Here is a 111,129-nt window from a genome sequence, read left to right as displayed (position 1 = left end):
GCGACAGCCAGAGCTGGGGGCTGCGGGCATGGGAGCGCCTGTCGAACGAGCCGTGAGCGCCGTAGTCCTCGGTGTCGTCCGCCGGCTCCCACAGGTTGGACACGCCGCTCGGCGGCTTCTCGTCCGTCTGCTGGGAGCGCGCGCCGGTCCTGGCCACATAGCGGTCCACCAGCGCCGGGGCGACGCGCTGGGCCAGGAGGGTGGCGGCCGTGCTGGCGCCCACCCAGTACTCCTTGCGCTCCGGGTGCTCGGCCGCGTACACGATGGCCCTGGCCGCCACCTCCGGCTGGTAGATCGGGGGTACCGGCTGCGGGTGGCGGCGCAGCTTGGACAGCACCCAGTCGAACTGCGGGGTGTTGACCGCGGGCAGCTGCACCAGGCTGACGTGGATGTCGCTGCCGTCGGACAGCAGCTCGGTGCGGAGCGACTCCGTGAAGCCCTTGATGGCGTGTTTCGCGCCGCAGTACGCCGACTGGAGCGGGATGCCGCGATAGGACAGCGCCGAGCCGGTCTGGATGATCGCGCCCGTGCCGCGCCCGCGCATGAGATCCAGGGCCACCTTCGTGCCCCAGACATAGCCCAGGTACGTCACCGCGGTGGTGCGGGCGTACTCATCCGGGGTGATGTCACTGAACTTGGCGAAGACGGAGGAGAAAGCGGTGTTGATCCAGACGGAGATGGGTCCCATCTCGGCCTCGATGCGCTCCGCGGCCAGCCTCACCTGGTCGTAGTCCGCCATGTCTGCCTCGAATACCTGCCCCGTCCCTCCTTCCGCGCCCACGTCCACGGCGGCGGCGCCCAGCCCGGTCGTGCCCCGGGCGATGAGCGCCACCTTTGCCCCGCGCTGCCCCAGCAGGCGGACGACCGCGCGTCCGACCCCGCCGCTCGCGCCTGTCACCACTACGACCCGCCCTTGAAGTGGTGCCATGTGCAGATCAGCCCGCCTCTCCGTTTTGTCGCAGTTTCTGGCGCCGTACGGCCAGGACGATGTCGACCACTGTGGCGATGCCCAGCACGATGGCGACCCCGGTCATGACCGGGGCGCGGGCGATGATCCCGAGCACCGCGAACGCGAAAAGGAACACCAGCATGAACGACCCGACCCTGATGTGCACCACGTCACGTGGTGTGGCCGGCACCATGGGATGACCCTTCGCGTCTCCTTCCTCGTGCCACTTTCCGTTATCAGGCAAGTCAGACATGCGGCTCATCTGCCCGTCCTGTTTGTTGCCTAACGTCGTGGGTAGCGGCCATCCGTGCCCGACCTGCATCCCAGTGACCCGAGTCAGCCGGGGTTCGTGCGGAGGCGCCGCGGGCGCGGCTTCAGCTATCTGGGTCCTGACGGGCGTCCGGTGCGTGACCGCGTCACGCTGGACCGGATCAAGGCGCTCGCCATCCCCCCGGCCTGGACCGACGTGTGGATCTGCAAGTCGCCGCACGGCCATCTGCAGGCCGTGGGGACGGACGCGGCCGGGCGCAGGCAGTACCGCTACCACGACCTCTGGCGCGAGCAGCAGGACCAGGCCAAGTTCGACCGGGTGCTCGAGGTGGCCGAGCGGCTGCCGGCGTTCAGGAAGGCCGTGGACGCCCAGCTCGAAGGGCGCGGCCTGACGAGGGATCGGGTGCTGGCCACCGCCGCCCGCCTGCTCGACATCGGTTTCTTCCGCATCGGCGGCGAGAGTTACGACACCTACGGCCTCGCCACGCTCAGGATGGAGCACGTCACCTGCGCCAACGGCATCATCACGTGCAGCTATCCGGCCAAGGGCGACATCCTGCGGGAGGTCGAGGTGGCCGACCCGGGGGCGTGCAAGGTGCTCAGGTCGCTCAAGGCGCTCGGCGCCGAGGGGGAGCTGCTGCGCTACCGGCACGCGGGCGGCTGGGCCGACATCAGGAGCGAGGACATCAACGACTACCTGAGAGACACCATCGGGTACGAGGTCACCGCCAAGGACTTCCGCACCTGGCACGCCACCGTCCTGGCCGCCGTGGGCCTGGCGGTGTCCAAGCCGGCCGGCCAGAAGCAGCGGGCGGTCGCCTGGGTCATGCGCGAGGTCTCCGAATACCTGGGCAACACCCCCACGGTCGCCAGGGCGTCGTACGTGGACCCTCGCGTGGTCGAGGCGTACGACCAGGACAGGACCATCGCGTCCGTGCTGACCGAGCTCGGCGCGGACGCCGACTTCGGGCAGCTGGCCACGGCCGGCACAGTGGAGCGGGCGGTCATCGACCTCATCCGTGCCGTTTGAGCGGTTTATACCCGGGCATGCGGCGACAGAAGAAGGAGGCGAGTGATGGAAGCTCCGCAGTACGTCGCGGCCCGCGTCCAGCAGGCGCTGGCCGAGGACGGACGCACGCACGAGCTCGGAATCCGCGTCGACATACGAGGTGATCAACTGTTCCTGCGCGGCCAGGTGAGCGGTGCGGGACAGCGCGAGCGGCTCGCGCAGGTGGCGCACGAAGCCGCACCCGAGCTCCATCTGCACAACGAGATCAGGGTCGTGGAGGCCAGTGAACCGGGGGAGGATGAGCGTCTTGACTGACCTGCGCATAGCAGCCGTCGGAGACATCCACCTGGGGGAGGACGACAGAGGACAGTTCAGGAAGAAGATAGGGGGCATCGAGGAACGCGCGGACGTGTTGATGCTGGCGGGAGACCTGACCAGGCACGGCACCCTCGAAGAGGGGCGCGTCGTCGCCGACGAGCTGCGCGGCCTGCCGATCCCCGTGGTCGCGGTGCTCGGCAACCACGACTACCACTCCGACCTGCAGTACGAGATCGCCGGCGAGCTACGTGACGCCGGCGTCGTGGTGCTGGACGACGACGGCGCCGTCATCCAGTGCGGTGACAGAAAACTGGGCGTGGTCGGCGGCAAGGGATTCGGCGGCGGGTTCGCGGGCAAATGCGCCAGCGAGTTCGGCGAGCGCGAGATCAAGAACTTCGTCGCCCACACCCGCTACATCGCCGAGTCGTGGAAGGTCGCGCTGAAGGAGATCGTGGCCGAGAAGCGCGTGGTGCTGTCGCACTACTCCCCGATCAAGGAGACGCTGGAGGGCGAGCCGCCCGAGATCTACCCGTTCCTCGGCAGCTACCTGCTGGCGGAGGCGGTCGACACGGCGGGCGCCGACCTGATCCTGCACGGGCACGCCCACAAGGGCAGTGAGAAGGGCATGACGCCGGGCGGCATCAGGGTGCGTAATGTCGCGCTGCCGGTGCTCGGGCGGGCCTACGCGGTCTACTGCCTCGACTGCGAGAGCGGATTCTAGAGGACCTTCGCGGCTATCAGGCATATGTCGTCCTCGGCGTTCTCCCCGCCCAGCCGCTTGAGCAGGCACCCGATGATCTCCTCGGGATCCTCCCCGGCGCAGCAGTGAGCGGCCTGGACCAGGGCCTCCAAGCCGGTCTCCAGGTCCTGCTCACGCCGCTCGACGATCCCGTCCGTGTAGAGCAGCAGGACGTCGCCGGGCTTGAGCCTGGTGGTGGTCAGACCGTACTCGGTCGCGTCGAATGCCCCCAGCATCGTCCCCGCGGCCCCCTGGACCAGCGCGGCGTGGTCATTCCTGATCAGCACGGGCGGGGGGTGGCCCGCGTTCGTCCAGGCATAGGTGCGCGCGTCGGGGTCGAAGTGGCCGATGATCGCGGTGCCGGTCACGGTGACGCCCTCGGTGGAGTGGACGATGAGGTCGTTCAGCCAGGTGGTGAGCCGGCCCGCGTCAGCTCCCGTGTAGGCCAGCCCGCCGAGGCCCGAGCGCATCTGGAGCATGATGCTCGCCGCGGTCAGCCCGTGTCCCATCGCGTCGCCGATCGCGAGGAGCACCCGGCCGTCGGGCAGCAGGCGGGCCTTGAACCAGTCGCCGCCGAGCCGGGCGAGCTCCTCGCCCGGCAGGTAGCGCACGCCGATGGTCAGCCGGGGCAGGTGGATGCGCCCGCGGCGGATCGGCATGATCGTGTTCTGCAGCTGGACGGTGACCCGGTGCTCCTCCTCGGCCCGCTGGCGCTGCCAATGAGCCTGCTCGTGCGCCACCGCCAGGGCCCGTTCCTTGCGGCGGTTCTTGGTCACGTCCTGCGCCAGGCAGCGCACCTTCACCGGCAGGCCGTCGGCGTCGAGTATCGGCTCGCCGTACACGCTGAGATGGCGCACCCCGTGCCGGTGCTGGATGCGGAAGCCGGTCTCGACCGCCTCCCTGAACTCCAGCAGGCAGTGCATCATGTCCTCGATGACCGGCAGGTCCTCGGGCACGACGGCGCCCGGCAGCTCCTCCAGCGACATCGGGCCGTCGGTGCGGTCGCGGCCGAACATCTCGTACATCTGGGGCGTCCACAGCGTGCGCTCCGTGGCCAGGTTCCACTCGCCCCAGCCCAGCTCGGCCAGACGCTGAGCGCGTTCCCAACCGGAGACGAGGAGTTCCTCCTCGTCGAGGGCCCGCCAGCTCACCAGCAGCCCGTCGTTCACGCGCGAGGCACGCACGCTCAGCGTGGCCGGCCAGAGCAGGAAGTCCACCACTTCCACGTACTCCAGTGGCTCCCGGAGCACCGATTCGCCGGTCTCGTACACGGCGATGTAGTCGTCGAGCAGCCCGCAGCTGGCCACTCCCGGGGTGGCCGCCATGAGTCGGCGTCCGGCCAGCTCACCGGCGGCGCGCCCCGGCACGGTCATGGCGTGTCGGTTGGCCGCCAGGATGCGGAAGTCCACCACGCGGCCCAGAGAGTCTTTGATGGGCGTGAGGTAGAGGGCCGAGGCATGGACGGCTTCCAGCATCCCGCGTACCGACGCGGGCACGGCGAGCGCGAGTGTCTCCTCCTCTTGAGGGCGCTCGATGCCCTTGGCGACCTCGATGAGGTCGAGTCCGCTGTGCTGCGCCATACGGGCGAGCTGTGCGGCGGCCTCACCGGGGCGGATGTTCAGCCGCGTCGCGAGCCGGGCGGTCGCCTCGTCGAGAATGGCCTCGTTACGCATGCGATGCCGCAGTCGCGCGAGCTGTTCACGTACTCTCGCCGAGGCCGCGCCCGTTTCGAAGCGGCTGAACGGCGGATATTTGCTCACACGCTCCCCATGCCCTGGGGAGCGCGGAGCTTACACATTGAAGATGCTCACCCCACCAGGGCCGACGAGGAATCCGAGTACGATGAGCACGATGCCCCATAGGAGGTCGCGCCGGGCCAGGATCACGTAGATCCCGGAGATGACGAGTATTACCGCGATGATCCAGAGCAAAGTAGCCATGTCACTCCTGCTGCCCTCAGGAAGAGTTACATAACATGTTTTTCCCTGACCCAAAGGGCAGGGAATTCGCATGACGACCTTCGGCTATTTCCTGTCTTGCGAAGAGCATGGCCCTAAAGAGCTGGTTAGGCAGGCCAAGGCCGCCGAACGCGCCGGCTTCGAGGCGCTCTGGATATCCGATCACTTCCACCCGTGGCTCGACGAGCAGGGGCAGGCGCCGTTCGTCTGGTCCGTCATCGGCGCGGTGGCCGAGGCCACCTCCCTGCCGATCACCACTGCCGTGACCTGTCCGCTCGTACGCACGCACCCTGCGATCATCGCCCAGGCCACCGCCACTACGGCGGCGCTGACCGGCGGCCGTTTCCGGCTTGGCGTGGGCACCGGCGAGGCACTCAACGAGCACATCCTGGACTCGCGCTGGCCCCCGGCGAGCGAGCGGCTGGAGATGCTGGAGGAGGCGGTCGGGCTGATCCGCGAGCTGTTCACCGGCAAGCTGGTCACCCACAGGGGCCGCCACTACAGCGTCGACAACGCCCGGCTCTACACGCTGCCCGACGAGCCCGCGCCCATCTACATGTCGGCGTTCGGGCCGAAGTCCCTCCAGGTCGCCGGGCGCCTCGCTGACGGGTACATCTCGACCGCGCCGGACGCCGACTCCGTGCGGGCGTTCCGCACGGCGGGCGGCGAGGGCAAGCCGTCGCTCGGCGGCCTCAAGGTCTGCTACGCCACCGACGAGTCGGCCGCCCGCAAGACCGTGCACCGCCTGTGGCCCACGCAGGGGATCAAGGGCGAGGCCTCGCAGCTGCTGCCGCTGCCGCGGCATTTCGAGCAGCTCGCGCAGATGGTGACCGAGGAGGAGGCCGTGAACGGCAGCCCGGTCGGCCCCGACCCCGACGTCCACGCGGAGGCCATCAGGCAGTACGTGGACGCGGGCTTCGACGAGGTCTACGTCAACCAGATCGGGTACGAGCAGGACGCGTTCTTCGACTTCTACGAGCGCGAGGTCCTGCCGCGGGTCCGTTGACGGGAGCCCGTTGACGGAGGTCTGTCACTCCGCGGACTTCATGAGCTTGGCGTAGGCGAGCTGCAGCCAGTCCGAGATCGCCACCGCGGTCATCGTCGCGCCCACGAGCCTGGTCACCCTGGGAGACAGCACGAGGCCGGCGGCGTACGCGGTGGCCACCCACTGGGCCAGGCAGAACGGGCAGGCCAGCAGCTCGCCCAGCGCGCCGCGCGGCGCCTCCTTCACCTCGGCGGGGCCGCCCTGCCCCTCGTACCGGGTGAACGGAGCGCGGAGCGGGCTGGTGACGGGGTCCTTGGACAGCCGCCGCGACACCTTGTGCGTGCACGCCGCCATGAGCAGCAGGTCCATCACGCCGACGTGATCGGGCACCCGCCGCCCGGCCAGCATCGTCGCGGCAGCGGCGACCGCCACCGTGCCGCCGTACGCTCCGAGGATGCCGGCGTAGCCGCGGAGCGGGCGATCGTGCCCGCCCTCATAGTCCTGTTCGGTCTTCTCGAGGATTTCGGTCATAGAACCTGGCGCTACCCTCATAGACCCACGTCCAACGTCTAGTTGACGATCGTTTGGGTAGCCCGAAAACATGACTAGCCACGGCCACGCGGTTACCGATGCCATTCTCGACACGCTCAAGCGTGCCAGTTCCGGCCTGAAGGATGCCGGAGTGAAGTTCGCGCTGGCCGGTGGGTGCGCCGCGTACGCGAGGGGCGCCGCGCCGTCGCTGCACGACGTGGACTTCGTGCTCACGGAGCATGATGTGCCGGCCGCGCTTGAAGCGCTGCGCGAGCTGGGCTTCCAGACGGCCAAGCCGCCGGAGGACTGGCTCGTCAAGGCGTACGACGAGGGACGCCTGGTGGACCTGATCTTCCGGGTGTCCGACCTGTCGATCACCGACGAGCTGCTCGACCGTGCCGAGCCGCTCAAGGCCTCCGCGGTGATCGTGCCCGTACTGGAGGCCACTGATCTGGTCATCACCTGGCTGCTGCCGTTGTCGGAGCACGCCTGCGACTACGGGGCGCTGCTGGCCCAGGTGCGCGCCCTGCGCGAGCAGGTCGACTGGCCGCGGGTGGCGGCCGTGCTCCAGGACTCGCCGTACGCGATGACGTTCCTCACGCTCCTGGAACGGCTGGACGTGCTGGAGGGCCCGATCGAGCCGGTGGGAGACCCCAAGTGGCCGTGAGACACGGGCGGCCGCCCCGCCCGTGAGACACGGCGAAGGGCCGCGCCCCTGGTGGGGCGCGGCCCTTGTCTTACGGCACAGGAGGTCAACGCGGGAAGCGGCCGTAGTAGTCGCCTATCCGCGTCCGGTACTCGGGCTCCTTGAACGTGCCTTCGTCGAACTCGGGCGCGTCCTTGATCTCGGCCTTGGTGCGCGCGACGTGGACGTCACGCTCCTGAGGGTCGATGCTCGTGACGACCTGGGCCGGGAGCATGACCTTCTTACCGAAGATCCAAGGACCGGTGTCGACGATGATGTAGCTCTCGCCAACCTCGTACGTCGCCTCGTCGACGGTCCCGATCTTTCCGTCGGTCGCCTGGACGTGGTAGCCGATGAGGTCCAGGGCCTGACCGCGGTCGTAGACGTCAGGTCGATAGTTCCAGAGCTCCATGGGGGCTCTCTCCCTCTCTTCTTCCGTCCTTCTCGGGCCCACTCCTGCTACCCGTACGGAGCCGGGTAAACCTACGGCAAAGCACTCGCCGTCCGGCGGCCCTGCCCGATCCTCGGCTACGATCCCGGTCACAAGCCGTAAGGAGGCCGGATGGACCTCGGAAACGAGTACGAGTGGGCTCCTCCCGGGGTCGATCCGACACAGGCGAGCGTGGCCCGCGTGCACGACGCCCTGCTCGGCGGCATGGAGAACTTCGCCTCAGACCGCGCGGTGGCGCGCAAGCTGAAGGACGCGGTGCCCGAGGTGGTGGACCTCGTCTGGTGCAACCGCGCCTTCATCGGCAGGGTGGTCGACTTCCTGATCCGCGAGGCCGGCATCAGGCAGATCATCGATCTGGGCGCCGGGCTGCCCACGGTGGAGAACACCCATGAGGTGGCCCAGTTCGCCGATCCCAGGTCCAGGGTGGTCTACGTCGACGTCGATCCCATGGTCGAGCCCCACGCGCGCGCCCTGCTGAACGGCAATCCGTACACCGACGCCATCACCGCCGACGTCCGCGACGTGGACGCCGTGCTCGGCCACCCGGCGCTGCGCCGCCTCATCGACCTGTCACAGCCCACGGCGATCCTGATCGTCGGCGTGCTCCACCTCCTCCCGGACCAGGAGGACCCGCACGGGCTGGTCAAGCGGTACATGTCCGCGCTGCCGAAGGGCAGCTACCTCGCCGCCTCCAACATGCTGGCCTCGGCCAACCCCAAGGCCCAGGCCCTGGAGGCCATGCTCCACGCCACCATGGGCACCGGCTTTTTCCGCGACCGCGACTCCATCACCTCGCTCTTCGACGGGCTGGTGCTGGTGGAGCCCGGGGTGGTGCACTTTCCCGAATGGCATCCCGACGAGCGCATCCCCGGCCCGCTCGCGACCTGGGAGGAGCTCCTGCTGGGCGGCGTGGCCCGCAAGCCCTAGCCTCCCGGTTCGCACGCTATGGTGGTCGGCGTGCCACGACGGTTGATCTGCTCCCCGCCCCCCGCCCTGTAGCGGGCGGCAGGCGTTTCCTGAACTTCCGGGTCTGAGCGATCCGGGGGTGGTTGCTGCCCGCAGACCGGGCCCATTCCAACCACTCCATCCGGAGAACTCCTCTCATGACCCATGTCTCCGCCCGGCGGGGCGCCCTTTACGTGTCCGTGGCCGCGACCGCCTGGGGCACAGGCGGCGCCGCCGGCTCACTGCTCTTCGAGACCGGCGGCCTCGGCCCCGCCGGCGTCTCCCTGTGGCGCTACCTCCTCGGCGCCGCCTTCCTCCTCGTCCTCATCCGCGGGCCCGTCGTCGTCAACGGGCGGCTGCTGCTGCTCGGGGCCGGAATGGCCGTCTACCAGGCGGCGTACTTCGCCGCGATCGCCCACGCGGGTGTGGCCGTCGCGACCGTGGTGACGATGGGTGCGACGCCCGTCTTCACCGCGCTGGGCAGCCGCTTCCTCCTCCGCGAGCCGCTCGGCCGCGTCGCTCTCACCGCCCTCGTCGCCGCCGTGGCCGGGCTCGTGCTCCTCACCGGCGAGACCGCGCTGCGGTCCCGTCCCTCATCGGTCGCCGGCATCGGGTTCGCCCTGGCCTCGGCCGCCGGGTACGCCGGGGTCACGCTCTGGTCCAGGCGGCACAAGGGTGAGGACCCGCAGAGCGTGGCGATCGGGGGGTTCGTGGTCGGTGCGGCGTGCCTGGCGCCGTTCGCGCTGGTGGAAGGGGTGGTGCCGCACGTGAGCGCGACGTCGGTGTCGCTGCTGCTCTACCTGGGCGCGGTGCCGACCGCCCTGGCCTACGGTCTGTTCTTCAGCGCGCTCACCGTGCTCCGCGCGACCACGGTGTCGATCATCTCGCTGGGCGAGGCCGTGGGCGCGGCCGTGCTCGGCGTGGCGCTGTTCGGCGAGCGGCTCACGCCTCTGGCCTGGTCGGGATGCGCGCTGCTGCTGGCGGCCGTCGCCGTTCTCGCCGTACGCGTCGAATCCGGGTGACTCGGACATGTGTGATGTGACGGTGCAGCGCGCCGAATGAGTTAAGGTCCGGTACGGCGACGCTTGCCGTATCGTCGCTCCGCCCTCCCCGGCGACAGAGGGAACGGTGTCGGCGAAGCGTGCGTTGGAGGAACTGTGGCCTCACTAAAGGGAATTCTCAGGAACCTCCTGGACCGTCCAGGCGGGGTCCCCCTGACCCCCTACCTCAAGGTCGTCAAGGCGGCGGACGAACGCGCGGAGCGGCTGCGCGGGCTCGAGGAGCTGCCCGAGCCCGCCATGGACGATCTGGCCGAGTTCTGCGCCATCGCACGCGAGGCCGCCGACAGGACGCTGGGGCTGCGGCCGTACGACGTGCAGTTGCTCGGCACGCTGGCCCTCCTCGACGGGAAGGTCGCCGAGATGGCCACCGGCGAGGGCAAGACCCTCTCCGGGGCCATGGCGGCGGCGGGCTACGCGTTGCAGGGCAAGCGTGTCCACGTGATCTCGGTGAACGACTATCTGGCCAGGCGTGACGCCGAGTGGATGGGGCCATTCTACGAGGCGCTCGGCGTCAGCGTGGGCTGGATCGGCCAGAACTCCTCGCCGGACGAGCGGCGCGAGGCGTACGCGAAGGACGTCACGTACGGGCCTGTCAGCGAGATCGGGTTCGATGTGCTGCGTGACCGGCTCCGCACCGACACGAGCGAGATCATCGTGCCCGCGCCCGAGGTCGCGCTGATCGACGAGGCCGACTCCGTGCTGGTCGACGAGGCCCGCGTGCCGCTCGTGATGGCCGGGTCGACCGATCCTGGCAACGCGGTGCCGGAGATGGCGGCGCTGGTCAGGCAGCTCGTCCGCGGCTACCACTACGAGATCGACGAGCAGTCACGCAACGTCTACCTCACCCCCAAGGGCGCCGACAGCGTCGAGAACCTCCTCGGCGTCGAGCTCTACGACGAGCACGAGCCGGGCACGCTCATCGAGCTCAACCTGGCCCTGCACGCCCACGCGCTGCTCGCCCGCGACGTCGACTACATCGTGCGCGACGGCAAGGTCCAGCTGATCAACCCCTCGCGTGGCCGGGTGGCGTTGCTCCAGCGCTGGCCCGACGGCCTGCAGGCGGCCGTGGAGGCCAAGGAGGCGCTGCCGCCGAGCGAGAAGGGCGAGATCCTCGACTCGATCACCGTCCAGGGCCTGATCCGCCGCTATCCGGAGATCTGCGGCATGACCGGCACGGCCGTGGCCGTCAGCGAGCAGCTCGGCGAGTTCTACGGCCTCAAGGTCGCGGTCATCCCCTCCAACCGCCCGTGCGTACGCGAGGACGAGCCGGACCGCATCTACCCGACCGGCCCCGACAAGGACGCCGCGCTGGTCGAGGAGATCCAGGAGGCCCACTCCACGGGCCGGCCCATCCTCATCGGCACGCTCGACGTCGCCGAGTCGGAGAACCTCGCCAAGCTGCTCCAGCGCCGCGGCATGGAGCCGGTCGTGCTCAACGCCAAGAACGACGCCGAAGAGGCCGCGATCATCGCCAAGGCGGGTGAGCGCGACGCCATCACGGTCTCCACCCAGATGGCCGGCCGCGGCACCGACATCCGCCTCGGCGAGGGTGTCGCCGAGCTCGGCGGTCTCTACGTCATCGGCTCGGGCCGTCACGCCAGCAGCCGCCTCGACGACCAGCTCCGCGGCCGCGCCGGCCGTCAGGGCGACCCGGGCGGCTCGGTCTTCTTCGTCAGCATGCAGGACGACCTGATCACCCAGTTCGTGCCCGACGAGCGGCCGCCCGCCGCCGACGCGGACGGCGTCGTCCGCCACCGGCGCGGCGCGTACATCGTCGGCCACGCCCAGCGCGTCGCCGAGGGCGTCAACCTGGAGATCCACCGCAACACCTGGCGCTACACCCGCCTCCTGGAGCACCAGCGGGAGCTCATCCTGGAGTGGCGCGACAAGGTCCTGCACGGCGACGCCGCCTCCAAGGCGCTGTCCACGGCCGACCCCGAACGCTGGGAGTCCCTGCCGGAGGACACCAGGGACGAGACGGCCCGCCAGATCGTCCTGCACGCCATCGACCGCTGCTGGACCGAGCACCTGGCGTTCCTGACAGACCTCCGCGAGGGCATCCACCTGCGCGCGCTGGGCCGGATGAGCCCGGTCGACGAGTTCCACCGGGAGGCGGTGGCGGAGTACAAGTCGCTGCTGGCCGAGGTGGAGCGGCGCTCGCTGGAGTCCTTCGAGGCGCCCGAGCCTGATCTGAAGCGGCCGACGGCGACGTGGACGTACCTGGTGCAGGACAACCCGTTCGGCACGGAGTGGGACCGGATCCTCAAGCGCGTCAAGACGGCCACCCGCCGCGGATAGTCCCCAATCCGTACCTGACAGAAGATGGCAGGTACGGCTGGAAGGCTGAACGTCATGACGACGAAGGCGAAACTCCTGGCGTTCACCATCGACTGCGCGGAGCCGAAGAAACTGGCCGCGTTCTACCACCAGATCACCGGGTGGGACATCCAGTACTCGGAGGACGAATACGCGGCCATCGGGGACGGCACGAGGAGCATCTATTTCGGGCGGGTCCCCGACCGCAAGCCGGTGACGTGGCCGAGCCCGGACAAGCAGTTCCACCTGGACTTCCGGGTGCCGGACGTGGAGAAGGCGGTGGAGGAGTACATCGCGCTGGGGGCCACCAGGCCGGAGTTCCAGCCGGGGGTCACGGAGGAGGGCGTCGGCTGGATCGTCCTGCAGGACCCGGACGGCCATCTGTTCTGCGTGTGCCCCGAGAAGTCCTGACCCTTCAGGCTGGGTGAGGCGGCGGCCTTGACCGTCGCCGTCTCGGCAGCCATGCGGAACAAGAGGCCATATGTACATCCCGGTCAGGAGTACTTCCCGATGGGATGATCCACCGAAAGTATGATTCGCCAGCTTTGCTGGGCCCATAAGCTAGAGCAATGCTCTTGGAAGGATCCATGCCCCTGCGTGGGCCACGATGACCTGGGTCGGCCTGATAGTCGCCCTGGTGGGAGCGCTCGGATACGCGCTCGGCGCGGCACTGCAACAGTACGAGGCCGTCGCCGCGGGCGCGTCCTTGAAACTGGTCAGGCGGCCGCGCTGGTGGATCGGCGGTGTGATCGGCTTCGCGGGCGCCTGCCTGCACGCCGTGGCGCTCAGCTTCGCCCCGCTGGTGGCCGTCCAGCCGATCAGCGTCGCCACGCTGGTGTTCGCCGTGCCGCTGGCGGCGTTCCTGTACGGGCGCAGGCCGTACCGAGCGGAGATCATCGGCTCGATCGCGGTGGCCGTGGGTCTGCTCTGGCTCATGCTCCTCGTTCCGCAGCACAACGTGACGCCCAGGTTGAGCGATGGCGCCGCGCTCGGGTTCCTGGCCGTGATCGGGCTGATCGTCCTGGTCACCCAGCTGATCGCGACCCGCGTCCACGGCCCGGCCCGGGCGCTGCTGCTGGCGGTCGGCGCGGGCGTGGTGACGGCCAGCGTGTCCACGTTCGTGCGGGTGGTCGGTGGCGGCATGCAGGGGGACTGGGGGCGGCTGTTGCACTGGTTCACGGTCGCCGTGCCCGTGCTGCTGGTCTGCGCGGTGGTGCTGCTGCAGCGCTCGTACGCGGTGGGATACTTCGGCATCGCGTACGCCGGCGTCCAGGTCATCGACCCCATCACCTCGGTCCTCGCCGGCTCGATCCTCCTCGGCGAACCCCTGCCGGCCAACCCCTCCACCGCGATCCCCGCGATCCTGGCCAGCGCACTCACCATCGGCGGCACGATCACCCTCGGCCGCCTCGCCCCGGACCACTCCCGCCCGGCCACGGTGGAGGCCAAGCCGACGCCGCACCCGGTCTCGGCGTCCTCCGACGTCAGCTGACCCCAGTTCCACCCTCACCGCCGGCCGAGCAGGACAGGAGCCGGTGCCTCCAGCCAGCCACGGCCGCGCTGCACGTCCAGGCGCCCCGGGCGGAGGACACGGACTGGGAACAGATCCGATCTGCTGGAAGGCTTGGTGGCCGGCACGCTCCGGCAGCGCCCGCAACGCTCAGACTCGTGGTGCGCTTGGCACGTGGTGTGCTCAGCCTGTGGTCTGCCTACCCCGTGGGTGCTCAGCCCCGTGAGATGCTGGGCTCCGTGGCGGGCGCCAGCCCAGCACGTCATCCATGGACCGCAACATCAGGTTCGGGTTCAGCCGGGTCGCCAGCGACAGCGCGGTGTCCCGCAACCAGACCGCCACCGGGTTGCGGATCTGAGTCATCCTCGACATGGACATCGACCGCCGCACCACCTTCGTGGTGCGTTGCAGGCGGGCGGCGGTGTAGGCGGCGAGGTCGCCATCGGCGAAATAGGCGAGCGTGATCGCGTCTTCGATCGCCTGACAAGCACCTTGGCCCAAGTTGGGGGGCATCGCGTGGGCGGCGTCGCCCACCAGCGCCACCTTCCCCTTGTGGTACGCGGGCAGCGGCGTGCTGAGGTGGTGGATGTCGTTCCGGATGATCTTCGCGGGATCGGCTGCCCGCAGCAGGGCGGGGATCGGCTCGTGCCAGTCCCCGAACCGCCGAACCAGTTCTTCCAACTCGTTCCCCAGCGCCGTCCCCGCGGGCAGCACGTCGGTCGCGTACACGTACACCAGGTCATCGGCCAGCAGGCTGATCCCGAACACGAGCCCCTTGCCCCAGCTCTCGGAGCTCTGGATGTTCAGATCGCCCCGCGGTATGAGCCCGCGCCAGGCCGTCACCCCTGAGTACGCCGGACCGGGGTGCTCGGGGAAGAGCGCCTGCCGAGTCTTCGAATGGATGCCGTCGGCGGCCACGATCAGGTCGGCCTCCAGATCGCCGTCGCCGGTGCGCACCACGCCGCGCGCCGCGTCCACCCCGGAGACCGTGGTGCCCAGCCGCAACCGGTCGGCTCCCAGCGCGCCTATGAGCACGTCCATCAACGTCGCCCGCAACATGATCACTGCCGAGTCCCCGTAGCGGGCCTCCGCGTTCTGGGTCGTGGTGTGCAGGAGCCACCGCCCGTCCTGCCGCCGCAGACCCGCCTGACCTTGCAGTCTCGAGAGCCTGCGTATGAGGTCGCCCAGGTCGACCGTGTCGAGCGCCTTGAGCGCGTTGGCGGCGATGGCCAGTCCGGAGCCGACGGGGTCGATCTTGGCCGCCCGCTCCAGCACGGTCACGTCCCATCCCTTGCGGCGCAGGGCTATTCCGCTGGTCAGCCCGCCGATACCGCCGCCGATCACTAGAGCCCTCGGCATCACATGGCCCTCCCTCGAACTACGCCTGTAGTTCCACCATACTACGCCTGTAGTTTGGGGATTGGTGCAGTCGTCAACGTTTCCGCCGGATACAGGAACCCCGGTCCGGCCGCATTGCGCACGAATAGCCATCGCTCGGCCCGTGTAGCTGCTGCGTCCTTACTGGCTGCTGAGGTAGGTGAGGACCGCGAGGACGCGGCGGTGGCCGCTGTCGTCCGGTGAAAGGCCGAGCTTGGCGAAGATGTTGCCGATGTGCTTGTGCACGGCGTTCTCGGTGATGACGAGCCCGGCCGCAATCGTGGTGTTGTCCTTTCCCTCGGCCATCAGGGCGAGCACTTGGCGTTCGCGTGGTGTGAGGTCGGCGATCGGGTCGTGGGCGTGACGGGTGAGGAGCTGCGCGATCACCTCGGGGTCCATGACGGTGCCGCCGTCGGCGACCCGCCGCAGGGCGTCGACGAACTCGCTCACCCGGCTCACCCGGTCCTTGAGGAGGTAGCCGACGCCGCCGCGTCCATCGGAGATCAGCTCGCCGGCGTACTGCTGCTCGACGTACTGAGAGAGTACGAGCACGGGCAGGCCGGGATGCCGGCGGCGAGCGTGGAGGGCGGCGTGAATACCCTCGTCGCGAAAGGTCGGCGGTAGCCGTACGTCGACGATGGTGACGTCGGGCCGGTGTTCGGTAACGGCGGCGATGAAGCCGGGGGCGTCCTGGGTAATGGCGGCGACGTCAAAGCCAGGCCGAGAGCAAGCTCGTCGACGACGCGCTGTGCACGACCCCGAACGCCGGCCGCATGCGGCGTTAGAGATTCTCCACGTGGAGCCGGTGCGGCGGAGTCGCGGTCCAGACGGCCGTAATCGCCCAGCTGATCACCGGTGCGCGTGACCAGGCTGTCGACCGCGAAGATCGTCATCAAGATGAAGGCGGAACTACCGCTGTAGTATCGGGTCCCGTGAAGCGCTCAGAGACTGTCGCGGACACGGCTATCGCCCTGCTCGCGGAACGCGGCATGCGCGGTCTCACCCACCGGGCCGTCGACGAGGCCGCCGGCCTGCCACCCGGCTCCACGTCCAACCTGGCCCGCACCCGCGCCGCCCTGCTGGAGCTGACGTTGGCGCGGCTTGCGGACCTGGAGATGCGGGCGTTGGCCCCGGCGTACGAGAGCGACGGGTTCGAGCTGTCGGACCTGCCCGGTCGTATGGCGGAGGCGCTGTACGTCCAGCTCACGGATCGGCGGCGTACGCTTGCCCGCTACGAGCTCGCCCTGGAGGCGACCCGGCGCCCGGAGCTTCGCAAGATCTACGACGAGGCCGGCCGCCGCTTCCGCGACCCCGCCGTCCCCCTGCTGGCCGCCCTGGGCTCACGGGATCCGGTACGGCACGCGCGCCAGCTGGTGGCCTTCGGTGAGGGGCTCATGTTTGACGCCATCGTGGGCGCCGGCCCCACGCCCACGCTGGACGAGCTCATCGAGGCCATGCGCGACCTGCTGGGCGGGATGCTCAGCTGACAACCCGTCCGTCGCGGGCCTCGCGGACGATGACGTGTCCGCCGCCGTCGGGCCGGGTGCTGAACCGGGCGCCGAGCCTGCAGCCCCCGGCCGATCGGCCACTCCTGAAACGCCGAACGGTCCTATGAGGCCGAGGGCGTCAGGCGGGCCCGGTGCTCCGGCCATTCCTCGTCGAGGATGCCGAAACAGACCGTGTCGCGCCAGGTGCCGTCCGGCCTTCTGCGGTGCCGTCGCAGCGTCCCCTCATGCAGGCCGCCGATCCGCTTGATGGCGTTCTGCGATCTGAGGTTGAGGATGTCGGTCTTGAGCAGGACCCGGTTGTAGCCGAACTCGAAGGCGTGGTCGATGAGCAGCAGCTTGCAGCTGGTGTTCACGGCCGTACGCCAGACCGCCCGGCCGTACCACGTCCAGCCGATCTCGATGCTCTCGTCGAAGCCCGGCACGTCGCCGTACGTGGTCCAGCCCACGGCCCGCCCGCTCTCCTTGACCACCACGGCGAAGGGAACGTGCTGGTCGTCCGACAGCAGTCCGCGGGCGACCTTCGCCAGCTCCTCCTCGGAACGCGGCGGGGATATGGGCAGCCAGCGCCAGAGCTCCTCGTCCCCGCCGCCGGCGGCGAACAGGTCGGGGATGTGGTCAAGGGTGAGCGGCTCGAGCCGTACGACGTCGTTCTCGAGCACCACAGGCTCAGGCAGCTTCGCGGTCATGGCGGCAACTCTAGGGAGCCCGTGAAGTCGCGATTATGGCCACATGACGGTTTTTGCGGGAGACCACCTGTCGACACTCATACCGGCCGGTCGGTAGGCTCACGGGCATGGACTTCGCCTTTGACAGCGTCACCGAGGACCTGCGCGAACGACTCCTGAGCTTCATGGACGAATGCGTCTATCCCGCCGAGCCCGCTTTCGAGGAGCAGGCGGCGACCAGCGGCTGGAGCACGCCGCCGCTGATGGCCGACCTGAAGGACGAGGCCAGGAAGCGCGGTCTGTGGAACCTGTTCCTCCCAGGCGAGCATGGCGCCGGGCTGACGAACCTCCAGTACGCGCCGCTGGCGGAGATCATGGGCCGGAGCCCCACCATCGCCCCCACGGCCACGAACTGCGCCGCGCCCGACACCGGGAACATGGAGGTCCTGTCCATGTTCGGCAGCGAGTGGCAGCGCAAGGAGTGGCTGCAGGCGCTGCTCGACGGGGAGATCCGCTCCGCCTTCGCGATGACCGAGCCCGACGTGGCCTCCTCCGACGCCACGAACATCGCGACCTCCATCGTCCGTGATGGCGGCGAGTACGTCATCAACGGCCGCAAGTGGTTCATCTCCGGCGCGATGAACCCCGACTGCAAGATCTTCATCGTCATGGGCAAGACGAACCCCGACGCGCCCAAGCACCGCCAGCAGAGCATGGTCCTGGTGCCGCGCGACACGCCTGGGCTGCACATCAAGCGCGGCATGCACGTCTTCGGCTACACCGACGCCGACCACGGCGGCCACGCGGAGGTCGTGTTCGAGGACGTACGCGTACCCGCCGAGAACCTGATCGGCGAGGAGGGCGGCGGCTTCGCCATCGCGCAGGCCAGGCTCGGCCCCGGCCGCATCCACCACTGCATGCGCCTGATCGGCATGGCCGAGCGGGCGGTCGAGCTCATGTGCAGGCGGGCGCTGGCCAGGACCACGTTCGGCAAGCCCGTCGCCCAGCAGGGCGTCGTGCAGGACTGGATCGCCGAGTCGCGCATCAGGATCGAACAACTGCGCCTGCTCGTGCTCAAGACCGCCTGGCTCATGGACACGGTGGGCAACCAGGGCGCGCACACCGAGATCCAGGCCATCAAGATCTCCACCCCGCAGACAGTGGAGTGGATCCTCGACAAGGCCATCCAGGTGCACGGCGCGGGCGGCGTCTCCCAGGACTTCCCGCTGGCGGGGCTCTGGGCGGGTGCCCGCTCGCTGCGTCTGGCGGACGGCCCCGACGAGGTGCACAAGCGGTCCCTAGCCCACCGGGAGCTCAAGAAGTGGATGTGAACATCAAGGAGCGGGTCGCGGCGTTCCTCGCCGAGCACGACCCGGACGGAGATCGGCTGGAGTTCCTGCGGGCGAGGTTCGACGCGGGCCTGGCCTGGGTGTGGTACCCCGAAGGGCTCGGCGGGCTGGGCGCGCCGCGGGAGCTGCAATCGGTCGTGGAGCGCGAGCTGGCCGGCACGCCGCAGCTCAACGCCGGCGTGCAGGCCATCGGGCTGGGGATGGCGGCGCCGACGATACTGGCATTCGGGACGGAGGAGCAGAAGCGCCGCTTCCTGCGGCCGCTGTGGACGGGGGAGGAGCTCTGGTGCCAGCTCTTCAGTGAGCCCGGCGCCGGATCCGACCTGGCCACGCTCGCGACCCGAGCCGTCAGGGACGGGGACGAATGGGTCGTCGATGGCCAGAAGGTGTGGACGTCCGGCGCTCATCACGCCAGGTGGGCCATCCTCGTCGCGCGCACCGACCCGGACGTGCCGAAGCACCGCGGCCTGACGTACTTCGTCTGCGACATGCACGCGCCCGGCGTCGAGGTGCGGCCGCTGCGGCAGATCACGGGTGAGGCCGAGTTCAACGAGGTCTTCCTGACCGGCGTGCGGCTCCCCGACGACCTGCGGCTCGGCGAGGTCGGGGACGGCTGGCGGGTCGCGCAGACCACGCTGATGAACGAGCGCGTCGCCATCGGCGGCGCTCCCGTGGGGCGAGGCGGCGGCATGGTCGGGGTCGTGCTCGACGCCTGGCGCGCGCAGCCGGAGCTGCGCACCCACGACCTGCACCAGCGGCTGCTGTCGCTCTGGGTCGAGTCGGAGGTGACCCGGCTCTCCGGGGTACGGCTGCGCGAGCAGCTCGCTGCGGGGCACCCGGGCCCGGAGGGGTCCGGGATGAAGCTGTCGTTCGCCAAGCTCAACCAGGAGCTGTCGGGCTTCGAGGTGGAGTTCGCGCGCGACCTGGGCTACGACGACGACTGGACGTTCCGGCGCTCGGAGGGCGTCGACTTCTACGGCCGCGGCCGCGGTTACCGCTACCTGCGGGCCAAGGGCAACTCGATCGAGGGCGGCACGTCCGAGATCCTGCGCAACATCATCTCCGAGCGGGTGCTCGGCCTGCCCTCAGAGCCCCGCGTCGACAAGGACGTGCCCTGGAAGGACCTGCCGCGATGAGCTTGCTGTACTCCGAGGTCGAGGAGGAGCTGAGGGCCGCCGTGAGGGGGCTGCTCGCCGACCGGTGCCCGCCCGCCGCCGTGCTCAAGCGGATCGAGTCCGACCCCTACGACCCGGACCTGTGGAAGACGCTGGCGGGCGAGATCGGGGTGGCCGGACTGCTGATCCCCGAGCAGTACGGCGGCGCCGGGGCGTCGGCCAGCGAGGCGGCCGTCGTGCTGGAGGAGCTCGGCAGGGGAGTGGCGCCGGTGCCGTTCTTCACCAGCTCCGTCCTGGCCACGCGAGCGCTGCTGCCGACCGGCGACGCCCTGCTGGAGGAGCTGGCCGAGGGCAGGAAGACCGCCGCGCTGGTCGTGCCGTTCGCGGCGAGCCCGTACCGGCCGGGAGCGCCGGTGCGGGTCGCGGACGGGCGGCTGACCGGGACCGTCACCGGCGTGGCCGGGGCGGACGTGGCCGACGTGCTGCTGGCTCCCGTCGACGGCCGGCTCTACGCCGTGGAAGAGGGGGCGGAGGTCGAGGGCGTGCCCTCGCTCGACCTGACCAGGCCGGTCGCGACCGTCACCTTCGACGCCACGCCGGCCAGGGACGTGGGGGAGTGCGACCTGGCCGAGGTGCTGGGGTTCGGGGCGGGGCTGCTGGCGTCGGAGCAGCTCGGGGTCGCCGAGTGGTGCCTCGACACCACGCTCGCGTACGTCAAGGAGCGCCACCAGTTCGCCCGGCCGGTCGGCTCCTTCCAGGCGATCAAGCATCGGCTGGCCGACCTCTGGCTGGACGTGGTCAGGGCCAGGGCCGCCGCCAGGAGCGCCGCGACCGACGGCTCGGCGGTCTCCGTGGCCGTGGCCCAGTCGTGGAACGCGGGTGTGGCCGTGCACGCCGCCGAAGAGGCGCTGCAGTTGCACGGAGGGATCGGGATGACGTGGGAGCACCCCGTACATCTCTATCTCAAGCGCGCGAAAGCCTCCGAGATCGCGTTGGGCACGCCCGGCGACCACCGGGAGGCGCTGGCCTCACTTGTCGACGTGCCCGGCCCCGAGTGAGGTGAGCAGCAGGTCGGCGAAGTGCCTGCCCACCTGGGCGCCGGTCAGCGGGCCCGCTGTGCTGAACCACGTGCCCAGGTGGTGCACCGAGCCGAAGAAGTAGTCGACGACCAGCTCGGCCGGGACCCGGTCGCTGAAGACGCCCTCGCGCTGCCCCTCGGCCACGAGCTCGCGGAAGCGCTCGTGGTAGCGGCGGCGCTCGGCGCGTACGGTCTTCTGGGTCTCCGGGGCGAGCAGGTGCATCGACCTGAAGAAGATCTTGGAGTCGTCGAGGTTCGCGGCCGTGGTCTCCACGACGTCGGCCGCGGCCCGGTACAGGCGCTGCCGCACGTCGCCCGGGCCGTCGGCGATGCGCGTCAGCCGCTCCATCTGCATCCGGAGGACCCGGGCATAGATCTCGTGCAGCAGGTCGTCCTTGGAGTCGAAATAGTGGTACATGGCGCCCTTGGTGACGCCGGCCGCCACGACGATCTCCTGGACGGAGGCGCCCTCGAAGCCGCGCTCGGCGAACAGCCGGGTCGCCTCCGCGAGCAACCGCTGCCTGACCGGTTCCTCTTTCACATGGTCCCCCTTGTCACCCGCCCTAGCATACCGACTGGTCGGTTGAGGTCATGTGCTGGTCTTGCGGGTACTAATTACGTCACCTTAGGCTCGCCTTGGTTGAGAGACGGGTATCTCTTGACCGGCGAGGGATCTTCGGCGTGGCAGATCCTGGAAAACACCTACTCATTCGGGGAGTTTGCCGTGCCCGGTGGCTCTATCTACGTGCAACCAGACGAGAAGTACACAGGGTCATCCCCGCAGTGGTGGTACGAGAAGTTCTGGCGGGAAGATGCCCCCAACCGGCGCAGGTCCCGGTACGTCAAGGCCGCGGTGGGGTTCGTGATCGGCGTCGCGCTCGCGCTCAGGTTCGACCTTGCCGCGGCGTCCCCGTTCGCTGGTCTGATCATGGCCGGCATCGTGGCGGGGGGTGACTGGTTCCTCGACTGGCGCTCCTTCCACGCGACGGCGGTCTGGCGTGGCGCGCGGCGCGGCGAGGCGATCACCGGGAAGATGCTGCGCAGATCGCTGAGCCGGCTCGGCTACAGCGTGCTCGACGGCCGCGCCATCCGAGGCCAGGCCTCCATCGACCACCTGGTGATCGGGCCAGGCGGCTTGTGGATCATCGACAACGAGTCGTGGAGTCCCGACACCGAGATCGCCTGCTACGGCGGAAGGCTGTTCTTCGGCGAGAAGTACGGCAGCAAGACCGCCAAACCGCTGGTGGAGACCGCCGAGGCGTTCGCCGAGCTGCTCACCCGTGAGACGCGCATCCCGGTGACGATCACGCCCATGCTCGCCGTCCACTGCGGGCTGCTGCCCAAGGGCGGCATCGTGCTCGCCGAGGGGCTCACGCTGCTCAAGCCACGGCTCGCGGCGAAGGTGATCAAGTCGGCCGAGGGCGTCGTGCTCAGCGACGAGCAGATCGAGGTGCTGGCCCGCACCGCCGCCAGGGAGCTCCAGCGCACCTGATGCTTTCAGGCCAGCGTCTCGATGAAGGCGGTGAGCTGGGCGACGTTGCGGCACTCGTGCATCGGCACGACCGTGCCGTACTCGCTCGCGACCGAGTCGCCCGTGTCCCACTGCGTCGTGGGCTCGGGATTGAGCCAGTACGCGTGACGTGACCTGGCCACCAGCGAGCTGAGCACGTCGAGGGCGGGCGGCTGGTAGTTGGAGCGGGCGTCGCCCAGGATCAGCAGCGAGGTCTTGGGGCCGACGGCGTCGCCGTACCTCTCGGCGAAGCGTTCCAGCGAGTGCCCGTAGTTGGTGCGGCCGAAGCGCACCATGTCGGCCTCGTTCGCCAGCCTCGTCATGGCCTCGACCACGTCGGCGCCGGGGACGAAGAACCTGGTGATCTCGTCCACCGTGTCCACGAACCCGAACGCGCGCACCTTGCTGAACTGCTCTCTGAGCGCGTACGTGAGCAGCAACGTGAAGTGCGCGAACGACGAGACCGAGTCGCTGGTGTCGCAGAGGATGACCAGCTCGGGCCTGTGCGGGCGCGGCGGCCGGAAATGCGTGGTCAGCGGCACGCCGCCGCTCTGCAGCGAGGCCCGCATGGTCCTGCGGAAGTCGAGTCGCCCCCGACGGCCCTTCCGCTGCCTGATCGTCAGGCGCGTGGCCAGGCGCCGGGCCAGCGGGTACACCTCCCGGCGCAGCCGGGCCAGGTCCGCCTTGGTGATGCGGAGGAAGTCGATCTGGTCGAGCGGGGGGCGTACGGCGGAGCGGGCGATGCGCTCGATGCCCGAGTCCTCGGCGATGCGGCGGCGCACATCGGTGGCCACGGCGTCCTCGAAGCGCCTGGTGCTGTCGTAGACGCGCCTGCGCACGTTCTTCTCGGCCAGGCCGCCGCGCTCCTGGCCCTGGAGGACGTTCTGGAGGACGCGGGCCATCAGGGTCTCAGGGGAGAGGGCGCGCATGACGCTGTAGGAGAACCAGTTCTGCCGCCCCGGGCTCGTCGTCGGCTGGCGGCCGAAGCGCCCGACCATGGCCTGGGCGAACTCGCGCAGCTCCTGGTCGGTGCCGCCGGTCAGGAGCCGGGTGAGGTGGTCGCGGAGCTCCTCGACGGGGGCCGTCTCCAGATCCAGTGGTCTGTCGGTGCGCTGGGTGTGCATGCCGGACGTCGAGGCCGGGAACCACAGGTCGAACAGCACGTCGAACCCCGGCCGGTAGGCGGGCTTCTTGACCAGCGTCGCCGCGTACGCGGCGCGCAGCGACTCCCGATCGCTCAGCTGGATCACCCGCAGGGCCTGCGCGGCGTCCAGGCCCTCGGCCACCGACACCGGTAGCCCGGCCTCGCGCAACGCCTGCACGAACCCGACATGCCTATCGATCAGCGACATCCGGCAGCCCCAGCTCCTTGACCGCCCGCGTCTGGTCGGAGGCGTGCTTGAGCACCACGCCCAGCGTGCCCGACACGGTGGCCTCGTCCAGCTCCTCCCGCCCGAGCGCCAGCAGCGTGTTCGCCCAGTCCACGGTCTCGGCCACCGACGGCGCCTTCTTCAGCTCGAGCGCCCGGAGCGTCGCGACCGTTCTGGCGAGCCGCTCCGCCAGGTCGGCCCGGATGCCGGGCACCTGGCTGAGCACGATGTCGCGCTCCCGCTCGGGGGTGGGGTATTCGAGGTGCAGGTAGAGGCAGCGCCGCTTGAGAGCCTCCGACAGCTCGCGGGTGGCGTTGGAGGTGAGCACCACGTACGGCCGCCGCGTCGCGACGATGGTCCCCAGCTCCGGAATCGTCACCTGGAAGTCGGACAGCAGCTCGAGCAGCAGCCCCTCGACCTCGACGTCGGCCTTGTCGGTCTCGTCGATGAGCAGCACGGTGGGCTCCGCGGCCCTGATCGCCTTCAGCAGCGGGCGCTCCAGCAGGAACTCCTCGGAGAAGATGTCGTCGTCGGCACTCGTGGCCTGGATCCTGAGCAGCTGCTTCTTGTAGTTCCACTCGTACAGCGCCCTGGCCTCGTCGAGGCCCTCGTAGCACTGCAGCCTGATCAGCTCGGCCCCGGTCGCCATGGCCACCGCCTTGGCCAGCTGCGTCTTGCCCACGCCTGCCGGGCCCTCGACCAGCAGCGGCTTGCCGAGTGCCGCGGCCAGGAACACCGAGGTGGAGATGGCGTCGTCGGAGAGGTAGTCCACGGCGGCGAGCCGCGCCGTCACGTCGGCGGGCGAGTCGAACATCGATGCTCCTGTCTGATGGCCGAACTTTATTCTAGCCGGACGGGTCGGCCTGATACCGATTCGACCAGGATGGGGTTCACCGGTATATTCCTCTCTGCAAGCGCCGCTAGCTCAGTTGGTTAGAGCAGCTGACTCTTAATCAGCGGGTCCGGGGTTCGAGTCCCTGGCGGCGCACCGCAAGAAACCCCAGCTCGCTTCAGTGAGCTGGGGTTTCGTCATGTGTGGCTCCGCGCCCGGCGGCGCAGCGGGCCGGTCATTCCTTCAGGCCCGCGCTGAGGTCGGCGTTCATCACGTACTTCTGGAAGATCAGGTAGATCACGACAAGGGGGATCATGGACAGGACCGACGCCCCGAGCAGGACCGACCAGTTGACGTTCTCCGCGCCCACGATGCTCGCGACGCCGATCTGCAGGGTGAACTCCTTCGGGTCGTTGAGGATCACCAGGGGCCAGATGTAGTCGTTCCACCGCCACTGGAACGACATGATGGCGAGGGTCATGATGATCGGCCGGGAGAGCGGGAGCATGATCCGGATGAAGGACGACAGTTCCCCGCTGCCGTCGATGCGGGCCGCCTCCAGCAGGTCGCGCGGCACGCTCAGGAAGAACTGGCGGAACATGAAGGTGCCCGTCGCCGTGATCACCGAGGGGGCCACGACCCCGGCGAGACTGTTGTACAGGCCCAGGTCGCGGACGATGAGGAACAGGGGGGAGAGAATGACCTCGCCCGGGAGCATCGTGGTGGCCAGGATGCAGATGGTGAACGCCCGCAGCCACCAGTTGGTGTACTTCGCCAGGGCGTAGCCGCAGGTCGCGCTTGTCACGATGGTGATGAGGGTCGCGGAGACGGCCACGATGAGGGTGTTGCCGAAGTAGCGGCTGAAGTCGAAGCTCGTCCAGGCCTCGGTGAAGCCGGAGATGGTCGGCTGCTTCGGGAAGATGGTCAGCGGATAGGAGAACAGCTCTCCCGCCGGCTTGAAGGAGCTGAGCAGGAACCACAGGACGGGGATGCCGTACATGGCGACCATGAACCACAGGGCCGCCGTCGCCCAGACCTTCTTCGGCAGCAGGTTGTCCATCTCAGGAGTCCTTTCGGCGGTTGATGACCAACTGCACGACAGCGATGACCATCAGAAGCAGCATGAGCACGAAGGACGCCGCGCTCGCGTAACCGACCTGGGCGCGGCGGAAGCCGGTCGTGAAGATGTACTGGATGAGCAGGTTGTTCTCGGTGCCAGGACCTCCGCCGTTGACCGCCTGGAAGAGCGCGTACTCCTTCATCGCGCCCAGGGTGCTGAGCAGGATCACGATGAAGGACGTCGGCGCGATCGAGGGCAGGGTGATGTGGCGGAACTTGGCCCACGAGCCCGCGCCGTCCAGGGAAGCGGCCTCGTAGTACGCGGCCGGCACGTTCTTGATGGCCGGGACGAACATCAACATGTTGATCGCGGTGTTGCCCCAGGCTGAGGCGATGATCACGATGGCCAGGGACAGGTTCGCGTTGGACTGCCAGGGCACCGCCTCGCCGCCGAGCGCCATGATGACGTAGTTGACGAGCCCGAAGTTCTCACCGAAGATCCAGCGCCAGATGACACCGGCGATGATCGGGGAGATGAGCCAGGGAACGAAGAAGACCACCCGCGCGACCGGCTTGCCACGGCTGTGCGGGCTGACGAGCAGCACGGCCGCGCTCAGCGCGGCGACGAACGTCAGCGGAACGACGGCGGCCGTGAAGATCAGGCTACGGATCAGCGCCGCGTAGAACGCGTCGTCGTTCAGCAGTCGCTGGTAGTTGTCCAGGCCCACGAACGGCGCCGAGCCGACGCCCGTGTAGCTGGTGAAGGAGTATCCCACGCCGATGACGGCCGGCCAGACGAAGAAGAGCAGGAACAGGGCGAGGTTGGACGAGATGAGCAGCAGGGGCACCAGGGTGTAGCGGTGGCCCCGCCGGCTCCGTCGGCGGGGCCGGCGGGGCCACAGCCGCGACCCGCTCCGGTCCGGCGTGTCCTCGGCGCGCCCCGCCGATCGTGGGATGCTCTCCACCACTGCGCTCTCCTCCTCTTCCTTCCGCGCTCATCGACGCTCGGCCCGCCGGCGCAGGGAAAGCGCCGGCGGGCCGTACGATCAGCCGATCTGCTGGTTGAGTCCCGACACGATGTTGTCGACGGTCTTCTTGATGTCCTGCTGACCGTTGATCAGCTTGGCCATCTCGTCCTTGGTCGGGTCCTCCTGGATCGACTTACCGGCGAGCAGGAGCTTCGTCCCGTTCTGGTGTCCCGAGGAGGAGATCGGGTCCGCCAGCTCCATCTCCTTGATGTAGAGCTGGAACGCGTCGAGGGCGGCCTTCTTCTTGAACGGGTAGTTCAGTGTGAGGCCGGACTCCACCGGCAGATAGCCGTTGACCTGCGCGAGCTTCGTGTAGTTCGCCGGCTGGAAGAGGTAGTCGACCCACTTCTTGGCGGCCTCGGCCTTGTCGCCGTTGTTGAAGGCGACCACCTTGCCGCCGAGGTTGATGTCGGTGGCGTGGATGGGTCCCGGCGTCGGCGCGCTGGCCCAGTCGAAGCTCGTGATGCTCTCCGCGAAGTCGGCCACCTGCCAGACGCCGGAGAAGTACGCGACGACCTGGCCGCTCTTGAACAGGGCGTTCGGGTCGGCGCCCGAGGTCCAGACCGACTTCGGCATGACCTTGTCGTCGTTCAGCGAGGCGAACTTCGACAGCGCCTGCACGGTGGCGTCGTCGGGGGTGGCGAACTTGTTGTCCGGGCCGAGCTGGAAGCCCTTGCCGCCGCTGGCGTAGATGAAGGGCCTGATGCGCGCGGGGGACTGGTCGTAGACCAGGTCGTACTTGGCGCCAGTGGCGGTGCGGACCTTCGTCGCGGCGGCGAGGAACTCGTCCCAGGTCCAGGTCTGGTTCGGGTCCGCGGGAATCTTGACCTTGGCCTTGTCGAACAAGGTCTTGTTGACGAACAGTCCGGCAGCCGTCAGGTCGGAGGGGATGCAGAGGACCTTGCCGTCCTTGACGGTGAGCAGGTCTTTGTTGATCTTGTTGGCCGGAGCGTTCGCCGTCGCGCTGAGGTCCTGGAGCTGGTTGATCCAGATGGTGTCGAGCGAGGGCACGCTGGCCGTGTCGGGCAGGGAGTTGGCCTGCGCGGCCTGGCGCAGCTTGTCCTGGTAGCCGTCATAGGGGACGTTGACGATCTCGACCGTGACACCCTCTTTGGCCTGGAACTCCTTGGCCAGGTCGTGATAGCCCTGCGCCTGGGCCGCGCTCGCCGAAAGCCAGAAGGTGATGCTCTTGGCGCCGGAGTCCCCGCCGGAGCTCCCGCCGGAGCTCCCGTCGGAGCTCGATCCGCACCCGGTGAGGGCGATCGCCACGGCGACGGCCACTGGCAGCCAGCGCCAGCGAGTGAGTCGTGTCCGGGCTGTCGCAGAAGTCGTCATGGCGTCTCCTCGAACGTCGTCTGCCTGTGGCGTCGGACGGTAACGGGAAAGCGTTTGCCGGGTCAATAGTCAGGACAAACTCTCTTAAGATCTCCTGACATATGAACATTAGGATAAAGTACACGATGCGCCGTGAGCTGCAGTTTTATCCCGAGCGATGGGTGGCAGCGAGATGCAACCGCAACCTTCCTGGAACCCGTCCGGCGACGTACAGCCGCTCTCCCGACACGGCGTCGGTGCCCCCGAGGAAGCGGTACTCCTCGCCGGGCTCGTAGCCGGGAACGGAATGGGAAGCGGCCATCGACATGGCGGGCACCGTGACGGTGATCGAGTCGTCGCCGACGCGGTAGACCGCGGGCGAGCCCGGGTCGAGCTGCCAGGCGTGCTCGTCCAGGGCCACGGCGCCCGTCATCCGCCCACCGGGCCGGAAGGCCAGCTCCAGCGCCCAGTCCACGGCCGCGCCCGCCAGGTCGACCGTCAGCTCGGCCCCGCTGTCCGTGATGGCCACGTGGACGGCGGTGGTCAGCGTGACCTCGTCCCGTGCGCGCCGGCCGAAGTCCATCGCCGCGCTGAACCGGCCATCGTCGACCAGCCCGTAGTGGCCGCGCGCGTCGCGGTTCTGATCCGTCATCGGCTGGTAGTAGGAGGCCGACACGGCTTCCTCGAGCGTCGCGGTCGTGCTCTCCTCCTCGCGCTCGACCAGCAATCGGGCGGCGCGAAACGGCCCCAGGCCGAAGAAGACACGTGAGAGACGCACGTCTCCCAGGACGGCCGCCCCGGCGAACAGGCGCAGAAACGTCGGGGAGTTGGCCAGCCCGGAACGGATGCGTCTGTGGTGCGGATAGTCCGAACCGCCGAAGACCACTGTCGTCGTCGCGGGCCGATGATCCACGAGCAGTCCCGCGGCGCCGAAGACGCGTTGCCGCGGCCTCCGGGGTGGGACGGGTTCCGGCAGCTCCCGCGCGATGCCGGGGTCGAGGATCAGCTCCGTGGCTGCTCGCGCCGGTGAGACCACCCCCTGGGACAGCGCGAGCCCGGCTGCCCAGGCGAGGTCGCCCCGGCCGCGCAGCAGCGCGATCCGGCGCAGCGGGAGCAGGTAGGGCGCCAGGGGCAGCGGCTGCCGCTGGTCCTGGCGGCGCGACAGCACTGTCTCGACCGACCCGTCCGGCAGCAGCAGATCGAGCGTGGCGTCCAGGTTCCGTTCGACGGCGTCAACCAGGTCGGGACGGTCGAACACCTCGGCGATGGCGAGCAGCGACGGGTTCGACACGTACGCGGCGTAGTTGGCGCTACGTTCGGAATAGAGCCCGTCGTCGTCGATGTCGACTCCCTCGGCCAGCCACTGGCCGACCCGTTCCGCCAGCGCCCTGTGGGGCGCGAGCCGGTGCAGCCTGGCCAGGGCGGCCGAGATCTCCCAGCGGTGGTTGGGCGTGTGCACTCCGCCCCGTGACAAGGCCGGAGTGGCCGTCGTCAGCAGGTCGTCGAGCAGGTCCGCCAGCCCGTGCTCGGCAGCGCTGTGAGGGTCGCGCCGCAGCAGCCACAGGGCGTCGGCGAGATCGTTGACGCTGAACGCGGAGTCCGGCGGGGAGTCGACGTTGTCCCCGCCGGTGAACAACCCGCCGGGGCCCTGTAGCTCGCGCAGCCGGGCGGCGAGCCGGGCCGCGTGATCGAGCAGCCGGCCGTCCCGCCCGTACGCGACTAGGGCCAGGATTCGCTCGGCCAGCTGGCGGTGCTGCAGGTGAGCCCAGCCGTCGCCCTCGTTGAGGATCGCCTTGACCTGCCCGATCAGGGCAGCCTGGACCGCCGCGGTGAACGCGGCGTCAACGTGGTTGTCGTGCATCTTTTCACCGATCGCCCATGAGCAGGTTCATCTGGAAGCTGTAGCGGGCCGCGGCGTAGATGTGCGTGCCGTACTCCACCGCCGTGCCGCTGTCGTCGTAGGCGATGCGCTCCATGGTCAGGACGGCGGCGCCCCGGCTCTCCCCGAGCAGCCGCGCCTCCGCCGCCGTGGCGTTGCGGGCGCCGACTGTCTGGGTCGCCGCGTGCAGCCGGATGCCGGCCGTCCGGATCAGCTCGTAGAGACCGTGCCTCTCCAGCGCGTCGGTTCTGACCTCAAGCAGTAATGCGGGCAGGTAGTTGCGCATCCTGGCCAGCGGCTGGTCGCGGGCCATTCGGACCCGCTCTATCGCGATCACGGGCGCCCCCTCGGCCAGCCCGAGGGCTTCCGCGACGGCTGCGGAGGCCGGCTCGACGGTGTTGGACAGCACTGTCGTGGTCGGCTCCTGGCCGCTGCTCTTGAGGTCGTCGTACAGGCTGCTGAGCTCCAGCGGTCGCCGGACCTGGGACTGGACGACCCGGGTGCCCACCCCCCGTCGCCGCACGATCAGGCCCTTGTCGACGAGTAACTCCATCGCCTTGCGCATGGTGGGGCGCGACACCGCGAGCTGGTCGGCCAGCTCGATCTCGTTGTCGAGCTGGGTGCCCGGTGGCAGCATGCCGCCCGCGATGGCCGCCTCAAACTGCTGCGCCACCTGGAAGTAGAGCGGGACAGGGCTGGTCTTGTCGAGATTGACAAGGGCGGCGAGCGACTCCAGCCGGGGGATCTGGGAGATCATGATTGCTATTATGACAGGATTTGTCCTGACTTTCTTACAAATATTGTCCTGACAAAGATAGCACCTCGACGGGGAGCGTCCGGGTGTAGTGGACCCGGCCGAAGCCACAGACCTTCACGGCCGCCCACCAGTGCGCTCCCGGCCGGGCGTCGCCCGGCGCCCGTACGGTGAAGCGCAGTGGGACGCGGCCTCGGGCGGGAACAGCGAAGCCCTGCGTCCACGGGCCGGAGAGCACCTCCCCGGTCCCGGCGCCCCACGTGCCGAACGGGCTGAGCAGTTGCGCCTCTCCGCGTACCTCGGTGCGCGCGTCATTGACAAGTTCGACGGTGAGCGTCGCCCACCCACCCGGCACGATCTCCAGCCCGGACTGGTCCAACGTCACGGTGAGCGGCTCGCGGTGTTCCCGGTCGCCGACGGCCACAGTGACCACGTCCTCCAGGGTCTGGCCCAGTTCGTCGCGGATACGGGCGGCGACGAAGTAGGTCCCGGCCCCGGCGGCGGCGGGTGGCCGCAGGACTGTCTCGAACTCGGCGTGTTCCCCGGCCTCCAGGTCGTACTTCAGGGGACCGGGAGGAGCCGCCCCCCAGCCATCCGGCACGTCGAGCTCCACCAGGCCGACAGCGGACCGGGCCGAGCAGGCGACGGTGACCCGCACGGTCTCCTCGCCGCCCGGAACCACGTGCAGCGCCGCCGGATGCACGTGGACCGCGACAGGCAGGTACCCGGCCGGGGCCGGACCTTTGTTGTGCAGCCAGTACCGGGTGAAGACCGGCTGGGCGGGCTCGACGTGGGCGGCCGCGTGACCCAGGCCCAGGGCCGCCCGCGCGCCCAGCGTGACGATCTCGGCGGGCCGCAGCGGGATCACCACGTCGCCGAGCCGCTCATCTGGCCCCGCAAGCGTCGCCTCGGCACGCGTCGCCACCTCAGGCGTCGCCGTCTCGAGCAGCGTGGCGACTTCGACGTCGGTCAGGCCGCCATGCAGGCGCACGCGCGCCACCGCGGGCGACCCGGCCGACTCATAGAGCCGCACGGTGACACCGGCGGCAAGGTCGATGTCGCCGGACAGCCCCGACGCCATCGGGTTTCCGCGCGGCTTCAACGCGGTCAACACGACGCTGGACGGCTCGACCCCGCCGAGGCTCGTCCGGGCGGGCAGCGGACCCGGTGACGCGGACACCTGACGCGCGAGCACCGCGTGGTTGACCTCCTGCCCGGCCTGGACGAATCCGGCGGCGCGCCAGTCACCGGCCCCGGCCACCAGGCTGTACTCAAAAGTGTGCGTCCAGTGCTGAAGGCTGAAGCTGCTGCCGTCTGGGACCGTCCTGGCCGGGCCGTCGATCCAGACGCCGCTCGGCCACGCACCGCAGGAGCGCATCAGCGAGACGTAGCAGGTGCCGTCGGACTCGGCCACGAAACCGGGCGTGCCGCGGTTGACCACGGCGACCGAGTAGTCGTCGACCGGCTCCGCGGTGCCGGGCAGTCCGGCGGGGACGGGCACGTCGATCACCGAGTCGGCGAGGTCGTCGATGACATCGTCGATGGTGGACCCGGCCACGATGAGCACGGGCAGATCCCGTACGCCGCGCAGATCGGCACTCGGAACCCAGGCATCGCGCCGGGTGTGGCGGGCGGGCACGAATACGCGCCCGTGCCGCGCCAGTGCCTCCCGGCAGCCCTCCGGCGCCGCGCTGAGGACCTGCTCGGCGAAGGCGTTCGCGTTCGCGTCGCCGATCACGATACGTACGTCGGGCAGGTTGGAGTCGCCGTCGAGCGCGCCGTAGCGCGGGCCGTCCGGCCGGGTGAGCGTGGCGGTGACGCCGCAGGCGACCAGCCGGTCGAGCAGGCCGCGTACGCGGTCCCCGTCCCCGTGCCCATCTCCGGGCGCCACCACCTCGGCGACCCCGATCGCGTGGTTCTCGCGGCGGCCGTCCGCGAGCGACAGGGCGATCCGTGCCGTGGCCGACAGGCCCGCCCAGGTGTGCGCGGGGTTGTCCAGCGTATACAGGTGCTCTCCTGCGTCGGAGTTCGGGAAGCCGAACGACCGGCCGACCGCGGCGAACCCGACCTCGCTGACCGGCAGCGCGCCGGGCAGGTCGAGGTCGAACCGCGCCCTCAGCAGGTGGTCGCGGCCGATCGAGCCGTCCACGTGGGTGCGGAAGTCGATCCGGCCGATCCCGTCCCACAGGGTCGTCTCCTGAGTGACCCGCAGGTCGGCGAGGCGGGTGACAGCCACGATGCGGCGACCGACCGGAGACCTCCGTACGTGTACGGTCGTCGTCTGTTCCCGGGTGCCGACGCCGGGCCCCTTAGGCAGCAGGTGCCACGGGCCCTCGTGCCAGACCGGATGCGTCTCGTACTCGTCCTGCAGGTAGAGCTCGCCACCGAGGCCGCCGGGCCGCAGCAGTTCCCGGTCGGTACGCCGGTCGAGGATGCGGCTGAGCGCGCCGCCTCGGGCGGCGTCGGCTTCGATCATGAACGTCTCGTTCTCGATCGTGGCGCGTTCGGGCTCCTCGACCCACCCGGCGGGCAGGTCGGGAGCGGGGCCCAGGTGGTAGACGCGGAAGCCCAGCGACGGCACGTTACGGGCGACGAACGTCAGGTGCAGCTCCGCCACGGTGCCATCCGGGTGGCGCAGCACCCCTTCGGCCACCACCGGGACGGGCTCGCCCCGGTCGTCGCGCAGCTCCGCGCCGGTCGTTCCCGGTTCGGGGAACGCGACCCGCACGGTTGTGACGCCGTCGCGGTCCCAGGACAGCGTGTTGACAGCGAGGATGGCCCGGCCCGCGCCCTCGGTGTCGGCATGGGCGGCCAGGCACTCGATGGCGCCGTCCCGGGCCGCCGCGCCCAGTTCGTACGCCTCGCGCCAGCCCGCGAGAAGGTCCAGGTACACCTGGTCGGACTCGGTGCCAGTGATCGCGTCGTGGTGGGCGCCGTACGCCAGGAGCCGCCATGCCTTGTCCAGCGCCTCGCTGGGGTAGCGCTCGCCCAGCAACGCGGCCAGGGTGGCGAGCCGCTCGGCGTCGAGCACGGCGACTTCGGCGGCCCGTTGCGCCTGCTTGGTATCGATGTACGAGACGTCCTTGCCGGTGTAGACCGGGTTCATGTCCCGTGTCTGCGGGGTGATCCCGCGCCGCGGGGCCGCGGCGCGGACCGCGGCGAAGAACTCGCGGGGCAGGCCGACCCTGAACCGGGGCCAGACATAGCGGGCAGCCCATGCGCGGTGCACCTCGGTGCACCAGCGCGACGGCAGGTTGTGGTCGTGCCCGACGGGCAGCAGGACATTGGGTGTGGCCGCGACCTTCTTCAGCTCACCGAACTGGTTGTACGCCTCAGCCATCGCCTCTTCGAGCGTCGCCTTGCGCTCCACGTCCCAGCCGGCGACGTAGTGGTTGGACATGTAGCTGGTGAGCAGCCCGCGCCCGGACGGCGAGACCCACTCGAACTCGCTGGGGAACTGCATGCGGGTGATGTCGCCGGTGTGCCGCTTGGCGCCGACCATGTGGAACGGTCCGCGCGCCCACGAGGCGGAGTCCAGCCCCGCGTCGGCCATCAGTCCGGGGAACGCCGGGTCGTGGCCGAAGACGTCGAGCATCCAGGCGGTACGCGGGTCGCCGCCGAGCACGTCCCGCTGATACCCGATGCCGTAGACCGCGTTGCGGATGGTCGACTCGGGGTGCGTCAGGTTGGTGTTGGGCTCGTTGTAGGTTCCGCCGACGAGTTCGACCCGCCCCTCGGCCAGGAAGAGCCGCAGTTGCTCCCGCTCCTCTGGAAAGACGTCCCAGAACGGTTTGAGGTAGTCGATCTCGGCCAGGACGAACTTGTAGTCGTCGTCGTGCCTGGCCGCGTCCAGGTGCGCGCGTACCAGGTCGAAGGCGGTACGGACGAACGGCGGCCGCAGCTTGCCGACCCACGGCAGGTCGGGTAGCTGGTGCCATACCTCAGTGAAGCCGGCCTGGGTGTTCCACCAGACCGGGTCGTAGTGGAAGTGCGAGACCATCCACATCGTCCAGCCGGTGGCCGCCGCCTCGACACTCCCGTCAAGAGTACGGCGTTCGCCCGCGCCCTCCGCGACGGCGGTGACGCGGTGGACGGAGCCCTCCGGCGCCGGCGCGGCGATGAGCACCCCCACCTCGGCCTCCCCGTCACGGGTGACCGTCACGGGTTCGGGCGTGGTGACGGCAGGACCCTCCACCCGCACCAGTACCGGTCCTGACACCTCGGTCAGGGTCACCCGGACGACCTGGCGTGGCGCGGACGCGGACCCCATGAACAGATCAGTGCCCCGCAACGACGCGATTCGCATGTTCACTCCAGACCTCTGACCCGGGCGGCGTCAACTGGCGTCCGTGTCAGTGGATCCCGGGCACGGGAAAGCGCTTTCGCGGATCCTATAGAGACCAGGTTGTGCTCTGCCACCCGATATGCCCAGATTCATGTTGAGATCAAGGACAGCCGCGCGGCCGGAAAAATCGTTCGCTCCTCCTGTGCACGCTGCGGCAGCATGGTCACGGCCGGTGTCTGCGTTCGGGAGGGGCGGATGGCTGTGCTCGGATCACGTGAAGGCTCCGCAGACGGACCATCCGCACGAAAGTCGGCCGTTCTGCTGGCGCTGCGCTACTACTGCGGTGAGCTGAAGCGCCAGTGGCGGGTCGCGGTGCCCGCGGTGACGCTTCCTGCGGTGGGCAACATCTGCCTGTTCTACCTGGCGCCGCTGGCGGTGGCCGGCCTGGTGGGGCATCTGTCCGGTGGCGGTGACGGCACCGTCGACGCGCTCATGCCGTACGTGCTCGGCTTCGGCGCGATGCTGCTGGCGGGCGAGACGGTGTGGCGGGTGGGGCTGCACTTCCTGAACCGTACGGACGCCCGGGGCATCGAGCACCTCGGCGTGGTCGGCATGGACGAGCTGCTGATCAGGGATGCCGCGTTCTTCCACGACAACTTCGCCGGTTCGCTGACCAAACGGGTGCTGAGCTTCTCGTCGAGGTTCGAGGACTTCGTCGACACGCTCACCTTCTCGATCATGGCCAAGCTGGTGCCGCTGGTCTTCGCCTCGGTGGTGCTGTGGCAGTATCACCCGCTGCTGGTCCTCGTTCTCGTGGGCCTCATCATCGTCACCGGCGTGCTCGTCGCCCCGCTCATCCGCCGTCGCCAGGTGCTGGTCGACCAGCGTGAGGCCGCCAGGGTGCTGGTGTCGGGCCACGTCGCCGACGTGCTGGCCAACATGGACACGGTGCGCGCGTTCGCCGCCGAGGCCCGCGAGGCCACCGAATACCGGGCCAGGGTCGCCGAGCAGCGCAGGCTCACGCTCCGCTCCTGGGACTACGGCAACCTCCGGGTGGACACGGTCGTCGCGCCGATCACGGTCCTCACCAGTGCCGGGGGCCTGCTCCTCGCCGTGGCGCTCCGGGGCGGGCTGGGTGTGGAGGCCATCGTGGTGACGTTCTCCTACTACTCCAACGCGATCAGCATCATGTTCGAGTTCAATCAGATCTACCGGCGCGTGGAGAGCGTGCTCACCGAGGCCGCCCAGTTCACCGAACTGCTCCTCGTGCCGCCGACCGTGCTGGATCCGCCCGACCCGCAGCCGCTGCGCCCGGCCGACGCCGGCGTCCGCTTCGATGGCGTGTGGTTCGCGCACACGGAGGGGCGGTCCCTGTTCGAGGGCCTCGACCTCGACATCCCCAGCGGCACCAAGATCGGTCTGGTCGGCCGGTCCGGCGGCGGCAAGACCACCCTCACCCGGCTGCTGCTGCGGCTCATGGACATCGACGGGGGCCGGATCCTCATAGGCGGCCAGGACATCACCCAGCTGAGCCAGACCGACCTGCGCAGCCTGATCGCCTACGTCCCCCAGGAGCCGGCCATGTTCCACCGGTCGGTGCGCGACAACATCGCCTTCGCCCGGCCGGGCGCCACCGAGGCCGAGATCATGGAGGCCGCGCGTGCGGCGCACGTCATGGAGTTCGCCGAGTCCCTGCCGGACGGTTTCGACACCCTGGTCGGCGAGCGCGGCGTCAAGCTCTCCGGCGGCCAGCGGCAACGCGTCGCACTCGCGCGCGCCATCCTGCGTGACGCCCCGATCCTGCTGCTGGACGAGGCGACCAGCGCCCTCGACTCCGAGAGCGAGATCCTCGTCCAGGAAGCGCTGTGGCACCTGATGCGGGACCGTACGGCGCTCGTGGTCGCGCACCGCCTGAGCACCGTCGTGCGCATGGACCGGCTGGTCGTGCTCGACCAGGGACGCATCGTCGAACAGGGCACCCACGGCGAGCTGCTGGAGGCCCAGGGACCCTACGCCCGGCTCTGGCACCACCAGTCCGGCGGCTTCCTGATCGAGGACGACGCCCGGGACATCGAGGACGACGCCCGGGACGCGCTCCACCGCTGAAGGGGACGGGCGGGGACGCGACGGCATCCCCGCCCGATCGGTCTCAGGCGTCGGCGCTCTGGGCCTCCAGCTGCGCCTGCTGCTGCACCTGCTGGATCTGCTCGTCGGTGACGACGAGGTTTCCGAACTCCTTGACCGCCTGGTAGTACGTCCAGGCGAGGCCGTTGCAGGTGGACTTGGAGACTCCCGAATACTTGGAGCACACCTGCTTCATGTCGTAGTAGAAGGCGTCATCGATGCGTGACTTGTTGGCCGGGAACTGGCTCACGTCCTTGTAGTTGCGGTAGCCGAAGTCGTGCCGCCTGCAGGGCATCCGGAAGTCGTATCCGAGCGGTTGGTCGGGGCTGCTCGAGCAGAGGTCGGTCGACCAGTCGAAGGCGTAGTCGGCCCAGGCCGCCTGGTTCTGCCAGGCGGCCCGCCAGTCGGCGGCGCTGGCGCTGGTGGGCTGGGTGAATCGGGAAAGAGCGGCGAGTTTCTGCTCCAGGGTCGCCGCGTGCGCCGGTAACGCGAGGCCGAGCATGGTGATCAGGGAGACGACGACAGCGGTGAGTGACCGTCTGGCCATGAGGACCTGCTTCTGATGCCGGGGGGAGGGACGTCATCACGATGACGCGAAACGGCCGGAAACGCAGAAGCAGATCTTGTTCAATTCCGGAGGAAGGCTTCGCTCAAAATTGATCTTTACAACGGGCCGATTTTCTGTCAGCGGCCCAAGTCAGCGAGCGGCTCTCCGCGACAGCAGGAGACGGGCCGACCAGCCGAGCGCCCACAGCAGGAGCAGGGCCACGAGAGGACCGCCCAGGAAGATCGTCAGCCCGGCGCCGATGTTGGCGCCGAGCGTCCCCGCGGTCACCACCCGCCAGCCCGCTCCCGTGACGGCGCCCGCGACCAGCGCCGGCAGGAGCGCCGCCCACCAGCGGCGGTCGAACCGGCGCTGCCGGGAGGCCCGTACGAGCAGGGCCAGCGTGCCGACCGCCACCAGCGCCGCCGCGATGCCGGCGGCGCGCTCGGCCCACGGATCGACGGCCGGCGGGCGGATCGCCCGGTCGAGCTCGGTGCCCGGTGGGACGGCCGCGCTCAGATCGCCGACCAGCCACCAGACGGCCACCGGGACGGCCAGTACGCAGCCCGCGGCGGCCGCAAGGAGCGTCTTTTTCATCACGCCGGTCCGATGCCCTCCAAGGTGAAGTGCGTGTTCCAGTCCATTACCCATTTCCGGCCGAATCCTTCGGCGGTGTTGACCGGAGAACAATCGTTTGACCGGGCCAGCCCTCAGCGGTCGTGCAGGCGGCGGAAGTCGTCCAGGCTCTGGCGGTAGAAGGCGAGATCGCTCTCCAGCTTGCGCCTGGTGACCCGGTCGGGCTGCGACTCGCGGAGCGACCTGCCCATCTCCGTCCAGAACGCGTCGAGGGGCAGCTCGGCGGCGCCCTCGGGGAAGAACTTCAGCGCCTCCGCCACGGCGTCGCCGGCGAAGCGCCAGTCGGCCTCCACCCTGTCGAACCCCGCGGGGTCAGAGGGATCCGCGGCGAAGAAGAGACCGCCCTCCAGCGCCCTGCTCGCGTAGGTGGCGGCGATGAGCACCCACTGGCCGGGGTCGAGCAGCTCGGAGAGGCCGGTGCCGAAGATCAGCCCCTCATACCTCGCCGCGGCCTCGGCCTCCTGGGGGACGAGCACCTCCGCGCCGCCGAGACGCACCACCCAGCCGTCCTCGTCCTGCTCGGTCACCGCCCGGCGGGACGCGCCCGGCTCGCCGCCGTGAACCAGGTCGAAGTAGACGTACGCCTCCACGAGTGAACGGGCGAGCCCGCGCTCAGGCATGCTGCGCCGCCAGCTCCTGGTAGGTGTCCCTGACGACCAGCAGCCGGTCGAGCTGGAACCTGCCGGGCTCGGCCGCCCGCATCTGCTGCCCGCGTTCGGACCAGAACCCGTCGTCGGGCACCGCGTCCGCGCCTGGCGGCACGAACTTGACGACCTCCTCGACCGCCGCGGTCGCGATCCGCAGCGTGCGCCGCGCCTCGGCCTGATCGTCCACCGGCACGTTGCCCGCCGTCAGGTCGGCCACCCACAGCCACTCGCCCGCGTCGAGCAGCTCCGAGGGCTCCGCCCCGCCGAACGTCGGATAGCCGGTGGGCGCCACCGGACGCTCCGGCAGGCCGAACAGGTATTCGCGGCGGGTCCCGCACTCCTCGCACGAGCCGGAGTAGCGGCTGACCAGCCCCTCCTCGACGCTGATCAGCCCGCTCTGCCAGGTCGTCTCCACCGACCCGCAGGCGCACGGGTGCAGATCGAGGTAGAGATGCGCCTCGTCCCTCGTCCGTGCCACCGCGAATGCCATAGCCGTCCTCTCGTCGGGAGTCCCATCATGCCGGAACGAGCGGTCCGGCTCACACCGCCGCCGCGGCCGGCACCTGGAGCGGGGGCCGCCCACCGCGGCGGCCGCACACGCACGGCCCGTCGGCGGGGCAGGTGCACGCCCCCTCCTCCGGCGGCTGCCAGCCGGTCGCGTTGGCGAGCGTGCGCAGGTGGTCCAGGTACGCGGGCCAGTCCTGGGGACGCCGGCCGTTCGCGAGCGTGGTCAGTTCGGCGGCCAGCGGTCCCGGAAGGAGCCGCCATACTTCGGGCCGGGCGGCGGCCAGCAGGTCGAAGAGCACGCCCAGCCGCGCCGGCCGCTGGCGCGCGGTGGCCGCTCGAGCCTGGCGCACGCTCTCGTACAGCTCGGCCAGGGCCGCGTGGTCACCGGGCCTGGCGCCCAGCATCCGGGCGACCGCTCCCGCGGCCGTCGCGGCGGCGGCCCGCTCGTTCGCGCCGATCGTGCGGCGGCCGTCCACCTGGAAGGTCAGCATGCCCGGCTCGGGGGCGCCGTCCCGCCGCACCTCGACGGGGATGGGTGCGCGTCCGGGCACCACGATGTCCATCAGACCAGGCCCGTACGTGTAGACCCGGGCGCCCATGAGCGCCGCGCCACGTTCGACGGCCTTGGCCGCGGCCGTCTCCGGCAGCGTCGCGGGGCCGCGGATCGCCGCCACGTCGGCGGGAGAGAGCTCGCCTGCCCGCCCCAGCGCCAGCAACGTGGGCGCGGCCCCTGGCTGACCGGGAGCCAGCCCCGCCCGAGTGGCCTCGGCACGCAGCGCGGCCCGCTCGGCGCCCGCGCCGGCCGGTCCGGCTTCGGCGACGATCCGGGCCAGCCCGCGGAGCCTCGCGAGCGTCACGGCGTCGGGCACCCCGAGCACCTGTCCCGGCACCCTGGGGCTCGGCCCGAGCGTCCGGCCCTGCGGGCGGCCGTCCAGCGCGGCCGCGTGCGCCGCGATCTGTTCTGCCACGGCGACCTCGGCGCCGCGCCCGGCATCTTGCGGCACCCGGAGCACCAGCCGGTCCTGCGTGCGCGAGTCGACGGTCACCCCCGTGGCGTCCGTCGCGGCGTCGGCCAGCGTCACGGTGAACGTCCGGCCTCTCGCGGTCACGGTGAACTCGCGCGTGCCGCCCGCCGGAGCCACCTCGGCGACGCCCGCGATCTCCGCCATTCTGTCGAGCCCGGCCGACGAGGTGTCCAGCCCCACGGGAGTTCCCCCGTTGAGCAGGCTCGCGATCCTGCCCTGCGGCTGGGCGGGGGCCGGCGCGCGCGGGCCGGTGCCCCAGGGCGGCGGGGGCGGGGTGTGGCCGCGGCGTTCGATGTCGGCGCTGATGGCGTCGATCGCATCGGCCAGGATCCGGCGCGTGGCCTGGTCAGGGGCCGCGTGCCACTTGCGTGCCAGGTGGGCGTGCTCGTCCAGGCGGGGGAGCAGGCAGTGGTCGGTGCCTTCTGCCTGGTGCTCGGACAGAGACGTCCTGATCACGCCATGGGGCGCGCCCGCCGCCGCGGCGACCGTCGCCTGCGTGATGTGCGAGAGCTCGTGCACCAGGATCGACGACACGACGTCCGGATGCACGCGCGGCCAGACGCGCAGGATATGCGGGTCGTCCTCCGTGCCCGCGCGCAGCTCGGTGGAGGCGTCGCGCCCTTCGCCCGGCTCCTCGATCAGCACGCGGACGTGCTGGTCGGGCGCGGTGGGGACCTGGACGGTCAGCCTGTCGCCCCGGCCCCAGGCGACTCGCTCGGCGGTTCCGCCCAGGTCGCCGGCCGTGACGTTCTGGCGGCGTACCTCGTCCAGGGTCAGGTCGGGGACCCCGTCGGGCCGGGCCGACCGGTCGAAAGGCGTGTTCTCGATCTCGGGAGAGGGCATGGTGCCGGGCGTCGTACCCTGGGCGACGCTGCCGCCCACCGGCTGGGTCGGCGCCATCTTCTCGGCGGGCCAGTCCGCCTTGACGGTGTCCACCGGGAAGATGCCACGCGCCATCAGCTCGGCCTTGACCTGATGGGAGAACGTGCCGGGTTCCTCGGAGTTCATGAAGACGTCGCGCAGGTCGAGACCGGCCATGTCGGCGGCGTCCAGCACGGTGGGGGAGAGGGTCGCGAACGCCTCGGCGAACCCGCCGTCGGGGGTCTCGCTGTGCACCGAGCCGTCGGGCGCGGCCAGGTAGACGTGGAGGCCGTCCGCCTCCCGCACGGACACCCGGGCCGCCGCGCGGCTTTCCCGGGCGGCCACGCGGGCGTCCTGCAGGATCTGGATCAGCCCTGTGCGGCCCTCGTCCGGAACGAACCTGAACGTCGGCCAGCCGTGGTCAACGCGGGGAGCGAGCCGCTCGTTCGCCTCCACCCGGGCGCGCAGCTCCTCGATCTCCTCCTCGAAGAGCACCACGTCCACCTCGCCGCTGGTGGCGCCCGGCAGGTGGACCGGCTTGCCGACGACGCGCTCGTCGCCGTTCCGCAGCCGCGCCACGTGCTCGAAGGTGAGGTCGTAGTCCACCCTGAGCCGGACGGTGTAGGCCTTGCCCTTCTCGAACTTGCTGCGCTCGCGGCGCGCCCCGTGGTGGTCGCTCACGCTCTCGGACGCCTGCGCGCCGGCGTTCGCGCCGCTGCTGAGGCCCGATTCGCCGTCGCTCATGCTGGTGCCCGCGCTGACCGGCAGCACATGGCTGCGGGACATCGACGCGTTCTGGGCATCGGCCGCCCTGTCGACCTCTCCCTTCTCGGCGTCGAACGGGCCGGAGACAACGGTGAAGTCCGACATGCGGGCCTGGATCCGGACCTGGGCACCCTGATCCTTGAACTTCTGCCTGGCCAGCCGCACGACGACGTCGCCGCCGGGCCCCGCCATCCGTTCGAACCCGGTCCGCAGCGCCTCGGGGGACAGCCGCTTGGCCAGCTCGGACAGGCGCTCCTCGACCGTCTTGGCGCCCAGCATCTTCGTAAGCTGCGCGGTGATGACCTCGAAGAGGCCGGGTTTGTGCGGGTCCTCCCACAGTGACTGTGTGAAGAAGCCGGGGTGCAGCTCGACCTGCCGGGGGTCGGTCGTGGTGACGAGCGGCCCCGGGTCCTCGGAGGCGGGCCGGATCATGCCGGTCGGGAGACGCCGTACGAGCCTGGCCCGGTACCTGACCGGGGGAGCGGTGCGGGGCCTGCGCCGGAGCGCGTTGACCGCCTCGCGGGCCGTGACCGGCATCTTCCGGCCTACCGGCTTGCGCTTGACCTCGATGACCAGCGTCATGTTCTGCTCGACCCGGTCGAGGCCGTTGAAGACGCCCATCCGCTGCAGTCGCGTGCCCTGCTGGTTGGTGGAGCCGGAGTACGAGCGGCCCCGGTGCGTCGACACACCTCCCCCGTGGCCGTCGCCCTGGTCGGTGGCGCCGTAGTCCAGGCCCGCCGAGTAGGAGCCGTTGTACGACTCGGAGTGCGACAGATCGGTGTAGCGGTAATCCTGGACGATGATCCCGGCCTGCGACGTGTGCCACAGGAACCTGCCCTTGCGGGAGTCCGCGGGGTCGTCGTACACCAGCCGTGCCGTGACCGTCACCTCTTCGGCCTGCGCGACCTGGGGGCCCGCCTGCACGTGGTAGCTCTTCTGGAAGCCGCGCGCCGACCACATGTCGTTGATGTGGATCAGCGCGGCGTCGCTGGAGAAGTCGACGCTCAGCTCGTCGCTCAGGGTGGGGCTCCCGTCCACCGCCTCGGGGGCGGCGGCGCGCACGGCGTTCAGCACCGCGTCCATCATGTCGACCGGGTTGCCCTGCTCGTCGGTCAGGTCGAGGGACTCCGCCGTGCTCAGGCCCATCGCCCTGTCGTACGACGGCGCCAGCACGACGTCCCTGGAGCGGTCGATCAGGTCCGCCGCCTCGCTCAGCGTCTGGTCGAGCTGCCGCTCCTGGTCGCCCTGCCGGGCGGCGGTCGCGGCCGGGCCGAGGCCGGTCAGCTCCTTGATCTTGGTGAGCAGGGTCTCCGGGGTGTGCCGGTCGGCGTAGCTCACGTCGGCGCCGGCCGCCCGCGCCTTGGCCAGGTCCATGATGTACCGCTGGACCAGGGGCACGGCGAGGCTCGGGTCGAGGGCCAAGCTGCCGTTGAGTAACCGCTCGATGGCATCGCCCACCAGAGAGGTCGGCAGCGGGAGTTCGCCGTCGGAGTACAGCATCAGCGCCTCGTCCTCCGGGAGCAGGAACAGCCCGGTGCCCTGTGCCGTGGCCTGGCCTTTCTCGCCGAGCGGGACCCGGTCTCCCAGCGGCACCGCGTGCGCCGCGTCCTCCGAGCCGCGGAGGGTGAGGTCCACGGAGGCCCGCAGGATGTACTGGCGGCCGAAGTTGATCGTGAGCTCTTCCCTGCCCCAGATGTCGAGGATCGACGTGGACTCGGAGGTGCCTCCCGAGCGGGAGGGCAGTGAGAGCGTGCCGCTGTCGTTCGACGTGCCGCCGCCGTCGAGGTCGGAGACGTTCGCCGAGGCGCCGACGGACAGTCCGGACGACCCGCCCCAGGACACGCCGGCGCTGCCGAGCCCGAACAGGATCTCGCCGCTCACCTGGTCGACGGCGCCCACCACCTCCGCGTCGCCGACCTCGCCCGCCACGGTCAACGACGACCGGGAGGGCATTCCCCGGGCGCGGATCCCGAGGCCGTTGGTGAGCAGCCTCTTCAGCATCCTGGGATGGGAGACGAGGTTGCGCAGCCCCAGAGCCGCCTTGATCATCTTGTACGCCACCGAATCCGCGCGCATGCCCCTCGGCAGCACCTGCTTCGCCGCGGTATCCAGGGTGCCGTGCGCGTCGAAGTGGACGAGCCTCGCCCTGGACAGCACCTTCTGCGACATCTTGCCCACAGGTGCGGGCGGCGAGTCGTTCACCGAAGGGAGGAGGTCCGTCGCGAACAGCAGCCTGGCCCTGCCCGACTCGGAGGCCAGGGTGACCGACTCACCATTGTGCAGGAGGTCGCCGGTCAGTCTGTGGCCCAGGGAGAAGATCCCGACCATGCCGGTGCTCTCGTCGAGGTTCACCACGTTGACCGTGCTGCCGTCGCTCGAGCCCGCCGTACGGGTCTGGCTGCCGCCGGCGTTGACGCCCACCTCGTGCGACAGACCGTCGTTCCCCGGGTTGGGGCCGTCGCTCTCGCTGACGGAGGCGCCGCCCCCGTACGTCCTCGACCGGCTGACGCCGCGGGATGAGGTGTCGGAGCCGATGTCGAGGTTGACCACCGTCTCCGAGTCCGTGTACCCGATGTAACGCACGTCGTCGAAGTCCTGCTTCAGCGACAGTTGCAACATGTAGTGCTCGGGCGCGCTGTTCAGGCTGTGCATCATCAGGTCGAGGAGGATCCCGTCCTGCGCCAGCGAGTCGTACGCGGACCTGATCCGGTGCTCGGAGAGCTGCTCGGCGACCTCCTGCATGTTGAGAACCTGGGAGGCGCGCTCCAGCCGGTCGGAGGAGTACTGCGGCACGCCGTCCACGATCTTCGGGACGATGCCGCGCTCGGCGAGCTCGTCCAGCACCTTCTGCCTGAACGCGTCCAGCCCGTCGATGTCCTGGACGAGAGCCGGGCCGGAGCCGCGCATCTGTCCGGGCCCGTCGCCGAGCCACACAGGCAGCTCGGCCTTGCGGCCCGGGGGCGGCTCGGGGCGCGGATCGCCGCGCAGTACCTGGTTGCCCTCCGCGTCGAGAACCGGCTGACCGTCCTTGTACATCAGCGCCGCGCGGTCGACGGGCAGGCCGAAGCGGTAGGCGGCCGACTCCCGCATGCTGACCACCGCCGTGCTGCGCACCGGCGGGAGCTTCACGGGCGGCTTGCCGATGATCTCCACGGTGAACGTGGTCTCCAGCGCGAGCCGGTAGCTCTGCTTGGGGCTGGTCTTCCTGTGCACGCTTGGGTGGATGGCCTGCTTGTTGGCGGTGGACGAGTACGACCGCGACGCCGACCTGGAACCTCTGACCCGCGGTCCGATGCTGGGATGGTAGTCGCCGAGTCCGCCGATCCCCTGCAGCGCGGGATCGTTGAAACCGGCGGAGGCGTTCGCCTCCAGCGATCCGCCCGACGACGCCCCGCCCGGCGTCGCGGCGAAGTCGACGAGCACCTCCTCCTCGAACTCCTCCGCGGTCGACCCGCCCAGCGGCTCGCTCGCCACCAGCACGACCCTGGTCTTGGCGCGTACCTTCGCGTGCGGCTCGCCGTTCCTGGTGAAGACGCGCTCCAACCCGTTGGGGTTGTTGACGGCGTCGCGCAGGCGGTGGGGCAGCTCGTCGGTCACGAACGTGCGCAGCTGGTCGTGGGGGACGGCACCGACCTCGGCGTAGTCCCCGCCGAGCGCCGCCGCGACCGTGTCGAGAGCGCCTTCCAAGCCGGACATGCTGGTGAGGACGTGGTTGGGGAGCTTCGGGTTCCGCTTGTCGTCGTCGATCCAGGTCAGCTTCCGCGGCGGCTGGTCGGTGAAGGAGTGCGAGACCCACAGCCGCTGTGCGGAGGTGTCGCCGGGTTTGCCGGAGTTCACCACGGCGGTGTCCCGCCAGCCCTCCGACTGCCGCGTGCGGATCTCGACGGTCCAGGTGGCGGCGGCGTCGAACAGCAGCGACTCGCTCCTGTTGTCGGAGACCGAGCCCCCTTGCGCGTACATCCCCGCGCCGCCCGTCGCCGACCAGTTGCGTCCGGCGGCGGCTCCGAGTCCGACCCCGAGCAGCTCGGTCATATGCCTGGCCAGCTCGCCTTCGGGCATCATCTGCGCCAGGACGGCCGTGTTGAAGCCGAGAGGGATGCCTGCGCTGCCCGACTCGGTGGCGGAGACGGTCCGGCCGGCCTGGAAGAACAGGCCCACCATCATCTCCGACGCCTTGACACCGGGATCGAGCACCTCGACCAGGTCGGCGAGGGAGAGCCTGATCCGCACCTCCGCCGCCCTGCTGCCGCGGCCCACGCTCAACACGACGCCGTCCTCGGAGACGAGCTTGTGGAAGTCGGCCCGCAGGGCGCTTTCCAGCTCGTTCGGGGTGAACTGGTGGCCGACCTTGTTCCGTTCCAGGATGGTGTTGACGGCCTTGGTGAGGGCGTTCAAATGGGCGAGCCGGCCCGTCGGCATGGCCGCGGACAGGCTGTCCTGCTGCGGCAGCGTCGCCTCCAGCGCGTCCAGATAGCCCTTGTGGTGCCGCCTGGCCTCGGTCGCCAGCGACCGGGCGATGGAGGCCATGCCGACCTCTCCGGGCCCGGTGGGCTTCGCCACCAGGTTCATCGCCGACAGCGTGCGCTCGTAGGCCTTACTCGCCTCCCTCGCCTCCGCCAGCACGGCGCCGTACGACTGCGCGATCCTGGTGTGCCGTGCCGCGGTGGCGCGGTGCGCGCGGTTCTCCTGCCGCGCCTTGCGTGCCCGCTCGAAACGGCCCTGATCGTGCTGGTTCTTCGCCTTGCGCGCCTGCTTCGTGGCCTTGCGCGCCTGCTTGCGGGCCTCCTCGGCGCTCTTCTCCTTCGCCTGGATCTGCTTCTCGAGCGCCGCCTCCTCCTGGGTCAGCGCGTCGATGACGGCCCGGATGTCCTCGGCGGTCGGATCGGCCCCGAGTAAGGGCGGGGCGTGACGTGGCCGGGTGGCCTGCGAGGGCGCCCAGGGCGGCAGGGGCGGGGTGTGGCCGCGCTCGCTCAGCTGGCGCATCACACCGTCGATGTCGACGGCGAGGAGCCGCTTCTCCTGAAGGGTCTGGGCCTGGTGCCACTGCTCGGTCAGGAGCGACAGCTCGTTGCGCTGGGCGGCCACGCACGCGTCCCGCGTGGCCTGGCGGCCGCCCTTACGCCGCAGGATTCCCTGGCGCCTGCCCTCGCCGGCCGCCTGCAGCGCCTGGAGGGTGTCGGTGATCTCGTGCAGCCAGACCCTGGGCAGCTGGTCGGGGTGCACGTGCGGGCCGAAGTGGACCAGGTGCGGGTGGTCCTCGTCCGTGCCCCTCTTGATGTCGGTCTGGCCCATCAGGTCGGGGGACAGGCCGCCGATGACGGGGCGGAAGTAGTGGGTGCCGGTCTCCGTACGGACGATCAGCGTCTGGCCGTCCTGCGACCAGGTGACGCTCTTCACGCCTTGGTCGAGGAAGTGCTGGGTGAGCCAGTCGCCGGCCGCGTCGTGGACCTCGTCCTGGGACAGGACGGTGTCCGGGCGGCCGTCGGTCACGTACCTGGTGCCGCGGACCGGCCTCGACGTGACCGTCCCGGGCTTGCTGGTGTACGTCGGCGCGGCGGCGGGGGCGGGAGCAGGGGCGTCGTCGGGCGCCGTGCCGGCGTCCGGGGCGGCCGTCTCCGCGCTCTGGGCGACCGTCAGCATGGCGGCCGCCTCGGCCTGCAGGTCCGTGAGCTCCGAGACCTCCCCGGCCCGGGTGTCCAGCGCGGCGCGGATGCGGGTCATGGTGGCGGCGGGAATCACGCGCACGCCGTCGGCGGTGTTGATGAGGAGGTCGCCCGTCGGGCCGATCACCGCGTCGGGGAAATCCGTGGTGAGCGCGCCGATCAGCGCCGTACGGGCTCGCTCGGCGGCGGTCATGGGGCCGGTGGCCGGGGCCGAGCCGGTGAGGGAGGAGACCGGGTTGCCGGAGCCGTCGTCGGCGGTCGACGCCTCGTGGGTGGTGGTCTGGGCGGCGGGCGGCGCTTGGTCGGCGGATGATGCCTGCCGGCTGTCGGGCTGCGCGGGGTTACTGTCAGGTGTCGCAGGGTTGTTGTCCTGCTGTGCGGCGCTGTTGTCCTGCTGTGCGGCGCTGTTGTCCTGCTGGGCAGCGCTGTTGTCCTGCTGGGCGGGGTTGTCGTCGTGCTGCGCGTGGGTGCCGTCCGGTGTTTGCGCGGCCGCCGCGGCGTGGGGTGCGGTGCGCTGCGCCGTCTCATCGTCGCTCTGCGGAGCGGGCGCTCCCGCCGTGGCGTGGCGCCCGGACTGCGGGGCCGCGTCTCCGGTGGGACGTGACGCGGGGCCGGCCTGCCTGGCCGCCTCGGAACGCGGGTCGCCGTTGGGGGAGGCGGAGCCGCGCCTGTGCGCGTTCGAGTCCACGTCCGGCGCGGTCACCGTGCCGCCCGACCTGGTGGGCGCGGGTGTCCCGGGGCCGGGCTGTTGTACGGAGCCTGGCATGGGGGGCTGGCCGCCGCTCGGGGTGGGGCCGCCGTTCGACGGGTTCCCGCTCGGCGGGCCGGCGGGCGGATCACCCGCCGCGTTGGCGGCGTCGGTGCGCGCGGCGGCGTCGTACGCGGAGGCGAGAGTGGTGATCGGGTGGGCCAGCGCGGTGTAGACCTCGGGGTTGAACGGGCTGATCGACCCGGTACGCCCGGCGCCGCCCATGAAGCCGCCCAGCAGGGAATCGGTCGTGAACGGGTTCTGCCACTGGCCGTAGACCACGCCGTTGGCGATGAAGCTGCCCGCAGGGGAGGCGATCGTGTTGGTCAGGCCGGTGGTCAGCGCGCGGCCCGCGAAACCCGGCACATGCCTGGTGACGCGGGACACGGGCCCGGCCACCGCGGTGCCGAAGAGCGCGCCTGTGCCCGCGCCGATGATCGCCGCCCCGGACTTCTGCCAGTCCCACTCCTTCCGGGTGCCCATCTTGATCTGCTGGTACTGGGCGACCGCGTCGATGAAGAACTCCTCGCCGATCTCCTCGATGAGCTCCCTGCCGATCGACGAGCCGAGCAGCCTGGCGATGAGGCCGCGTCCGGTGGCGCCGCTGAGCGCGGTCACCCTGGCCAGCCGTGTCGCGCCGAGCTCTCTGGCGCCTATCGTCGCCAGCCTGACGAGGATCCTCGTGATGGCCGCGCGGGCTCCCGCGGCGTACGGCCCGACGAGCGCGGTCGAGGCGCCGGCGGAGAAGAAGGAGACCAGCATGGCGATCGCGATGGCGACGACCGTCACCCAGAAGGCCACGTTGATGGAGAGCTTGGAGTACTGGGTCTCGACGGCGAAGTTGTTGGCCTGCTGGGAGTAGGCCAGCGAGTTCCGGGACACCCCGGCCAGCCCGCCCTCCTGGCCGTGCAGGAACTGGGCCCGGGTGAGGAAGTTCGCGGTCGCGGGCGCGTTCCAGCCGGTGACGACGGTGCGCGCGGCCGTGCCCGCGAGCGGCGTGGAGCCGACGGATGTCATGGCCGCCCGGTAGTACTTCGCAGCCAGCTTCGCCAGCCCGGCCTCGGTGGCCTCCGGCCATTTCTGCCCGGCCGACAGCATCGGGATCAACCAGTTGACGACCCAGTCGGGCAGCGCCTCGGTCTCCCAGACCGGGCGGACGTCACTGTCGATCTGGACCGGGGGCTGCTCGGTCGGCCGGCCGGCGGAGGTGTTGACACCGGTGTCGGTGTGGACCGTCACGTCGCGGGCCTCAGATCTCCCTCGTTCTGGCGGTGAGGTCGTGCTCGATGGCCGCGTCCGTGTGGAGGGTGTTGTCGACGGCCGCGCGCACCCTGCTCCCGGCGTCGATGATCTCCTTGGTGAGCTGGGCGTACTGGGTGAGCATCCGCTCCGGGCCGTCGTTGCTGAAGTGGGCGGTCTTGAACGCCTCGCCCTCGGCGCCGCCGCCCCACGGAGCGGCGGCGAGCGCCTCCCTGACTTCGCTGATCACCTTCGCCGACTCCCGGTCGAGGTCCTCGGCCATCGTCGACCACTCGGAGAGCCCGCGGTGCACGACGGACTTCACGATCTCCGTACCGTCCCAGAGCCTCATCGACGGCCCCCCATCCGCTCGGCGAGCTGTGTCATGGCGGTCTCGAGATCGCCGTCGAGGTGCGCATCGAGCTCCGCACGGGGGACCACCGGCTCGAGGATCTCCGCGATGCGCTCCCGGGCCTTGGCCGCCGCCCGCTCAGCCGTCTCGACGATCGTGTCGGCCAGCTGCCGCGCGTCGGGCCGCCGATAGATGCGCGGATCGAGGTCGAGCCTGACGAGCTCGCCGCGCGGGCCGACGGTCACCGACACCAGGCCGTCGCGCGACCTCTCGGTGACCTGGACGGCTCTGGCCTGGGCGTGCAGCTCCCCGCCCGCGTCCTGGATCTGCCGGAACATGTCACGCAGCTCGTCGGCGTATGCCCGCATCGCCGCGGCGTCGGGCCGGTCGAGCGACTCCATAAATCCCCCTGAAGCCCACGTGAAAAGTCTCTTACGCCACTCCTACGTTTCTAGTCAGTTTCCGTCACATGAACATCAGGAGACAAGAGTCTCTGTCAAAAGTGTTGATTTCCGACATTCAGTTGAACGGCGTGCTCCTGCAGATCGGTGATCTCCTCACGGGGCACCCAGAGGCGGTACACGCCCCGCTCGACGCGCTCCATCCCCAGCTCGGCCGCCGTGAGCGCCGATCCGCCCGCGTATTCGAGCAGCAGCTGGTCCTCACGTTCGTCGTGCACGTGGAACCACTCTCCCCGCCAGCCGCACACCGTCGTCACGAAGTACAGGGCCGCGCACTCGGAGGCGGGCACCGTGCGTACGTGACAGCCGGGCTCGACCTCCTCGAAACCGTCCGCCGGCTCGGGGCTGCGCAGCCGTATCCACAGCTCCAGCGAGTGGGGCTCAGGGCTGGCCGCGTAGTCCGCGCCCCGCCAGTGGGCCCGGTAGGAGGCCCAGGAGAGGGGGTCGCTCATCCGGACCGCCTCCCGATCAGCAGCCAGCGCCGCAGGTCGCCGTGGTACATCGCGCGCCGGTGCTCGGTCCCGGCGGAGGTGAGCTCCCAGATCTCCGCGCCGTGCGGCAGGCCCACCCCGTACACCTTGTACTCCCGGATGACGTGATCGACGCTCGGCACCAGGCCCATCCCCACGAACGGCGGCTCCTCGATCACCCAGCCCGCCACCGCCGCCCTGGTCTCCTCGTCGGTGCCGCCATAGGGGGTCCGGTAGAGCTCCAGGCCCGCTGGGCGCCACCGCAGGATGTTCAGCGAGCCGCTCTCGGTCAGCATGTCGGGCTGCCCGAGCGCCTCGGCGAGCACGGCGGGCGTCGCGATGTGGGAGACGTCCAGCGCGTGATGGCAGTAGCCGGAGACCCGCGGCTCATTCCCGGTCAGGAGGTCGTGGACGTCGGCAGGGGAGATCAGCTTCTGGACCGCCGGCACCCCTGAGCCGGGCTCGAGGAGCAGGTCCTGGGCGAGCGTGGGCACCGCGAGCCTGGCCACCGTTCCCGGCTCCAGCATGAAGGCGGCCGTCAGCCCCGGATTGACCGCCAGCCCCCACCGCAGGTCCGGCCAGCCGGCCGCCAGTTCGACCAGCGAGAGGACGCGGCAGTAGGCGGCGGCGCCCCCGGTGGCCAGCCGCATCGCCTCCACGGAGGTGTAGGCGAGCAGCCACGTCCGCTCGGAGCCGGTGCCGGTCGCCCAGCGGGGAGCCTCGGTCCCGGCCGCCGCGGCGGCGGTGATCGGCAGAGCCAGGTCGGCGTCGCGGAGCAGGCTCAGGCACAGCGCGGCCTGCCCGTCCCGGTGCGCCGCCCACAACCGCTCCTCGAACGGCGTGGCCGGTTGATGATCACACGACGTCATCCGCCCAGTCTGCCGTCAGCCCAGGGCCTGGTCGAGATTGAAGGCGGCACTGATCAGCGCCAGATGGGTGAACGCCTGGGGGAAGTTGCCCAGTTGCTCGCCCGAGCGCCCGATCTCCTCGGCGTAGAGACCCAGGTGGTTGGCGTAGCTGAGGATGTTGTCGAAGACCCGGCGGGCCTCCTCCAGGCGGCCCGCCCTGGTCAGCGCCTCGACGTACCAGAAGGTGCAGATCGAGAACGTGCCCTCCTCGCCCTGCAGCCCGTCGGGGCTGATCAGGGGGTCGTAGCGGTACACCAGCGTGTCCGAGACCAGCCCCTCGGCCAGCGCGTCCAGCGTGGACAGCCACTTGGGATCGGTGGGCGAGACGAACTTGGCCAGCGGCATCATCAGCACCGAGGCGTCCAGCACCTCCTCGTCGAAGTGCTGGATGAAGGCGTGCAGCGTGGGCGACCAGCCCTGCCGCATGATCTGGCGGTACATCGCGTCGCGGGACTCGCGCCAGGTCGGCAGATCGGCCGGCAGCCCGCGCTGGAGGGCCACGCGCGCGGCGCGTTCCACGGCCACCCAGCACATGAGCCGGGAGTAGACGAAGTTCTTGCGGCCGCCGCGGGTCTCCCAGATGCCTTCGTCGGGCTGGTCCCAGTTCTTGCAGACCCAGTCGACCAGCGCGCACAGCTCGTCCCAGCGCTCGCTGGAGATGGGCTGCCCCCATTTGTTGTACAAGTAGATGGAGTCGATGAGGGCGCCGTAGATGTCCATCTGGAGCTGGCCGGCAGCGGCGTTGCCCACGCGTACCGGGGCGGATCCGCGGTAGCCCTTCAGGTGGGTGAGCTCGCGCTCGGGGAACTCGGTGCGGCCGTCGATGCCGTACATGATCTGGAGCGGGCCCGACTGCTGCCCGCGGCCGGCCTTCACGTGCTTCGACAGGAAGCTCATGAACGCCTCGGCCTCTTCGGTGAAGCCCAGTCTGAGCAGCGCGTACACGCAGAAGGCCGCGTCGCGCACCCACACGTAGCGGTAGTCCCAGTTGCGCCCGCCGCCGATCTGCTCCGGCAGGCTCGTGGTGGCGGCCGCGACGATGCCGCCGGTCGGCGCGTACGTGAGCAGCTTCAGCGTCAGCGCGGAGCGGTGCACCATCTCCCGCCAGCGGCCGCGGTAATGGGAGGCGGACAGCCAGTGCCGCCAGTACCGCACCGTGTCGTTGTAAGCCTTCTCGGCCTCGATGAGCGCGCACGATCTCGGCACGACCCCCTCAGCCAGCCGGTCGAGGGCGAAGACGGCCTGCTGGCCCTCGGTGAGCTTGAACCGCGCCTGGACATCGCACCCGTCGCTCTCCAGAGGCACGGTGGAGGTCAGCCTCAGCGAGAACGCGGGCGACACGAACGAGGCCTGCCCGTCGGTCATGTGCAGGGTGTGCGTCTGGGAGCTGTAGTCGAAGCGGGGCGCGACCCGTACGCGGAACGGCAGCGCGCCGCGTACGCACAGCAGCCGTCTGACCAACCGGTGCCGGTCGGCCTCGTGCGACTCCTCCTCGGCGATCGGCATGAAGTCCTGGACCTCCGCCACGCCCTCATCGGTGTAGAACCGCGTGACCAGCACGTTCGTGTCGGGCACGTAGAACTGGTTGGTCCGCACGGGCAGGTCGGCGGCCAGCTCGAACGACCCGCCGCGCTCGTCGTCCAGGATCGCGGCGAACACGCTGGGCGCGTCGAAGCGCGGACAGCAGTACCAGTCGATCGTGCCGTCCGTGCCCACCAGGGCGACCGTCCGAAGGTCGCCGATCAGCCCGTGCTCGCCGATCGGCAGATATCCCATGTCATCAAACTAATCCGGACAAGGTCGGCGGTTGCCAAAACGTTCGGCAAGGCATGTACTGCCTCCGTACGTCTTCCAGCCGCAGGTGGAGCCTGGTATGCGCATGCTGCGGCGCAGTCCGGTAGGCGCCCGCGCCGGTGCAGGCAGTATTCAGTTTTGCATGCAATCTGCATGCTAATATGGAGGCATGGGAGTTATACAGGTTCGGGACGTTCCCGAAGAGACCGAGCGGACGCTGAAAGCCAGGGCCGAGCGTGAGGGCAAGTCGCTGGCGGCATATGTGCGCGACCTGCTGAATGAGGAGGCGTCCGTCCCGACCTTGGACGAGGTCATGACCAAGATCGCGGCTGACGAGCCAGTACCGTATGACCCTGATTTCGTGCGGGAGACGATGCGCGAGGGGCGGCGATGAGCTTGGTCGTGGACGCTTCGATCGTTTTCCGCCTGCTGGCGAACGTGAAAGGCGATGACCTTCTCCGGCAACGGCTGGCCCGTAGAGTGCACGCTCCAGCGCTGATAGACGTGGAGATCGCATCGGTCGTCCGCGGACATGTGATCACCAGCAAGCCGGAGGTGCGGATCTCCGAAGCGCGGGCCAGGGTCATGTTGGAGCGGTATGGCCAGCTCAAGATCGTGCGACACCCCATGCTGCCCCTGCAGCCCCGGGTGCTGGAGCTCCGGAACAATCTCACGGCATACGACGGCATGTACGTGGCACTCGCCGAACTGCTGGGAGTGCCGTTGCTCACCGATGACGCCAAGTTCGCGGGCTCCACGGGCCATCGGGCGGAAATCCACCGATACCCGCCGCCCGCAGTGGTGTAGAGCTTCTGCGCCCTCAGTGTAGATCGGCGGCGCACATCGGGGGCCTGGATCGGTGGTCGCCGCGTCGGGTTCTCGCAGGTGCTCGCCTGGACAGGCCCTACCAGCCGTCGCCCCAGCTCTCACTGTTGCTGCAGATCTTCACGGCGACGCCCTTCCGGAAGCTCCTGGGCGTGACCACCTCGAAGACGATGTTGTACGTGCCCTCGCCCTTCCACGTGATGGACGGAAGCAGGGGCTTCGACGACGCCGTGCCCTGCTGCCTGCCCTGGTTCTGACCGTTGACGAGCCATCGGTAGCTGTAGGTGCCCGTGGCGGAGACCTTGGCCCAGATGTTCATGTCGTTGCGCCAGCAGTCGCCTACCTTGTCGCCCTCATAGGTGAAGGTCACCGACGTCACGCCCCCGGAGCCGCCGCTGGTCGCGGTCGGTTTCGAGGTGGTGGGGCCTGCGGTGGGCTTCGTGCTGGCGGTGGTCTTGGTCGTGGGCCGCGACGTCGGCTTGGTGGTGGGTTCCGTGGTGGGCTCGGGGGTGGCGCTGGTCTTGGGGGGCTTGGGGGTCTTCGCGGTCCTGGTGGGGCGTGGCTTGGAGGTCGGGTGCGTGGTTTTGGGGGACTTCGTCGCGCCGGAGGCGGTGGGGCTCTGGGCTGTGACGACGGTGGCGGTGGTGGTCCGGGCGGGCCACATGGGCAGCCAGATCAAGGCCGCCGCCACGGCACCGGCCACGACGACCGCGGCCCCGCCGGACACGAAGATCAGCGTGCGCCGGTTGGCGGGGGCCGGCCGCTTGGGAGCGGTCTGGAGGTGATGGACCGGAGGCCGCTGCGGATGCCCTGGTCCGGGGCCCGGACCGGAGAACGCCGGATGCGGTGGCCCACCCGGGCCTGGCCCGGTCCCAGCGCCGGAGAACGCCGGATGCGGTGGCCCACCCGGGCCTGGCCCGGTCCCAGCGCCGGAGAACGCCGGATGCGGTGGCCCACCCGGGCCTGGCCCGGTCCCAGGGCCGAAGAAGGCCTGGTGCGGTGGGCCGCCCGGGAATCCCGCGTGTGCTGGACCGCCCGGCGGTGTGCGGTGCCCGCCTGGGGATGGTGGTGCGTGGCCGCCGATGAGCTGGAAGAGGACGTCCTGCATGGCCGGGCGGGCCGCGGGGTCCTTGGCGAGGCACGCGTACACGATCGAGCGCAGCGGCTCGGGCACCCCGTCGAGGCGCGGCTCCTCGTACTGGATCCGCCTGAGCACCGCCGGCACGGAGTCGTTGCCGAACGGCGGGGCGCCGGTGGCCGCGTACACCATCACGGCCCCCCACGCGAACACGTCCACGGCGGGCCCGGCGGCGGCGCCCATGAACTGCTCGGGCGCCATGTACGCGGGCGTCCCCACGATGCTGCTGGTACGCGTCAGCGCGGCGTCCATCGCCCGCGCGATACCGAAGTCGATGACGCGCGGCCCGTCCCGTCCGAGCAGGACGTTGGCGGGCTTGAAGTCCCGGTGGACGACGCCGGCCCGGTGGATGGCGGCCAGCGCGGTGGCCGTCGCGACCGCCAGCCGCTGCAGGTCGGCCCCGGTGTGGCGGCCCGCCTTGTGCAGTGAGGGACCTTCGACGTACTCGGTCACGATGTACGGCCGTGCGCCCAGCGAGGCGTCCAGCACCTGCGCGATGCAGAACGGCTCCACCCGCCGCGCGGCCGCTATCTCCTTGGCGAACCGGCCGTCACCCGGCACCCCTTCACGCAGCACCTTGATCGCGACCGGAGTGCCGTCGGGGGCGGTGGCCAGGTAGACCACGCCCTGGCCGCCCTCACCCAGCTCCCTGACGACCCGGTACGGGCCGATGACCTCCGGCGTCACGAGTAGTCTTCCAGGTCGCACATGTTGATCGACATGCTTTTCTGCGCCGTGGAAGGCGCGGTGACCTTGAGGGTGAGGGTGTGGCGCCCTGCCTTGAGCATGTACTGCTGGGAACTCACGAACGCGGTGTACGAGCCCTTCGACACCCACGACCTCTCTCGCGAGATCGCTTTGCCGTCGACCAGCCAGACGGTGGAGATCCACACCTCTTGCCGGGTCGACTCCACGTTGGTCTGGAAGTGGACCGGCGGCATGTAGCAGCCCTTGGAGCTGTCCTGGCCGGGGCCGCCGAACAGCTCGATCTCGAGGATGCTGACCCGCGCGGTCGTAGCCGGCTTCTTGGTGGTGCGGGTCGGGGCCGGCGTCGGGGACTTGGTCGGGGTCTTGGTGGGGGTCCTGGTCGGAGGCGCCGTGGTGGACTTGGTGGTCTTGGGGGTCGGCGTCGACGTCGGTGTGGGCGTGCTCTTGGGGGTGGTCTTTCGCACGGTGGGCGTACGAGTGGGCTTCGGGGTCTTTCGCGGCGGGGTCGTGGTCGCCGGGTGTCCAGTGGTCTGGGACGTGGAGGCGCTCGGGGAGTCGGCGGCGAGGGACGCCGAGGTGGTCGGCTTCGACCAAGGGGCGAGCCAGACGACGCTGCCGACGAGCGCCACCACCATGACGGTCGACGCCCCCACGGCCACGGGAACGCCGATCCCACGACCGCTCGCAGCCCGAGCCCTCCGCCCCGGCCCCCTCCCCGCTCCAGGGAACGGCCCTTGACCTGGTATCGGCCCGTGGCCGGGTGCCGACCCATGGCCGGGCATCGCGCCAAGTCCATGGCCGGGCATGGGTTGAGGCCCGTTCCCCGGCACAGGCGCGGACCCATGGCCCAACGCCTGCCCGGGCGGGTACCCAGGACCGGACCCGGGCAGCGGCCCGAGTCCTTGCCCGTACGCCTGGGGCTGCGCCTGGAAGTCCCGGTGCGGATGAGGAGGGCTCGGGACCGCGGCGTTCTGCCCGCTCAGCAGCCGCAGGATCACGTCCCGCATGGTCGGCCGGGCACGTGGATCCTTGGCCAGGCAGTCGTACACGACAGATCGCAACGGCTGCGGCAGGTCGCCGAGCTGCGGCTCGTTGTGCAGGATGCGGTTGATGATGGCAGGCAGCGTGTCCTGCCCGAACGGCGGCGTCTCGTTGGCCGCCCACACCATGACCGACGCCCAGGCGAACACGTCGGCGGGAGGCCCCACCGGCTGCCCCGCCAACTGCTCGGGAGCCATGTACGCGGGCGTGCCGACGATGCTGCTGGTATGCGTGACGGCGTCGTCCATGGCCCGCGCGATGCCGAAGTCGATGACACGCGGGCCGCCTGGACCGAGCAGCACGTTCGCGGGCTTGAAGTCCCGGTGCACGATGCCCGCCTGATGGATGGCGGCCAGCGCGGTGGCCGTCGCGACCGCCAGTCGTTGCAGGTCGGCCCCAGTGTGGCGGCCTGCCTGCTGCAGTGAGGGACCTTCGACGTACTCGGTCACGATGTACGGCCGTTCGCCCAGCGAGACGTCCAGGACCTGGGCGATGCAGAACGGCTCCACCCGCCGCGCGGCCGCGATCTCCTTCGCCAGCCGGTCGTCGAAGCCGGCGCCCTCGCGTAGCAGCTTGACGGCCACCTGCCGGCCGTCGGGCGTCTGCCCGAGGTAGACGGTGCCCTGGCCGCCCGCTCCGAGCCGGCCGAGCAAGCGGTACGGGCCTAACGCCGTCGGGTCGTCCTCCCGCAGCGGTTCGACATGCGCCATGAGAGAAGTGACTCCTGAGACGGGTGCGGGTGATCGCTACGTACCCTAGCGACTGCAATACGGATTTGTTGTGATGTTTCGGAGTAGCCGGAAAAGCTGAATTTTGCCCTGAATGTCTGGCGCGGGCGTACCAAAAGAACCGGCCTGGAACGGACGGCGAGCCCGGAGTCGGCACCCGTCCCCGGAATTGTCGGTGACGACTGGCAGGGTGTCCCCGGATCTTCGGATCGCACCGGCCACGACGGCCGCGTGCCGACGCTCACAGGACCGTTGGAGGGCCGACCGCCATGAAGGTGCGTCCCGGCGACAGCGTCAGCGATTCCGCAGCCGGCCGGCCGGCCGCGACCCGCTCGATGTTCGCGCCGCTGGCGGCCAGGGGCTTCAGGCGCTACTACCTGGGTCAGACGGCATCGGCGTTCGGAGACTCGCTGACCCCGCTGGCGATCGCCTTCGCGGTGCTCCACCTCACGGCATCACCGGTGGACCTGGGGATCGTCGTGCTGAGCACCCGGCTGCCCGTCATCCTCCTGACCCTGCTGGGTGGCGCGATCGGCGACCGTTTCTCCCGCAGGACGGTCATGCTGCTCGCCGACCTCACCCGTTTCGCGGCGCACGGCACGACGGCGCTCCTGCTGCTCACCGGCACCGCGCACCTCTGGATGCTGGTGGCCCTGCAACTCGTCGCCGGCGCGGGATCGGCCTTCTTCAACCCGGCCGCCGTAGGACTCGTCGCCTCGCTGGCCGGCAAGGAGCACCTGCAAGCGGCCAACTCCCTGATCTCGCTCTCCAGAAGCGCCGCGTCGATGGTGGCGCTGGGCACGGCGGGAGCCCTGGTGGCGCTGGTCGGGCCGGGCTGGGCCATCCTCGTCGACGCGCTGACGTTCCTGGTGAGCATGGCCTTCCTCTACCGGCTGCCCACGGAAGAGCGGTTGTCCGCCGACAAGGCGGTGCCACGGACGGGCGGCGGCGGTCTGCTGGCCGGCATCGGTGGGGGGATCGCGGAGGTGGCGCGGCGCCCCTGGCTGTGGATCTGGATCGTCCACGTCGCGATCATCAACGCGATCGTGCTCTCCCCGATCATGGTGCTGGGTCCGTACGTCGCCGACCGGCAGCTCGGCGGCGCCCCGGCCTGGTCGGCGATCGGCATCGCATACGCCGTCGGCGGCCTGGCCGGAGGCTTCGTCGGCGCCCGCTGGAGACCCGCGCGCCCCATGGTGGCGGCGCTGCTCTTCGCTCTCCTCATGGCCCCGCTCCCGGCCCTGCTGGCGGTCCCCGCCGAGGTGTGGCTGCTGGCGCTCGCGGGAGTAGGAGCGGGCATGCAGGTGGTGGTCTACAACGTGCTCCAGACCACCGCGATCCAGCGCAACCTTCCCGAGCGGTTCGTCGCCCGCGCCACCTCTGTCACCATGCTCGGCGCCCTCGTGGCGGCCCCGCTCGGCACCGGCCTGGCCGGCCCCGCGGCGGCCTGGCTAGGCACCCGCCCCGTCCTCGTGGCCAGCGCTGTGACGGCCGTGCTCGTCACGGCGCTCACCCTGCTCGCCCCATCGGTGTGGCGGATCCGCGCCGAAAGCAGCTGAACTTTCCGCCCCGTCCGTCACTCGAAGCATGCGTACGGTTCGACACTCACGGGGAGATCATCATGAAGAAGGTGCTCGTAGCGGTTCTGGCAGGCGGGGCCCTGCTGACCGCCGCCACGCCCGCGCTCGCCCAGACCACCCAGGCCGCCGGGACCACGCTGGGTCCGTACGGCTACGGCAAGGTCAGGCTCGGCATGACCGAGAAGCAGGCCAGGGCTACGGGGCAGATCGTGCTCAAAATGGCCGCAGAGGCAGGTTCGTGCTCCGGCTGGGACCTGAAGGCACACCCCAGTGGCAAGAACGCCGTAGGCCTGTACATCTCCAAGAAGAAGGGTGTGGCCCTCATCAGCGCCCCGAAGGGGGTCAAGACGCCCGAGGGCATCGGCGTCGGCTCGACGATGACGCAGATCAAGAAGGCTTACCCGAACGTCAAGACCCCCCAGGACGGCTATCCGTCCGTCCGCGTCCCCGGCAACCCCAAGGCCTACTATGCCTTCCTGGTCGAGAAGGGCAAGGTCTACGAGCTGAGCCTCGGACTCAACGCGCAGGACTGCACCAACTGACGAGGCGGCTGGGGGAGCCACGAGTCAATGGGGGGCGTGCGGCAGGGAGGCGGTCACGATCAGGCCGCCGCCCTCTCGCGGTCGGGCCCTGACGTCCCCGCCGTGCGCGACCGCCACCGACCGGACGATCGACAGCCCCAGCCCCGCGCTCCGCGCCGTGACCACGCGTTCGGCCCCGTGCCGGTGGAACGGTTTGAACAGCAGCGGGACGTCGTACGGCGGCACGCTCGGCCCGGTGTTGCTGACCTCGACCTCCACGTTGCCATCGGACACGGTACGGCTCACCACCCGCACCCATCCGGTCCCGTCGTCCACGTTGTGCCGGATGCCGTTCTCGACGAGGTTGTGTACCAGCCGTTCGAGCAGCAACGCGTCCCCGGTGGTGGGCGCCTGAGCGGTCGCCTCGTACACGGTGACCTTCGCCTCGTGGGCGTCCCCGGCCGTCTGCGCGACCACGTGCGTCACCACGTCCGCCAGGTCCACCGGCGACCGGTCGGCGATCTCCTGCTCGGAGCGGGCCAGCAGGAGCAGGCCGGAGATGAGCCGCTCGTGGCGGGCGTTGATCTCCAGCAGGCTCTCGCCCAGCTCCTTGATCTCGGGAGGGGCGGCACGGCGGTGCATGGCCAGCTCGACCAGGGCCCGGTTCAGGGTGAGCGGCGTACGCAGCTCGTGCGAGGCGTTCGCCACGAACCTGCGCTGCCCGTCGAAGGACTGGTCCAGCCGCTCCACCATGGTGTCGAACGTGTCGGCGAGCTGCTTGACCTCGTCGTCGGGGCCTTCCAGCGCGATCCGCTCGTGCAGCCCGCGCTCGGCCATGGGGGCGGCCGCGATCTTCCGCGCCGTGTCCGTCACCCGGTGCAGCGGGGCCAGCGCCCGGCCCGCGACCACCCAGCCGAGGCCCAGCGCCGCGCCGCCGACCACGGCCAGCGCGATCGCGCCCTGCGTGAGCAGCGAGGTGACGGCCGCGCCGCGCAGCTCCTCCTCCTGCCGTCGCAGCCACTCCACCGCGGCGTCACCGGTGAGCACGACGCCGTTCTGGGCAAAGATCAGGGTCTTCTTCTTGCCGGGATCGGACGCGTACCGGCTCTCGAACGACTGGGTCAGCTGCTGGTTGAACAGGAGATAGGTGACGCCGAGCAGGGTCAGCCCCGCGACCAGGAAGACGGCCCCGTACATCAGCGTGAGCCGTAACCGGAGGGTCATGCGATCCGGTACCCCACTCCCGGCACGGTCTCCACGACCGGCGGGTCGGCGAGCTTGCGGCGCAGCTTGAGGATGGTGAGCCGGACCGCCCCGGTGAACGGGTCCGCGTTCTCGTCCCACGCCTTCTCCAGCAGCTGCTCGGCCGAGACGACGCTGCCGTTCGCCCGCAGCAGCTCGGCCAGCACCGCGAACTCCTTCTTCGACAGCGGCACGAACCGCCCGTTCCTGAACACCTCCCTGCGCGCCGGGTCGAGCGTGATCCCGGCCCGCCGCAGCACGGGCGGGGCGGCCGGGCGCGAGCGCCGCCCCAGGGCCAGCACGCGGGCGGCCAGCTCGGGGAAGGCGAACGGCTTCGCCAGGTAGTCGTCGGCTCCCAGGGACAGGCCGGTCACCCGGTCGTCGAGCTGGGCGGCGGCCGTCAGCATCAGCACGCGCGCGTCCCGCTCCGACTCGACCAGCTCCCTGCACACCTCGTCGCCGTGCACGCGCGGCAGGTCGCGGTCCAGCACGACCACGTCGTAGTCGTTGACGGCGATCCGTTCGAGCGCGGCCTCGCCGTCGTGCGCCAGATCGACCGCGTGGGTCTCATCCCGCAGCCATTCGGCAATCGCGTCGGCGAGCAGCCGCTCGTCCTCAACCACCAGCACCCGCATGGCGCACCTTTCATTCGCTTACGGAGTCGAGTGTGGCGGAAGCGGCATTTGGTCGAAGTAAGCCCGGAGAAGTAAGCGCGGAACGGAAACGCCGAGGAAACAGCGGTCCCTATTGCATCTCCCCTCGAGACGGCATCCATCCGACAGAGGAGAGATTCCATGCGAGCACGAGTCCTCGGCGCGCTGGCGGCGGCCACCCTGTTCCTGGCCGGCTGCGGCGCGAACGACGGCGGCGGGGCCGACGTGGCGTCGGTCAGCGGCACAGGCACCAGTACCCAGCCCGGGGCCGGCGCGAAGCCGAGCGAAGACCCGTACCAGAAGATGCTCAAGTTCGCCCAGTGCATGCGCGAGAACGGCGTGCAGGTGGACGACCCGCAGCCGGGCAAGGGCATCATGATGAAGGTCGACAAGAGCATCCCGAAGGAGACGCTCGACAAGGCCCAGGAGGCGTGCAAGCAGTACGCCCCGAGCGGCGAGAAGGCCGGCCCGCCCGACGCGAAGCGCGCAGAGGCGCTGCGCAAGCTCGCCCAGTGCATGCGGGACAACGGCGTGGAGAGCTTCCCCGACCCCGATGGCGGCGCCATGCGCATCACCGGCGAGGTCGGCGAGGACCCCGACTTCAAGTCCGCCCAGCAGAAGTGCCAGAAGGAGTCCGCCGAGGCCGGTATGGGAGGGCTTTGATGGGCCCAGTAACGGACGGGGTGACCGGCGGGGCGACCCTGGACGGAAAGGCGCAGCCGGACGCGACGCCCTCCCGCCCGCGCCGGCGCCGCGGCCGGGGCAGGCTGGTCGCCGGGCTCCTGACCGTGGTGGCCGTGGCCGGAGGCGGGTTCGTGGCCGTCAACAGCGCGGGCCTGCTCAAAGGGAGCGCCGGCCCCACGCGGTCGGCAGGCGCCCTGCCCCCGGCCACCACCACGGTGACCAGGCAGACCCTGAACGACACCAGGGACGCCGACGGCGAGCTCGGCTACGGCCCGGTGAGCACGGCGGTGAGCAGGAAGCCGGGCACGATCACCTGGCTGCCCGACAGCGGCGCGCAGGTCACCCGAGGCAGGTCGCTGTACCGGGTGGACAACAAGCCGGTCATGCTCATGTACGGCTCGACGCCCGCCTACCGCGACCTCAAGGTCGGCGTGGAGGGCAAGGACGTCGAGAACCTCGAGCGGAACCTCAGCAAGCTCGGCTACGACGGGTTCACGGTCGACGACGAGTACACCTATGACACGGCCGAGGCGGTCAGGGAGTGGCAGGAGGACCGCGGCCTGGACGAGACGGGCGTGGTCGAACTGGGCCGGGTCGTCTTCGCCCCCGGCAAGGTGCGGGTGGAGAGCCTCGAGTCCGAGGAGGGCCAGCCGACCGCTCCAGGGCAGAAGGTCCTGACCTATACGGGCACGTCCAAGGTGGTCACGGTCAAGCTGGAGGCCGAGGACCAGCGGATGGCCAGGAAGGGCGCCAGGGTCGACGTCACGCTGCCGGACGGCAAGAGCGTGAAGGGCAAGGTCACCGAGGTGGCCACGGTCATCGAGCCGGCCGAGGGCCAGAACGCCGACCCGGAGACCCGGGTGGAGGCGCTCGTCTCGATCGGGACCGCCAAGGCCGCCAAGGGGCTGGACAAGGCGGCGGTGGACGTCACGTTCACGGCCTCCAAGCGTACGAACGTGCTGACCGTGCCGGTGGCGGCGCTGGTGGCGCTCCAGGAGGGCGGGTACGGCCTGGAGGTCATCGAAGGGGGCAGGTCTCGATATATCAAGGTTGAGACGGGTCTGTTCTCCGGGGGACGGGTCGAGGTCAGCGGCGACGGGCTCACCGAGGGCATGACCGTGGGGATGCCGAAATGACGTACCCCATGATCAACCTGACGGACGTCTCCAAGACGTACCCGGGCGGCGTGGCGGCACTGGCGTCGGTGTCGCTGCGGATCCAGCACGGCGAGCTGGTCGCCATCGTCGGCCCGTCCGGGTCGGGCAAGTCGACGATGCTCAACGTCGTCGGCACCCTCGACCGGCCCACGTCCGGGACCATCCACATCGACGGGTACGACGTGTCGAAGCTGTCCGACGGTCAGCTGTCGGCGCTGCGGGCCACCACGATCGGGTTCGTGTTCCAGTCGTTCCACCTCGCCGCGAAGGTCCCGGCGCTGGACAACGTGGCTGACGGCCTCGTCTACACCGGCCTGGGCAGGTCGGAACGCCGTCGCCGCGCGGCCGAGGCGCTGGAACGGGTGGGGCTCGGGCACCGGATGGACCACGAGCCGCACGAGCTGTCCGGCGGCGAACGACAGCGCGTGGCCATCGCCAGGGCCGTGGCGGGCGACCCGCCGCTGCTCCTGGCCGACGAGCCGACCGGGGCACTGGACTCGGTGTCGGGGACGGGGGTGATGGAGCTGCTGCGCGAGCTGAACGAGGGCGGCACCACCATCGTGATCATCACCCACGACCGGGAGATCGCCGCCGGCCTGCCCCGGCAGGTGCGGATGCGCGACGGCCGGATCGTCTCCGACACCGCCCGGCTCCCCCTGGAGGCGGTGTGATGAGCGTCGTGGAGGTGACGCGGCCGAAGCTGTCACCGGCCAGGATGCGGCCGCGCGACGTGATGCGGGTCGGGGCGGTGGGCCTGCGCACCCGGCCGCTGCGGGCGTTCCTGTCCGCGCTGGGCATCGCCATCGGCATCGCGGCGATGGTGGGCGTGGTCGGGCTCTCGTCTTCGTCGGGCGCCGAGCTCGACCGTACGCTCTCCGCGCTCGGCACCAACCTGCTCACGGTCTCGTCCGGCACCACGCTCATGGGCGAGGCCGCGCAGATGCCGAAGGAGGCGGAGGCCATGATCGAGCGCATCGGCCCCGTCCAGGCCGTCTCGTCGATCGGGCGCATGGGTGACGTCAAGGTCTACCGGTCGGAGGAGATCCCCGAGGCTCAGACCGGCGGCATCAGCACGTACGCGGCCCGCCTCGACCTGCCCGCCACCGTGGGCGCGACGCTGCGGAACGGCACCTGGCTCAATCCGGCCACCGAACGCTACCCGGCCGCCGTGCTCGGCTCCTCCGCGGCCCAGCGGCTCGGCGTGGGCTCGGCCTCGCCCGACACGCAGGTCGTCGTCGGAGGGATCCGCTTCACGGTCATCGGCATCCTGAACCCGGTGGCGCTCGCCACCGACCTGGACAGCGGCGTCCTCGTCGGCTGGCCGGTGGCGGAGTCCCGGCTGGGCTTCGACGGGCACCCGACCACGCTCTACACGCGCTCGGACGAGGCCAGGCTGGAGGCCGTACGCCAGGTGCTGGCCGGCACCGCCAACCCGGAGGCGCCCAACGAGGTGGACGTCTCCCGGCCGTCCGACGCCCTGGCCGCCAAGCAGGCGACCAGCCAGGCGTTCGCCAACCTCCTGCTGGGAGTGGGCGCGGTGGCGCTGCTCGTGGGCGGGGTCGGCGTGGCCAACACCATGGTCATCTCGGTGCTGGAACGCCGCTCGGAGATCGGCCTGCGCCGCTCACTCGGGGCCACGCGCGGCCAGATCCGCACCCAGTTCCTCGCGGAGTCGCTCCTGCTGTCGGCCCTGGGCGGGGGCGGGGGGATCCTGCTGGGGACGGGCGTCACGATGGGGTACGCGCTGTACAGCGGCTGGCCCTCGGTGGTGCCCGCCTGGGCCACCCTCGGCGGCCTCGCCGCCACCCTGGTCATCGGCGCCGCCGCCGGCCTCTACCCGGCGATCCGTGCCTCCCGCCTGTCCCCGACGGAGGCCCTCTCCGCCCCCTGACGCCCTTCGGCCCCGGTCGCCTTCGCTCCAGGCCGTCCACGGCATTCTCTCGATCCGCGGGTGGGTGGCCGCTTGCGTCGCCGGTTACCGCTCCTTGGTGAGGTGGTGCAAGCGGCGGCTCGGGGGCCTCAGTGCCCAGGACAGCGCGGTCAGTGCGGTCAAGATGGCCAGTATCCACAGCTCGCCGAGCTCGTACCCGGTGGTCAGGTGGGAGACGATGGCCCCGGTGTAGGTGAAGAAAGCGCCCGCATAGGCCCATTCCTTGACCAACGCGCGACGCGGGGCCAGCAGGGCGATCGCGCCCAGCACCTTCCAGGTTCCCAGCAACACCAGCAGGTAGGACGGATAGCCCAGGTGTGACACCAGGTCGCGGACGTAGGGAATCCGCGCGATATCCCAGATGCCGCCAACCGCCAGTTCGGCCGCCACCGCCGCGGTGGCCAGCCAGTAGCCCGCCGACCGCCGACGCGCGGGTCCGTACTGCCGGGCGATGCGCGAAATCAGTGCCATGAGATGCTCCTTGTCACATCCGAGCGGAGTGCCGGTTCATCGCTATGAACCCCAAGCGCGAAGGGATGTGACCGATGGACGACGCCGTGCTGGCAACGCGCTTCGAGGAGCAGCGGCCCCATCTGCGGGCGGTCGCCTACCGGATGCTGGGCTCCCACGCGGAGGCAGACGACGCGGTGCAGAACGCATGGCTACGTCTCAGCAGCGCGGACACCGCCGATGTCGACAACCTCGCCGGATGGCTGACCACCGTCGTCGCCCGGGAGTGCCTCAAGATCCTGCGCACCCGCCGGAGCCGCCGCGAGGAGCCCCTCGGTGAGGCCGCCGCCCCTGGCCACGACGTCAACGATCCCGAAGCCGAAGCCCTGCTGGCCGACTCGGTCGGTGTGGCGCTGATGGTCGTGCTCGACAACCTCGCCCCCGCTGAACGGCTCGCCTTGGTCCTCCACGACATCTTCGCCGTGCCTTTCGACGAGATCGCCGCCATCCTTGACCGATCCCCAGCGGCCACCCGCCAGCTCGCCAGCCGTGCCCGGCGACGGGTCCAAGGCGCGACGCCGTCCTCACAGGTTGACATCGCCCGGCAACGACAGGTCGTCCAGGCATTCCTCACCGCGCTGCGAGAAGGTGACTTCGACGGGCTTGTCGCCGTACTCGATCCCGACGTCCTCCTCCGTGACGGCAGCGCCGAACCCGCTCCTGGCGGAGCAGGGGGGCTGCGGGGCGCGCGGGCCGTAGGCGCCCACGCGCTGACCTTCTCGCGGGCTGCCCGGTTCGTACAGCCCGCGCTGGTGAATGGAGCCATGGGGCTCGCGATCGTCCCGCAAGGACGTCTCATCGGGGCACTCGCCCTCACCTTCGAACACGGCAAGATCGCCGTCATCGATATGATCGCCGACCCCGAAGGCCTCCGACATGTCGACCTGGCGCCTCCTCTCCCTTCCTGACCCCGCCGACGTCGAAGACATGGACGGCCACGCTTGGGTGTCACACAGGGCCAGTCGGTGGGGGGAAGGTGCTCACACCGTCAGTCGGTCGCGTAGCAGGTGGTCTTGCCGACGAGGAGGACGCCGGGCTTCTCTCCCGACAGAACGGTCAGTTCGAACGTCAGCCGGGTCCGCGGATTGCGCAGAACGGCGACCTCCTGCTCCTCGTCCCGCAGATCCAGGTCGTCGACCACCTGGTCGTACCCCATCGCATGGAGCCGTTCGAGAAGCCCGGCGGAGACGTCGGCGAGGTCGCTCTCGGCGCGGAAGTACCGCCGCACCTGGCCGGGCACGCACGAGCCGTCCGGTTCCTGCGAGGCGGGCGACAGATGGAGCTCGGAGGCGGTGAGCAGGGTGCCGGCGTCGGTGTCGAGCTGCCGGGCGGCCGCTTCGAGGGTGGCCGGTGCGGGCGCCGTCGCGCAGGCCGTCATCGCCGCGACACAGAGGAGCACCGCGGGAGAAGCGTGACGGCGGGCGCGCACGGTCGGACCATATCGGAGATCGTCCACGGCCACCCGCTGAACGGCACAGGACACCCCGAGGGTAGTGATCCGTATAAATCGCCTTTTCGCGGGCAGAAACAGCATCTATCACGATGAAGGGGGCGCTACCGGAGCGGGATGATCTTCGAGACAGGTGACCAGGCTCACGTGACGCCCACTTCGCACCCGTACGGCCTCCGCGTAACCGGCGAGGTCGACCACGGCAATCACCAGCGCCTCGCCGGAGCCCTGCACGGCATGATTCGCGAAGGCGACCAGGACATCCGCCTGGACCTGGGGGAGCTGGCCTTCATCGACGTGTCCGGGCTGCGCGTCATCGTGGCCGCCGCCGCCCGATTATCCCCGCCCCGCAGGCTGATCCTCGACCCGGCCTCTCCCGCGGTGCGCCGCCTCCTCGCCGTGACGGGCTGGGACAGCACCCCTGGATTGCTGATCAGCTGAGCGGCGGTCACCTGTCCGGGCCGGCCCAAGTGAGCCCACTGCGGAGCCGGGCGGTCAGGCCCATGTCGTCCACGAACCGTCCCAGTCCGAACGCCACGCACTCCAGCGGCCGCTCCGCTCTCCGTACCGGCATCTTCAGTGACGCCCGCAGCCGCCGTGCGAGCCCCCGCAGCAGCGCGCCGCCGCCCAGCAGCACCGCGCCGCGCCCCCCGAGATCCGCGGCCAGTTCGGCCGGACACCGCTCGACCGTCTCCATCGCCGCCCGCACGATCGCCTCGACCGGCTGCCTGGTCGCCTCGTAGACCTGCTGGACCGGCAGCCGTACCTCGCGCTCGCGGCCGGTGTCCGGGTCGCGGGCGCGCACGGTCACGTGCCGGTCCAGCGGCTTCCACTCGGTGCCGATGTCGCGTTTGGCCGACTCGGCCTCGTGCTCGTCGAGGAGGAGGCCGTGCTCCTGCTCGACCAGGCGGACGATGGCCCTGTTGACCGCCTCACCGCCGCCCGGGACGGAAGCCGTGGTCACGGCGGCGCCGGACGAGAGCACGGCGATCCTGGCCGAGTCGCGCCCGATGTCGATCACCATGTGCCCGGCGAAACTGTCGACCGGCAGCCCGGCGCCGAGGGCCGCCGCGAGCGAGTGCGGGATCAGCACGACGCGTCTGGCGTCCGCCTCGAACGCCAGGTCGCTCAGCGCCGCCCGTTCGATGGGGGTGCAGCCGTCGGGCAGCGCCATGACCAGGCGCGGCCTGGCGAACGGACGCCGGTGCACCTTGCTCAGGAAGTGCCGGACCATGCGCCGCGTGAGCTCCCCGTCGACCGGCAGGCCGCCGGAGACCGGCCGGCACGCCTCCGCGCCGGTCGCGTCCGCGCCGTACGCGATGACCTTGCCGGTGCGGTCGTCGAGGATGACGGCCGAGGGCTCGTCGAGCACGATGCCCTTGCCGCGGGCATAGATCCGCGTGCTCGCGCCCCCCAGATCCACCGCCAGGTCACGGCCGAGGAGGCTCATGGCAGGACCGGGGGCTTGAGCGTCATGCCGGGTTCTATTTCCTGAGCCGCTCCAACGCAACACCAGGAACCGAACGGTTCCCCTTTACCCAGGACGCGTATCTTGATCGGCAGCACCTCGACCCCGGGAGGACCTGCCGTGCTCGACTACGACCTCGAGGCCGGACGCTACGACGAGACCAGGGGCGGGCTGCGGCGTGCCGTGGCCGCGGCCGACGCCGTCCGGCGCCTCGTGCCCGGCGGCACGCTGCTCGACGTCGCCTGCGGCACCGGGCTGGTCACGAGGGAGCTGGCCGGGCGGGGGCTGCGGGTGCTCGGGGTGGAGACCTCCGCGGGGATGGCGCGGATCGCCGCCGGGCGCGCCGACGTGGTGCTGGGCGACGCCCGTACGCTGCCCGTACGGGACGGCTCGGTCGACGCGGTCACCACGATCTGGCTGCTGCACCTGCTGGACGACGCCCGCCCGGTGATCGCCGAGGCCGCCCGCGTGCTGCGGCCCGGGGGAGTGTTCGTCACGACGGTCGACAAGCGGGCCGCCCACGGCCCGGGAGGGCGCCGGGAGCCGTCGGACCGGGCCGAGCTGGTGGTCGAGGAGGCGGCCAGGCACGGGCTCCGGCCGAGCGGCGAGAGCAGCTTCGTGGGGCACGGGCAGGGGCGGCCGAGCCCGGACCCGGTCTTCCGCCTGCTGGCGTTCACCCGCTCCTGAACGTGGGACTCAGCGCCGGAGCTCGGCCAGCGTCTCCTCGGCCCACGCCAATCCGGCGCTGGCCTGGCTCAGGCCGAGCTTCGCCGCGTATGAGCCGACCCCGCCCTCGGTGTAGCACTGCAGCGCCACGCTGCGCGCCGCGAACCCGTCCCTGATCCGCTCCACCACCGCGATCGCCTCGTCCCTGGCGAGCAGCGGCAGCAGGAACGCCTGGAGCGCGACCTCGTTGCGTACCGTCACGGTGGGCGGGTGCTCGACCAGCCACGTGTGCAGCTCACGCGTGCCCTCAGGGGTGATCGCGTAGATCTTGCGCCCCCTCGCGCCCTCCGACTCGATCGCCACGAGCCCGTCGGCGGCCATCTTCACCAGCTCGGGATAGATCTGCGTGTGCCCGGCCTGCCAGACGTGGTTGAGCGAGTGCTCGAACTTCTTGGCCAGGTCGTAACCGCTCGCCGGGCCCACAGCCTCGAGCAGCCCGAGCAGCGCGATCCGCAGGGACATGGCCGCCAGCATATCGAAGAGTTGACATGTAAGGAGTTACATGTCAATCTTCACATGTGAATACTGACATGAAGTCTCGTGGCAACGGGCTCGTCCTGCTCGCCGTGCTCGGCGGGATGTTCCTGGCGATGCTCGACCAGACGATCGTCGGCACGGCCCTGCCGCGCATCACCAGCGAGCTGGGCGGCAGCACGCTCTACGTCTGGGTGGTGACGGCGTACCTGCTCACCTCGACGGTGACGGTGCCGCTCTACGGCCGGCTTTCCGACCAGCACGGGAGGAAGCCGCTGCTGCTGGTCGGGATGGTGGTGTTCGTGGCGGGCTCGGCATTGTGCGGGGCGGCCCAGGACATGGCGCAGCTCATCGGCTTCCGCGCGCTCCAGGGCCTCGGCGCGGGCGCGCTGCTGCCGCTGTCGATGGCGTTGGTGATGGACATGTTCCCTCCGGGGCCGGGCAGGAGCGGCGCCCGCGTGCAGGGCGCGCTCGGCGGCGTGATGGGGCTGACGTACCTGGCGGGGCCGTTCCTCGGCGGGCTGTTCACCGACCACGCGAGCTGGCGGTGGTCCTTCTACGTGAACGTGCCGCTCGGTCTCGCGCTGATCGCCATCGTCGTGCTCCGCCTGCCGCACCGGCCGGGCACCGGAGGCGGGCGTCCCGACTACGCGGGCATCGCGGTCTTCACCGTGGCCATCAGCGCGCTGCTGCTGGGACTGACGGAGAAGGGCCTGGACCGGCACACCTGGACCGACGCCGCCGTGGCCGGGCCGATCGCGCTCGCGCTCGCGCTGCTCGCGGTGTTCGTGCTGGTCGAGAGGCGGGCGGCCAGCCCGATCATGCCCATGCACCTGTTCGGCAACCGTACTTACACGCTCGTGAACGTCACGTCGTTCTGCACGGCCTTCTGCATGTACGCGGGAGTCGTGTTCCTGCCGCGTTACTTCCAGGAGTCCCTGGGCGTCAGTGCCACCGAGTCCGGGCTGAGGATCTACCCGATGACGCTGGCGATGGTCGTGGGCAGCGCCCTCATGGGGGCGCTCATGTCCAGGACCAGGGTCTACAAGCCGTGGCTGGTCGTGTCGCCGTTCCTGCTGGTCGCGGGCACCCTGCTCTGCGTCAACCTGACCGCGCACACCGGCGGGGCGCTCCTGGCGGGCTGGATGCTGCTGATCGGGCTGGGCATGGGCCCGATGCTGTCCGGGCTGACCGTGGCCGCGCAGCAGTCGGTCGAGCCGCAGTACATCGGCACCGCCTCGGCGAACCTGACCTTCTTCCGCCAGATCGGCGGCTCCGTCGCGCTGGCTGTCGGCGGCACCCTCTACGGCTCCACCGTCGCCGCGGACGCGCCCGTGCACGGCCTGGCCGCCGCGCACGCCTCCGCCGCGGCCGTGGTCATCCCGTCGCTGGGCGTGGCGGGTGCGGTGATCGCGCTGGTGGCGCTGGTGGCGATGCCGGGCAGGCGGCTGGAGGTCCCGGCAGTCCCGCAGAGCAGGGTGGAAGCCGGTTTCGCGTCATAAGCGGGCCCATGCGAAGCTGTGAGTGTCCCCAACACCATGGAGGTCCTCATGGCGGATACACCGGAGCAGGAAGTCAGCGAGACTCCCGAGGACGAGTTGAAGCGCAAGTTCCGCGAGGCGCTGGAGCGCAAGCGTAACCAGCAGGCGGGCTCGGGCGCGGGTGGCAGGGGCGGTGACTCGTCGAAGATCCACGGGTCGCACGGTCCGGCTGCGAGTAAAAGATCGTTCAGGCGCAAGAGCGGCGGCTGAGACTGGTCAATTTCAGGGGGTACGGCAGCGCCGTGCCCCCTTTTTTCTATGTCGGGGTAGGTAGATCTTCTGCCCGATTCATGACGAAGTGTTTGCGTATGTCCGGAATGCGTGGTTAGAGTGTTGGCCAATTCACAGCCGGTGGCGTGGACCTCATCCAGGAGGAACAGCCGGCTGGCGCCGAATCCCGAATGCTCGGGAACCGGGGACCCACCGCAATTGGGGTGAATCCGACCGTGTGTCGGTAGGGCATCTCCACGCCCGAACCCGCCAGCTAACCCGGTAGGCGAGATGGAGAGGACATGTTAACGACTTGGACGATCGCGTCGAACCCTCGGACAGCGTGATAGTCGCCGCCTCCTGAGCGGCCCCTTCCCCAGGCTCCTTCCGCGCTCTGCGTAGCTTTCCCCCTTGCCAGGTGCTTTGCCCTGCTACGCCCTTTTTCGAGTGAGCGCAACCTCCCCTGCCCCCGTCGCGAAGGACTTTACTTTTCATGTCTGCATGTCTTGGCCTGCGTTCACTCGCTCTGATCACCGCCTCCACGGTAGGCGCGCTGACCATCGCCGGCACCGCGGCTCACGCCGATCCGAACACTGAGGACAGGGTTCTGCTCAAGGGCTCGACCACGGCTTCGTACTTCTGGGACGACTCCTCCGGCAGGGCCGGTGACACCGGTCTGCCCGCCAGCGGCAAGCCCATGCAGAAGGGCCTGGCCGCCAGCCCGAGCTGGCCGCTCATGACCGAGGGTTACGCGATCTACAAGGGCAAGAAGCTGCCCTTCTTCGTCGGCGACCGTGGCCCGGGCGCGCCCTCCAGCAGCGGGGTCATGCTGGACCTGGACGCCAAGACGTTCGCGGAGCTCACCGGCGGCACCTTCAACTCCGACACGCTGGGCGTCGACGGCATCGGTGGCGAGGGCCACATCAAGGTCGACTACGTCATCACCAAGTGGGGCAAGGGGCCCGGCAAGAAGAACTACCCGGTCGCGTTCTCGACCGGCGCCTGGGCCGAGCAGGACGACAACCCGGCCGAGCCGCCCGCGCCCGAGCCCGCGGCCGCTCAGGACGTGCCCGCACCACCGGTCTCGAAGACCGCGGCCGCCATCGTGGCCGGCGCCGTGGCCGTGGCGGGCGGCAGCCTGGCGCTCACCAGCGACCGCGTCCGGAGCCTCATCAAGCTCTGACCTTTACGGGCTGCTACCAGAATGTCATTCTGGTCGTCGTGACCACCCGTGTAGCCGCGAACGGCATCGACATCGCCTACGAGAGCTTCGGTTCGCCCGAGGGCCGTCCCCTGCTCCTCATCATGGGGCTCGGCGCGCAGCTCATCCACTGGGACGAAGGGCTCTGCGAGCTGCTGGCAGAGCAGGGACATCACGTCGTACGGTTCGACAACCGCGACGCGGGCCTGTCCACCCACTTCCATGACGAGGGCGTTCCTGCGCTGGGGGCGCCCTCGCCGTACCTGCTGGACGACCTGGCCGACGACGCGGCGGGGCTCATGGACGCCCTCGGCTGGCCCGCCGCGCACGTGGCCGGCGCCTCGATGGGCGGCATGATCGCCCAGGCCCTGGCCATCCGCCACCCCGAGCGGGTGCTCACCCTGACCTCGATCATGTCCACGCCCGGCCCCTCGGTGGCCCCGCCGACGGAGGCCGCACTCGCCGCCCTCATGGCCAGGCCGCCCGCCGGTCGCGAAGCGGTGCTGGCCCACGCGCTGCGGACCTGGTCGGTTCTCGGCTCGCCCGGGTTCGACCTGGACCACGAGAGGATCAGTGAGCTGGCCGGGCTGGCGTACGACCGCTGCTTCGACCCCGAGGGCACGGCCAGGCAGCTCGCCGCGATCATGGCCTCGCCCGACCGCACGGAGCTGCTCGCGGGCGTACGGGTGCCCACGTTGGTGGTGCACGGGGAGGCCGACCAGCTCATCCCGGTCGCCGCCGCCCACGCCACGGCCGCGGCCATCCCCGGCGCCCGTCTGGTGACCTACCCGGGCATGGGCCACGACCTGCCGCGCCCGCTCTGGCCGTCCTTCGTGGACGAGATCACCAAGCTCACCGCCACCTGACCCCCGCTCTCCGTCGCGACGGGGGCTAGCCGAAGTGGGCGCGGGTCTCGGCGAACGCCTGGTCCGTGCCCTCGAGCGCCTTGGCCACGTCCGCCTCCGTGTGCGCGGCCGACATGAACCAGTTGTGCCATGGGTGCAGGTAGACCCCGTGCCGCAGGCAGGCGTCGCTCCAGTGCATCGCGACGGAGAGATCGGCGTCCCCGTCGAAGCTGAGCCACGGGATCGTCACCGGCCCCGTCTGGTTCACCACGAACCCGTGGGACTTGGCCTGCGCGAACAGCCCCTCGCGGAGCTGCGTGCCGGCCCGCTCCATGGCCCCGATGCCGTTCTCGTCGCGCAGGGTCTCGATGGTCGCCTTGGCCGCCGCCATCGCGACCGCCGAGAACCAGAACGAGCCCGTGGAGTACAGCGTCTGAGCAGGTCCGCGCAGCGCGTCCGTGCCGGTGACGGCCGCGATCGGGTAGCCGTTGGCCATGGCCTTCGACCAGGCCGTCAGGTCAGGGCGTACGCCATAGGGCTCCCAGGAGCCGCGCAGGTCGATCCTGAACCCCGCCCGCACGTCGTCGATCACCAGCGCCGCACCGAGCCGGTCGGCCAGGGCCCGGGCGCCGCGCGCGAAGGCGGGCTCCACCAGTTCCTGGTCCTCGAACGAGTCGTGCTTGAACGGCGTCACGATGATCGCCGCCACGTCCCCCTCCACGCTCGCCGCCGCGGCCTCCAGCGACTCGAGGGAGTTGTACGTGAACTCCACCAGATCCGCCCGCTCGTTGGGCGTCGTGCCCGACACGGACGGTGTGCACCAGGGGTCCGCCCCGTGGTAGGCCCCGTGCGCCATCAGCACCTTGGTCCGGCCGGTGGCGGCCCGCGCGACCATGAGGGCCTGGGTGGTGGCGTCGGTGCCGTTCTTGGAGAACATCGCCCAGTCGGCGCTGGGCACGGTGTCCACGAGCAGCTCGGCCAGCTCCACCATGACCGGGCCGGGGCCGTTGAGGCAGTCGCCGAGCGCGGCCTGCCTGGCGGCGGCCTCCTCCACGCGCGGGTGCCGGTGCCCGAGCACGATCGGGCCCCAGCTGCACATGAAGTCGATGTACTCGCGCCCGTCCACGTCCCACTGGCGGCAGCCCTCGCCGCGTTCGAAGAACTGCGGGAAGCCCGGGGCGAAGAGGGCGGCGTTGAGGTGCCCGTACATGCCGCCGGGGACGACCTTCAAGGCCCGTTGGCGGAGTTCTGCGTCGGTCATCCGAGGATCCTTAGAGTCGAGTCGAGGTCGGTGAGGCCGGCGTCCGAGCCGAGCCCCGTGGCGACGCGGGCGGCGGCGGCCGTGCCCCAGCGGGCCGCGGTCAGCACGTCCTGGCCGTGCAGGAGCCCTGTCAGGAATCCGGCGCAGTACGCGTCGCCGCAGCCGGTCGTGTCCGAGACGTCCGTCTTGAGGGCGGGCACCGGCTCCGTCCCGTCCGGCGTGACCACGAGACTGCCTGACGCGCCCAGCGTGACGAGCACGCCGCGCGGCCCGTCCGCCAGCAGGGCCCGGGCGGCCTCCTCGACATCGGAGCAGCCGGTCATGAGGAGCGCCTGCGACTCGTTCGGCAGCACGTAGTCCACGTGCGGCAGAAAGGCTCGGGCCATTCCCAATAAGTCAGGCATCTCCGAAAGGAGGTCCATCGTGATGATGGTGCCCGCGGCACGCACCGAGTCCAGGAGGGCGAAGAACGCCGGGTCGCCCAGGCCGAACGTGACGTCCATCCCGCCCAGGTGGATCGCCCGCACGCCACGCAGCACGTCGGCGTCCAGATCCGCGTACGTCACCGTGAGGTTCGCCCCGGGCACGTGGAAGCTGGGCCGCCCGCCGTCCGGCCTGATGGGCAGGATCGAGGCGGCCGTCTGCTCGCCCGTCCTGCGCACGAGACGTGAGACGTCCACGCCGCGCTTGGTGAGCACCGCCACCAGGAAGTCGCCCAGCTCGTCGTCGCCGATCGCGCCCATGGTGACCACGGGATTGCCCAGTTTGGCCAGGTCGACGGCGGTCCCGGCGGCGGCGCCCGCGGCGGTGAGGCGGATCTGGTCCACCAGTACGGTGTCCTGGCCCTCGGGGATGTGATCGACGGGCCTGGCGAGAATGTCGACGATGTGGACGCCGACGGTGGCGACGGTCATAGTCTAAATAGACAGACGTCCGAATAAAAAGTCAATGGAGGAGCCGATGCCCAAGATCGTCGATCACGACGAGCGCCGGCGCGAGGTCCTGTCAGCCGCCCGCCGGGTGATCGTCAGGGACGGCATCGACGCAGCCACCACGCGGGCCATCGCCAAGGAGGCCGGATACTCCAACGGCGTGCTCGCCCACTATTTCGCCGACAAGGACGAGATCATGCTGTCGGCGCTGCGCCAGTCGCACCAGCGCATCCGTGACCGGCTCACCGGCAAGATCGAGGGCGTGACCGGGCTGGCCGCGCTCCGCGAGCTGCTGCTGGACAACCTGCCGCTGGACGCGGAGCGCACCCAGGAGAGCCGGCTGGAGGTCAGCTTCTGGAGCCGCAGCCTTGCCTCGGAGCGCCTGGCCGAGGTGCAGCGCGCGGAGGCGGACGAGCTGCGCGGCGCCGTACGCGACCTGCTGGGGCAGGCCCGTGCGGCCGGCGAGCTGCGCACCGACGACAACCTGGACGACCTGACCGAGCACCTCCTCGCCCTGATGGACGGCCTCAGCCTGCACCTGCTCCTCTACCCCGGACGGCTCAAGCGCGTCGACGTCGAGCGCCTCATGCTCCAGGCCCTCGATCACATCTGATTGCTGTAATTCGGACGACCGACTACATTCCCACCATATGAGCCTGCGCGAGCAGTTATGCGAGTACGGCCGCCGCGCCGTCGAGCTGGGCCTGGTCATCGGCACGTCGGGCAACCTGAGCGTGCGCGAGGGGGAGCTGGTCGCGGTCACGCCCTCAGGGGTCGCGCTCGACCGGCTGACCCCCGAGATGTGCCCCGTCGTGGACGTCGAGGGCCACCTCGTGGAAGGCGAGCTCCAGCCGTCCAGCGAGACGCCCATGCACCTGGCCGTCTACGAGAGCACGGACGCCCGGGCCATCGTGCACACGCACTCGGTGTTCGGGACGGTCGTGGCCACCACCATGACGGAGCTGCCGCCCGTGCACTACAACGCGCTGCTGCTCGGCGGCACGGTCAGGGTGGCCGAGTACGCCACCTACGGCACGCCCGAGCTGGCCGCCAACGTGCGGGCGGCGCTGGAGGGCAGGCGGGCCGCCCTGATGGCCAACCACGGCGGGGTGACCATCGGGGCGACGCTGGAGGAGGCGTTCGAGTCCACCCGGCTGCTGGAGTGGCTGTGCGAGGTGTACGTGCGAGGGCTCGGCGTCGGCAAACCGATCATCCTCACGGACGAGCAGCTCGGCGCCGTGGTCGAGCGCGCGCTGAACCCTCCCACCTTCCCACGCAGAGAGCTGTGACAGCGCTACCTATGACAGGGCCACCTGCTCCGCCAGCCCCAGGGGCAGGCCGCCCGACCCGGCGATCTTGTCGTGGAACTCCTTCAGCGACCCCTTGAACGACTGCCGGATGCGGTCGATCTCGATCGCGCCCGTGAGATAGGACGGCGCCTGCGTGGGCCAGGCGCAGTAGCGGTTCACCTCGCCCTGGGCCGTGCCCGGAGACAGTGACGCCTTGGTCGCCATGAACGTCTCCGCCTCCTCGATCGACATGTCCTCGCAGTGCAGGGCCGTGTCCACGACGATCCTGGCGGCGCGGAAGATCCGGCAGTCCAGGTGGGCCAGCTCGGTCGCCGGAGTGTCGAAGTAGCCCTGCTCGTGCAGGAGCTTCTCCACGTACAGGGCCCAGCCCTCCGTGAAGTACGAGGTCCGGAAGACCTTCCTGGCGGTACGGGGATTGCCCGCCATGTACGACAGGTGCCAGTGATGCCCCGGATAGGCCTCGTGCACGGCGATCGAGGGCATCTGGGCCCGCGAGTTCGTCCGCAGGCGCTGACGTACCTGCTCGGGGGTGAAGTCGTCGGGCGTGTAGGGGACGAAGAAGATGCCCCTGCGTGAGGCGCTCAGCGGGGGCGGCGCCAGGTAGTGGGCGACGGACAGGACCGGGCGGGTGTACTCGGCCGACGGCAGCACCTCGCACTCCTCGCCCTCGGCGAAGGTGACCAGGTCCCGTTCCTTGACGAAGTCCCTGGCCCGCTGGGTCTCGGCCGCGTACTCGGCCCGCATGTCGGCCAGCGTCGGCGGATGGTCGTCCATGAGCGACTCCATCGCCGCCCGCCAGTCCTCGCCGCCGTTGACGTGGACCGCCACCTCGCGCATCCGCGCGTCCAGGTCGGCCCAGGCGGACTTGCCCTTCTCGTGCAGTTCGGCGGCGCCGTACCCGAGCAGTTCCTTCTCGCGCAGCAACGTGGAGTAGAGCTTCTCGCCCATCCGCCAGGTGCCGCCGCACTGGAAGCCCTCGAGGAACGTGACAAGTTCGTCGAACGCCCGCGCGGCCGGCTCGGCGGCCTCGGCCAGCTTGGCGGCGAGATCGGGGTCCTCGACCATCGACGGGATCGTGCGCGTGAGGAAGTTACGGCCGGTGCGCGCCTGGCCGAGCCCGCGCTTGACCAGCAGTGGCGCGGCGAGCTCCGGGTCCAGGTTGGCCTGGCAGGCGGCCAGCACGCCGGGCACCTCGGCCAGGCGCAGGAGGGCCGAGGAGACCAGTTCGGGCTCCGGCTTGAGCCGCCGCTGGAACGGCGCGTACATCGGGCTGAAGATCGCCGAGAGGTAGGCGGCGGGGTCGCGCCGCCACTCGGGCCAGGACGCGAGCGCGATCGAGCCCCTCAGCTGGGAGAGGACCAGTTCCCTGTCGATCGTGTCGTCCAGGGTCGTCGTCTGGATCCCCGAGAGGTGTTCGAGCCAGCGGACCTCCTCCCGTTCGCGGGCGGCCCAGGCGGTGGCGGTGAAGTCGCCGAGCGTGTGATCGTAACCGTCGGCCCCTAACAAGCTGGCCACGACGGGACGGTCGGAAAAGTACCACTTGAGAAACTCGTCCACTGATGCACCATATCCTGAGCAAATGCCCCTGCAGATCACTGGCGCGCTAGGTGACCCTGACCTCATTCGCCTCCCCTGGGAGGTCCCCCTCCAAGACTGGCCGCAGCACCACCTCGTCGATCTGCCACGCGGCATCTCGCGGCACGTGGTGCGGTTCGCGCGGCTGTCCGGCAAGGTGTACGCGATCAAGGAGATCAGCGAGCGTTACGCCAAGCGGGAGTACCAGCTGCTCTGGGATCTCGCCCGTCTCGACGCCCCCGCCGTGGAGCCGGTCGCGTACGTCACCGGCCGCGAGGAGGGGCTGGACGCGGCGCTGATCACCCGGCACCTGCAGTTCTCGCTGCCCTACCGGGCGGTCATGTCGGGCACGCTGCGCCCCGACACGCTCACCCGGCTGCTGGACGCGCTCGCCGTGCTGCTGGTGCGGCTGCACCTGAACGGCTTCTACTGGGGTGACTGCTCGCTGTCCAACACGCTCTTCCGCAGGGACGCGGGAGCGTTCGCGGCGTACCTGGTGGACGCCGAGACCGGCGAGATGCACCCGATGATCAGCGAGGGCCAGCGGCTGGCCGACATCGACGCCGCGCACACGAACATCTTCGGCGAGATGCTCGACCTGGAGGCCGGCGGGCTGCTGCACCCGTCCATCGATCCCATGGACACCGCCGAGGACGTCGTCGCCCGCTACCACCGCCTGTGGGACGAGATCACCCAGAGCGAGATCATCGAAGAGGTCGACTGGCACCGGGTGGAGCAGCGGATCCGGCGGCTGAACCTGCTCGGCTTCGACGTGGCCGAGATGATGGTGCGGCGCAAGGTCGGCACCGGGCGGCTCATCGTCCGGCCCAAGGTCGTGGACGCCGGGCACCACCAGCGGCGGCTGCTCCGGCTGACCGGCCTGGACGTGGAGGAGAACCAGGCGCGGCGGCTGCTCAACGACCTCGACGGGTTCAGGGTGGCCAAGGGGCTGCGGCACGAGGACGAGGCCATCGTGGCGCACCGGTGGCTGGCGGAGGTGTTCCAGCCGACGGTCGACGCCATTCCCGCGGAGCTGCGCGGGAAGCTGGAGCCCGCGCAGCTCTTCCACGAGATACTCGACCACCGCTGGTACCTGTCGGAGGAGCAGGGCGCCGACGTGGGGCTGGCCGCGGCCGTGAAGTCATACGTGGACAACGTGCTCGTGCACAAGCCCGACGAGAAGGCACTCCTCCCGGACGAGCCGTCTCAGTAGGCCACCGTGATGCGCTTGCGCGGGTGGGCCCCGTTCTCCAGCTCGTCCGCGACGGCGACCGCGTAGTCCTCGGCCGAGATGAAGCTGCGGCCCTCGGCGTCGGCCAGCAGCATGTCGCCGCCGATGCGGTAGACGCCGGTACGCTCGCCGGGCGCGACCTCGGCGGCCGGCGAGATGTACGTCCAGTCGAGGTCCTCGACCTCCCGGTAGAGGCCGAGGGCCGACCTCTGGGCCAGCGACTCCTTCTTGTGGACGGCCGGGAAGTCGGGCGCGTCGACCAGGTCCTGACCGGGCGCGATCTGGAGGCTGCCCGCGCCGCCCACGACGATCAGCCTGCGCACTCCGGCCGCCCGCACGCCCTCGATGAGGGCGCGGTTGGCGTCGAGGAACGGCGGCTCCGGCTCGGTGCCGTCGCGCGGCGGGGCGATGGCGGAGACGACGGCGTCGTAGCCCTCGGCCAGCGTGGCGGCGTCGTGGACGTCGCCCTGGACCGGGCCCTTGCGGCTGACGGCGGTCACCTGGTGGCCGCGGTTGGTCAGCTCGGCGGCGATGCGCTGACCGACCATGCCGGTCGCGCCGAAGAGCAGGATCTTCATGAGAGCCAGAGTATCCATCGGCCTGATCGACGGGCCGAAGCTCTTCGCCCAGCTCAGGACGTGTATCGGCGTCACTCAGAAAGTCCTTCTGCGCCGTACCGGTAATGCTCCCTACATTCCGGACATGGGGTGAGTGGTGATATCGCCGCTACAAGGGAGAACGGATGGGAGTCGATCCCGAAAGCCGGTTCGAGGAGATCTACGGATCTTCGTACGGGCCGCTGCTCGGGTACGCGTTGCGTCGCTGCTCGGACCCCGATGACGCGGCCGACGTGGTGGCCGAGACCTTCATGGTCGCGTGGCGGCGCATAGAGGAGGTCCCCGAGGGCGACGAAGCGAGGTTATGGCTCTTCGGGGTGGCCAGGAACGTGCTGGCCAATCAGCGGCGCGGCGAGCGGCGGCACGAGCAGCGGACCGCCGCCCTGCGCGCGCAACTGGCGGCTTCGCCGCTCGTGGCCGAGCCGCCCGGGCAGGACCTCTCGCAGCTGGGCCGGGTGTTCCGGGCCCTGCCCGAGGACGACAGGGAGCTGCTGGCGCTGGTCGCCTGGGAGCGGCTGGATCCCGGCCAGATCGCCAGGGTTCTCGGCATCTCACGTAACGCCGTACGGGTCAGGCTCTACCGCGCGCGCAAGCGCTTCGCCCGCGGGCTGACCGAGGCCGGAATCGAGTATTCGCGCGCCGTCGCGATGGAAGGGAGCAACCTGTGAACATCGCCGATCTCGCCCGGGTGCGGGACGAACAGCTGGCCGGGGATCCGGTGGGGCAGGCGTCCGGCGCGGGGGCGCGGGCGCTGATGGAGTCGATCATGGCCGAGGAGCGGGCGCCCGCGCGAAGGCGTGCCCCGCGCAGAGGACGGTGGCTCGCGCTGGGTGTGGCGGCGGCCGCGGCGGCCGCCGTGCTCGTCGTCGGAGTGCCGTTCGGCGGCCCGGTCACCCAGTACGCCAACGCCGCGGTGTCGGTCAAGGCCGGCGACGACTACCTGGAAGTGGCGATCAACGACCCCGAGGCCGAAGCGGAGAAGTTCACGGAGGCGTTCCGGGCGGTCGGGTTGGACGCCGAGGTGAAGAAGGCGCCGGTGCCGCCGGAGGACGTGGGCGAGCTGGTCGGCCCGGTCATGGACGGGACCTTCCCGCCTGGCACGGGCGTGACGACCAGCCCGACGGAGAACTGCGCCTCCGCCTGGTGCGGCAAGGTCTCCGTACCCGTCCACTTCGCCGGAAAGATCATTTTCGGCATCGGCCGGCCCGCCGCACCGGGGGAGCGCTACGCCACTTCGGGCCTGATCTCCCCGGGGCGGGACGGCGATGACTTCAGCGACGGCTACAAGGCATATGGCAAGCGGGTGGCGGAGGTGAGGGCCGACTTGGAGCGGATGGGCCTGAAGCTCACCTACATAGTGATGTGGAAGAACCCTGACGGCACCGGCGTGGGACACGAGGTGGAGGCCCCGTACATCAAGGACGATTGGACCGTCGCTTACGCGCGCAAGACCGCGTCCGACGCCGCCGAAGTGATGGTCGAGGCCGGTCCCGACGTGCCCAGGGATTCGCTGCCCACAGCCCCCCTGCACGAGGGCCCCGACTGGTGGAAGGAGTGAATCCGCTCTTGCCGTTCTCGCCGCGCTCGACGATGCTTTCGTCTGACCCCGGTGGATCACGGCACGGTCACGTCTCGATTGCGCCCCCTTGACGCGTGTCGGCGGCCGTCCGTACGTTCGGGCAAACGTTTAGGAAACTTTCCTAATTCCAAACGGGAGCCCTGATGACCCACCCGGGCGAGATCACTCGGCGTCAGATGCTGCGCCGCCTCGGCATGACCGCGTTCGTCGCCGGCCCCGGCGCGGGCCTGCTCAGTGCCTGCGCCACCGGCGGCACGGGAGGGGAGCCGTCGGCCGCCCCGAGCATCACCGCCTCCGCGAGCTCCAAGAACCCGTTCGGCGTCGATCCGAAGAAGCCGCTCGAGGTGGTGATCTTCGGCGGCGGGTACGGCGACGCGTACGCCAAGGACGTGCACGAGGCGCTCTACAAGAAGGAGTTCCCGGGTGTGACGGTCAAGCACGACGCCACCCAGCAGATCGGCACCCAGCTACGCCCGCGCTTCGTCAGCGGCGACGTGCCCGACGTGCTCAACAACTCCGGCCCCGAGTCGATGGACCTGGCCGCGCTGGCCGCCGAGGGGCACCTGGCCGACCTGAGCGTGCTCTTCGACGCCCCGTCCATCGACGACCCGGCCAAGAAGGTGCGTGACACCGTCACGCCCGCCGTCATCGACAACGCCAAGATCGACGGCAAGGACCTCGTGCTCAACTACACGGTGTCGCACCGGGCGCTCTGGTACAACGCCAAGCTGTTCGCGTCCAAGGGGTGGACGCTGCCGAAGACGTGGGCCGAGTTCACGGCGCTGGGGGACAAGGCCAAGCAGGAGGGGATCCTGCTCTTCGCGTACCCCGGGCTGAAGGGCCCGTACTACCAGCTCTGGAACGTCCTCTACACGGCCGCCAAGATCGGCGGGAACCAGGTCATCATCGACATCGACAACCTGGTCGACAACGCCTGGAACGCCGAGCCGATGAAGCAGGCGGTCGCGGCCTGGGTGGACATCCAGGCGAAATATGGCGACAAAGCGTACTTTGGCCTCGACCATACCCAGACCCAGATCAAGCAGCTCCAGAACAAGCTGCTCTTCTACCCGGTGGGTTCCTGGATCGAGAACGAGATGGCCAAGGACAAGCCCGACGACTTCGAGTACGCCATCGCCCCCCTTCCCGACGTCACCTCCGCCGACAAGATGCCGTACGGCGCCATCCAGGTCGGCGTCGGCGAGAACTTCGTGGTCGCGGCCAAGGGCAAGAACCCGCAGGGCGGCCTCGAATACCTGCGCATCATGCTGTCCAAGGAAGGCGCGCGGGGATTCACGGAGAAGACCGAGAACCTCACGGTGGTGAACGGCGCCGCCGACGGCCTCGACCTGCCCGCCGGGCTGCGGAGCGCCGCCAAGGCCCAGGACGCCGCCGGCCAGAACATCATCACCGACGCGCGTTTCGAGGGCTGGTACAAGGAGCTGTTCGACTACGGCACCCAGCAGATCAACGTGGTCATGGCCGGGCGCGTCACCCCGGAGAAGTTCTGCGCCGACATGCAGAAGAAGGCCGACCAGATCAAGAAGGACGACGCGGTGGCCAAGCAGACGCGGAGCCAGTGAGCAGATGGAACGGCTGCGCAAGTACGGGTTCGTCGCCGGGTTTCTCGTCGTCCCGATCACGCTCTATTCGGTCTTCGTCATCAGCCCGTACATCCAGGCGTTCCAGCTCTCCCTGACCAGCTGGAACGGATACAGCTCGATCGTGCGGTACGTGGGGCTGGACAACTTCGGCCGGCTCTTCGACGACGAGGTGTTCTGGCAGGCCCTGCGCAACCACGGGATCATGCTGCTCGTCCTGCCGATCGTGACGATCGTCATCGCGCTGTTCCTGTCGTTCCTGCTGAACCTGGGCGGCGGTCCGCGCGGCGCGGGCATGAGAGGGGTGTGGGGGTCGAAGTTCTACCGGGTGGTGTTCTTCTTCCCCCAGGTCCTGGCCGTGGCCGTGGTGGGCGTGCTCTTCCAGGCCGTCTACCGGCCGGACGCGGACGGCGTGCTCAACGGCGTGCTCGCCGTCTTCGGCGCCGCGCCCGTCGGCTGGCTCACCGAGCCGAGCCTCGCCCTCTGGTCGATCATCGCGGTGATGGTCTGGCAGGGCGTCGGCTTCTACGTGGTGCTGTTCTCGGCGGGCATGGCGGCCATTCCGAAGGATTATTTCGAGGCCGCCGCGCTGGACGGCGCCGGGCGCGTGCGGTTGTTCTTCTCGATAACGCTGCCGCTGCTGCGCGACACCGTCCAGGTCGGCTGGATCTATCTGGGGATCGCGGCCTTCGACGGGTTCGCGCTGGTGCAGGTGCTGGCGGGCGACAAGGGCGAGCCGGACGGCGCGACGACCATTCTCCCCGTCACCATCTACAAAACGGCCTTCGCCTACAACAAGGTCGGCTACGCGTCCGCGATGGGTGTGGCGCTGTTCTTCCTCACCGTGACGTTCGCGGTGCTGACCTTGCGTACGACCAGGCGTGAGAGGGTTGAGCTCTAGACATGGCCAGAAATCGCCCACCGCGCCCCAGTGTGCTGGCCGGCCTCTCGCACATCGCGCTGGCCGTCTGGGCGCTGCTGATCATCCTGCCGCTGCTGTGGACGTTCCTGGCGTCGTTCAAGAGCAACACCGAGATCTTCGGCGATCCGCTGCAGCTCCCGGGGGCGCTGCGGCTGGACTCGTGGGGGAGGGCCTGGGACAAGGCGCACGTCGGGCGGTACATGCTCAACACCGTCATTGTCGTCTTCTTCGGCACGGCGGGCACGATGCTGTTCGGGTCGATGGCGGCGTACGTGCTGGCGCGCTATCAGTTCATCGGCAACAAGCTGATCTACTACTACTTCGTGGCCGGGCTGGCGTTCCCGGTGTTCCTGGCGCTCGGTCCGCTCTTCTTCGTCGTCAAGCAGCTCGGGCTGCTGGACTCCCACGTCGGGCTCATCCTCGTCTACATCGCGTACTCCCTGCCTTTCACCGTGTTCTTCTTAGCGGCATTTTTCCGGACATTGCCGGAAACGGTCGCCGAAGCCGCCATGATCGACGGCGCCTCGCACACCCGCACGTTCTTCCAGATCATGGTCCCCATGGCCAGGCCCGGCCTGATCAGCATCACGATCTTCAACGTCCTGGGCCAGTGGAACCAGTACCTCCTGCCCCTGGTCCTCCTGGCCGGCGACCCGAACAAATGGGTCCTCACCCAGGGCATCGCCAAGATCTCGACCTTGGCGGGGTACGAGGCGGACTGGCCGGGCCTGTTCGCCGCCCTGAGCATGACGATCCTGCCGGTCATGGTCGTCTACATCATCTTCCAGCGCCAGATCCAGTCGGGGCTCAGCTCCGGGGCGCTGAAGTAACGTGGCGCCCATGGACAAGAACCTGCCCGAATGGCGGCGTGAGGGCGACGAGATCCGGCGCACGGTCACCGCGCCCGACTTCCCCGCCGCCATCCGCATCGTCGACGAGATCGCGGTGAAGGCCGAGGAGTTGAATCACCATCCCGACATCGACATCCGCTGGCGCACGCTCCATCTGACCCTCACCACCCATGACAAGGGCGGACTCACCGATCTCGATTTCACGCTGGCCGCGATCATCGACGACATCGCGGCGAAACACGGCGCCTGATTCCGAATACAAACCGTAGCAGGACGATTACTCGTTAGAGTGGGTGCCCTCCCGGAGCCCGCAGTGCCGTCAGGGCTCGAACCATGGAGGGTCTCATGCGCGTGCCCGCACTCCTGCTCGTCCTGCTCACCGCAGCCTGCGCGGGGCCGCCCGCCCCGGTCCAGAATTTCGCGGGCACCAGTGAGGTCTCGCCGACCGGGGGGATCAAGCTGTCCGGCGGGGGAGAGTTCAGTCCCACCGACACCTCCGCCATCGTGTACGACGGCAAGCTGGTCCCGAAGGGAGCCCAGGCCAGCGCGACCGTCGAGTCGTCCGGCAACACGACCCGCACGTCTCTCGTGGTCGAGGGCCTGCTGCCCGACCACCGCTACGGAGCCCACCTCCACACCAAGCCCTGCGGCGCCAAGCCCGACGATTCAGGGCCCCACTTCCAGCACCACCGCGGCGAGGTCAGCCCGAGCAGCGAGGTCTGGCTCGACGTGGCCACCAACGGCGACGGCGCGGGCCGCTCGACCGCACGCAACGACTGGGCCCTCGACCCGAGCGATCTGCCCGGCTCGCTCGTCCTCCACTCCGAGGCCACCAAGACCTCAGGCCCGGGGGTCGGCACGGCGGGCGTGCGCGTGGCCTGCCTGACCCTGAAAAAGGGCTCCTGAGCGCCCGCAAAACCGGGCATAATTACACAATTACATAGCGAGGTTGGGAGTATTCGTGACCCAGTGGCAGCCACCCAGATTACGGCTGTTCGAAGCCGCGCACCGCAGGGCGACCTGGCTCGAACTACTCTACGACCTCGTCTTCGTCGTGGCCGTCGCCGAGCTGGCCGACGTGCTCACCGGGAGCCTGCTGACGTTCGTGGGCCTGTTCGTGCCCATCTGGTGGGCCTGGGCGGGCTACGTCTTCTACGCCAACAGGTTCGACACCGACGACGTCAGCCACCGGCTGCTCGCCTTGCCGCAGATCCTGGCCGTGGCGACGATGGCGGCGAGCGTGAGCGACATCGGCCAGCGCTCGGCGCTCTTCGCCGTCTCCTACGCCGTGGCCAGGGTGCTGCTCATCGTGGCCTACCTCCGCGCCGGCCGCCACGTCCCCGAGGCCAGGCCGCTGGCCGTCCACTACGCCGTCGGGTTCACGGTGGCCGTGCTCATCTGGCTGGCCTCGCTCGCCGTCGACCCGCCCCTGCGCTACGTGTTCTGGGGCGTCGCGCTCCTGATCGACCTCGCCACGCCCCTCCTGGGCAGGCGCCACCAGGGCAAGCTGCCGCCGCAGACCGAGCACCTGCCGGAGCGCTTCGGCCTGTTCGTGGTGATCGTGCTGGGCGAGGTGGTGGCCGCGGTCGTCGTCGGGCTGAAGGGCCACGACGTCACGCCGGGCACGCTGCTGATCGCCCTGGCGGGAGTGGCGATCGCGATGGGCTTCTGGTGGCTGTACTTCGGCCACATCGACGAGTCCGTCGTGCTCCGTACCCAGCTGGCCGGGCAGGTGTGGGTCTATTCGCACCTGCCGCTCTCACTGGGCCTGGTGGCGTTCGGGATCGGGATCGAGCACGCGATCGAGCACCCGCCGTCGGCCACCTGGTCCGTCGGGGTGCCCGCCGCCCTGGTGCTCGCCGTGCTCGGCCTGCAGCACCTATGCTCGTCCGACAGGCGCTCGGGCACGATCCGCCTCGCCGCGGCGGCCCTCACGCTCGCCACCTCGGCGCTTCCCGTCGTGGCCGCGCTCCCGCTCATCCTCCTGTACGCGGCGGCGCAGGTGGCGTACGACCTGACGAACCGCCCCCAGCCGGAAGGTGCCGCATGACCCCCGAGGACCTGTTCGACCGCCAGCTTGCCGCCATCGCCGACCGCGACCTGGAGGCCCTGCTGAGCCAGTACCACGACGACGCCACGGTCGTCCGCCTCGACCGCGTCGCCCGGGGGCTCGCCGAGATCAAGGACCTGTTCACGGCGTACTTCTCGGCGGAGCCCCGGGTCGACGAGATCGTCTCGTCGCGGACGACCGACGACGTGATCTTCTACAACGCCCTGATGACGATCAACGGCAACCGCGTCACCACGTACGGCACCTTGGTGATCAGGGACGGCAGGATCTGGCGCCAGACGGCGGCCGCCATGCCGCTCACCTGATCGCCGCCGCCATCGGCTGCCACGGTGCCGCGTCGAAGATCAGCATGATCGAGGTGATCTTGCCGTCGTGCAGCCTGAAGTGCTCGGCCGTCCGCTGGATCCCAGCGGGCGTCGCCGTGTGCACGTCGTAGACGAGCGTCGCCTCCGACTCGCCGTACAGCTCGCTGATCATCTCCACCTCCGTCACCACCCGCAGGAACCCCTCCAGTCCCGCCAGGTGACCGGCGGGGTCCGCGGAGGCGATGAACGGGCTCCTGAACGAGAACGGCTCGCCCACCAGCGCCGCGGCGGCGGCCACGTCACCCCGGAACCGGGCGTCGTGATAGGCCCTGACGACCTCGCGCGCGCTCATCGGGCCTCCTGGGCGCTCAGGTGCTCGGCCAGCCGCTGCTGGTTGTCGGCCAGCCGCAGGCACAGGTGGCGCAGCGAGGTCAGCTCCTCGGGCGAGAACCCCCGGAAGATCGCCGCCATGGCGAGCTGCGACGGCTTCCTGAACGCCTCGATCCAGGCCCGCCCGTCGGGGGTGATCCTGGCGAGCACCGAACGCCGGTCGCGCGGGTCCTGAACCCGGCGGACGAGCCCGTCCTTCTCCAATGTGTCGACAAGTCCTGTCACGTTCCTCGAGCTCACGCCCGCCGACTGGGCCAGCTCTCCGATGCTGAGGCCGTCGTCGCCGGCGGCGCCCATAAATTGCCAGTCCGGTCAGCGCTCCTTGACGAGGGTGAACGCGCCGCGGCTCAGCGCGAGGAGTTCCCGGGCCGCCTTGGTCTCGTCGAACGGCCTGCTCGGGTCGGTCGCCATCGCCGTGACGAAGTACGTCCTGCCGTCCGATGACCGGGCGAGGTAGCTCAGGTCGAACACGCCCGGCTCCGAGCCGCCCTTGTGCCACACCGACGGCCACCGGCCCTTGTCCAGCCTCAGCCCGGCGTCGTTGATGGACAGCACCTGGCCGATGTGCTCGTCGGGCAGCATCGCCAGATGCGAGTAGACCTCGCAGAGATCGGCGGGGGAGCCGTACCACTCGAGCGTGTCCAGCTCGCGCGGCGCGGTCCACCCGGTGATGCCGGACAGCGGCACCTTGGCGACGACCTCGTCCAGGTACGCGCGCCGCTCCGCCGTCCCCAGCGACAGGTAGCGCTTGGCATGGCGGGGATAGTCGGCGCCCTTGAGTACGGACAGCTCCCTCGTCGTGAGGAAAGGCACGTTGCGCTTGTCATGCCCGCCCCAGGCCCGCATCGTGCGCTCGACCGTCTTGCGGCCCACCTTGTGGATCAGCAGGTCGGTGGCGGTGTTGTCGCTGATGGAGATCATCAGCCTGGCGGCCTCCAGGACGGAGACCTTGCTGCCGTCCGGGCGGTTCTGCAGCTCGCCGGACGGCAGGCTCTTCAGCTCGGGTGTGATCGTGAGCCGGGTGTCCCAGCCGAACGCGCCCCCGCGGATGCGCTCGGCCACCGCGCCGAGCACGTACAGCTTGAACATCGACCCGAGCGGGCGGGCCGTGCCGCGGGCGACGGCGTGCACCGGGCGGCAGGCTCCGCCCTTGCCCAGCTCGGCCGCCATGAAGCCGGCCTGGGACGCCACCTTGCCGAGGCGTTCGTCCAGCTCGGCCCAGCTCTTGGGCTCCGGGGCGCGGAACTGCAGGCCGTCGATCAGACCGGCGGCGTCCACGGAGAGCACGACCTCGTGCGACGTGCCTGCCGCCACGACCGCCGCCACCAGCGCCCGGTCCTGCGACTGCGCGAGCCGTTCCAGCCGCATGCCCTGGAAAGCCGCCAGGACCTGGTTGATCTGGTCGGCGGGGATGTCTTTGAGGAAGCCGGCGGCGAAGTGCCCCGCCAGCTCGCTCTCGGCGATCGGTGTACGGGAGACGGCGTCGAGCAGCCAGCGCAATTGCCTGCCGACAGGCGTGTCGGGGATCTCCGGCGCGGCCACGGCGGTGGCAGGGGTGACCGTGGCCTGGGCCGGGACGGGCGCGCTCACGCACGCCGTCGCGGCGACCGCCACCGCGGCCGCCGCCAGAACGCGGGCGGGCTTCGACATGGATCCTCCTCGATTCGGGTTTCGGGTGTTTCCAGCGAACCGGGGCACGAGAGCGCGGGCCACCAAGCGGGCCGCCGTTCTCGCAGGTGCGGATGGCCGCAGGAAATATGCGGATAACCTCATAGACGATCTCCCGGACGCCCGCGACGATGGGGGCCTATGAGTTCCAGGCTGGTGGCCGGGCTGCTGGCGACGATCGCGGCCGGGGGCCTCGTGGCCGGCGCGTTGCTGGAGAGCGGGCTGCCTGCCCCGGCGACCCAGTGGATGTTCATCGCGCTCGGCCTGATTCTGCCCACGCTCGGGTTGCTGCTGGCGGTCAGACGTCCGGAGGTCCGCTACGGCTGGCTCCTGCTCGCCGCCGCGCTGTGCCTCGGGCTCGGCGCGCTCGGCCTGGGGCTGTCGGCCCGCGGCGGGTATCCCCATCTCCTGGTCACCCTGCTCAGCTGCATGTCCGCCGGCTTCTACGGCCTGACATGGATCTTCGTACCGCTGCTCTTCCCCGACGGGCGGCTGCCCTCGCGCCGATGGCGGCCCGTCGCGTGGATCTCGGGCGTCGCCGTCGCCGTGCACGGCGTCGGGCTGACCTTCACCGGCATCAAGCCGTACGAGATGCTGGACAAGCCCCTGGTGGCCCTCCTCGTGGCCGGTGTCGCGCAGTTCGTCACGTGGATCATGGCGGTGACCGTGTTCTGCGGGCTGGTGGTGCGCTGGCGGCGCAGCGAGCAGGCGGAGCGTGGGCAGTACGCCTGGATGGTCGGCGGCGTGACCCTGAGCCTGGCCGGGGGCGTGCTGTTGCTGAGCTCGGGGACGTGGGTGTCAGGGCTGGCGGGGGTGATGATGCTGATCGGGGCGCTGCCGGCGGCCATCGGGGTGGCGGTCGTCCGGCACCGGCTGCTCGACATCAGGATCGGCATCAGGGGATCGCGGCTGCACCTGATGTTCGACGTGCGCCCGACGGTGGACGAGGTGCTGTCCGACCTCGGCACGGCGCTCGACGACGCGCCCGAGCCCGTGGAGCTGCTCGGACGGCTGGCCGCGGCCGTGCGTACCGGGCTGGAGGTCAGGTGGGCGGCCGTGACACTCGCGGACGGACGGCGCGTGGTCGCCGGCAAGGAGGAGGGCGCGGCGGTGCTGGCGGTGCCGGTACGCGGCGGACTCGGGCGGATCGAATGCGGCCCACCGCTCGTCACGGGCCCACTGCCCCGCTCGCTGCCCCGCTCCCTGACCCGTGAGGACAAGCGGCTCCTGGAGGCCCTGGCCGTGCCCGCCGGCCTCGCCATCCAGAGCGCGGGCCTGGTCACCCGGCTGGTCAACGCGCAGGAGGCGGAGCGCCGTCGCATTGAGCGCAACATCCACGACGGCGTGCAGCAGCAGCTCGTCGCGCTCATCGCCGGGCTGGAGCTGGCCCGCGCCACGGGAGCGGGCCCCGACACGCTTGCCCACCTGCGTGAACAGGCCCGCCAGACGCTCGCCGACCTGCGCGAGCTGGCGGCCGGCATCCACCCGTCCGCGCTCAGCCAGGGCGGCCTGGTGGAGGCCGTGGAGGAGCGCTGCTCCCGCCTGCCCGTGCAGACCACGGTGTCCGTTCCATCCTCCTTGCGGTCCAGGCGGTTCGCCGACGAGATCGAGGGCGCCATGTACTTCACCGTGAGCGAGGCGGTGGCCAACGCGCTCAAGCACGCGGCGGCCGCCACCATAGACGTACGCCTGTCGCAGGCGGACGGCCGCCTGCGCGCCACGGTCGCCGACGACGGCACGGGCTTCGACCCGTCCGCCACCGATCGCAGAGGGCTGGCGACGCTGTCCGACCGGCTGGACGCCCTCGGCGGCGGCCTGACCGTGGACAGCTCGCCGGGGAAGGGGACGCGTTTGACCGCGTGGGTGCCGGCCGATGGATGATCTCGCGCCCATCCGTACGGTGGTGGCGGACGACCACTACCTGGTACGCGAGGGCACCCGCCAGCTGCTCGACATGTCGGGCGAGGTGACCGTCGTCGGCGCGGTGGGCAACGCCGACGAGCTCCTCGATGCCGTCCGCCGCCTCGCCCCCGACGTCGTGATCACCGACATCCGCATGCCGGGCGGGGACTGGCGGCCCGGTTTCGAGGGCATAGACGCGGCCCACCGCATCCGCGCCGCCCATCCGGCCGTCGGGGTGGTGGTGCTGTCGCAGTTCTCGGACACGTTGTTCGCGTTCGAGCTGTTCAAGCACGGTACGGAGGGTTACGCGTACCTCCTCAAGGACCGCGTGGGGGACCTCGACGAGCTGCTCGGAGCGATCAGGGCGGTCGCCTCCGGCGGCTCGGTCATCGACCCGAAGGTGGTGGAGGGGCTCCTCGCCAGGCGCGACGTACGGGGGCAGCGGGAGGCGCTGACGGCACGTGAGCGGGATGTGCTGAGGGAGATGGCGCACGGCCGCTCCAACTCGGCCATCGCCAGGGCCCTGCACCTGTCGATCTCGTCGGTGGAGAAGAACGTCAACGCGATCTTCACCAAGCTCGGGCTGGAGAACAGCGGTGACGTGCACAGGCGGGTGGCCGCCGTGCTCGCCTACCTCGGCCCCGATGTGTCCTAGTGGGCTTTCTAGGATGGCCCGCATGCTGATCGAGGAACGTGCCCCTGCGGATACCGGGCTCGCCGCGCTCCTGGACGCGGCCTTCGCCGAGCTGGTCGCCAGGTACGGCCCCGAGGGCCGCTCGGGCGTGCACGCCGACGCGAGATTCCTGGTGGCCGTGGTCGACCGGGTCGCCGTCGGCTGCGGCGCCGTGCAACCGGGCGAGGGCGCGACCGGCGAGCTCAAGCGCATGTACGTCGACCCCCGCTTCCGGGGGCGCGGCGTCGCACGGTCCCTGCTGAAGGCCCTGGAGGAGCTCGCGGTGGAGCTGGGGTACGACCGGATGCGCCTGGCCACCGGAGTCCGCCAGCCCGAGGCTGTCGCCCTCTACGAGAGCTCCGGCTATGAGCGGATCGAGCCCTACGGCAAGTACGCAGGCCAGACGCTGGTCTTCTGCTATGCCAAGAACCTTCTGATGTGATGGGCGCACCCGCCCACTCCTGATCGGCGGCAGGGGCCGGCTTCTCGCGTCGGCGGTCAGCCGAAGACGGCGGGCGGCGGGACCGGGGCCAGGACCGGGTCGCCGTCCTTGATCGGGGCGGCGCCCGCGATGAACTTCGTCAGCGCCTCCCCGTACACGCATCTCGCCTGCGTGAGGCCGCCCGCCGCGCGGCGGGTCATCAGGTCCACGGGCAGGGCCGTACGCGAGGCCGCCACGATCAGGTTGCCGAAGCGGCGCCCGCGCATGATGCCCGGCTCCGCCAGCAGGGCCACGTGGCCGAACGTGCGCGTCACCGTGGCGAGCAGGCGCCTGGCGAAGGCGAGGCCCTTCCCGTCGGCCATGTTGATCAACAGGGTGCCGGACGGCCGGAGGACCCTGGCGAGGTCGCCCATGTACTCCGTCGTGGCCAGCTCCACCGGCATCGTCGCCCCCGTGAAGGCGTCCAGCACCACCAGGTCCGCCGACGCGTCCCAGATCTTGGCGGTGCCCTCCCGGCCGCCCTCGACGATGACCTTCAGCTTGGGCACCGACCGCAGGTCCAGCTGCTCGCGGACGAGATTGACCAGGAGGCCGTCGGGCTCGATGACGATGTGGCGGGAGTCGCGGCGGGTGGCGGAGATGTAGCGGGGGATGGTGCAGGCGCCCCCGCCCACGTGTACGCAGCTCAGCGGTCCGTCGGGCAGAAGGTCGATCACATCCGCCATGAGTCGGACATACTCGAATTCCAGAAATGTCGGGTCTTGTAGATCAACGTACGACTGAGGTACGCCATCCTTGGACAGCACCCAGCCGTCCTGCCTGTCCAGGTCCCGGAGCAGCTCGATCTCGCCGAACGTCACCGGATACAGGCCAGGCATCGGTTCCCGCTGTCCACGTGCCAAGCTGATCCCCTCCTGGGAGAAACCGTATGCGACGACGAAGGCTGATTGTGCTCGTTATCGCAGTGTTGGCGGTAGTTGGGGCGGGTGCATTCGCTGTCATGGCGTCGAACGGGGTCAAGGGGAGCGCCGCCCAGACCGCCGCGGCGTACTTCGACGCGTGGCGCAAGGGCGACGTGCCCCGCATGGAGCGCCTGGTGTACCAGCCGCCCCGGGACTTCGCCGCCCAGCATTACCGGCTGACGGAGAATCTCCACGTCAGCTCCATCCAGCTGACACCCGGGCGGTTGAAGAGCGTGGGGGAGGAGGCCGCCGAGGTGCCGTTCGCGGGGGTGCGGCAGCTCGACGAGTTCGGGGCGTGGCCGTTCGACAGCACGTTGCGGCTGGGCGTACGGGACCGGGCGTGGAAGGTGTTATGGGCCCCCGAGACGCTGCACCCCCTCCTCAAGGACGGCGGCACGCTGGAACTGGACGAGATCGACGTCTCGGCGACCGAGCTGGTCACCAGAGAGGGCGACAGGATCCCCAACGACAGTTACGCGGACTCGTACCTCAACCAGCTCAAACCCGAGCTCGCCCAGGCCGGGCACGCCTGGGAGCTGGTCTCGAAGGTGCCGGGGCAGCCCGTCAGGCAGCTCATGACCCACCAGCCCAAGGCGAACGTCGAACGCACCACCCTGTCACGCAACGTCCAGGCCGCCGCCGCCAGGGCGCTGGACGCGGCCGAGGACTCCACGATCATCGCCATCCGGCCGAGCACCGGCGAGATCGTCGCGCTCGCCGACCGCCTCAAGGACAACTACAGCGCCGTACGCGATGTCTTCCCGCCCGGCTCCGTCTTCAAGACGATCACCGCGGCGGCGCTGATCAAGAACGGGCTCGACCCGGCGGCGCAGGTGCCGTGCCCGGGCACGTACACGATCCCCTTCAACCGGCCCTTCGACAACGACGGCAAGGTGGACCGCGGGCTCGTCAGCTTCGCCGACGCGTACGCCTACTCCTGCAACACGACCTTCGTCGAGCAGGCCACCACCAGGCTGACCGCGGACCAGCTGCGTCAGACGGCCGACGAGTGGGGGTTCGGGCGGCCGATCGCGACCGGCATCGGCGGCACCTGCGGCACTATGCCGGACACCGACGACCCGAACATGTTCGGCGCGGACGCCATCGGCCAGGGCCAGGTCGTCACCACGCCGCTCTGCATGGCCGCGGTCGCCGCCGCCGTGCAGAGCGGCACCTGGCGCTCGCCCAGGCTGCTGTCGGAGGCACAGGTGCGCCGCATCGACGGCACCCCGTACAAGGACGTGCCGATGGACGGGCAGGTCGTGGCCGCGCTCAGGGACATGATGGCCGCCGTGGTCGATCACGGTACGGCCAGGGACATGGGGCTGCCGGAGGGCGTGGCGGGCAAGACGGGGACGGCGGAGGTGGACGGCGGCGAAGGGTCGCACGCGTGGTTCATCGGCTACCGGGACGACCTGGCCTTCTGCGTGTTCGTGCGGCACGGCGGCTCGGGGCGCCAGGCGGCCGTCCCCATCGCCGCCCGCTTCCTCAACGGCCTTTAACTCTCAAAAGCTAACCTATGGTGGGCCGCGTTCAGCGGTCCGCCACAGGTAGCGAATTTCGCACCTACAGTACCGTAGGTTTCATGACGACCATCACCGTCAAGCCGAGGCTGCGAGGCTGGTTGCACACCGGAGCGCTGCCCGTGGCGCTGGTCGCGGGCTTCGTGCTCGTGGCACTCGGCCCGACCCTGCAGGCGCGGCTGGCCGCCGCCGTTTACGCCATAACGTCCGGTTCGTTGTTCGGGATCTCGGCCACCTATCACCGGGGCACGATGGGTCCGCGGCTGGCGGAGTTCCTGCGCCGGTTCGATCATGCGAACATCTATCTGATCATCGCCGGCACCTACACCCCGTTCGCCCTGCTGGCGCTCGACGGGGCGGCGCGGGTCGCGGTGCTCGCCGTCATCTGGGGCGGGGCCATGGCCGGGGTGCTGTTCAGGGTGCTGTGGATGGGCGCGCCGCGCTGGCTCTACACCGTCCTCTACCTGGCGCTGGGCTGGACGGCGATCTTCGTGATGCCGCAGCTGCTGCACGGCGCGGGTGTGGCCGCCGTCGTGCTGGTGGCCGTCGGGGGCGTCCTCTACTCGGCGGGAGCCATCGTGTACGGCCTGCGCCGCCCGGACCCGTCGCCCCGCTGGTTCGGCTTCCACGAGGTCTTCCACGCCCTGACTCTCGCCGCCTACCTGGTGCAGTACATCGCGGTGTCGATCGTGGTCTATTCGCACGTGTAGCAGTTCGAATCACTGATATTTGACCCCGTGCTGGTCTCTTTCCGGTTATAGCCCGGAAAACAGGTCAGCATGGGAGATATCACTCGGTCATGGTGGCTGCTGCTCCTGCGCGGCCTCGCGTCCATCCTCTTCGGGTTCCTGGCCCTGATCTGGCCGGCGATCACGCTGTTCGTGCTGGTGACCGTCTTCGGCGCGTACGCGTTGGTGGGCGGGGTGTTCGAGCTGCTCGCCGGGTTCCGGCACGGGGCCGAGTCGAGGGCCTGGCTCATCATTTCCGGAATTTTCGGGATCCTGGTCGGTATAGCGACGTTCATCTGGCCCGGCATCACCTCGCTCGCCCTGCTCTTCATCGTGGCCTTCTGGGCCATCGTCACCGGTGTCCTGGAGATCGTGGCCGGGATCCGGCTGCGGAAGACCATCGACAACGAGTGGATGCTCATCATCGGAGGCGCCCTGTCGGTGATCTTCGGCATCCTGCTGCTCGTCTGGCCTGTCTCGGGCCTGCTCAGCCTCGTCTGGCTGGTCGGCATCTTCGCGATCCTGCACGGCGTCGCGGAGATCGCCCTGGCGTTCCGCGTGAAGAACTTCACTCGGAGGGTAGGTATGCCATAAATTTTATGCGTATGGCCCCTCTCGACAAGAGGAACACACGCCGCTTCGACGCACGTGGAGTCTTCATGGACGTACACGCCCGCCTCGCCCGCCACCTGCTCGTCGACGGCTACCGTCTCGTGCTCGACCTGGAGCAGAGCCACGGCTCCTGGCTCGTCGACGCCCGGAGCGGACGCCGTTACCTGGACTTCTACACGTTCTTCGCCTCCGCGCCGCTCGGGGTGAACCCACCCTTCGACGCCGAGTTCACCCGGTTGCTCGGCCAGGTCGCCCGCAACAAACCGGCGAACCCCGACATCTACACCGAGCAGCTGGCGGACTTCGTCGACACCTTCTCCCGCGTGCTGGGCGATCCGGAGCTGCCGCACCTGTTCTTCGTGGAAGGCGGCGCCCTGGCCGTCGAGAACGCGCTCAAGACGGCCTTCGACTGGAAGAGCCGCCGCAACGAGGCCGCCGGCCGCTCACGCGACCTGGGCACCAAGGTCCTGCACCTGACGAAGGCCTTCCACGGCCGCAGCGGCTACACCCTGAGCCTGACCAACACCGAGCCGGGCAAGACCGACCGCTTCCCCAAGTTCGACTGGCCGCGGATCGACGTGCCCGCCATCCACTTCGGCGACGTCGAGGCGGCCGAGGAGCGTGCGCTGGCGCAGGCACGCGAGGCGTTCGAGCGGAATCCGTACGACATCGCCTGTTTCATCGCCGAGCCGATCCAGGGCGAGGGCGGCGACAATCACATGCGGCCCGAGTTCCTCCAGGCCATGCAGGACATGTGCCACGAGTACGACGCCCTGTTCATCCTCGACGAGGTCCAGACGGGCGGCGGCACGACCGGCACGCCGTGGGCGTACCAGCAGCTGGGCCTCGCCCCGGATGTGGTGGCGTTCGCGAAGAAGGTCCAGGTGGGCGGGATCATGGCGGGGCGCAGGGTCGACCTGGTGCCGGAGAACGTGTTCGAGCAGAGCGGGCGCATCAACTCCACATGGGGCGGCGGCCTGGTGGACATGGTCCGCAGCCGGGGCATCCTGGAGATCGTCGAGCGCGACGGGCTGATCGCCCGCGCCGGCACCCTCGGCACCGCGCTGCTCGACGGCCTCACCAAGCTGGAGGCCGATCGCCCCGAGCTGGTCTCCAACGTCCGCGGCAGGGGCCTGATGTGCGCGTTCGACCTGCCGGACCACACCACGCGCGACGCGCTGGTGACCCGGCTCAGGGAGGATCACGGGGTGCTGGCGCTGCCCTGCGGTCCCCGTTCCGTACGTCTGCGCCCGGCGATGAACATCCCGGAGGCCGACGTCGACCACGGCCTGCGGGCACTGGCGGAGGCGCTCACTGCGTGACGCTGGCGGCCGAGCGGCGGGGGCCGAAGTAGCGCCAGAAGAAGTTGAGCAGCACGGTCAGGCGGTTGCGCCCGCCCAGCAGGTACGCCACGTGAATGAAGATCCACACCAGCCAGGCGGGCAGCCCGCGCATGGTGAGCCCGTTGGACAGCTGCAACACGGCCTCCGACTTGCCCACGGTGGCCATGATGCCCGGATCGCGATAGGAGAACGCCTGCAGCGGCCGCCCCTGGGCGGCCGCGAGGATCTGCGTGGCCACGTGCTCGCCCATCTGCATCGCCGGCTGGGCGAGCTGGGGCAGCGGGTCGGGCGGCCCCGCCAGGTCGCCCGCCACGAAGATCTCGGGATGCTCCGGTACGTTCAGGGCCTCCGTCACCTTGATCCTGCCGCCCTTGCCCTGCGGCAGCCCCCAGTCGCCGACCTGCTGGGGCGCCGTGACGCCGAGCGCCCACACGGTCACGTCGCTCGGCAGCCGCGTGCCGTCGGACAGCACCACCGCGTCCGGCTCGACGGACGCGACCGTGGAACCCAGCCGCAGCCGCACCCCTCTCCGGCGCAGCGCCCGCGCCGCCGCGTCCCGCAGCCTCGCCTTGTACGGCGCCAGCACGTAGTCGAACCGCTCCACCAGCGTCACGCTGGTCTGGTCCGGCTTGATCTCGGGGTGCGTCAGGGGTAGCGTGCGCCGCCGCAGCTCGGCCAGCGTGCCGGCCATCTCGACCCCGGTCGCGCCCGCGCCGACCACCACGACGTGCACGCTCTTGCGCCGGCCCGCCGCGGTGTCCTCCAGGTAGTGCTGGAACCGGCGGCGCAACGTCGCCGCGTCGCTGAGCGAGTAGATCGGCAGCGCGTTCTCCTGCGCGCCCTCGATGCCGAGCCAGTTGGTGGTGACGCCGGTGCCCAGGACGAGGTAGTCGTACTCGACCCCGCTGCCGTCGTCGAGCTCCACGCGCCGCTCGGCCGGGAGGATCTTGGTCACCGCGGCCCGGCGTGCCCGCACGTTGGGCCACTTCGCGGCGAACGTGCGGATGGGGTACGAGACGTCCGCGCTGCTCATCGCGGCGGTCGCCACCTGGTAGAGGAGTGGCTGGAAGGTCGCGTACGGGTTGCGGTCGATGAGCGTCACCAGCGCTCCGGCCTCGGCCAGCTCCTTGGTGGCGGCCAGCCCGGCGAACCCGGCCCCCACCACCACGACTCGCGGTCTCTGCACCATGCCATGGTCCATGGCCTCGCCGGGCCCCCTTAAACCCTGGCGAAGTGTTCTTGCCGAAAAGGCATCTTTGCCTTTTCGGCAAGAACTGTTACGGTGATCGCCATGCCGACCAGTAACGGGCTGCGTGAACGCAAGAAGCGGGAGACCCGAGTCGCGTTGAGCCTCGCGACGATCCGCCTGTGCGTCGAGCGCGGCTGGGAGAACGTCACCATCGAGGACATCGCCGCCGCGGCCAACGTGTCCGTACGCACCTTCCGTAACTACTTCTCGAACAAGGCGGAGGCCATCGCCGCCGCCCACGTCGAGCGCACGCTGCGGATCGCGGACGGGATACGCGTCAGTCCGCCCGGCGAACCCCTGTGGGAGTCGATCGTGACCGCGGTACGGGCCAACTTCGCCCCGGACGGCAGCGCGGACGGCAGCGCGGACGGCAGCGCGGGCGAAGGTGCGGGCGACAGCGCGGGTGCCGAGTTCGGGCGCTGGCGCGACGGGGTCGCGCTCATGCTGGCCGAGCCGGCGCTGCAGGGCGAGGTGCTCAAGGCGAACGCGGCCGCGCAGGACGAGCTTGCCCGGGCGATCGCCGAGCGCACCGGCGCCCATCCCACGCGGGACGTCTACCCGAAACTGGTCGCCGCGGTGATCGGCGCCGGCAGTGCCGTGGCCATCGAGCACTGCCTGCGCGCCGAGCAGCCGACCCCGCTCGACCAGGTGTTGCGCGAGGTGTTCGACCGGCTCGCCGCGGGCCTTCCCGTTCCGTCCTACAGAGGAGAACATCATGATCACTGACGTCGTCATCGCCGGCGGCGGCCCGAACGGGCTGATGCTGGCCTGCGAGCTGGCCCTGGCCGGCGTCCGCCCCATCGTGCTGGAACACCTGGCCGCGCCCAGCGCCGAGCCCAAGGCGAACGGCCTGCTCGGCCAGGTCGTGAGGATGGTCGACCGCCGCGGCCTCTATGAGCGCCTCAGCGGCAGCGAGGGGCCGCCGCAGCCGAACTCCGCGTACTTCATGTTCGCCGCGATGGGCCTGGACCTGAGCCTGCTGGCGGACAGCCCGGTATACGGCCTGGCGGTGCCGCAGCTCCGCATCGTGCAGGTGCTGGAGGAGCGCGCCCGCGAGCTCGGCGTGGAGATCCGCCGCGAACACGAGATCACCGGCCTCACACAGGACGACGACTCGGTCATGGTGGAGGTCTCGGGTCCGGACGGGACGTACCGGCTGAGCTCCCGCTACCTGGTCGGCGCGGACGGGGCGCACAGCCTCACGCGCAAGCTGGCCGGAATCGGCTTCCCCGGCGTCACCTACGACCGGACGACCGTCCGCTCGGCGCACGCGACCGTTCCCGCGGAGTGGGTGGACCCGGCCACCGGCGCGCTGAACGTGCCCGGCTACGGCGCCGTGCCGCCGTTCCTGCCGCACCGCACCGAGCGCGGCGGGTTCTCGTACGCGCCCCTGCCCGGCCACTCGCCGCTCATCAACACCAGCGAGTGGGACCAGCCGGAGCCCGACGCCCCGATGACCCTGGACGAGCTGCGGGAGAGCGTCCGCCGGGTGCTCGGCGCCGACGTGCCGCTCGGCCCGCCCGCCGGCGAAGGACCGCACGTGCTGCGCCGCCTGACCCGCGGCAACACCCGGATGGCCGAACGGTTCTCCGACCGGCGCGTGTTCCTGGTCGGGGACGCCGCCCACGTGTACGCCGCCGCCGGCGGCGGCCCGGGGCTCAACCTCGGGCTGCAGGACGCGATCAACCTCGGCTGGAAGCTGGCCGCCGAGCTCCGCGGCGGCGCGCCGGTCGGTCTGCTGGACAGCTACGAGACCGAACGCCGGCAGGCGGCCCGCCGCATGATCATGAACGCGCAGGCGCAGTCCGCGCTGATCGGGCCGGGCAGCGACGTCACCGAGCTACGCGAGCTGTTCACCGAGCTGCTCGGCTACCGGGACAACGTCCAGCACCTCGCCGAGCTCATCGCGGGCGCCGACGTCCGTTACGACATGGGGGAGTCCGGCGATCACCCGCTGGCCGGCCGGTTCGCGCCGGACATGTCGCTGCTGACCGCGGACGGTCCCGTCCGGCTCGCGGAGCTGACCCGGAGCGCGCGGCCCCTGCTCGTGGACCTGACCGAGTCCGGGTGCCTGACGGGAGCGCTGTCCGGGCGGCACGAGACGGCGGTGGACCTCCTGACGGCCCGCCCCGAACCTCCTGCGCCCGCGGCCACCGCCCTCCTGCTCCGGCCGGACTCCTACGTGGCCTGGGCGTCGTCCTCGCCCCGCCCCGGCCCCGAGGAGCTGAAGGCCCTCCAGGCGGCGCTGGAACGCTGGTTCGGCTGACCCGTCCTGGAGTTACTCCTGGCGTGACAGCCACAGCCCGATGGCCGTGACCCGGGAGTCCACCCCTAGCTTGGCGTAGATGCGATTGACGTGGTTCTTGACCGTCTTCTCGCTGAGGAAGAGCCGTTGCGCGATCTGGCCGTTGGACTGGCCGGTCGCGATCAGGTCCATGACCTCGGCTTCACGCTTGCTCAGCGACGTGAACACGCTATCGAACGCTGCGTCGTCGACTCTCATCCGGCCTCCGGGGGCGCGCAGACGGTCAAGATCGCCGATGGCCCCCGTGCTCTCCGGCGTTAGCGGTAGACAGCGAGCATAACTCGCATTGTCATGGTTTGGGGCCATTGTCGGGAGAAAACGCCAACGGCCGGTCCCGAAGGACCGGCCGTTGAGCGGTGGGGTGAGCGAAGGGACTTGAACCCTCGACATCCAGGACCACAACCTGGCGCTCTGCCAACTGAGCTACGCCCACCATGAGCCGCCCTCGTGTGGCGGCACAGGAAAAGTGTAGCGGGGTTCAGGAGTCTTTACGCCACTCCTTTAGCCGCTGACACGCTCTGCCAGCGATCTCGCGGTGGCGGAGTCGGGCCCCGGCTGTGCCACGAAGATCGCCGCGCGGTAGTAACGCAGCTCCCTGATGCTCTCCGTGATGTCCGCCAGAGCCCGGTGTCCGCCCTGCTTCTCCGGTGCGGCGAAGTAGACCCGCGGATACCAGCGGCGGACCAGCTCCTTGATCGACGAGACGTCGATCATCCGGTAGTGCAGGTAGCCGTCGACCCCGGGCATGTCGCGCGAGATGAACGTGCGGTCGGTGCCGATGGAGTTGCCGCACAGCGGCGCCTTCTTCGGCTCGGGGATGTGGCGGCGGATGTAGTCGAGCACGAGCGACTCGGCCTCCGCCAGCGTCACCCCGCCGCCCAGCTCAGGCAGCAGCCCCGAGGCCGTGTGCATCTCACGCACGATCTCGGACATCTGCTCCAGCGACTCCGGCGGCGGTTTGATGACCACGTCGACGCCCTCGTCCAGCTGATTGAGCTCGCTGTCGGTGATGACGCACGCCACCTCGATAAGCGCGTCGCGGCTCAGGTCGAGCCCCGTCATCTCACAGTCGATCCAGACCAGCAAGTCACTCATTCGATCTCCTCGCCCAGCGGCTCGGAGCAATCCGCCCGCTTGTTACCCCACCAGCCTAGTGCCACCGGTCAGGCCGGTTTGAGCGAGCTGAGAACCTTGCCGAGCACGTCGGTGCCGAGATTGTCGGGTACGGACGCGTACACGATGGCAGGTCGCTCGCCCTGGCCGCGATCCATGAGCACGATCGCGCCGTTCTCCTTCTTCCACTTGAAGCCCTTCTCCTCCGAGATCTTCGTGAAGTCGAGCTCGAACTGCAGCACCCAGGCGTCCTTGTCGCCGATCTTGATCGCCTTGTCCTGCACGACCTTGGTCTCATGGGCGATCTGGTAGTACCGGGTGGAGAAGTCGACGAAGACCGCCTTGGCCGTCTCGCCCAGCCCCGACGCGCCGGTGTAGGGGTAGAGCTCGTTGAGCAGCCCCGTGTAGACGTTGCCGACCCAGTCGCCCTGGCCGTCGTACTTCTCCTGTGCGGTGGCCTGCACCGCGCTCGACCACGTCTGCTGGGTCGGGTCCGTGCCGTTGATCTCGTTGGACGGGGGCACCGTCCAGTCCTCGGGCACCTGGAAGGAGAGGCCGGACTGCTTGTCGGTGATGCGGCCGCCGACCGGCTGCGGCAGCTCGACGGCGCCCTGGGTGGGCGGCGGGCTGGACGGCAGCTCGTTGCTGGGCGGCGGCTGCTGCTCGTACGTGTCCTCAGGCGTCGGCGGCGAGGCGGTGTCCGTGCTGCTCCGGTTGATGAAGAAGATGCCTCCCACCACCACCAGCGCGATCACCACCAGCGCGGCCAGCCCGCCGAACACCCACGGCAGCGGATTGCTCTGCTTGGGCGGCGGGCCGTAGCCGGGACCCGGCATGGGGCCGCCGGGCCACTGGGCGGTCGGCGCGGCCTGACCGTAGGCCGACTGGGCGGTCGGCGCGGGCTGGCCATAGGCCGACTGGCCGAAGGTCGGCTGGCCGTACTGGAGCGTGGGGTTCGCGGGCGACGCCGACCAGTCGGGGCCCGACTGCGGCTGCGGCCCGGAAGGCGGTTGCTGGGGCTGAGCCTGGAACTGCGGCCCCGTGCCCGGCTGCTGGGGCTGGGGACCGGAGCCCGGCTGCTGGAACTGCGGTCCGGAGCCCGGCTGCTGGGACTGGGGCTGGGACTGGAACTGCGGCCCCGAGCCGGGCTGCGGCCCTGAGCCCGGCTGCTGCGCGTGCACGGCATCGGTCCACTGGTTGCCGTCCCACCAGCGGAGCTGGGGCTCTCCGTAGGGGTCTGGGTACCAGCCCGCGGGGGTCTGCGTGGTCATGGTCGCCAGATTAGTAAGAACCGCATTGATATGCATTGCTGGGACGGCATCAACACTTGTACGTGAAGCTCGCCTTGTCGGTACGCACCGGGCCGGGTGTCAGGATCCGCAGTGTGGCGGTGGCTTTGACGTTGCTCCTGCCCTGCAACGTCCATCGGAACGGCACCTGGTACGTCGTCTGGCCCGACTTCGTACGCAGAGTTCCCTTGACGACCTCCTTGTCCAGGTTCTTGTGCCATTCGTAGATGATCTCGCCGGATGCCCCGTTGGTGACCACGGTGCCGGTGATCAGGACGGCCTTCCCGCAGCCCTGGGTCTTCTTCGGCGCCGCCACGTCGATCGACATGACCGCCAGATCCGGCGAGTCGCCCGCGTAGAGCCAGGCCAGGATCGCCCCCGCCATGATGGCGGCGAAGAGGGCCGAGGAGAGGATCGTGCGCCGCCGCCGCGCCCGCAGGGCCTTGGCCGGTCCGCCGCCGCCGGGGCGGTGCTCGGTGGCGGCCTGGTCGCGCCCGGACCGCCAGATCCGCTCGGCGGTGGTCTCCGGCTGCTGCACCTGCGTGCCGATCCCCGGCCCGAACTGCACGGATTCCGAGGCCCGGTCGGGGACGTGCAGCAGCGTGACGATGTCGCCCTCGTCCCTGGGCGGCAGCGCGGGCGGCGCCGCGAACGCCCGAGCCTGCGCGAACGCCGACCTCCCCCGAGCGGCCTGAGCCAGCCCGTCCCGGCCGGCCGCCTCGCCGATCAGCAGGTCGCGCGCGGTGGCGAGGCCCAGGGTGCCGGCCGTGGCCGCGGCACGTTCCAGCAGCTCGGTGAGGCGCGAGCGGCCCTGACCGAGAGAGGCGGCCAGCCCGCGTGCCAGCGACGCCCAGCCGGCCGCGTCCCGTTCGCGCGGTGAGGCCTGGCCGCGGATGGCGTCGGACAGGCCGCGCTCGGACAGCAGCGCCGCGCCCTCCGCCGTGATCACGACGGTGCCCGGGTGGACCGAGCCGTGGGTGACCCCGGCCGCGTGCAGCGCGAGCAGGGTCTGTACGGTCTCCAGCAGCACGGACACCGCCCCCGGCGGGTCGATCGGCCCGGCGGCGAGCAGGTCGGACAGCGTGGGGCTGACCGCCTGCGCGGTGAGCAGCCACACCTGGTCACCCGCCGCCACCACGTCGGCCACCGGGATCAGCCCGGTCAGCCCGCCCAGTACGAGCCGCTGGTCGGTCATGACCGTCTGCACCACGCGCTCGCGCACGCCCGGCAGGCCGATGATCCTCGGATCGAACAGCAGCGCCCCCGCCCTGCGGCCATCGGGTGAGATGGCGTCGATCCAGTTGCCGACCTCGGTCATCCAGGTGTGCTCTGTGAGCCGGAATCCGGCGATACCGTTTGCAGGGTTGCTCATCGCCGTCCCCCAGGCGCGTCCTAGCGCTTCCTTCGGTGCCGTCCCGCCATACGGCGTTTCACCGCAAGTGTGACCGGAACCGCGCCGGACGTCATCAGGCCGAGGGCGACGAACGCGGACTGCGCCTTGCTCGCGCGGTCGAGCCGCGGCTCCTCCGGCGTCGGACCGCTTCCGTCACCCGGCTCCCCGTTCCCTGCCGGCTCGCCCTTGGTCGGCGCCTGACCTCCGGTGTTCTCGCCCTCCCTGGGGCCCTGGCTGGGGTCTCCCGGGGGCTGGCTCGGCTGGCTCGTCGACGTGGTGGGGGTGGGTTCCGGAGTGGGAGCGGACGAGGACGGCAGCCGCTGGCCCTCAGGGTCCTGCGCCTTGCCGGTGACCTGAGGCTCGTCCGGCGTGGGCGTCGAGGTGGGCTTCTTCGTCCTGGTCGGCGGAGTCCTGACCGGGGTGCGCGTGGGCCGTGGCGTGGGGGTCCGCGTGGGACGCCTGCTCGCGGTCGGCTGGGCGGGAGGCGGCGCGGCGCTCTGCGTACTCGTCGGCGTCGGCGCGGGCGTGCTCGGCTTCGGAGTGGTCTCCTCGGCCGTGGGCGCCGGTTCCTCCTCCTCCGTCTCGGTCGGCTCGACCGTGGCAGGGTCGGCCGTGGTCGGAGTGACCGTGCTGGTCTGCGCCCGCAGCGCGGGCTCGTCCATCGACACGTTGACGAGGACCACGGCCGCGACGAGCAGCACGCCGGCCGCGCTCGCGCCGATGGCCACCTTCGCGGACAGCTTGCCGAGGAGCCGGGAGGGCCCGCGGAACCGGGTCTCGGCCAGCGACGTCTGCGCCTGCGCGGGTTCGGCGAGCTCGCTCGGGAAGAGCATGGCCAGCAGGCCGGCGAGGGCGGCCAGGCGGCGTCGCCCGCGCTCCTCCCAGTCGCGTCCGTACCCCTCGGCCGCGACGGCCTCGAGCTCGGCCAGGAACGCCTCCGCGGACCGCGGCCGCTCGGCCGGGTCCTTGGCCAGGCCGCGCTCGATCAGGCCCTGGAGCGGCGCGGGCACCTCGTCCACCGGCGGCGCGGCGCTCTGGTGCTGGCGGGCCAGGGCCGCGAGGGTGGACGCGCGGAAGGGCCGGGTGCCGGTCAGGCACTCGAAGAAGACGACGGTGGCCGCGTACACGTCGGTCGCGGGCGCGGGGCGGCCGCCCGACCACTGCTCGGGCGCCATGTACGGCGGCGTCCCCGCCACGCCGACGCCCTCGCCCGCCCTGACCGCGATGCCGAAGTCCACGAGCTTGCTGGTGCCGTCGCCCTGGACCATCACGTTCTCGGGCTTGAAGTCGCGGTGCACGACGCCGATCGCGTGCGCCGAGGCCAGACCCTGGAGCGACCCCTTGAGCACGGTCAGCGCCGCCTCGGGCCCGGTGGGGCCCTCGGACCTGAGGATCTCGCGCAGCGAGACCCCGTTGATCAGCTCCATGACGATCGCCGCGCCCTGGCCGGTCTCGACGTAGTCGATCAGCTGGGCGTGGTGCTTGCTCTGGACCGTGCCGAGCAGCCTGGCCTCGTGCCGGAACCGGGCGACGAACGACACGTCGGACCTCAGCTCGTCGCTGAGGTACTTGATGGCCACCTCGGCGCCGTCGCGGTCGCGCCTGGCCAGCACCACGCGGCCGGCCGCCCCCTGGCCGAGCTGGCGGACCTCGGTATAGCCCGGGACCCCCCACCGCCCATCACCGTGCATAACGGGTCTCCTCTGGAGTATTCCGGGCCCCCACCCTCATCAACCGGCGTAGCTTAACCAGAGGGAACCGCTTTCCCGCTACCGGAATGCATATAAGTCAGGAATCTCACCCGATGGTGTCGTCCGAGCGGGGGCTCGGGGTCCTGCTGGGCTCCTCCTCCTTGGGATCCTGGGGCTCCTTGGGACACTCCTCCGTGGCCCCGCCCGCGCTGTCGCTCCCGTTGCCCGCCGCCGGATCGGTGGAGGCCGTCACGGACCACTTGGTGCCGCACGGGAGCCTGACGGAGTGGCTCAAGGTCCTGGTGTACGAGGTCGTGCCGGACAACGTGACCGACTCCGACCCGCCGCCCTCGCCCGCCGAGAACGACACGACGAGCCGTACCGGCTGGGTGTTCGACGTGGCCACCGAGACGGTCGCGACGAGCCCGCCCTCACCCTGACCGGCCCTGACGATCGACACCCGCTCCACCTGCGGCGGGCAGGGCGCCGAGGCCCGCGCGGTGGCGGTCCTGCCGCCCGCGGACACCCGCACCGACACGGTCGCGCCGCAGGGCCGCGACTTGAAGGTGTGCGTGAACGAGCGCGCGTAGGAGGTCCGGCCCGACAGGCTCGCGGTGCGGGTGCCGACCGGGTCGCCGTTCACCGCGAACTCGGCCTCGACGGGGATCTCCCCGGTGCCGGTCGCGGCCACCCTGACCACGGCGTTCGCGGTACGGCCAGGCGCCGCGGGGAGGTTCAGCGAGACGCGCAGGCCGCTCACCCTCGTCGGGCAGGGCGGCACCGAGAGCGAGGCCGACCTGGCGCCGCCCTGGGCCGCGGGGGAGGTGGCGACGGTCACCGTGACCGTGCTGCCGCACGGGCGTTCGCCCATGTCCCAGGTGATCGCGCGGTTGTAGGACCTGGCGCCGGACAGGCGCAGGCGCTGGACGCGGCCGTCCGTGCCGGGAGCGGTCCAGGTCGCGGTGGCGGCCACGGCGGCGGTGCCGCTGGTGCGCACGGTGACCGTGGCGGCGGCGACCCCGTCCTCGTTCACCGTGAGGCCGCCCACGCTCACCCCGAGCACCGCGGTCGCCGGAGCGGGGGTGGGAGTCGGGGTCGGGGTGGGAGTCGGTGTCGGTGTCGGTGTGGGGGTCGGTGTCGGCTTGGGGGTGGGTGTCGGAGTGGGCTTCTTGGTGGGTTTGGGACTCTTTACCGGCTTGGTGGCCGTCGGGGAGCCGACCGGGGTCTTCGCGGGGCTTTCCGTGGGTACGACCGCCTCGCGCGTGCTCGGGGGCGTCTCGGGCGAGAGGGTCGTTTCCGGCGAAGGGGTCGCCTCCGGCGTCTCCTCAGGCCCGGACGACGGATCCGACGACGGATCCGACGACGGATCCGACGACGGATCCGACGACGGGTCGGCCGCCGGCTCCGTCGTGACCTGCGACGGCGGCACGGCCGCCGCGGCGCCGGCGGGCTCCGTGGGCATCGGCGTGTGACGGTTGGCCAGCACGACCACCACCACCGCCACGGCGGCCGCCGCGGCCAGCGCGCCGCCCATGGCCACGCGGGCGGTGTTCGAGCGCAGGCCCCGGAAGACCGTCCTCGCCAGCGAGGTCGTCGCCTCGGGAGCGGGTGTCTCCGGCGTGGGCAGCAGGAGCGCGAGCAGGGCCACGAGCGCCGCCAGCCGCCGCTTGCCGCGCTCCTCCCAGTCCTCGCCGTACGCCGCCCTGGCCGTGGCCTCCAGCTCCGCCACGAACGCGTGCGCGCTGACCGGCCGGCGCGCGGGATCCTTGGCCAGCCCGCGCCTGACCAGCTCGCGCACCGGGTCCGGCGCGTCGTGGAAGGGCACGGGCGCGTGAATGTGCTGGTAGCCGAGCACGCTCGGCTCGGTCGACCGGTACGGCCGGTGCCCGGTCAGGCACTCGAAGAAGACGGCCGTGGCCGCGTACACGTCGGTCGCCGGCGTGGCGGGCAGCCCCTCCCACAGCTCGGGCGCCATGTACGGCGGCGTGCCCTCCGGATGCGCCGCTGTGCCCTGCCGCACCGCGATCCCGAAGTCGACCAGCTTGCTGACGCCGTCGTCCCTGACGATCACGTTCTCCGGCTTGTAGTCCCTGTGCACCAGCCCGAGGTCGTGCGCCCTGGCCAGGCCGAGCAGCGAGCCCTTCAGCACGGCCAGCGCCGCCTCCGGCTCGGTCGTGCCGTTCTCGCGCAGCAGGGCCCGCAGCGAGACGCCGTTGACCAACTCCATCACGATGCAGGCCCCACCGGCGTCCTGGAGGTACTCCCACATCGTGGCGATGTTCGGGTCGCGCAGCGTGGTCAGCAGCCGCGCCTCCGACTGGAACCTGGCCAGCGCGGCGGGGTCGCGCCGCAGCTCCTCGGAGAGATACTTGATCGCGACCTTGACCCCGGTCTCGTCGTGCAGGGCCAGTGCGACCCGACCGCTGGCGCCCGCACCGAGCTGCTTGACTTCGGTATATCCGGGAGCGCTCCACTCCATCGCCGTCTCCCATCAGGAGCAGGTGGTGCCTGCTTAATGGAACTACTCCCGACGGAGGATGTGAACGGGCATTTCGATACCTTCTGGGAGCACCGGATCCGGCTCCGGTTCGCCCCATGAGGTGACCAGGGGCAGCACCCCGGCCCATACGGGCAGGTCGTAGTCCTCTTCTTCGTCCTTGGGCCCGCCGCGCCTGATCTTGACCGACGCCTCCTCCAATGACAGGGCCAGCACCGCCGTGGCGGCCAGCTCCTTACGTGACGGCCGCCTGACGTAGTCCCACTGGCCGGGCGCGAGCTGCTCGGACAGGGCCCGCAGCCCCGCCATCCGCTCGTCGGGGTCCGTCACCACTCTGGCCGGCCCGTAGATGATCGCCGAACGGTAGTTGACCGAGTGGTTGAAGATCGAGCGGGCCAGCACGATGCCGTCCACGTGCGTGACCGTGACGCACACGTCGCTCCCGTCGCCCGCGCGCAGCGACGTGGCCCCGGTGGAGCCGTGCAGGTAGAGGGTCTCGCCGATCCGGCCGTAGCCCGTGGGGACGACCATGGGATGGCCGTTCACGACGACGCCCAGGTGGCAGATCAGTCCGGTGTCGAGCACCTCGTAGAGATCGTTCCTGTCGGTGCTGCCGCGCTGCTTCTCGCGGCCGAGCGTGGTGCGGGGAGTGGTGGAGAGCATGATTCGACCGTAACCACGAAGTGGACCTATCCTGTATGGCCACTATCCAGCCCTTCGCGGAGACCACTTCCGTGCGTACCAACGTTGACCTGCCCATATCTCTCTCGCGCGACTCGGACGAGCCGCTGACGGCGCAGCTCGCCGACTGGCTGCGGCGTGCCATGCTGGACGGCACGCTGGCGCCCGGCGAGCGGCTGCCCTCCAC

General features: G+C 70.2%; 105 protein-coding genes, 2 tRNA genes and 1 riboswitch (2 of these 108 cut by a window edge). Of the genes, 54 read left to right on the top strand and 53 right to left on the bottom strand.

The genetic code is table 11. The features are described from left to right. Together ABD830_RS23805 and ABD830_RS23800 are read right to left on the bottom strand one after the other, a co-directional pair. Window positions 1-928, bottom strand: partial view of an SDR family oxidoreductase gene (locus ABD830_RS23805; RefSeq protein WP_344991169.1) — the 5' portion only. The gene continues 80 nt to the left of window position 1, outside the view; only the first 928 of its 1,008 coding nucleotides appear in the window; its start codon is at window positions 926-928; its stop codon lies off the left edge, out of view. A 7-nt stretch (window positions 929-935) separates the two neighbouring features. Further along, the gene (locus ABD830_RS23800; protein ID WP_344991166.1) at window positions 936-1,142 is read right to left on the bottom strand and encodes a hypothetical protein; all 207 of its coding nucleotides are present in this window, start codon (window positions 1,140-1,142) and stop codon (window positions 936-938) included. A gap of 156 nt (window positions 1,143-1,298) precedes the next feature. Between ABD830_RS23800 and ABD830_RS23795 the strand changes: the two genes are divergently transcribed. The 3 genes from ABD830_RS23795 to ABD830_RS23785 are packed head-to-tail and all read left to right on the top strand — an operon-like array spanning window position 1,299 to window position 3,267. Next, window positions 1,299-2,249: a DNA topoisomerase IB gene (locus tag ABD830_RS23795; protein ID WP_344991163.1), complete on the top strand. Its 951-nt coding sequence runs from the start codon at window positions 1,299-1,301 to the stop codon at window positions 2,247-2,249. A 45-nt stretch (window positions 2,250-2,294) separates the two neighbouring features. Beyond that, window positions 2,295-2,543, top strand: coding sequence for a BON domain-containing protein (locus ABD830_RS23790; protein WP_344991160.1), 249 nt, complete (start codon window positions 2,295-2,297; stop codon window positions 2,541-2,543). Further along, a complete protein-coding gene (locus tag ABD830_RS23785) occupies window positions 2,527-3,267 on the top strand; it encodes a metallophosphoesterase family protein (protein WP_344991158.1) in 741 nt (246 codons plus the stop codon). The genes ABD830_RS23790 and ABD830_RS23785 overlap by 17 nt, the downstream gene beginning before the upstream one ends. Here ABD830_RS23785 and ABD830_RS23780 read toward each other — a convergent pair. Continuing rightward, window positions 3,264-5,045, bottom strand: a complete 1,782-nt coding sequence (locus tag ABD830_RS23780; RefSeq protein ID WP_344991155.1) for a PP2C family protein-serine/threonine phosphatase — start codon at window positions 5,043-5,045, stop codon at window positions 3,264-3,266. The genes ABD830_RS23785 and ABD830_RS23780 overlap by 4 nt on opposite strands. A gap of 30 nt (window positions 5,046-5,075) precedes the next feature. Next, window positions 5,076-5,225, bottom strand: coding sequence for a GPGG-motif small membrane protein (locus ABD830_RS23775; protein ID WP_165959640.1), 150 nt, complete (start codon window positions 5,223-5,225; stop codon window positions 5,076-5,078). 70 nt (window positions 5,226-5,295) lie between these two features. Here ABD830_RS23775 and ABD830_RS23770 point away from each other — a divergent pair, with 70 nt between their 5' ends. Then, window positions 5,296-6,249: a TIGR03557 family F420-dependent LLM class oxidoreductase gene (locus tag ABD830_RS23770; protein ID WP_344991152.1), complete on the top strand. Its 954-nt coding sequence runs from the start codon at window positions 5,296-5,298 to the stop codon at window positions 6,247-6,249. 24 nt (window positions 6,250-6,273) lie between these two features. Here ABD830_RS23770 and ABD830_RS23765 read toward each other — a convergent pair whose 3' ends face one another. Beyond that, entirely contained in the window at window positions 6,274-6,759 is a 486-nt protein-coding gene (locus ABD830_RS23765; protein WP_344991149.1) for a DUF1360 domain-containing protein, read from the bottom strand. A gap of 70 nt (window positions 6,760-6,829) precedes the next feature. On the opposite strand from ABD830_RS23765, the gene ABD830_RS23760 reads away from it, so the two are divergent. Continuing rightward, window positions 6,830-7,426 (top strand): nucleotidyltransferase, encoded by a 597-nt coding sequence (locus tag ABD830_RS23760; protein ID WP_344991146.1) that lies wholly within the window; start codon window positions 6,830-6,832, stop codon window positions 7,424-7,426. 85 nt (window positions 7,427-7,511) lie between these two features. Here the strand turns inward: ABD830_RS23760 and ABD830_RS23755 are convergent, their stop codons facing one another. Next, window positions 7,512-7,856: a PRC-barrel domain-containing protein gene (locus tag ABD830_RS23755; protein ID WP_344991144.1), complete on the bottom strand. Its 345-nt coding sequence runs from the start codon at window positions 7,854-7,856 to the stop codon at window positions 7,512-7,514. Between the two features lie 150 nt (window positions 7,857-8,006). Between ABD830_RS23755 and ABD830_RS23750 the strand changes: the two genes are divergently transcribed. The 5 genes from ABD830_RS23750 (at window position 8,007) to ABD830_RS23730 (ending at window position 13,709) form a co-directional block, all read left to right on the top strand. After that, window positions 8,007-8,822: an SAM-dependent methyltransferase gene (locus ABD830_RS23750; RefSeq protein ID WP_344991141.1), complete on the top strand. Its 816-nt coding sequence runs from the start codon at window positions 8,007-8,009 to the stop codon at window positions 8,820-8,822. Between the two features lie 176 nt (window positions 8,823-8,998). Beyond that, complete coding sequence (locus ABD830_RS23745; RefSeq protein ID WP_344991138.1) at window positions 8,999-9,862, top strand: DMT family transporter; 864 nt, start codon at window positions 8,999-9,001, stop codon at window positions 9,860-9,862. Between the two features lie 135 nt (window positions 9,863-9,997). Next, window positions 9,998-12,199: an accessory Sec system translocase SecA2 gene (gene secA2, locus ABD830_RS23740; protein WP_344991135.1), complete on the top strand. Its 2,202-nt coding sequence runs from the start codon at window positions 9,998-10,000 to the stop codon at window positions 12,197-12,199. A gap of 54 nt (window positions 12,200-12,253) precedes the next feature. Then, window positions 12,254-12,628 carry a VOC family protein gene (locus ABD830_RS23735; RefSeq protein WP_344991132.1) on the top strand — a complete coding sequence of 125 codons (375 nt, stop codon included), beginning with the start codon at window positions 12,254-12,256 and terminating at the stop codon, window positions 12,626-12,628. Window positions 12,629-12,824: 196 nt separating this feature from the next. Continuing rightward, window positions 12,825-13,709 carry a DMT family transporter gene (locus ABD830_RS23730; RefSeq protein ID WP_344991129.1) on the top strand — a complete coding sequence of 295 codons (885 nt, stop codon included), beginning with the start codon at window positions 12,825-12,827 and terminating at the stop codon, window positions 13,707-13,709. A gap of 201 nt (window positions 13,710-13,910) precedes the next feature. Here ABD830_RS23730 and ABD830_RS23725 read toward each other — a convergent pair whose 3' ends face one another. Both ABD830_RS23725 and ABD830_RS23720 read right to left on the bottom strand, forming a co-directional pair. Then, window positions 13,911-15,086, bottom strand: coding sequence for an FAD-dependent monooxygenase (locus tag ABD830_RS23725; protein WP_344991126.1), 1,176 nt, complete (start codon window positions 15,084-15,086; stop codon window positions 13,911-13,913). Window positions 15,087-15,245: 159 nt separating this feature from the next. Further along, window positions 15,246-15,893: a LuxR C-terminal-related transcriptional regulator gene (locus tag ABD830_RS23720; RefSeq protein WP_344992990.1), complete on the bottom strand. Its 648-nt coding sequence runs from the start codon at window positions 15,891-15,893 to the stop codon at window positions 15,246-15,248. A gap of 143 nt (window positions 15,894-16,036) precedes the next feature. Between ABD830_RS23720 and ABD830_RS23715 the strand changes: the two genes are divergently transcribed. Continuing rightward, a complete protein-coding gene (locus ABD830_RS23715; protein WP_344991123.1) occupies window positions 16,037-16,591 on the top strand; it encodes a TetR/AcrR family transcriptional regulator in 555 nt (184 codons plus the stop codon). A 122-nt stretch (window positions 16,592-16,713) separates the two neighbouring features. On the opposite strand, the gene ABD830_RS23710 is transcribed toward ABD830_RS23715, so the two are convergent. Further along, window positions 16,714-17,298, bottom strand: a complete 585-nt coding sequence (locus ABD830_RS23710) for a GNAT family N-acetyltransferase (protein WP_344991120.1) — start codon at window positions 17,296-17,298, stop codon at window positions 16,714-16,716. Between the two features lie 107 nt (window positions 17,299-17,405). On the opposite strand from ABD830_RS23710, the gene ABD830_RS23705 reads away from it, so the two are divergent. From ABD830_RS23705 to ABD830_RS23695, 3 genes are read left to right on the top strand one after another with little or no spacing between them, the layout of a single operon-like run. Then, window positions 17,406-18,608 carry an acyl-CoA dehydrogenase family protein gene (locus ABD830_RS23705; RefSeq protein WP_344991117.1) on the top strand — a complete coding sequence of 401 codons (1,203 nt, stop codon included), beginning with the start codon at window positions 17,406-17,408 and terminating at the stop codon, window positions 18,606-18,608. Beyond that, a complete protein-coding gene (locus tag ABD830_RS23700; protein WP_344991115.1) occupies window positions 18,599-19,762 on the top strand; it encodes an acyl-CoA dehydrogenase family protein in 1,164 nt (387 codons plus the stop codon). The genes ABD830_RS23705 and ABD830_RS23700 overlap by 10 nt, the downstream gene beginning before the upstream one ends. Next, window positions 19,759-20,799 carry an acyl-CoA dehydrogenase family protein gene (locus ABD830_RS23695; RefSeq protein WP_344991112.1) on the top strand — a complete coding sequence of 347 codons (1,041 nt, stop codon included), beginning with the start codon at window positions 19,759-19,761 and terminating at the stop codon, window positions 20,797-20,799. Before ABD830_RS23700 ends, ABD830_RS23695 begins: the two co-directional genes overlap by 4 nt. Here the strand turns inward: ABD830_RS23695 and ABD830_RS23690 are convergent. Then, a complete protein-coding gene (locus ABD830_RS23690; RefSeq protein WP_344991110.1) occupies window positions 20,770-21,360 on the bottom strand; it encodes a TetR/AcrR family transcriptional regulator in 591 nt (196 codons plus the stop codon). The genes ABD830_RS23695 and ABD830_RS23690 overlap by 30 nt on opposite strands. A 183-nt stretch (window positions 21,361-21,543) precedes the next feature. On the opposite strand from ABD830_RS23690, the gene ABD830_RS23685 reads away from it, so the two are divergent. Beyond that, window positions 21,544-22,311, top strand: a complete 768-nt coding sequence (locus ABD830_RS23685) for a nuclease-related domain-containing protein (protein ID WP_344991106.1) — start codon at window positions 21,544-21,546, stop codon at window positions 22,309-22,311. Window positions 22,312-22,316: 5 nt separating this feature from the next. Here ABD830_RS23685 and ABD830_RS23680 read toward each other — a convergent pair whose 3' ends face one another. Continuing rightward, window positions 22,317-23,681, bottom strand: a complete 1,365-nt coding sequence (locus ABD830_RS23680; RefSeq protein WP_344991103.1) for a vWA domain-containing protein — start codon at window positions 23,679-23,681, stop codon at window positions 22,317-22,319. Beyond that, on the bottom strand, window positions 23,665-24,513 hold the full coding sequence (locus tag ABD830_RS23675; protein WP_344991100.1) for an AAA family ATPase: 849 nt from the start codon (window positions 24,511-24,513) through the stop codon (window positions 23,665-23,667). Before ABD830_RS23675 ends, ABD830_RS23680 begins: the two co-directional genes overlap by 17 nt. 100 nt (window positions 24,514-24,613) lie before the next feature. On the opposite strand from ABD830_RS23675, the gene ABD830_RS23670 reads away from it, so the two are divergent. Continuing rightward, window positions 24,614-24,687 (top strand) — tRNA-Lys (locus ABD830_RS23670). 79 nt (window positions 24,688-24,766) lie between these two features. Here the strand turns inward: ABD830_RS23670 and ABD830_RS23665 are convergent. The 6 genes from ABD830_RS23665 to ABD830_RS23640 all read right to left on the bottom strand — a co-directional run bounded on the left by ABD830_RS23665 (window position 24,767) and on the right by ABD830_RS23640 (window position 34,871). Next, window positions 24,767-25,591 (bottom strand): carbohydrate ABC transporter permease, encoded by an 825-nt coding sequence (locus ABD830_RS23665; RefSeq protein WP_344991097.1) that lies wholly within the window; start codon window positions 25,589-25,591, stop codon window positions 24,767-24,769. Between the two features lies 1 nt (window position 25,592). Beyond that, window positions 25,593-26,558 carry a carbohydrate ABC transporter permease gene (locus tag ABD830_RS23660; protein ID WP_344991094.1) on the bottom strand — a complete coding sequence of 322 codons (966 nt, stop codon included), beginning with the start codon at window positions 26,556-26,558 and terminating at the stop codon, window positions 25,593-25,595. Window positions 26,559-26,636: 78 nt separating this feature from the next. Continuing rightward, complete coding sequence (locus tag ABD830_RS23655; protein ID WP_344991091.1) at window positions 26,637-27,953, bottom strand: extracellular solute-binding protein; 1,317 nt, start codon at window positions 27,951-27,953, stop codon at window positions 26,637-26,639. 145 nt (window positions 27,954-28,098) lie between these two features. Then, window positions 28,099-29,793 (bottom strand): hypothetical protein, encoded by a 1,695-nt coding sequence (locus tag ABD830_RS23650; RefSeq protein WP_344991088.1) that lies wholly within the window; start codon window positions 29,791-29,793, stop codon window positions 28,099-28,101. 4 nt (window positions 29,794-29,797) lie between these two features. Further along, entirely contained in the window at window positions 29,798-30,568 is a 771-nt protein-coding gene (locus tag ABD830_RS23645) for a GntR family transcriptional regulator (RefSeq protein ID WP_344991085.1), read from the bottom strand. A 34-nt stretch (window positions 30,569-30,602) separates the two neighbouring features. Next, the gene (locus tag ABD830_RS23640) at window positions 30,603-34,871 is read right to left on the bottom strand and encodes a glycoside hydrolase family 38 N-terminal domain-containing protein (protein ID WP_344991082.1); all 4,269 of its coding nucleotides are present in this window, start codon (window positions 34,869-34,871) and stop codon (window positions 30,603-30,605) included. Between the two features lie 234 nt (window positions 34,872-35,105). On the opposite strand from ABD830_RS23640, the gene ABD830_RS23635 reads away from it, so the two are divergent. Further along, a complete protein-coding gene (locus tag ABD830_RS23635; protein ID WP_344991079.1) occupies window positions 35,106-36,956 on the top strand; it encodes an ABC transporter ATP-binding protein in 1,851 nt (616 codons plus the stop codon). Window positions 36,957-36,999: 43 nt separating this feature from the next. Here ABD830_RS23635 and ABD830_RS23630 read toward each other — a convergent pair whose 3' ends face one another. The 10 genes from ABD830_RS23630 to ABD830_RS23585 form a co-directional block, all read right to left on the bottom strand. After that, window positions 37,000-37,521 (bottom strand): phospholipase, encoded by a 522-nt coding sequence (locus tag ABD830_RS23630; RefSeq protein WP_344991076.1) that lies wholly within the window; start codon window positions 37,519-37,521, stop codon window positions 37,000-37,002. A 150-nt stretch (window positions 37,522-37,671) separates the two neighbouring features. Continuing rightward, on the bottom strand, window positions 37,672-38,115 hold the full coding sequence (locus ABD830_RS23625; protein WP_344991073.1) for a hypothetical protein: 444 nt from the start codon (window positions 38,113-38,115) through the stop codon (window positions 37,672-37,674). 113 nt (window positions 38,116-38,228) lie between these two features. After that, window positions 38,229-38,774 (bottom strand): hypothetical protein, encoded by a 546-nt coding sequence (locus ABD830_RS23620; RefSeq protein WP_344991070.1) that lies wholly within the window; start codon window positions 38,772-38,774, stop codon window positions 38,229-38,231. Then, window positions 38,767-39,291, bottom strand: coding sequence for a hypothetical protein (locus tag ABD830_RS23615; protein ID WP_344991068.1), 525 nt, complete (start codon window positions 39,289-39,291; stop codon window positions 38,767-38,769). Before ABD830_RS23615 ends, ABD830_RS23620 begins: the two co-directional genes overlap by 8 nt. 49 nt (window positions 39,292-39,340) lie before the next feature. Further along, window positions 39,341-49,609, bottom strand: coding sequence for a WXG100-like domain-containing protein (locus tag ABD830_RS23610; RefSeq protein ID WP_344991065.1), 10,269 nt, complete (start codon window positions 49,607-49,609; stop codon window positions 39,341-39,343). A gap of 10 nt (window positions 49,610-49,619) precedes the next feature. Further along, window positions 49,620-49,961, bottom strand: a complete 342-nt coding sequence (locus ABD830_RS23605) for a hypothetical protein (RefSeq protein ID WP_344991062.1) — start codon at window positions 49,959-49,961, stop codon at window positions 49,620-49,622. Next, window positions 49,958-50,362, bottom strand: a complete 405-nt coding sequence (locus tag ABD830_RS23600; RefSeq protein WP_344991059.1) for a YbaB/EbfC family nucleoid-associated protein — start codon at window positions 50,360-50,362, stop codon at window positions 49,958-49,960. Before ABD830_RS23600 ends, ABD830_RS23605 begins: the two co-directional genes overlap by 4 nt. A gap of 95 nt (window positions 50,363-50,457) precedes the next feature. Then, entirely contained in the window at window positions 50,458-50,874 is a 417-nt protein-coding gene (locus ABD830_RS23595) for a hypothetical protein (RefSeq protein ID WP_344991056.1), read from the bottom strand. Next, on the bottom strand, window positions 50,871-51,761 hold the full coding sequence (locus tag ABD830_RS23590) for an SseB family protein (RefSeq protein ID WP_344991053.1): 891 nt from the start codon (window positions 51,759-51,761) through the stop codon (window positions 50,871-50,873). Before ABD830_RS23590 ends, ABD830_RS23595 begins: the two co-directional genes overlap by 4 nt. Before the next feature lie 15 nt (window positions 51,762-51,776). Further along, window positions 51,777-53,576: a glycoside hydrolase family 15 protein gene (locus ABD830_RS23585; protein ID WP_344991050.1), complete on the bottom strand. Its 1,800-nt coding sequence runs from the start codon at window positions 53,574-53,576 to the stop codon at window positions 51,777-51,779. A 187-nt stretch (window positions 53,577-53,763) separates the two neighbouring features. Here ABD830_RS23585 and ABD830_RS23580 point away from each other — a divergent pair, with 187 nt between their 5' ends. Then, complete coding sequence (locus tag ABD830_RS23580; RefSeq protein ID WP_344991048.1) at window positions 53,764-53,988, top strand: FitA-like ribbon-helix-helix domain-containing protein; 225 nt, start codon at window positions 53,764-53,766, stop codon at window positions 53,986-53,988. Further along, a complete protein-coding gene (locus tag ABD830_RS23575; protein ID WP_344991045.1) occupies window positions 53,985-54,401 on the top strand; it encodes a type II toxin-antitoxin system VapC family toxin in 417 nt (138 codons plus the stop codon). The genes ABD830_RS23580 and ABD830_RS23575 overlap by 4 nt, the downstream gene beginning before the upstream one ends. Before the next feature lie 97 nt (window positions 54,402-54,498). Here ABD830_RS23575 and ABD830_RS23570 read toward each other — a convergent pair whose 3' ends face one another. Further along, window positions 54,499-56,244 (bottom strand): serine/threonine protein kinase, encoded by a 1,746-nt coding sequence (locus tag ABD830_RS23570; protein ID WP_344991041.1) that lies wholly within the window; start codon window positions 56,242-56,244, stop codon window positions 54,499-54,501. Further along, on the bottom strand, window positions 56,241-58,016 hold the full coding sequence (locus ABD830_RS23565; protein WP_344991038.1) for a serine/threonine-protein kinase: 1,776 nt from the start codon (window positions 58,014-58,016) through the stop codon (window positions 56,241-56,243). Before ABD830_RS23565 ends, ABD830_RS23570 begins: the two co-directional genes overlap by 4 nt. Window positions 58,017-58,303: 287 nt before the next feature. Between ABD830_RS23565 and ABD830_RS23560 the strand changes: the two genes are divergently transcribed. Continuing rightward, the gene (locus ABD830_RS23560) at window positions 58,304-59,593 is read left to right on the top strand and encodes an MFS transporter (protein ID WP_344991035.1); all 1,290 of its coding nucleotides are present in this window, start codon (window positions 58,304-58,306) and stop codon (window positions 59,591-59,593) included. 62 nt (window positions 59,594-59,655) lie between these two features. Continuing rightward, window positions 59,656-60,156: a hypothetical protein gene (locus tag ABD830_RS23555; RefSeq protein ID WP_344991033.1), complete on the top strand. Its 501-nt coding sequence runs from the start codon at window positions 59,656-59,658 to the stop codon at window positions 60,154-60,156. Between the two features lie 24 nt (window positions 60,157-60,180). Here ABD830_RS23555 and ABD830_RS23550 read toward each other — a convergent pair whose 3' ends face one another. Together ABD830_RS23550 and ABD830_RS23545 are read right to left on the bottom strand one after the other, a co-directional pair. Further along, window positions 60,181-61,359: a sensor histidine kinase gene (locus tag ABD830_RS23550; protein WP_344991031.1), complete on the bottom strand. Its 1,179-nt coding sequence runs from the start codon at window positions 61,357-61,359 to the stop codon at window positions 60,181-60,183. Beyond that, the gene (locus ABD830_RS23545) at window positions 61,356-62,012 is read right to left on the bottom strand and encodes a response regulator transcription factor (RefSeq protein ID WP_344991028.1); all 657 of its coding nucleotides are present in this window, start codon (window positions 62,010-62,012) and stop codon (window positions 61,356-61,358) included. The genes ABD830_RS23550 and ABD830_RS23545 overlap by 4 nt, the downstream gene beginning before the upstream one ends. Before the next feature lie 159 nt (window positions 62,013-62,171). On the opposite strand from ABD830_RS23545, the gene ABD830_RS23540 reads away from it, so the two are divergent. The 4 genes from ABD830_RS23540 to ABD830_RS23525 are packed head-to-tail and all read left to right on the top strand — an operon-like array spanning window position 62,172 to window position 65,762. After that, window positions 62,172-62,693, top strand: a complete 522-nt coding sequence (locus tag ABD830_RS23540; RefSeq protein ID WP_344991025.1) for a hypothetical protein — start codon at window positions 62,172-62,174, stop codon at window positions 62,691-62,693. Next, complete coding sequence (locus ABD830_RS23535; RefSeq protein ID WP_344991022.1) at window positions 62,693-63,850, top strand: peptidoglycan-binding protein; 1,158 nt, start codon at window positions 62,693-62,695, stop codon at window positions 63,848-63,850. The genes ABD830_RS23540 and ABD830_RS23535 overlap by 1 nt, the downstream gene beginning before the upstream one ends. Continuing rightward, window positions 63,847-64,542: an ABC transporter ATP-binding protein gene (locus tag ABD830_RS23530; RefSeq protein WP_344991019.1), complete on the top strand. Its 696-nt coding sequence runs from the start codon at window positions 63,847-63,849 to the stop codon at window positions 64,540-64,542. The genes ABD830_RS23535 and ABD830_RS23530 overlap by 4 nt, the downstream gene beginning before the upstream one ends. Beyond that, a complete protein-coding gene (locus ABD830_RS23525) occupies window positions 64,542-65,762 on the top strand; it encodes an ABC transporter permease (protein WP_344991016.1) in 1,221 nt (406 codons plus the stop codon). Before ABD830_RS23530 ends, ABD830_RS23525 begins: the two co-directional genes overlap by 1 nt. 84 nt (window positions 65,763-65,846) lie before the next feature. On the opposite strand, the gene ABD830_RS23520 is transcribed toward ABD830_RS23525, so the two are convergent. Further along, complete coding sequence (locus ABD830_RS23520; protein ID WP_344991013.1) at window positions 65,847-66,272, bottom strand: DoxX family protein; 426 nt, start codon at window positions 66,270-66,272, stop codon at window positions 65,847-65,849. A gap of 74 nt (window positions 66,273-66,346) precedes the next feature. On the opposite strand from ABD830_RS23520, the gene ABD830_RS23515 reads away from it, so the two are divergent. Next, window positions 66,347-67,219, top strand: coding sequence for a sigma-70 family RNA polymerase sigma factor (locus ABD830_RS23515; protein ID WP_344991010.1), 873 nt, complete (start codon window positions 66,347-66,349; stop codon window positions 67,217-67,219). An 80-nt stretch (window positions 67,220-67,299) separates the two neighbouring features. On the opposite strand, the gene ABD830_RS23510 is transcribed toward ABD830_RS23515, so the two are convergent. After that, on the bottom strand, window positions 67,300-67,740 hold the full coding sequence (locus ABD830_RS23510) for a hypothetical protein (protein WP_344991007.1): 441 nt from the start codon (window positions 67,738-67,740) through the stop codon (window positions 67,300-67,302). A 138-nt stretch (window positions 67,741-67,878) separates the two neighbouring features. Between ABD830_RS23510 and ABD830_RS23505 the strand changes: the two genes are divergently transcribed. Next, complete coding sequence (locus ABD830_RS23505) at window positions 67,879-68,202, top strand: STAS domain-containing protein (protein ID WP_344991004.1); 324 nt, start codon at window positions 67,879-67,881, stop codon at window positions 68,200-68,202. A gap of 7 nt (window positions 68,203-68,209) precedes the next feature. Here the strand turns inward: ABD830_RS23505 and ABD830_RS23500 are convergent, their stop codons facing one another. Further along, window positions 68,210-69,211: a rod shape-determining protein gene (locus tag ABD830_RS23500; protein WP_344991001.1), complete on the bottom strand. Its 1,002-nt coding sequence runs from the start codon at window positions 69,209-69,211 to the stop codon at window positions 68,210-68,212. A 102-nt stretch (window positions 69,212-69,313) separates the two neighbouring features. On the opposite strand from ABD830_RS23500, the gene ABD830_RS23495 reads away from it, so the two are divergent. Next, window positions 69,314-69,916 carry a class I SAM-dependent methyltransferase gene (locus ABD830_RS23495; RefSeq protein ID WP_344990998.1) on the top strand — a complete coding sequence of 201 codons (603 nt, stop codon included), beginning with the start codon at window positions 69,314-69,316 and terminating at the stop codon, window positions 69,914-69,916. Window positions 69,917-69,925: 9 nt separating this feature from the next. Here ABD830_RS23495 and ABD830_RS23490 read toward each other — a convergent pair whose 3' ends face one another. Then, window positions 69,926-70,417, bottom strand: coding sequence for a helix-turn-helix transcriptional regulator (locus ABD830_RS23490; protein WP_344990995.1), 492 nt, complete (start codon window positions 70,415-70,417; stop codon window positions 69,926-69,928). Between the two features lie 68 nt (window positions 70,418-70,485). Here ABD830_RS23490 and ABD830_RS23485 point away from each other — a divergent pair, with 68 nt between their 5' ends. The 4 genes from ABD830_RS23485 to ABD830_RS23470 all read left to right on the top strand — a co-directional run bounded on the left by ABD830_RS23485 (window position 70,486) and on the right by ABD830_RS23470 (window position 74,247). Continuing rightward, a complete protein-coding gene (locus ABD830_RS23485; RefSeq protein WP_344990992.1) occupies window positions 70,486-71,931 on the top strand; it encodes an MDR family MFS transporter in 1,446 nt (481 codons plus the stop codon). Between the two features lie 48 nt (window positions 71,932-71,979). After that, window positions 71,980-72,180 carry a DUF5302 domain-containing protein gene (locus ABD830_RS23480; RefSeq protein WP_344990989.1) on the top strand — a complete coding sequence of 67 codons (201 nt, stop codon included), beginning with the start codon at window positions 71,980-71,982 and terminating at the stop codon, window positions 72,178-72,180. Between the two features lie 168 nt (window positions 72,181-72,348). Beyond that, window positions 72,349-72,484: riboswitch (cyclic di-AMP (ydaO/yuaA leader) on the top strand. A 189-nt stretch (window positions 72,485-72,673) separates the two neighbouring features. Beyond that, window positions 72,674-73,363: a hypothetical protein gene (locus ABD830_RS23475; protein ID WP_344990986.1), complete on the top strand. Its 690-nt coding sequence runs from the start codon at window positions 72,674-72,676 to the stop codon at window positions 73,361-73,363. Between the two features lie 38 nt (window positions 73,364-73,401). After that, window positions 73,402-74,247: an alpha/beta fold hydrolase gene (locus ABD830_RS23470; RefSeq protein ID WP_344990983.1), complete on the top strand. Its 846-nt coding sequence runs from the start codon at window positions 73,402-73,404 to the stop codon at window positions 74,245-74,247. A gap of 25 nt (window positions 74,248-74,272) precedes the next feature. Here the strand turns inward: ABD830_RS23470 and ABD830_RS23465 are convergent, their stop codons facing one another. Both ABD830_RS23465 and ABD830_RS23460 read right to left on the bottom strand, forming a co-directional pair. Beyond that, window positions 74,273-75,487, bottom strand: a complete 1,215-nt coding sequence (locus ABD830_RS23465; RefSeq protein WP_344990981.1) for an aminotransferase class III-fold pyridoxal phosphate-dependent enzyme — start codon at window positions 75,485-75,487, stop codon at window positions 74,273-74,275. After that, complete coding sequence (locus ABD830_RS23460; protein WP_344990978.1) at window positions 75,484-76,401, bottom strand: carbohydrate kinase family protein; 918 nt, start codon at window positions 76,399-76,401, stop codon at window positions 75,484-75,486. Before ABD830_RS23460 ends, ABD830_RS23465 begins: the two co-directional genes overlap by 4 nt. 46 nt (window positions 76,402-76,447) lie before the next feature. Here ABD830_RS23460 and ABD830_RS23455 point away from each other — a divergent pair, with 46 nt between their 5' ends. Beyond that, a complete protein-coding gene (locus ABD830_RS23455) occupies window positions 76,448-77,032 on the top strand; it encodes a TetR/AcrR family transcriptional regulator (RefSeq protein WP_344990975.1) in 585 nt (194 codons plus the stop codon). Window positions 77,033-77,069: 37 nt separating this feature from the next. Further along, complete coding sequence (locus ABD830_RS23450; RefSeq protein ID WP_344990972.1) at window positions 77,070-77,708, top strand: class II aldolase/adducin family protein; 639 nt, start codon at window positions 77,070-77,072, stop codon at window positions 77,706-77,708. A gap of 9 nt (window positions 77,709-77,717) precedes the next feature. Here ABD830_RS23450 and ABD830_RS23445 read toward each other — a convergent pair whose 3' ends face one another. Next, the gene (locus tag ABD830_RS23445; RefSeq protein WP_344990969.1) at window positions 77,718-79,286 is read right to left on the bottom strand and encodes a DUF885 domain-containing protein; all 1,569 of its coding nucleotides are present in this window, start codon (window positions 79,284-79,286) and stop codon (window positions 77,718-77,720) included. Window positions 79,287-79,308: 22 nt separating this feature from the next. Between ABD830_RS23445 and ABD830_RS23440 the strand changes: the two genes are divergently transcribed. Next, a complete protein-coding gene (locus ABD830_RS23440; protein ID WP_344990966.1) occupies window positions 79,309-80,517 on the top strand; it encodes a DUF4032 domain-containing protein in 1,209 nt (402 codons plus the stop codon). Here ABD830_RS23440 and ABD830_RS23435 read toward each other — a convergent pair. After that, a complete protein-coding gene (locus ABD830_RS23435; protein ID WP_344990964.1) occupies window positions 80,511-81,113 on the bottom strand; it encodes an NAD(P)-dependent oxidoreductase in 603 nt (200 codons plus the stop codon). The genes ABD830_RS23440 and ABD830_RS23435 overlap by 7 nt on opposite strands. Window positions 81,114-81,277: 164 nt before the next feature. Between ABD830_RS23435 and ABD830_RS23430 the strand changes: the two genes are divergently transcribed. The 9 genes from ABD830_RS23430 to ABD830_RS23390 all read left to right on the top strand — a co-directional run bounded on the left by ABD830_RS23430 (window position 81,278) and on the right by ABD830_RS23390 (window position 88,481). Continuing rightward, on the top strand, window positions 81,278-81,820 hold the full coding sequence (locus ABD830_RS23430) for an RNA polymerase sigma factor (protein ID WP_344990961.1): 543 nt from the start codon (window positions 81,278-81,280) through the stop codon (window positions 81,818-81,820). Continuing rightward, window positions 81,817-82,710, top strand: a complete 894-nt coding sequence (locus tag ABD830_RS23425) for a hypothetical protein (protein WP_344990958.1) — start codon at window positions 81,817-81,819, stop codon at window positions 82,708-82,710. Before ABD830_RS23430 ends, ABD830_RS23425 begins: the two co-directional genes overlap by 4 nt. Window positions 82,711-82,874: 164 nt before the next feature. Beyond that, window positions 82,875-84,314 carry an N-acetylglucosamine/diacetylchitobiose ABC transporter substrate-binding protein gene (gene ngcE / locus ABD830_RS23420; protein WP_344990955.1) on the top strand — a complete coding sequence of 480 codons (1,440 nt, stop codon included), beginning with the start codon at window positions 82,875-82,877 and terminating at the stop codon, window positions 84,312-84,314. 4 nt (window positions 84,315-84,318) lie between these two features. Further along, window positions 84,319-85,233, top strand: coding sequence for a carbohydrate ABC transporter permease (locus ABD830_RS23415; RefSeq protein ID WP_344990952.1), 915 nt, complete (start codon window positions 84,319-84,321; stop codon window positions 85,231-85,233). A 2-nt stretch (window positions 85,234-85,235) separates the two neighbouring features. Further along, window positions 85,236-86,084 carry a carbohydrate ABC transporter permease gene (locus tag ABD830_RS23410; protein WP_344990949.1) on the top strand — a complete coding sequence of 283 codons (849 nt, stop codon included), beginning with the start codon at window positions 85,236-85,238 and terminating at the stop codon, window positions 86,082-86,084. Between the two features lie 10 nt (window positions 86,085-86,094). Then, window positions 86,095-86,355 carry a 4a-hydroxytetrahydrobiopterin dehydratase gene (locus ABD830_RS23405; RefSeq protein ID WP_344990946.1) on the top strand — a complete coding sequence of 87 codons (261 nt, stop codon included), beginning with the start codon at window positions 86,095-86,097 and terminating at the stop codon, window positions 86,353-86,355. Window positions 86,356-86,450: 95 nt separating this feature from the next. Continuing rightward, window positions 86,451-87,011, top strand: a complete 561-nt coding sequence (locus tag ABD830_RS23400) for a hypothetical protein (protein ID WP_344990943.1) — start codon at window positions 86,451-86,453, stop codon at window positions 87,009-87,011. Between the two features lie 55 nt (window positions 87,012-87,066). Then, entirely contained in the window at window positions 87,067-88,155 is a 1,089-nt protein-coding gene (locus tag ABD830_RS23395) for a low temperature requirement protein A (RefSeq protein WP_344990941.1), read from the top strand. Next, a complete protein-coding gene (locus ABD830_RS23390; protein ID WP_344990938.1) occupies window positions 88,152-88,481 on the top strand; it encodes a nuclear transport factor 2 family protein in 330 nt (109 codons plus the stop codon). The genes ABD830_RS23395 and ABD830_RS23390 overlap by 4 nt, the downstream gene beginning before the upstream one ends. On the opposite strand, the gene ABD830_RS23385 is transcribed toward ABD830_RS23390, so the two are convergent. Genes ABD830_RS23385 through ABD830_RS23375 form a run of 3 tightly spaced genes read right to left on the bottom strand, consistent with a single transcriptional unit; the run spans window position 88,474 to window position 90,521 of the window. Beyond that, window positions 88,474-88,833 (bottom strand): nuclear transport factor 2 family protein, encoded by a 360-nt coding sequence (locus ABD830_RS23385; protein ID WP_344990936.1) that lies wholly within the window; start codon window positions 88,831-88,833, stop codon window positions 88,474-88,476. The genes ABD830_RS23390 and ABD830_RS23385 overlap by 8 nt on opposite strands. After that, entirely contained in the window at window positions 88,830-89,168 is a 339-nt protein-coding gene (locus ABD830_RS23380) for a MarR family transcriptional regulator (RefSeq protein ID WP_344990933.1), read from the bottom strand. The genes ABD830_RS23385 and ABD830_RS23380 overlap by 4 nt, the downstream gene beginning before the upstream one ends. A gap of 15 nt (window positions 89,169-89,183) precedes the next feature. Continuing rightward, window positions 89,184-90,521, bottom strand: a complete 1,338-nt coding sequence (locus tag ABD830_RS23375) for a serine hydrolase (RefSeq protein WP_344990930.1) — start codon at window positions 90,519-90,521, stop codon at window positions 89,184-89,186. Window positions 90,522-90,680: 159 nt separating this feature from the next. On the opposite strand from ABD830_RS23375, the gene ABD830_RS23370 reads away from it, so the two are divergent. From ABD830_RS23370 to ABD830_RS23360, 3 genes are read left to right on the top strand one after another with little or no spacing between them, the layout of a single operon-like run. Next, on the top strand, window positions 90,681-92,420 hold the full coding sequence (locus ABD830_RS23370; protein ID WP_344990927.1) for a sensor histidine kinase: 1,740 nt from the start codon (window positions 90,681-90,683) through the stop codon (window positions 92,418-92,420). After that, a complete protein-coding gene (locus tag ABD830_RS23365) occupies window positions 92,413-93,096 on the top strand; it encodes a response regulator transcription factor (protein WP_344990924.1) in 684 nt (227 codons plus the stop codon). Before ABD830_RS23370 ends, ABD830_RS23365 begins: the two co-directional genes overlap by 8 nt. Window positions 93,097-93,118: 22 nt before the next feature. Next, complete coding sequence (locus tag ABD830_RS23360) at window positions 93,119-93,556, top strand: GNAT family N-acetyltransferase (RefSeq protein WP_344990921.1); 438 nt, start codon at window positions 93,119-93,121, stop codon at window positions 93,554-93,556. 56 nt (window positions 93,557-93,612) lie between these two features. Here the strand turns inward: ABD830_RS23360 and ABD830_RS23355 are convergent, their stop codons facing one another. Continuing rightward, window positions 93,613-94,434 carry a spermidine synthase gene (locus ABD830_RS23355; RefSeq protein ID WP_344990919.1) on the bottom strand — a complete coding sequence of 274 codons (822 nt, stop codon included), beginning with the start codon at window positions 94,432-94,434 and terminating at the stop codon, window positions 93,613-93,615. Between the two features lie 122 nt (window positions 94,435-94,556). Here ABD830_RS23355 and ABD830_RS23350 point away from each other — a divergent pair, with 122 nt between their 5' ends. The 4 genes from ABD830_RS23350 (at window position 94,557) to lat (ending at window position 98,703) form a co-directional block, all read left to right on the top strand. Further along, window positions 94,557-96,020: a penicillin-binding transpeptidase domain-containing protein gene (locus ABD830_RS23350; protein ID WP_344990916.1), complete on the top strand. Its 1,464-nt coding sequence runs from the start codon at window positions 94,557-94,559 to the stop codon at window positions 96,018-96,020. 83 nt (window positions 96,021-96,103) lie between these two features. Continuing rightward, window positions 96,104-96,751 carry a PAQR family membrane homeostasis protein TrhA gene (gene trhA, locus ABD830_RS23345; protein ID WP_344990913.1) on the top strand — a complete coding sequence of 216 codons (648 nt, stop codon included), beginning with the start codon at window positions 96,104-96,106 and terminating at the stop codon, window positions 96,749-96,751. A 69-nt stretch (window positions 96,752-96,820) separates the two neighbouring features. Beyond that, window positions 96,821-97,363, top strand: coding sequence for an HdeD family acid-resistance protein (locus tag ABD830_RS23340; RefSeq protein ID WP_344990910.1), 543 nt, complete (start codon window positions 96,821-96,823; stop codon window positions 97,361-97,363). A gap of 65 nt (window positions 97,364-97,428) precedes the next feature. Continuing rightward, window positions 97,429-98,703: an L-lysine 6-transaminase gene (gene lat, locus ABD830_RS23335; protein ID WP_344990907.1), complete on the top strand. Its 1,275-nt coding sequence runs from the start codon at window positions 97,429-97,431 to the stop codon at window positions 98,701-98,703. On the opposite strand, the gene ABD830_RS23330 is transcribed toward lat, so the two are convergent. Further along, window positions 98,693-99,913, bottom strand: a complete 1,221-nt coding sequence (locus ABD830_RS23330) for an NAD(P)/FAD-dependent oxidoreductase (protein WP_344990904.1) — start codon at window positions 99,911-99,913, stop codon at window positions 98,693-98,695. The genes lat and ABD830_RS23330 overlap by 11 nt on opposite strands. 102 nt (window positions 99,914-100,015) lie before the next feature. Between ABD830_RS23330 and ABD830_RS23325 the strand changes: the two genes are divergently transcribed. Both ABD830_RS23325 and ABD830_RS23320 read left to right on the top strand, forming a co-directional pair. Continuing rightward, entirely contained in the window at window positions 100,016-100,699 is a 684-nt protein-coding gene (locus ABD830_RS23325; RefSeq protein WP_344990901.1) for a TetR/AcrR family transcriptional regulator, read from the top strand. Further along, window positions 100,689-102,239: an FAD-dependent monooxygenase gene (locus tag ABD830_RS23320; RefSeq protein ID WP_344990898.1), complete on the top strand. Its 1,551-nt coding sequence runs from the start codon at window positions 100,689-100,691 to the stop codon at window positions 102,237-102,239. Before ABD830_RS23325 ends, ABD830_RS23320 begins: the two co-directional genes overlap by 11 nt. A gap of 12 nt (window positions 102,240-102,251) precedes the next feature. On the opposite strand, the gene ABD830_RS23315 is transcribed toward ABD830_RS23320, so the two are convergent. The 8 genes from ABD830_RS23315 to ABD830_RS23280 all read right to left on the bottom strand — a co-directional run bounded on the left by ABD830_RS23315 (window position 102,252) and on the right by ABD830_RS23280 (window position 110,924). Beyond that, window positions 102,252-102,476 carry a helix-turn-helix domain-containing protein gene (locus tag ABD830_RS23315; protein ID WP_344990895.1) on the bottom strand — a complete coding sequence of 75 codons (225 nt, stop codon included), beginning with the start codon at window positions 102,474-102,476 and terminating at the stop codon, window positions 102,252-102,254. 159 nt (window positions 102,477-102,635) lie between these two features. Further along, window positions 102,636-102,711: transfer RNA gene (locus ABD830_RS23310), tRNA-His, on the bottom strand. A 68-nt stretch (window positions 102,712-102,779) separates the two neighbouring features. Further along, complete coding sequence (gene orn / locus ABD830_RS23305; protein ID WP_344990892.1) at window positions 102,780-103,373, bottom strand: oligoribonuclease; 594 nt, start codon at window positions 103,371-103,373, stop codon at window positions 102,780-102,782. Between the two features lie 68 nt (window positions 103,374-103,441). After that, complete coding sequence (locus tag ABD830_RS23300) at window positions 103,442-104,662, bottom strand: DUF2510 domain-containing protein (RefSeq protein ID WP_344990890.1); 1,221 nt, start codon at window positions 104,660-104,662, stop codon at window positions 103,442-103,444. A gap of 49 nt (window positions 104,663-104,711) precedes the next feature. Further along, window positions 104,712-106,052: a protein kinase family protein gene (locus ABD830_RS23295; RefSeq protein WP_344990888.1), complete on the bottom strand. Its 1,341-nt coding sequence runs from the start codon at window positions 106,050-106,052 to the stop codon at window positions 104,712-104,714. A gap of 20 nt (window positions 106,053-106,072) precedes the next feature. Continuing rightward, window positions 106,073-107,764, bottom strand: coding sequence for a serine/threonine-protein kinase (locus ABD830_RS23290; RefSeq protein WP_344990886.1), 1,692 nt, complete (start codon window positions 107,762-107,764; stop codon window positions 106,073-106,075). 106 nt (window positions 107,765-107,870) lie between these two features. After that, the gene (locus ABD830_RS23285) at window positions 107,871-110,243 is read right to left on the bottom strand and encodes a serine/threonine-protein kinase (protein WP_344990884.1); all 2,373 of its coding nucleotides are present in this window, start codon (window positions 110,241-110,243) and stop codon (window positions 107,871-107,873) included. 42 nt (window positions 110,244-110,285) lie between these two features. Continuing rightward, window positions 110,286-110,924, bottom strand: coding sequence for a pyridoxamine 5'-phosphate oxidase family protein (locus tag ABD830_RS23280; RefSeq protein ID WP_344990881.1), 639 nt, complete (start codon window positions 110,922-110,924; stop codon window positions 110,286-110,288). Window positions 110,925-110,959: 35 nt separating this feature from the next. Between ABD830_RS23280 and pdxR the strand changes: the two genes are divergently transcribed. Beyond that, window positions 110,960-111,129, top strand: the start of a protein-coding gene (pdxR, locus tag ABD830_RS23275) for a MocR-like pyridoxine biosynthesis transcription factor PdxR (RefSeq protein ID WP_378520757.1). The gene runs 1,249 nt beyond the window's last position; the window shows 170 of its 1,419 coding nt (coding positions 1-170); the start codon lies at window positions 110,960-110,962; the stop codon falls past the right edge of the window.

The organism is Nonomuraea helvata (assembly GCF_039535785.1).
In the GTDB taxonomy this organism is placed as follows: domain Bacteria; phylum Actinomycetota; class Actinomycetes; order Streptosporangiales; family Streptosporangiaceae; genus Nonomuraea; species Nonomuraea helvata.
The sequence above is the reverse complement of the archived record's forward strand: the minus strand, read 5'-3'. Positions and strand labels throughout refer to the sequence as shown.

Bases quoted from the DNA above. Each gene is read 5' to 3' on its own strand.
- ABD830_RS23800 (WP_344991166.1), bottom strand. From the start codon at position 1,142: ATGGTGCCGGCCACACCACGTGACGTGGTGCACATCAGGGTCGGGTCG.
- ABD830_RS23790 (WP_344991160.1), top strand. From the start codon at position 2,295: ATGGAAGCTCCGCAGTACGTCGCGGCCCGCGTCCAGCAGGCGCTGGCC.
- ABD830_RS23785 (WP_344991158.1), top strand. From the start codon at position 2,527: ATGAGCGTCTTGACTGACCTGCGCATAGCAGCCGTCGGAGACATCCAC.
- ABD830_RS23775 (WP_165959640.1), bottom strand. From the start codon at position 5,225: ATGGCTACTTTGCTCTGGATCATCGCGGTAATACTCGTCATCTCCGGG.
- ABD830_RS23770 (WP_344991152.1), top strand. From the start codon at position 5,296: ATGACGACCTTCGGCTATTTCCTGTCTTGCGAAGAGCATGGCCCTAAA.
- ABD830_RS23765 (WP_344991149.1), bottom strand. From the start codon at position 6,759: ATGACCGAAATCCTCGAGAAGACCGAACAGGACTATGAGGGCGGGCAC.
- ABD830_RS23760 (WP_344991146.1), top strand. From the start codon at position 6,830: ATGACTAGCCACGGCCACGCGGTTACCGATGCCATTCTCGACACGCTC.
- ABD830_RS23755 (WP_344991144.1), bottom strand. From the start codon at position 7,856: ATGGAGCTCTGGAACTATCGACCTGACGTCTACGACCGCGGTCAGGCC.
- ABD830_RS23750 (WP_344991141.1), top strand. From the start codon at position 8,007: ATGGACCTCGGAAACGAGTACGAGTGGGCTCCTCCCGGGGTCGATCCG.
- ABD830_RS23745 (WP_344991138.1), top strand. From the start codon at position 8,999: ATGACCCATGTCTCCGCCCGGCGGGGCGCCCTTTACGTGTCCGTGGCC.
- ABD830_RS23735 (WP_344991132.1), top strand. From the start codon at position 12,254: ATGACGACGAAGGCGAAACTCCTGGCGTTCACCATCGACTGCGCGGAG.
- ABD830_RS23730 (WP_344991129.1), top strand. From the start codon at position 12,825: ATGACCTGGGTCGGCCTGATAGTCGCCCTGGTGGGAGCGCTCGGATAC.
- ABD830_RS23725 (WP_344991126.1), bottom strand. From the start codon at position 15,086: ATGCCGAGGGCTCTAGTGATCGGCGGCGGTATCGGCGGGCTGACCAGC.
- ABD830_RS23710 (WP_344991120.1), bottom strand. From the start codon at position 17,298: ATGACCGCGAAGCTGCCTGAGCCTGTGGTGCTCGAGAACGACGTCGTA.
- ABD830_RS23705 (WP_344991117.1), top strand. From the start codon at position 17,406: ATGGACTTCGCCTTTGACAGCGTCACCGAGGACCTGCGCGAACGACTC.
- ABD830_RS23695 (WP_344991112.1), top strand. From the start codon at position 19,759: ATGAGCTTGCTGTACTCCGAGGTCGAGGAGGAGCTGAGGGCCGCCGTG.
- ABD830_RS23680 (WP_344991103.1), bottom strand. From the start codon at position 23,681: ATGTCGCTGATCGATAGGCATGTCGGGTTCGTGCAGGCGTTGCGCGAG.
- ABD830_RS23675 (WP_344991100.1), bottom strand. From the start codon at position 24,513: ATGTTCGACTCGCCCGCCGACGTGACGGCGCGGCTCGCCGCCGTGGAC.
- ABD830_RS23665 (WP_344991097.1), bottom strand. From the start codon at position 25,591: ATGGACAACCTGCTGCCGAAGAAGGTCTGGGCGACGGCGGCCCTGTGG.
- ABD830_RS23655 (WP_344991091.1), bottom strand. From the start codon at position 27,953: ATGACGACTTCTGCGACAGCCCGGACACGACTCACTCGCTGGCGCTGG.
- ABD830_RS23650 (WP_344991088.1), bottom strand. From the start codon at position 29,793: ATGCACGACAACCACGTTGACGCCGCGTTCACCGCGGCGGTCCAGGCT.
- ABD830_RS23645 (WP_344991085.1), bottom strand. From the start codon at position 30,568: ATGATCTCCCAGATCCCCCGGCTGGAGTCGCTCGCCGCCCTTGTCAAT.
- ABD830_RS23640 (WP_344991082.1), bottom strand. From the start codon at position 34,871: ATGCGAATCGCGTCGTTGCGGGGCACTGATCTGTTCATGGGGTCCGCG.
- ABD830_RS23635 (WP_344991079.1), top strand. From the start codon at position 35,106: ATGGCTGTGCTCGGATCACGTGAAGGCTCCGCAGACGGACCATCCGCA.
- ABD830_RS23630 (WP_344991076.1), bottom strand. From the start codon at position 37,521: ATGGCCAGACGGTCACTCACCGCTGTCGTCGTCTCCCTGATCACCATG.
- ABD830_RS23625 (WP_344991073.1), bottom strand. From the start codon at position 38,115: ATGAAAAAGACGCTCCTTGCGGCCGCCGCGGGCTGCGTACTGGCCGTC.
- ABD830_RS23620 (WP_344991070.1), bottom strand. From the start codon at position 38,774: ATGCCTGAGCGCGGGCTCGCCCGTTCACTCGTGGAGGCGTACGTCTAC.
- ABD830_RS23615 (WP_344991068.1), bottom strand. From the start codon at position 39,291: ATGGCATTCGCGGTGGCACGGACGAGGGACGAGGCGCATCTCTACCTC.
- ABD830_RS23605 (WP_344991062.1), bottom strand. From the start codon at position 49,961: ATGAGGCTCTGGGACGGTACGGAGATCGTGAAGTCCGTCGTGCACCGC.
- ABD830_RS23600 (WP_344991059.1), bottom strand. From the start codon at position 50,362: ATGGAGTCGCTCGACCGGCCCGACGCCGCGGCGATGCGGGCATACGCC.
- ABD830_RS23595 (WP_344991056.1), bottom strand. From the start codon at position 50,874: ATGAGCGACCCCCTCTCCTGGGCCTCCTACCGGGCCCACTGGCGGGGC.
- ABD830_RS23590 (WP_344991053.1), bottom strand. From the start codon at position 51,761: ATGACGTCGTGTGATCATCAACCGGCCACGCCGTTCGAGGAGCGGTTG.
- ABD830_RS23585 (WP_344991050.1), bottom strand. From the start codon at position 53,576: ATGGGATATCTGCCGATCGGCGAGCACGGGCTGATCGGCGACCTTCGG.
- ABD830_RS23580 (WP_344991048.1), top strand. From the start codon at position 53,764: ATGGGAGTTATACAGGTTCGGGACGTTCCCGAAGAGACCGAGCGGACG.
- ABD830_RS23575 (WP_344991045.1), top strand. From the start codon at position 53,985: ATGAGCTTGGTCGTGGACGCTTCGATCGTTTTCCGCCTGCTGGCGAAC.
- ABD830_RS23565 (WP_344991038.1), bottom strand. From the start codon at position 58,016: ATGGCGCATGTCGAACCGCTGCGGGAGGACGACCCGACGGCGTTAGGC.
- ABD830_RS23560 (WP_344991035.1), top strand. From the start codon at position 58,304: ATGAAGGTGCGTCCCGGCGACAGCGTCAGCGATTCCGCAGCCGGCCGG.
- ABD830_RS23555 (WP_344991033.1), top strand. From the start codon at position 59,656: ATGAAGAAGGTGCTCGTAGCGGTTCTGGCAGGCGGGGCCCTGCTGACC.
- ABD830_RS23550 (WP_344991031.1), bottom strand. From the start codon at position 61,359: ATGACCCTCCGGTTACGGCTCACGCTGATGTACGGGGCCGTCTTCCTG.
- ABD830_RS23545 (WP_344991028.1), bottom strand. From the start codon at position 62,012: ATGCGGGTGCTGGTGGTTGAGGACGAGCGGCTGCTCGCCGACGCGATT.
- ABD830_RS23540 (WP_344991025.1), top strand. From the start codon at position 62,172: ATGCGAGCACGAGTCCTCGGCGCGCTGGCGGCGGCCACCCTGTTCCTG.
- ABD830_RS23535 (WP_344991022.1), top strand. From the start codon at position 62,693: ATGGGCCCAGTAACGGACGGGGTGACCGGCGGGGCGACCCTGGACGGA.
- ABD830_RS23530 (WP_344991019.1), top strand. From the start codon at position 63,847: ATGACGTACCCCATGATCAACCTGACGGACGTCTCCAAGACGTACCCG.
- ABD830_RS23525 (WP_344991016.1), top strand. From the start codon at position 64,542: ATGAGCGTCGTGGAGGTGACGCGGCCGAAGCTGTCACCGGCCAGGATG.
- ABD830_RS23520 (WP_344991013.1), bottom strand. From the start codon at position 66,272: ATGGCACTGATTTCGCGCATCGCCCGGCAGTACGGACCCGCGCGTCGG.
- ABD830_RS23515 (WP_344991010.1), top strand. From the start codon at position 66,347: ATGGACGACGCCGTGCTGGCAACGCGCTTCGAGGAGCAGCGGCCCCAT.
- ABD830_RS23505 (WP_344991004.1), top strand. From the start codon at position 67,879: ATGATCTTCGAGACAGGTGACCAGGCTCACGTGACGCCCACTTCGCAC.
- ABD830_RS23500 (WP_344991001.1), bottom strand. From the start codon at position 69,211: ATGAGCCTCCTCGGCCGTGACCTGGCGGTGGATCTGGGGGGCGCGAGC.
- ABD830_RS23490 (WP_344990995.1), bottom strand. From the start codon at position 70,417: ATGTCCCTGCGGATCGCGCTGCTCGGGCTGCTCGAGGCTGTGGGCCCG.
- ABD830_RS23485 (WP_344990992.1), top strand. From the start codon at position 70,486: ATGAAGTCTCGTGGCAACGGGCTCGTCCTGCTCGCCGTGCTCGGCGGG.
- ABD830_RS23480 (WP_344990989.1), top strand. From the start codon at position 71,980: ATGGCGGATACACCGGAGCAGGAAGTCAGCGAGACTCCCGAGGACGAG.
- ABD830_RS23475 (WP_344990986.1), top strand. From the start codon at position 72,674: ATGTCTGCATGTCTTGGCCTGCGTTCACTCGCTCTGATCACCGCCTCC.
- ABD830_RS23465 (WP_344990981.1), bottom strand. From the start codon at position 75,487: ATGACCGACGCAGAACTCCGCCAACGGGCCTTGAAGGTCGTCCCCGGC.
- ABD830_RS23460 (WP_344990978.1), bottom strand. From the start codon at position 76,401: ATGACCGTCGCCACCGTCGGCGTCCACATCGTCGACATTCTCGCCAGG.
- ABD830_RS23455 (WP_344990975.1), top strand. From the start codon at position 76,448: ATGCCCAAGATCGTCGATCACGACGAGCGCCGGCGCGAGGTCCTGTCA.
- ABD830_RS23450 (WP_344990972.1), top strand. From the start codon at position 77,070: ATGAGCCTGCGCGAGCAGTTATGCGAGTACGGCCGCCGCGCCGTCGAG.
- ABD830_RS23440 (WP_344990966.1), top strand. From the start codon at position 79,309: ATGCCCCTGCAGATCACTGGCGCGCTAGGTGACCCTGACCTCATTCGC.
- ABD830_RS23435 (WP_344990964.1), bottom strand. From the start codon at position 81,113: ATGAAGATCCTGCTCTTCGGCGCGACCGGCATGGTCGGTCAGCGCATC.
- ABD830_RS23430 (WP_344990961.1), top strand. From the start codon at position 81,278: ATGGGAGTCGATCCCGAAAGCCGGTTCGAGGAGATCTACGGATCTTCG.
- ngcE (WP_344990955.1), top strand. From the start codon at position 82,875: ATGACCCACCCGGGCGAGATCACTCGGCGTCAGATGCTGCGCCGCCTC.
- ABD830_RS23415 (WP_344990952.1), top strand. From the start codon at position 84,319: ATGGAACGGCTGCGCAAGTACGGGTTCGTCGCCGGGTTTCTCGTCGTC.
- ABD830_RS23410 (WP_344990949.1), top strand. From the start codon at position 85,236: ATGGCCAGAAATCGCCCACCGCGCCCCAGTGTGCTGGCCGGCCTCTCG.
- ABD830_RS23405 (WP_344990946.1), top strand. From the start codon at position 86,095: ATGGACAAGAACCTGCCCGAATGGCGGCGTGAGGGCGACGAGATCCGG.
- ABD830_RS23400 (WP_344990943.1), top strand. From the start codon at position 86,451: ATGCGCGTGCCCGCACTCCTGCTCGTCCTGCTCACCGCAGCCTGCGCG.
- ABD830_RS23390 (WP_344990938.1), top strand. From the start codon at position 88,152: ATGACCCCCGAGGACCTGTTCGACCGCCAGCTTGCCGCCATCGCCGAC.
- ABD830_RS23385 (WP_344990936.1), bottom strand. From the start codon at position 88,833: ATGAGCGCGCGCGAGGTCGTCAGGGCCTATCACGACGCCCGGTTCCGG.
- ABD830_RS23380 (WP_344990933.1), bottom strand. From the start codon at position 89,168: ATGGGCGCCGCCGGCGACGACGGCCTCAGCATCGGAGAGCTGGCCCAG.
- ABD830_RS23375 (WP_344990930.1), bottom strand. From the start codon at position 90,521: ATGTCGAAGCCCGCCCGCGTTCTGGCGGCGGCCGCGGTGGCGGTCGCC.
- ABD830_RS23370 (WP_344990927.1), top strand. From the start codon at position 90,681: ATGAGTTCCAGGCTGGTGGCCGGGCTGCTGGCGACGATCGCGGCCGGG.
- ABD830_RS23365 (WP_344990924.1), top strand. From the start codon at position 92,413: ATGGATGATCTCGCGCCCATCCGTACGGTGGTGGCGGACGACCACTAC.
- ABD830_RS23360 (WP_344990921.1), top strand. From the start codon at position 93,119: ATGCTGATCGAGGAACGTGCCCCTGCGGATACCGGGCTCGCCGCGCTC.
- ABD830_RS23355 (WP_344990919.1), bottom strand. From the start codon at position 94,434: ATGCCTGGCCTGTATCCGGTGACGTTCGGCGAGATCGAGCTGCTCCGG.
- ABD830_RS23350 (WP_344990916.1), top strand. From the start codon at position 94,557: ATGGCGTCGAACGGGGTCAAGGGGAGCGCCGCCCAGACCGCCGCGGCG.
- trhA (WP_344990913.1), top strand. From the start codon at position 96,104: ATGACGACCATCACCGTCAAGCCGAGGCTGCGAGGCTGGTTGCACACC.
- ABD830_RS23340 (WP_344990910.1), top strand. From the start codon at position 96,821: ATGGGAGATATCACTCGGTCATGGTGGCTGCTGCTCCTGCGCGGCCTC.
- lat (WP_344990907.1), top strand. From the start codon at position 97,429: ATGGACGTACACGCCCGCCTCGCCCGCCACCTGCTCGTCGACGGCTAC.
- ABD830_RS23330 (WP_344990904.1), bottom strand. From the start codon at position 99,913: ATGGTGCAGAGACCGCGAGTCGTGGTGGTGGGGGCCGGGTTCGCCGGG.
- ABD830_RS23325 (WP_344990901.1), top strand. From the start codon at position 100,016: ATGCCGACCAGTAACGGGCTGCGTGAACGCAAGAAGCGGGAGACCCGA.
- ABD830_RS23320 (WP_344990898.1), top strand. From the start codon at position 100,689: ATGATCACTGACGTCGTCATCGCCGGCGGCGGCCCGAACGGGCTGATG.
- ABD830_RS23315 (WP_344990895.1), bottom strand. From the start codon at position 102,476: ATGAGAGTCGACGACGCAGCGTTCGATAGCGTGTTCACGTCGCTGAGC.
- orn (WP_344990892.1), bottom strand. From the start codon at position 103,373: ATGAGTGACTTGCTGGTCTGGATCGACTGTGAGATGACGGGGCTCGAC.
- ABD830_RS23300 (WP_344990890.1), bottom strand. From the start codon at position 104,662: ATGACCACGCAGACCCCCGCGGGCTGGTACCCAGACCCCTACGGAGAG.
- ABD830_RS23295 (WP_344990888.1), bottom strand. From the start codon at position 106,052: ATGAGCAACCCTGCAAACGGTATCGCCGGATTCCGGCTCACAGAGCAC.
- ABD830_RS23290 (WP_344990886.1), bottom strand. From the start codon at position 107,764: ATGCACGGTGATGGGCGGTGGGGGGTCCCGGGCTATACCGAGGTCCGC.
- ABD830_RS23285 (WP_344990884.1), bottom strand. From the start codon at position 110,243: ATGGAGTGGAGCGCTCCCGGATATACCGAAGTCAAGCAGCTCGGTGCG.
- ABD830_RS23280 (WP_344990881.1), bottom strand. From the start codon at position 110,924: ATGCTCTCCACCACTCCCCGCACCACGCTCGGCCGCGAGAAGCAGCGC.